Source organism: Serratia sp. Ag1 (genome assembly GCF_000743355.1).
GTDB lineage: Bacteria > Pseudomonadota > Gammaproteobacteria > Enterobacterales > Enterobacteriaceae > Chania.
In genome coordinates this window covers 173015-268856 of sequence record NZ_JQEI01000008.1, presented here as the reverse complement: position 1 = coordinate 268856, position 95842 = coordinate 173015, and the positions used below count along the sequence as shown (strand labels likewise).

Below are 95842 nucleotides of genomic sequence, written 5' to 3'. Positions count from 1 at the left end.
GATTTTGTGATCCACTACACCCCGGTTCCCGTACCGACGCCGCATATCGGTCTTGTCTTCGATGTCATCGATTACCTGCCTATTATCGGTGGCAGTATTGATGTGAACGGACGCAGGCGCACCACTGCAGGCACTGGCGGGAAATGCCTGCATATCCCCGTCGCCGGAGCGTGGTTGCCTCCGCAGGGGTTCCCCATGGGCCCCATGGGGGATGATGAACTGTTCATGGGCAGCCAAACCGTGTCTGCCGATGGTGAGCCGTTCAGCCGCATCGGTGTCCCGGCCCTGAGTTGCAATGCGGTGGGGATGTTTCCGCCGTTTCGCGTACGCAAACCCTTTAAAATCAAACCCAAATCGCTGGAAATGCCCCTGACCTTTAACATCGCCATCCCCAATAATGTCATTGTTGGCGGCCCGTTGACCGTCAACTGGGTCGCACTGGGGATGAAAGCCTTTTTTAAAGGTTTTAAACGCTTTAAAAAAAGCAACCTCTACAAAAAGGGGATGGATAAATTCAAGGCAGCCCGACAAAAACTTTTTAAAAATATGGATTCGGGGTTCTGGAAATGTAATGTGCTCCGTGCCGAGCCCGTAGATATCCGTGACGGCAGCGTTTATGTACAGCACCAGGATTTCACCCTGGCGGGACGCTTCCCCCTGGCATGGACGCGCGTTTACCGTTCATCCGACGAAGAAGCATCGGGGGTGTGCGGGCCAGGTTGGCAGACTCCGGCAGACGCCACCCTCAGTTGGCATGCTGACGAAAGCGTCGGTTTTTTCCGTTCTGCTAAGGGACTGAGTGTGTTCGCCGAATTACCGGTTCTTCCCGGCGAAGCGCAGGCAGTATCCGTTTTTCCGGCGGGCCGTCTCTGGTATACGGAGCATCACGGCGGGACCGTCACTTGGACAGTCAGCGATGATGATGATGAGGTTCGTCACCACTTCACCACACCGTCCACCTTTGCGGCCTCGCGTCAGGAATACCCCATCAGTACTCTCAGTGATGGCGCAGGCAATGGCTGGCAGTTTATCCGTGACCAAGGGGAACTCGTCTGCATCCGGGAAGTCACTCACCGTGGCCCCACGGGCCGGGAGGCACACGCCGAAACCGCCCAGGGGAGGTTGCATGCCCTAGCCTTTCTTGACCCATATGAAAAGCGTTACCGCTCGCTAACCCGCTACGAATACGACCAGACAGGTTACCTGAGCCAAGAAATCGATGCGGAAGGATGCCCACGGCATTATCGCTACCAACAGGGTTATATGACCGCCCATACTGACCGGCTCGGGCTGTCGTTTTATTACGATTACGATCAGCAATGGCGTGTTGTGCGTGCCTGGGGCGACCAGGGGCTGTATGACTACCGTTTTGTCTGGCATGACCTTCTCAATGAAACCGAGGTCACCGATTCTCTCGGAAACACCTCCCGTATCCGTTTCAGCAGTGATGGCCTGCCGGTCAGCGAAACTGACCCGCAAGGCCACATCACCACCTTCCTGTATAACGTGAGCGGCCTTCCCATCCAGGTGTCTCTCTCCTCCGGCACAGTGTGGCAGTGGGAATATGATGATTGTGGTCATCTGACCGCAGAAATTGCCCCTTCCGGCAACCGTGACACCTTCGTCCGTGATCCGGCAGGTCGGTTGACTCACCGGACTGACGGCGAGGGGTCAGTCTGGCAATATGAGTATGATGGCCAAGGCAACCTGCTGAAGGCAACCGACCCGACCGGCCTCGAAAAGCACTACCGTTACGATGACTACGGCCAGTTGACGGAAAGCCGTACGGCGGATCTGCCAGGCCTGCATGCCCGTTATGATGCCTTCGGGTTTGTCCGCACCTTTACCTCGCCGGGTGTTACACCCCAGCAATTTGAGCATGACGGGATGGGGAATCTCATCACTGCAACGGACAGTAACGGCGTTGTCACCCGTTCTTTCCACGACCGGAAAAATCGCTTGATAGCACAGCAGCGCCAGGGGTTGATGGCCCTGCGTATCAGTTGGGATCGCGAAGACCGGCCTGTGCTGTATCAGGATGACAGTGGCCGGGAAACCCGCCTGGAATACTGTGGCACCGGGATGCTGTCGCGTTGCGTTACGCCAGACGGCCATGAAGTTCGTTATTACTATGACACCGAAGAGCAGCTTGTCGGGGTAAGCAACCCTGCCGGGCAACGCTGGACGCTGGTACGTAACGCCCTCGGATTGATTGTGGAAGAGCGCGATTACTGGGGGCAAAGCACCCATTACGCCTATTCTCCCGATGGTCTGCTGACCAGGCGCACCGACCCGCTCGGTCAAGTGTTGCGCTATCGCTACAATCAGGATGGCGCCTTGACGGAGAAACTGCCCGAGACTGGCGACATTCCCTTAACGCGGTATCGTTATGACCGGCGTGGATTATTGACACAATGCGACAATCTGCATCGCACATTGTCATGGGAATACGATGCCGCCGGGCGTGTCCGGGCGGAAATCCAGGATGGTTTCCGGCTGGAGCACCGTTATAACGCCTTGGGCCAGTACCTCCAAAGAGCCAGCAGCGCCGGTCATCAGGTCAGTTGGGGCTACAATGCCCTGGGGCAACCGGTACAACTTCAGTTGAATCAGGATGAACCGGTCACGTTCGGGTGGGATGCCTGTGGCCGGTTGGCCCGGCAGGGGCTGAGTGACTCGCTGGTAAAGGAGTTTCATTATGACGCTCACCACCGGTTGACGTCACAAGCGTTGATGCACGGTGAGCATGCGCTGTTCAATACCCAGTACCGCTGGGACAGTGACGGTAATCTCACCGAACGGCAGGACAGCCTGGACGGCTCCAGCCACTTCACGTATGACCCCATGGGGAAACTGCTGGCGGCAACACAACCTGATGGCCATGTTTTGCACTTTATCACCGACGCCGCAGGCAACCACATGGCGACCACCGTCAGAGCGGTCAGCGAAGCACCCGGCGGTTGGTTCCGGGAGGGGAAACGCGGGACGACCCGTTATGTTTATGATCGGGCGGGCAACCTGCGCCAGCGCAGGAACCTGACCTTACCAGCAAGTCGACAGGACCTGGTTTGGGATGTGGAGAATCAGCTCATCCAGGTACACCAGCAGGATACGGTGACCCACTACGGGTACGATGGCCTGGGAAGGCGTGTCACCAAACGGGGGCCGGAAGGCAGCCGGGTATTTTTCTGGCAGGGTCACCACCTGATAGCCGAAGCCCAGGCTGAAACCCCGTTGCCTGAATCGGCATCAGTGTATGATCTCCAAGCCCCGCACCAGCGCAAACAGCAGATCAAGCGGCTACTGCCTGCCGTCAGGGAGTATGTTTACCTACCGGGCAGTTATCAGCCGTTAGCGCTGATGGCCGAGGAAACGGCTGACCGAACCAGTTACTGGTATGAATGCGACCCAAACGGCGCACCGATAAGGCTGATCGACGTACAGGGCCGGTTGGTCTGGCATCAGCAGCACGGCGTCTGGGGCGAACCTGGCCTACAACGCGCCAATGCCGTCGAGAACCCGCTGCGATTCCAGGGGCAGTATTACGACGAAGAGACGGGTTTACATTACAACCGTTATCGGTATTATGATCCGCAGACAGCGGCGTATATCAGTCAGGACCCGATAGGGCTGGCGGGGGGATTAAATTTATATGCGTACGCTAAAAACCCGCTGACTTATATTGACCCTCTGGGGTTAACGGCATGCGGTCCAAATAAAAAGACGACTTATGAAGGTTCAAGTCGTAGAGATGCATTAAGGCAGGCTAAAAGAGATGCTGATATACCAATGACACAACATCCCTCAGATATAACTAAAGTTAAATTAGGAGACGGCTATGGTGATTATATGCGAACACCTGACGGCATCCCAATTGAAGTTAGAGAATATCATTTTATAAATAGTAAGGGGGTCCCGGTTGTTATTCAAGAGCATAGCCTTGGACATATAAAAGCCACTCCAATGCATGGTGCTGAGCCACACTTCAATGTTAGGCCGATAGATAATCTAGATACTGGTTGGTTCCCAGGAACTCATGGGCATTATAATTTTTAGGGAATAGCTAAATGAATTTTATAAATTGCATACATAACAAATTTTTAGAGCAACTTTTCCCTAAAGGTCTGCAAGAGCCAGTATTGTTAGGTCAATTGGGTTTGGATCTAGCAGATCGAGCATCTATAAATATACATGTTACTCAGAAGCCTGCGATAGAAATAAATAAGTGGGGGGTATGGGGGGAAGATTATAATATCATTGTAATTAAACTGATTGGCCAGTTCTTAAGTAAAATAGATGTTATAAATTGGCAATGTGTTGATTTTTGTTTTTTAGAATTTTCCCAAGAAGATGATATTATACAATTAAATTTTAATGGTAATGCATGGAGTGTGAAAATAGAACTAAGATCTCTAACATTCCAAGGGTGTGATGTATATATAAAGTGAAACTCAAGCCGGAAAGCTCCTCTTTGGATATTTCCGGCTTTTTTATTATGGCTACGCCAACATATTATCTTGTTGAGCGAGCATCACCACCTGACCAGACATCACGCTGATCGTCAGCGTTTGCCCGGCAAGGCTGCTCTGTGTCAGCAAGCTCATTCCAATTAACGCGCTGCATAGCCCTGTTCGGCTAACGTCTTGCGTAGCTGATTAATAGCATCACACATTGAATAGTACTCATTGTCATTCCTGGCATTAACGCGCATCTCATTCCAGCTAACTCGCTTAAAAAACTGTGCCAGTGCCCAGGCTTGCTCTGTGGTTAATTCCAGCCCATTGATAATAATGTATTCCATTATTTACTCCCCCACTGATACCCTTCCAGCTGTTCTTGAACCATCAAGCCGTCAATAATCTCTTGGAGTTGCCGTTGCGATGCTTCCGGTAAATGCGCAATCTTCTGAATCATATTATTGAGCAGTGATTTCCGTGGCAGCGGGGTTATTACCAGATGGCCGTTAGCAAGAGTTACGATAATCGGCGAGCCTCTTATAAATCCTGCTTTCTCCAGTCAACGCCCTTTTAAATTAATTGCCGGTGCCGGATTGGCGTAGCCACCATTGGGAACATACCCCACGATAGCGCCAGGGGTTGATGGCCCTGCGTATCAGTTGAGATCGCGAAGACCGGCCTGTGCTGTATCAGGATGACAGTGGCCGGGAAACCCGCCTGGAATACTGTGGCACCGGGATGCTATCGCGTTGCGTTACGCCAGACGGCCATGAAGTTCGTTATTACTATGACACCGAAGAGCAGCTTGTCGGGGTAAGCAACCCTGTCGGGCAACGCTGGACGTTGGTACGTAACGCCCTCGGCTTGCAAGTCGACAGGATCTGGTTTGGGATGTGGAGAATCAGCTCATCCAGGTACACCAGCAGGATACGGTGACCCACTACGGGTACGATGGCCTGGGAAGGCGTGTCACCAAACGGGGGTTGGAAGGCAGCCGGGTATTTTTCTGGCAGGGTCACCACCTGATAGCCGAAGCCCAGGCTGAAACCCCGTTGCCTGAATCGGCATCAGTGTATGATCTCCAGGCCCCGCACCAGCGCAAACAGCAGATCAAGCGGCTACTGCTTGCCGTCAGGGAGTATGTTTACCTGCCAGGCAGTTATCAGCCGTTAGCGCTGATGGCCGAGGAAACGGCTGACCGAACCAGTTACTGGTATGAATGCGACCCAAACGGCGCACCGATAAGGCTGATCGACGTACAGGGCCGGTTGGTCTGGCATCAGCAGCACGGCGTCTGGGGCGAGCCTGGCCTACAACGCGCCAATGTCGTCGAGAACCCGCTGCGATTCCAGGGGCAGTATTACGACAAAGAGACGGGTTTACATTACAACCGTTATCGGTATTATGATCCGCAGACTGCGGCGTATATCAGCCAGGACCCGATAGGGCTATTAGGTGGGATAAATCCGTACCAATATGCGCCGAATTCGTTGAGCTGGATAGATCCGTTTGGGTTATCATGCGGGGAAACATCGACTGTTTATCGTGTCGAAACTGATGTTATAGAAAGTCAAAGAATTTTTATTGATGAGTTGGGAAATATTTCCATTCCTGACAGAACAAGAATGTTGTTTTTGAATTTTGGTAGTAAAGAAAGAGCGGGTGAGTTTCGTGGTATAGCTGATAAACAAGTTAAAACTTTTGAGGTTAAACAATCATTCCTAGATAAATTACGGGAAACGTCCATAACTGAAAGAGAATTAGGCAAATCGAAAAACAAAGCAGATCGAAGCAGACCATTAAGGGTTGATAAACAAACGCCAGATCAATATGGGTTAAGACCAGAGCAGATTGATGAATTATTGGAAAATATTATACAAGGGTCTGGAGGAGTATTATGACATATTTAGAATCAATGAAAATAAATTTAGAAGATGAAAAAAATAGAATTTCCTCATCTTCTCTCATTAAAAAAAACAATGGTTTCGTCGTTGAATATATCACAACTTGTCGTCCAGGTTGTGGTGCGGTTATCTTGAGCGAAGCAAAAAAAATATTATTATTGATTAATAATAATACATTCCCTAAGTGGCCTGATTTGGATAGTTGGCTTTCTATTTTACCAAAATATTTTATTGATTCTTTTTCCGATGATGATTGGATACTTGAAAACTGGCTCTATTGGTTTGAGCCTGAAAATAGATTCTGGTTTTTATGGAGTCTAGCTTCTGTCGATGAGACTCACTTGAAAATCAGCATATTAGTACATGAACATCCTTTCCCATCAGAAGCTTTAGAAGTCTTATTTATGAAATTAGGAACAGATGAATTGGAAGAAATAAATATTCGTTAGTGTAAACTATCTTTCTGGCTATTTTATTGGTTGCTATGCCAGCCTATACCCCCCACTGAACTCGGATCACTGCCTGACCAGGCATAACGCTGATCGCCAGCGGTTGCCCGGTCAGGCTGTTCTGTGTCAGCAAGCTCATTCCAATTAACGCGCTGCATAGCCCTGTTCGGCTAGCGTCTTGCGTAGCTGATTAATAGCATCACACATTGAATAGTACTCATTGTCATTCCTGGCATTAACGCGCATCTCATTCCAGCTAACTCGCTTAAAAAACTGTGCCAGTGCCCAGGCTTGCTCTGTGGTTAATTCCAGCCCATTGATAATAATGTATTCCATTATTTACTCCCCCACTGATACCCTTCCAGCTGTTCTTGAACCATCAAGCCGTCAATAATCTCTTGGAGTTGCCGTTGCGATGCTTCCGGTAAATGCGCAATCTTCTGAATCATATTATTGAGCAGTGAGTTCCGTGGCAGCAGGGTTATTACCAGATGGCCGTTAACAAGAGTTACGATAATCAGCGAGCCTCTTATAAATCCTGCTTTCTCCAGTCAACGTCCTTTTAAATTAATTGCCGGTGCCGGATTGGCGTAACTACCATTGGGAATATACCCCACGGTATTACTGAGCCACTATAGAATGTAGATGAACTCATCGGAAAAATTAAAATAAATTCAAATGCCTAAACATTACACCCCCACGTTCAAAAAAACACCACGTCGACGCCTGACGAGTCAGCGGCTTGACCCGACGCCAATACGCCGAATCCCAGAGGATCAACAAGGGACATTCAAACACTGGCCTTCCCAGATAAAGACCAAACAAGGGCACTTCATTTAGCCCCGTGCGAATGACATGTGTTAGCACCGGATTTTTTGACCAGATGATAGACCAAGAAGAAGGCTGTAAACCAGAGGGAAGAAGTCTGTTGAATTGGTTGACATCAACAGACTGATTTCGGCCCTCCATGCGGAGAAGGGATGCCTATTCATCTCTACTACTAGCGATTTTTGGCACGCGTCGCCGTTAAAGCAGCAATACGCATAATCACGCTCACTGCTTTTTCCATCCCTTCAAGCGTAATAAACTCGTGTTTGCCATGGAAATTATAACCACCGGTAAACAAATTCGGGCAAGGTAATCCCTTGAATGACAATTGTGCTCCATCGGTGCCGCCGCGAATCGGTTTCATCACCGGTTCAATATCGCAATCGCGCATCGCCTGTTGCGCCAACGCAATCACATGCGGGTGTTCGGCAACCTGATCGCGCATATTGTAATAACTGTCTTCGATCGCGACTTCGATATAACAATCCCGAGGCAAACCACGGCCCACAGTTTGTGCCGCTTCGATCATCTTACGCTTGCGCACCTCAAAACCCTCACGCTCAAAGTCACGCAGGATGTAATGCATTTCGGCACGCTCAACCTGCCCTTTGATGCTGCTCAGGTGATAAAAACCTTCATAACCTTCCGTGTTTTCAGGTGTTTCATCCGCCGGGAGTGCCTGATGGAAGCGCGCCGCCAACGACAATGCATTGACCATTACCCCCTTGGCCGTGCCGGGGTGCACATTATTACCGACGATCTTCACCGTTACGGATGCCGCGTTAAAATTCTCACACTCCAGTTCACCCACACCACCACCGTCAACGGTATAAGCCCATTCAGCATTGAATGCTTCAACATCAAAGACGTGCGCCCCCTTACCCACCTCTTCGTCGGGAGTAAAAGCGACGCGAATATCGCCATGTGGGATTTTTTGCTGCTTCAGCCGCATCATCGCGGTAAGAATTTCTGCAATACCAGCCTTGTCGTCGGCACCCAACAGCGTTTTACCGTCGGTAGTGATCAGCGTTTGCCCCAACATTTGGTGTAAAATCGGGAACATCACTGGCGAAAGCACCTCATCACCAATACCCAACGCAATGTCACCCCCGCGATAATTTTCCACAATCTGCGGCGTCACATTCTTGCCAGAAAAATCCGGCGAAGTATCAAGGTGGGAAATGAAGCCAATTGTAGAGACCGGCCAGGCAACATTACCGCGCAGGGTTCCCATCACACAGCCTTGTTCGCTGAGCGATACCTGTTCAAAACCCAGTTCAAGCATTTCCTGCCGCAACGCACGCGCCAGCTTCAGTTGCCCATCAGTACTCGGCACATGTTTGACGTTCGCTTTAGCCTGTGTGTCAAAAGAGACGTAGTTAAAAAAGCGATCAAGTAGTTTATCCATGGTTCCGCCCTCAGAATTTCGCGTTTCATTATGCGGAACCGATTCGGATCAAATATTGAGACAGGTCATTAATAGTCAGATTTCACTGAAATCATTAGACCCGTCATACTTCGAGTTGCTTGGGTGTTGGCTGCGTTACTCGGCCCATCCTGGGCCTCGCCCCTTCGAGGCCGCTGCAAGCAACTCGAATTATTTTGGGTATAGAATCAATAACTATTTAGCGCCGTTATAAGGTATGTCTGCCCGTTCGAGCTTGCCCATCAGCAACTTATGAACGAAACGCGGCACCACCTCACTGGCCGGGCCATAATGTTTTTCATCAAACTGGCTTTCCACCTGGCTCGGCTCCAGGTTCAGCTCAATGGTATAGGCCCCCGCCGACCGCGCTTCATGCACAAAGCCTGCCGCCGGATAAACGTGGCCAGAAGTCCCGATTGCCACGAAGAAGTCAGCTTTTGCCAATGCTTCATAGATTTCGGTCATCCTGAGCGGCATTTCACCAAACCACACCACGTGCGGGCGTAACGGTGCCGGGAACTGGCAACAATGGCAGCGGTCCTCCACGTTCAGCTCACCGGGCCAGTTAAATACCTGCCCAGAATGGGTACAGCGCACCTTCAGCAGCTCGCCATGCATATGCAGCACCCGCTTACTGCCTGCACGTTCATGCAAATTATCAATATTCTGGGTTACCAGCAGGAAATTATCCCCCAGCCACTCTTCAAGCTCCGCCAGCACGCGATGAGCGGCATTAGGCGCAATACTCGGCTGCTGAAGCTGCTGGCGGCGCGCATTGTAAAATGCCTGAACCAGTGCAGGATTGCGCCGATACCCCTCTGGCGTCGCCACATCCTCCACCTGATGCTCTTCCCATAGCCCATCGTCGGCACGGAACGTGCGAATGCCCGATTCAGCAGAAATCCCCGCCCCTGTCAGCACCACAACAAAGGGTTTTTTCAATTCCGCCGCAGCCATAGTATCTCGGTGAAAAATCCTGGAGCGAAAGCGTTGATGCAACACATGCTTATTTTTGCGAAACCGACACAACCGATGGCGAGTGTGCATGAACTCTCCTTATTTATTACGCACCAAATTGAGAAACGCGGCGCCACGAACACCGCCTGCATCACCATAACGCGCCTTCTCGATGCGCGGCAGTTTCGCTACTCGCAGCAGATGGGCAGGCAAACGCTGCGGCAACGCCTGGTAGATCGCATCAAAATTCGATAACCCGCCGCCAATCACCAACAGATGCGGATCGACGATGGTCAGCAGATTAGCCAGGCATATCGCCAGCACCTCGAGAAAACGATCTACGTGCGCCATGGCCCGTGGCTCACCCGCCTGATAATGCGCAATAATCTGTGGTGCAGGCAAGTGATGCTGATAAAAGTGACTATACATCCACTCAAATCCGCGGCCCGATATGTAATTTTCAATGCAACCCTCATGACCACAACCGCATGCTACGCGAGGTATATCACGCCCTAACACCTCCAGCGCATCCACGGGTAAACGGAAGTGGCCAAACTCGCCAGCAATATAGTTGCGCCCAGACAACACCTTGCCATCGACGATCAAACCACCGCCCACTCCGGTGCCAAGGATCATGCCCAGCACGCAAGGGTAGTGGCGGAACTCATCATCCCAGGCTTCTGACAACGCAAAACAGTTAGCATCGTTATCTACCCTGACTTCGCGGCCAATCAAGGTGCTCAGATCTCGCGGCAACGGCTGCCCCATGGCGGCAGGCACATTGGCGGTAAACAAAGTGCCATCTTCATTCGGCAGCCCTGGGATACCGATACCCACGGAGCCTGGCGAGCCACACCGCGCGTCGGCTTCATAAGTGAGATCGCGCAAGACCGCCAGTAATTGCCTGTAATCATCACGCGGCGTTGGCACCCGCTTCTGCCAGACAGGCTGCAGATCGGCATCGAACACACCCAGCTCAATCTTGGTGCCACCCATATCGAAACCGTAGTACATAACTCAGCCTCCGGCTAAAAAAATGGGGCGTCTTAATCAGCCCCAGATTTCTATTATTGTCCGCTCAAGACGCGGGCAGGATCGATCCGGCTCGCTCGCCGGGCCGGATACCAACTGGCCAGCAGGCTAAGCACAATGGCAGTAGCCAGCACGATAAGCACATCCAGCCAGTGCAGCTCAGACGGCAGGAAATCGATAAAGTAGATGTCACCGGACAGGAAGGAGTGCCCCATCAACTTTTCGATCCCCTTGATCAGATTGGTGAGCTGCAACGAAGCAATCACGCCAACCACCACACCAATCAGGCTACCCAACGCCCCGGCCAAGAGGCCGTACCAGATAAAAATCGCGCGAATAAACCCGTCTTTAGCGCCAAGGGTACGCAACACGGCAATATCGCCGCTTTTATCTTTCACCGCCATCACCAGGGTGGAAACGATGTTGAAGCACGCCACCCCGATCACCAGTACCATGGCCAGATACATAATGGCGCGGATCATCTGAATATCACGGTACATATAACCGTAGGTACCAATCCAGCTTTTGATATAAACGTAGGCATTAGTGACCTCGCCCGCATCGCGCACCAGCTTGTTGGCGGCAAACACATCATTAACTTTGATCGCCAACCCAGTGACACTGTCACCCATATCCATATACTGTTGCGCGTCGGCCAATGGCACCAGCGCCAAACTGTGATCAAGCTGACCGCTGAGCTGCAGAATACCAGCCACCTGCAGGCGAATACGCTTCGGCTGCAGCAGTTTCATTTCTGGATCGCTGTTCGGGATCATCACCGTCACATAGGAACCGGTTTTCACGCCTAACGCTTCGGCCACGCCTTTCCCCAGTATCACCTGCTGTTCACCAGACTTAAAATTGGCCCAGGCATCGCCCTGCACGTATTTCGGCAAAGCGCTTAGCTGGCTTTCCTGCGCGGGATCAACCCCTTTAACCTGCACTGCACGCAACTGGGTGCCGTTTTCCATCAGGCCAGTAAAGTTGATATAAGGGGCAACGGCCAGAATACCCGGCACTTTCGCCATCCGCTGCTGGATTTCCGGCCAATTTTCAAACGGTTGATTAACCGGCTCGATCTCACCGTGCGGCACCACCGCCAAAATGCGGTTCTGCAGTTCGCGCTCAAAGCCGTTCATCGCACTCAGGCCGACGATCAATACCGCCACCCCCAGCGCAATGCCAATGGTAGAGATCACCGAAATCAGCGAGACCATGCCGCCACGCCGCCGACCCCGGCTAAAACGCAGCGCCATCAATAAAGAAAGTGGCGAAGCGCTCATTACTCTGCCCTCATCAAGGGGGAATGAGCTTGCAGATGGCCATCACGCATTTCCAACTGGCGGCTCAAGCGGCGCGCCAATTGCAGATCGTGGGTCACCACCAGGAAAGCAGTGCCCTGGCGCACGTTTAATTCGCCCAACAAATCAAAGATGCTGTCGGCGGTACGCTGATCGAGATTACCGGTTGGTTCATCCGCCAGCACCAGCGCAGGGTTATTCACCAGCGCACGGGCAATTGCCACCCGCTGGCGCTCACCGCCAGAAAGCTCCGCTGGACGATGCTTACTGCGCTTCTCCAACCCCACCGCTGCCAGCATTTCCCGCGCTTTTTCCTGCGCCTGTGCTGGTTTGATGCCGCCAATCAGCAGCGGCATCGCGGCGTTTTCCAAGGCGGTAAAATCCGGCAACAGATGATGGAACTGGTAGATAAAACCCAGTTGACGGTTACGCAACTCTGCCTTGGCAGTGGAAGAAAGCACATTCAATGACTGCCCTTTGAAGATCACCTCACCGGAGGTTGGGGTATCCAATCCGCCCAGCAGATGCAACAAGGTACTTTTACCGGAACCCGAACTGCCGACGATCGCCATCATCTCGCCCGGTTGCATAGCAAAACTGACATTGCGCAGCACATCGGTATGCAGATTGCCTTCCTGATAGGTCTTGCACAGGCTGTCGCACTGCAATAAAAGATGATTACTCATAACGTAAAGCCTCAGCGGGTTGTACGGCGGCAGCGCGCCATGAAGGGTAAAGCGTGGATAATAAGGAAACCGCCATCGCCGCCACGGCGATGATCGTGACCTGCAGCGGGTCAACCGCTACCGGCAGCGAAGCGCCGTCGATCAGAGCCCCCAGAATCGGCATCAGATTGTTCAGGTTACTGGCCAGCAGCACCCCCAGCAATGTCCCGAGCAGCGAACCAATAATGCCCGCACTGGCACCTTGCACGATAAAGACCGTCATAATCTGGCGCCGCGTCAGGCCCAACGTCTGCAAAATAGCGACCTCGCCCTGCTTCTCCATCACCAGCAAGCCTAAAGAGGTTATGATATTGAACGCCGCCACCGCCACAATCAGGCTGAGCAGCAATCCCATCATGTTTTTCTCCATGCGCACCGCCTGGAACAGCTCCCCCTTGCGCTCGCGCCAGTCTTTCCATATGGAGCCTTCCGGCAGCGGTTGCTGGCTGAGGGTATCCACCTGCAACGGCTGTTGCAGGAACAGACGCCAACCGGTGATATTCCCCGCCGGATAACGCATCAGACGTGAAGCATCCTGCTGGTTAGCCAACAATTGATAGCCATCTACCTCACTATTCGCATGGAAAGTGCCAATGATGGTAAACAGCCGTTGGCTGGGAATGCGCCCCATCGGGGTAAACTGGCTGGCACTTGGCACCATCAGGCGCAGTTGATCGCCACGTTTGACGCCCAACTGGCCAGCCAGTTGTTCGCCAATAATCAGATTGTATTCCCCGGGCTGCAACTGTTGCTGCTTGACGTTGATCAGGTAGGGTGACAGCGGATCCGCTTCATCCGGGTTCACCCCCAGAATCACCCCCACAGCAACACTGCGCGCGCTTTGCAGCACAACGTCACCGGTGGTCAGTGGGGCGATACGCTCTACGCCTTGCAACCCCTGCAAGGCAGCCGCCGGGAGTTGCTCTGGGTTGATCGCCCCCTGCTTGCTGGTAATCAGTGCCTGTGGCATTAAGCCCAGAATGTTGTTTTCGAGATCTTTTTCGAAGCCATTCATCACGGACAGCACGGTGACCAAAGCCATCACACCCAGCGTAATACCGATGGTGGAAAGCCAGGAGACAAACCGCCCAAAGCGGTCTGAAGCTCGCCCGCGCATGTAACGCAGGCCAATGAATAACGCGACAGGTTGATACATGAAATCCGTTTGGTTGCCGTAGCTTAAGCAAATTGAGCATGGATAATAATGGCTCACCCCGGTTTATGGAACCACCCTGCGGGTTTTATTCTCTCGGCAGCGGTTAAATAACGCCCAATAGCAGCCTTGAGCATACTTTACCGGTGTCAGTTTCTTAGCCGCTGGGCTAGTATAACTAAGGTAAAGGCGCACGCGGGTTTGTGCCGGGTAAACAGGGTTTTGTGGTATTCACTCGTTAACCAGCACGGTGAACACCACAAAAACTGTTATTCAATTCATTGATTAAAGATAACTGAATGAGCACTTCTGATAATAGCCGCCGTTCCTCATCTTCTCGTTACTCCCTACCCGATCGCGCAGGTGATTTGCGCCAACTGGGGCAATTAACCGGTTCTGCCTGTGCCGTTGAATGCGCAGAAATCGCCGAGCGTCATCAAGGGCCGGTGATGCTCATCGCCCCGGATATGCAAAACGCGCTGCGGTTGCGTGACGAGATCCAACAGTTTACCAATCAGATGGTGACCACGCTTTCAGACTGGGAAACGCTGCCATACGACAGTTTCTCGCCGCATCAGGAGATTATCTCCGCGCGCCTTTCCAGCCTGTACCATCTGCCGAACATGGCGCGCGGCATTATTATTTTGCCAGTCAATACCCTGATGCAGCGCGTTTGCCCGCACGAATTCCTGCACGGCCATGCGCTGGTGATGAAGAAAGGCCAGCGGCAGTCACGGGATCTCCTGCGTGCGCAGTTGGAACAGGCGGGTTATCGCAGTGTTGATCAGGTGATGGAGCACGGTGAGTTTGCCACCCGTGGAGCGCTGTTGGATCTGTACCCCATGGGCAGCGAAGAACCTTACCGCATCGACTTTTTCGATGACGAAATCGACAGCCTGCGCACCTTCGACGTGGATACTCAACGCACGCTAAGCGAAGTAGAAGCCATCAACCTGCTGCCTGCCCATGAGTTCCCTACCGATAAAACCGCCATTGAGCTGTTCCGTAGCCAATGGCGTGAACAGTTTGAGGTGCGCCGTGACGCCGAACATATTTATCAGCAGGTGAGCAAAGGCACTTGGCCCGCCGGTATTGAATACTGGCAACCGCTGTTCTTCAGCCAGCCGCTGCCCTCTTTATTCAGCTATCTGCCAGCCAATACGCTGATCGTCAACACGGGCAATCTGGAAAACGCCGCCGAGCGCTTCTGGCTGGACGTGAATCAGCGTTTTGAGAGCCGCCGGATTGACCCGATGCGCCCCTTGCTCGCCCCCGATACGCTGTGGCTACGCGTGGATGCGCTGTTCGCCGAATTGAAAGCCTGGCCGCGTATGGCGCTGAAAACCGATGATCTGCCCGCCAAAGCAGGTAGCACCAATCTGGGTTATCAGGTGTTGCCCGATCTTTCCGTCCAGGCACAGCAGAAAGCGCCGCTGGATAACCTGCGCCGATTTATCGAAAGTTTTAGCGGTAGCGTCATCTTCTCGGTCGAGAGCGAAGGCCGCCGTGAAACGCTGCAGGATTTGCTGGGCCGTATCAAGCTGAGCACCCGCCTGATCCAGCACCTCGACGAGGCCGAAGCGCCGGGCCGTTATATGATGATCGGTGCCTCTGAACGCGGCTTTCTGGATAGCCTGCGCAACCGGGCGCTGATTTGTGAAAGCGATTTGCTCGGCGAACGCGTCAGCCGCCGTCGGCAGGATAACCGCCGCACCATCAATACCGATACCCTGATCCGCAATCTGGCGGAATTGCATCCAGGCCAACCGGTGGTGCACCTGGAACACGGCGTGGGGCGCTATGTTGGCCTCACCACGCTGGAAGCTGGCGGCATCAAGGCAGAATACCTGATCCTCTCTTACGCGGGTGAGGACAAGCTGTATGTGCCGGTTTCCTCTCTGCATCTGATTAACCGCTACGCCGGGGGCGCAGACGAGAACGCACCGTTACACAAACTGGGTGGCGATGCCTGGTCGCGGGCACGGCAGAAAGCCGCCGAACGCGTGCGCGACGTGGCGGCAGAGCTGCTGGACATCTACGCACAGCGCGCCGCCAAAGCAGGCTTTGCCTTCAAGCATAACCGCGAGCAATACCAGTTGTTCTGCCAAACCTTCCCGTTTGAAACCACGCCCGATCAGGAACAGGCCATCAACGCGGTGCTGAGCGACATGTGCCAGCCGCTGGCGATGGATCGGTTGGTCTGTGGCGATGTTGGCTTTGGTAAAACCGAAGTGGCGATGCGCGCCGCTTTCCTGGCAGTGGAGAACAATAAACAGGTCGCGGTATTGGTGCCGACCACGCTATTGGCACAGCAGCACTTCGATAACTTCCGCGATCGTTTTGCCACCTGGCCGATCCGTATTGAAATGATGTCACGTTTTCGCAGTGCCAAAGAACAGCAACAGGTGTTGGAAGAAACCGCAGAGGGCAAAGTCGATATTCTGATTGGCACCCATAAACTGTTGCAGAGCGATCTGCGCTGGAAAGATTTAGGGCTGTTGATCGTTGATGAAGAACACCGCTTTGGTGTGCGCCACAAAGAGCGCATTAAAGCAATGCGCGCGGATGTGGATATTCTGACGCTCACCGCCACGCCAATTCCACGCACGTTGAATATGGCAATGAGCGGTATGCGCGATCTGTCGATCATCGCCACCCCACCGGCTCGCCGCTTGGCGGTGAAAACCTTTGTGCGCGAATACGACAACCTGGTAGTTCGCGAAGCCATTCTGCGTGAAGTACTGCGTGGTGGGCAGGTGTATTACCTGTATAACGACGTGGAAAACATTGATAAAGCAGCCGAACGCTTGGCAGAGTTGGTGCCAGAAGCGCGCATCGCTATCGGCCACGGCCAGATGCGCGAACGCGATCTGGAACGGGTGATGAACGATTTCCATCATCAGCGCTTTAACGTGTTGGTGTGCACCACCATTATCGAAACCGGTATTGATATTCCGAGCGCCAATACCATCGTCATTGAGCGTGCCGATCGTTTCGGCCTGGCACAGCTGCACCAGCTTCGTGGCCGCGTTGGGCGTTCACACCACCAGGCCTACGCTTACCTGCTGACGCCGCATCCAAAAACCATGAGTGCCGATGCGCACAAACGCCTGGAGGCCATCGCCGCCCTGGAGGATTTGGGGGCCGGGTTTGCGCTGGCGACGCACGATCTCGAAATTCGTGGTGCTGGTGAGTTACTGGGCGAAGACCAGAGCGGGCAGATGACCACCGTCGGTTTCTCGCTGTATATGGAACTGCTGGAAAGCGCCGTCGATGCGCTGAAAAACGGGCGTGAGCCTTCGCTGGAAGACCTCACCAGCAATCAGACTGAAGTCGAACTGCGCATGCCAACCTTACTGCCTGATGACTTTATCCCGGATGTGAATACCCGTTTGTCTTTCTATAAGCGTATTGCCAGTGCGAAAAATACGGCGGAGCTGGAAGAGTTGAAAGTGGAGCTGATCGATCGTTTCGGGCTGTTGCCGGATGCCGCACGCAATCTGCTGCAAAGTGCCGCAATGCGTCAGCATGCACAGAAGTTAGGCATCAAACGGATAGAAGGTAACGAACGCGGTGGGTTTATCGAATTCGGTGAGAAAAATCGCGTTGAACCGGGCTATCTGATTGGCTTGCTGCAAAGTAAACCGCAGGTTTATCGTCTTGATGGCCCTACCAAACTGAAGTTTATGCTGGATCTCACCGAGCGCCCAGCAAGGCTGAAATTTATTGAAGAGCTGTTAGCCGCTTTCAGGGAGCATACGTTGGCGGCGTGAGAGGCTTGTAAACCGCAGTACGCATAAACCCGCGCATGTTACGCGCGGGTTTATGCTTTTATTAAGCTTTATTGAGCACCAGTTGACCACTTTTATCCAGCAGGATCTGGGTGCCTGGATCGTGATCCATGCGAATTTTACCCTGCTGTTTGCCTATCTGATAAGTGACGTCATAACCCAGCATTCTCTGCGACTTGTCGTAAACCGTTTTACAGCGCTGCTGTGTACTGGTCGTCGTGTCGCTATCCTGTAGCCTTCCCTGAACCTGATTACCGGCATAACCGCCACCCAGTGCCCCCACTACGGTGGCCACATCACGGCCTCTGCCACTGCCAAACTGATGGCCAATCACGCCACCAGCAACAGCGCCCAGCACCGAACCGGCAATGCGGTTTTCATCCTGCACAGGCGTCCGGTGGGTGACCGTGACGTTATGGCACTCCTGACGTGGAGTTTTAATCGTTTCTTTAATTGGTGTTGCGGCGATAACCTGCGCGTATTGCGGACCAGCAGAAAACACGTCCAGACTGGCCACGGCAGTCGCTCCCAGAGCGGCGGCGATCCCAATCCCAACACCGGCTAACATTGATTTGTTCACGGGAAATTCTCCTGAATGTGTTACCACGCACTTTGTGCTGAAAACTGTACCGACTGCGGTCAAAGGTCTACAACTTACGGCGTACGCGGCGAAGCACGTTTGTAAACGCGATAAGTTTGTGTAATAACTCTCTTCCTCGCAATAAGACGATTTCCCTAAAAAAGCGATAAATCACGCCAAACCTTATTTTTTGGGATGACTCCTAAAAATTCCCATTCTATTATGGTATTTTAATCCAATTTAAAACCCTTAGTCAGCGCATTCATCGGTAAGAATTTTCCAATTTCAGGTCGGTAACAATAAAAAAACCCACGTGGCGTACCAGCGTGGGCTATCAGGAACTGCGTCTCTTGTAGGCTTTAATGCATTTTCAGACGAGGGCGAATCACCCGATTAATACCGCCCACCAACATCATCAGGCCGGTTTTGGTATAACCATGCAACGCCACCTGGTGCATGCGGTACAGTGAAATATACACCACGCGCGCCACACGTCCTTCGATCATCATCGAGCCACGCATCAGGTTGCCCATCAAACTGCCAACGGTGCTAAAGCGCGAAAGCGATACCAGTGAGCCGTGATCTTTATACACATAAGCCTTCAAAGGCTGTCCATTCATCAGCGCCAGGATATTGGTAAAGCAGCGTGATGCCATCTGATGTGCAGATTGCGCACGCGGCGGCACAAAACCACCACCTTCACGCGGGCAAGAAGCGCAGTCACCAATCGCGAAGATGTTAGGATCGCGGGTAGTCTGTAGCGTCGGCTCAACCACTAGCTGATTGATACGGTTAGTTTCCAGCCCGGCAATATCTTTCATAAAGTCCGGGGCCTTGATACCTGCCGCCCACACCATCAGATCGGCATTGATAAATTCGCCGCTTTTGGTGTTCAGGCCATTTTCATCCGCGCTGGTGACCATGGTATTCGTCAGCACGCGTACGCCCAGATTATTCAGTTCCTGATGAGCGGCGGAAGAAATGCGCGGCGGTAAGGCAGGGAGAATGCGCTCACCGGCCTCAACCAGCGTGACTTTCAGTGCGCTGTTATCCAGCCCCTCAAAACCATAGCTGTGCAGCTGTTTTACCGCATTATGCAGTTCAGCAGACAGTTCAACACCCGTGGCACCACCCCCAACGATGGCAATATTGACGCTTTCCTTTTCACCCGGTTTGGCCGAGAACTTAAGGAACAGGTTCAACATTTCATTATGGAAGCGATGCGCCTGATGCGGGTTATCCAGGAAGATGCAGTGCTCTCTCACCCCTGGAGTACCGAAGTCATTTGAGGTACTGCCGAGCGCCATCACCAGAATGTCATAACTCAACTCACGCGCAGGAACCAGTTCAGTCCCCTGCTCATCGCAGATCTGCGTCAATTGCAGCGTCTGTTTTTCACGGTCAATGTTAACCAGCGAACCGAGTTGGAAATTAAAATAGTGATTACGGGCATGTGCCAGATAATTCAACGCATCAACGCCGTCATCCAACGAACCGGTAGCCACTTCATGCAGTAAAGGTTTCCACAGATGGCTATGGTTACGATCCACCAGTGTGACCTCGGCTTTGTTCCTGCGGCCCAATTTATGCCCGAGGCTGGTTGCCAGTTCTAAACCACCGGCACCACCCCCGACAATCACAATTTTTTTCTTTGGCATTGTCAAAATGACCCTCTAAATGTGAACCTGTTGTTATCTAAGGGTAAACAAATAATATCCTTAGAATACATATGGTTCGCGCAAATTAAACCTGCTGTCTGCCGCCACAATATCACGAGAGGTCATTTGGTCATACCAAAATTGATGTACATCAAACTTCTTTGGTTAAAGGCTGGACGAAGGAACTTTTTGGGGATTGTGATTCAAATAGTTAGCGTTAGGTCACAATTTAGAATTTTATCGCTGGCTAATAAAAAAAGCCCGGTAGACGTTCAAAAACCTTCATAGCTGCCCTGTTAGAGCAGCTATGAGGGCCTGAAATAACGTTGCAGAACTGTTATCGGAGAGTCTTGAATGCCTTGATGCGTTGCAGGTGTGGCGAGATATTTTTAAACTTGTGCGTTTGCTGTTCGTCCCAGACTATCTCATAGTACTTATGCAGCAAGTCCGCGCTGCGCTGGTTATCTAGCACTTCATCATGGCGGGAGAGCACCACCAGGCAGCGATCGCGGTTCTTCTCGCGAAAGTCTTCCACACATTTGGTCGCGATATCGCGATACTCTTCTGGTCGGTCGATCTTGCCATGCATGTGTTCTTCCGGGTACAGGTTAGGGTTGAAAATCACCTGACGAACTCCACACAGGAAGCCAATACGTTCAGCCCAAAAACCCCCCAGACCCACACCACAAATCAGCGGGCTTTTGTCCCCTTCCTGCTGAACCGCTTTATCCACCTCTTTCAATAAATGCTGCATATCATGGCGTGGATGCAAAGTGCTGTAACTGATAAAACGCACGTCCGGGTCGATGAACTGTAACTGCAAAACCTTTTCATGATTGCCGGGACTGTTGGAATCGAAGCCATGCAAATAGATAATCATGTAGATCCTCGCAACAAGCCGGGAGCCGCCTGCCCCCATCATTAACGCCGCTTACGACGCCGTAATCTCTCACCCAACTGAACGCTGTTTGTGTTCTTCCCAACGTTCGCTCAACACACTCAACTGCTTATGAGCCAGTTGCCAGCGTTCGGAATCACGCAGCTCCTGACGGGTGAACTGACCGCGATGATATAACCGCTTCAGTTTTTCTACTTTGACCGGGAACAGGTTATCCAACACGCTGACCGCGCCCGTTCGGTTATTACACACCAGAATCATATCGCAACCGGCATCCAGCGCCGCCTGGCCACGCTCGGCGTAGCTGCCCATGATCGCAGCCCCTTCCATCGACAGATCGTCAGAAAAAATAATACCGTCAAAACCCAGCTCCTGACGCAGAATCTGTTTCAACCAATAGGGTGAACCACTGGCCGGGCGCGGATCTGCTTCAGTATAGATGACGTGCGCTGGCATGATGGCATCCAGCAGACCACGGCCAATCAGCTCACGGAAGATAGACATATCGTGCTCACGAATGTGCGCCAGCGGGCGCGGATCGCGCGGGGTTTCCTTATGAGAGTCCGCCGTCACTGCGCCATGCCCAGGGAAATGCTTGCCGGTGGTTTTCATCCCCACACTGTGCATCCCTTGAATAAAACGTTCGGCCATCGCCAACGCCTTTTGCGGATCGCTGTGGAAAGAACGTTCGCCAATCGCGGTGCAAACATGGCCAAGATCCAACACCGGAGCAAAACTGATATCGATATCTTGGGCGATCATTTCTGCCGCCATCAACCACCCGGCCTCTTGAGCCAAGCGCCCGCCTTCCTGCGCATCGTTAAGCGCGGCGAACGACTGTGCTGCCGGTAAACGGGTAAAACCTTCGCGGAAACGCTGCACGCGCCCCCCTTCCTGATCCACCGCTACCACCAAGCGATCGTGGGACGCCGCACGAATCTGCCGCACCAGTTCACGCAGTTGCTCAGCGTCGTGAAAATTGCGGGTGAACAGAATGAGGCCGCCCACCAAAGGATGCTTTAAAATCTCACGTTCTTCTGCGTCCAGCTCGTAGCCGACGACATCTAGCATTACTGGGCCCACGGCCACCTCACTTCATTTATTCATTGAGAACGGGGGGATAATAAACAAAAACGCCGGTACAACGCTGCGCTCCAGCGCAAAAACTCAAGCTCCCCAGTCTGCTGCCAACGGACTTCAAACCACATCAGCATCAGGTAATCCACCCACGGCAACCAGCGCTGTACCTGAGCAACCAACTGCCAGCGATCTGCATAACCGCGCTGCGCGTAATGATGTAAAAAATGTTGCTGATCGATAGTTGAGAGCTGATTGAAACGAAACAGTGCGGCCAGTTCCAAGGCAATATCACCATCGGCAGCATATTCCCAGTCAATCAACCTTAAGCGTTCCCCCTGCACCAGCAGATTACCTGCGTGAACATCCATGTGCAAAGGTGCCAGCTTCAACGGCTGTGGTGGCGAGTTTTGCATAAAAGTACGCTGCCAACGCAGCCACGCCGGGGTTATACGTCGCCGATCGATGTGCTGCCAATAATCAGCAAGCTGCTGCTGCAGATTCAGCCGGTAACCGCTCAGTGGCCGCTGATGCAACTCAGCCAACAGCGTTGCCAGTTCGCCACTTTCATTTAATGCCAGAAATGAGGCTTCTTTGACGTTCTCACCAACCAGCCATTCAACAATCAGCCAACCTGGGGTTTGCAGCCAAATCTGCGGCCCAATCCCGGCCCCACAACGCTTCAACACGCGCCCTTCACGCCGACGACTGACACCAAGCGCATACTTATCCTGCATCTGTTGGCGAGCCAGCAGACAAATCCCTGCGCCTTCAATCAGCCAACTGGTACCGGTTAACCCCTGTATGGGGCTAAAACGACAACCGGCGGTATTTACCGCCGGCAGCCTGCTACTGACTAATTGCCGAAGCTGGGCTTCACTGCTTAACGTCGCCATTACCTGACCAGACGATTTCACCGGTTTGCACCAACATCAGTTGCATGTCGATCGTCGGAGCTTTCACATCACCGCTCACGTCGCTATACAGCACGTACTGTGCATTAACGATACGCGCCAAGCCGATAGCTTTGCTGCGCGATCCCAGACTGTCTGCTGCTGATAGACCCAACGTCTGTTTGGCACTGGCCAATTGCGCTTCTGGCACAATGCTGAAGGTCTGGTTAGACGCCAACGCCTGGTGCAAGGCAACGGTCGCTTGCGCAATTTGCAGCGCACCATTGGTATTATTTTTAACGCTATCCAGCAACAGCACACTGCCACTGTTGACACCATCGGCTTTCAACATGTCATTGACTAACGGCTGCACACTGCCTAGCCAATCGAGCTGCTGGAGCTTCGGTGGCTGTGGTACTGGCTCGGGAGCTGGTGGCTGTGGCTTAGGTTCTGGTTGTGGGATCGGTTCAACGACCACGGGCGGTTGCTGTGGTTCTGGGGGCCGCGCAGGACACCCGGTCAACACCAGTGCAGCCAATGCTACGAATAGATACTTTTTCATCATCCCTCTCAACACTATCCCAAGGCTGTTAAGCAACAATGCACGGTTCGGGATAGTGCACGGTGTTCTTCAATTAACGTGCTAACAGCGGGCCAAGCACGCGCCCACCCACTAAATGCATATGAATGTGGTAGACCTCTTGTCCTGCGTGACGATTGCAGTTGACGATCAGGCGGTAACCCTCTTCAGCAATCCCTTCCTGCTCGGCAATCTTGGCCGCGACGGTCATCATGCGGCCCAAAGCCGCTTCATGCGCAGTAGTGACATCATTAACAGTTGGGATTAATACGTTCGGCACGATCAGGATGTGGGTCGGTGCCTGTGGGGCGATATCGCGAAATGCAGTAACCAACTCATCTTGGTAGATCACATCCGCTGGGATTTCACGGCGAATAATTTTACTGAAAATAGTTTCTTCAGCCATATCAAGCTCCTTGTGCAATATGAAAAGATTTACGCAGTATGAGTGACAGATTCTAGCGCTTTCAACCTGATTACGCATTTTCCTCATTGAATGATGGAGAATTGTTCAGCTATAGCAGGATTAGCTCAGCCATATTCGTGGATGAGTTTGCCGATGACTGCAACAATGATAACCCCGATAACTCTGGAATATTTACATTTGGGAGGTGTCGGGGTTATTATTGCCCCATAGGACGAAACAGGGTGTAAGGATGAACAGCAAGCAGATAGTGAAAGAAGTGATTGCGGCTGGATGGGTTTTAGTCAGAGTGAACGGTAGCCATCATCACTTCACCCACCCAACCAAGCCGGGATTAGTCACTATCCCGCACCCTAAAAAGGATTTACCCGCAGGCACGGTAAAGAGCATCAGGAAACAAGCAGGCATTTAACCCTGTTTTCTCGAAAGAGGTTTAATTATGTTTTATCCCATTGCAATTGAAGCAGGCGACGAGCGGCATGCATACGGCGTGAGTGTCCCTGACTTGCCCGGTTGTTTTTCAGCAGGTGATACCCTAGATGAAGCAATCTTGGCTGCCAAAGACGCAATTAATGGCCATATAGAAATCCTGGTAGATATGGGCGAGGATATTCCGGCCGCTTCCAGCGTGGAAAAATTGGCTAAGGACCCAGAATTCGCGGGTTATACCTGGGCGGTTGTGGAGATCGATATTTCTCGATTGCTGGGCGGATCAGAAAAAATTAACGTTACACTCCCCAAATCATTAATTGATCGTATCGATCGCTGTGTGGCCACACATCCAGAATTTAAAAGCCGTTCCGCATTTTTAGCTGAAGCAGCATTGTTGCAAATCAGCGGCATCCATCAGTAATCGCACCCCAACATTATGGATGCGTTGCGTCAATTTTTAGATAAAACGATATAAACCAATAAGTAAAAAGGGAGGCCACAGGCCTCCCTCATCAGCTCCCCAGCCTGAATCAGTGGTTACGGATGTACTCATCCATATCTGTTTTCAGGTTATCGGACTTGGTGCCAAAGATGGCCTGAACGCCGGAGCCCGCGACCACAACGCCCGCAGCACCCAGTTTTTTCAGCCCAGCCTGGTCAACCTTGGATACATCGGCCACGCTGACGCGCAGACGAGTAATACAGGCATCCAGGTTAGTGATGTTTTCTTTACCACCGAAAGCATGAACCAAGGCTGCAGACATTTCAGAACCGCCCTGAGTGGTTTGATCGGCAGTTGTCTCTTCACGGCCTGGCGTTTTCAGATCCAATTTAGCAATCAGCACACGGAAGATGCTGTAGTACACCAGACCGTAGATGATACCGACGATTGGGAACAGCCAGATTTTGCTGCTGTTACCGCTCAGTACGATAAAGTCGATCAGACCGTGCGAGAAGCTGGTACCGTCACGCATACCCAACAGAATACAGATTGGGAAGGCCAAACCTGCCAGAATTGCGTGGATCACGTACAGGATCGGTGCAACGAACATGAACGAGAATTCGATGGGTTCGGTAATCCCGGTCAGGAACGAAGTCAACGCAGCGGAGATCATGATACCGCCGACTTTGGCACGGTTTTCCGGCTTGGCTGAATGCCAGATAGCAATAGCAGCCGCTGGCAGACCGTACATTTTGAACAGGAAGCCACCGGACAACATACCTGCCGTTGGGTCACCGGCCATGTAACGCGGGATGTCGCCATGGAACACCTGGCCCGCTGCGTTGGTGAACTCACCGATTTGCATCTGGAATGGTACGTTCCAGATGTGGTGCAGACCAAATGGCACCAGAGCACGCTCAACCACGCCGTAGATAAAGAATGCCAAGACTGGATTCTGATACGCCGCCCATTGTGAGAATGTCTGGATAGCCGTACCGATTGGTGGCCAGATAAAGGACAGGAACACGCCCAGAACAATGGCCGCCAGACCAGAGATGATCGGGACAAAACGCTTACCGGCAAAGAAGCCCAGATATTCCGGCAATTGAATGCGGAAGAAGCGGTTGAACATATAGGCAGCGATAGAGCCGGAGATAATCCCCCCCAGCACACCGGTATCCGCCAGATGCTTAGCTGCAATCTCTTCAGGTGGCAGATGCAGAACCAGTGGAGCAACCACGGCCATGGTTTTCACCATGATACCGTAGGCCACCACGGCGGCTAATGCAGAAACACCGTCGTTGTTGGTGAAGCCGAGAGCCACACCGATAGCAAAAATTAACGGCATATTGGCGAATACCGACCCGCCAGCTTCTGCCATCACGTGAGAGACTACCATAGGCAGCCAGCTGAAGTTGGCGGAACCGACGCCCAGCAGGATACCTGCGATAGGCAATACGGATACCGGCAGCATCAGCGATTTACCTACTTTCTGCAGGTTTGCAAATGCGTTCTTAAACATAGTTGAGTGTGCTCCTGAGTAATGGTGCTTGCTACTTCTCGCGAATTTTCGCGCTGCAAGGGGGGGAGAAAAACCCCTGCAATTCAGGGTGTCTGAGCACCCCTTGAATTTTTACGCAGAGTAAAATAAATACCCCAGGTAATGTTTGATGGCAGTCACGTTTCAATGAATAAGCCCATGCCTTTGCCTCTAAATCGTCCGATTTTTGTAGAATAAGATGAAAAAGAGACCAAACAGCGCCATAAAACGGGTGAGAACATTACCCGTTACGGCGATTAATTACGAGCTTAAAAAGAATTACGCTCTAAAGACTGCACCCTAAGCCTAGGCTAAAGATCACAGTTTGAGGTGAAATAAGCGTGAAAAGTTACCCGTAGTCGCTTCAGCCAGCGTTTCCAGGCTTACGCCCTTCAAAATAGCAAGATATTCGGCAACATCGCGCACGTAGGCAGGCTGGTTTTCTTTACCCCGGTGCGGCACCGGTGCCAGATAAGGTGAGTCGGTTTCCACCAGCATGCGATCCAGCGGAACATAGCGTGCAACTTCACGCAGCGACTCAGCATTACGGAAAGTGACAATCCCGGAAAAAGAGATGTAGAACCCTAAATCAAGCAACGCCTGCGCGGTCGGTAAATCCTCGGTGAAGCAGTGCAGCACCCCACCACAATCCTGCGCCTTCTCTTCACGTAAAATGGCTAAAGTGTCTGCACGAGCATCGCGGGTATGCACAATCACCGGCTTGTTAAGATCGCGGCCAATGCGGATATGCTCGCGGAAAGAAGCCTGCTGCAGCGGAATATTGTCTTTCTGGTAGAAATAATCCAGCCCGGTTTCCCCTAACGCCACCACTTGCTCTGCCGCCGCCAGACGGCGCAGTTCCGCATAGTCGTACCCCTCTTCCAGATTTAATGGGTGAACGCCGCAGGAGAAGGCCACATCGGCACGCTGGCCAATCAGTTGGGTCATCGCCTGATACCCTGGGAGCGTAGTGGCCACCGCCAGCACATAGCCGACATCACGCGCTTTGGCTTTTGCCAAAGCATCATCAACGTTTTGATGCAATCCATCAAAATCCAGGCTATCAAGGTGGCAATGCGAATCGACTAACAACATAGTAATAAACTCTTTTACAGCGAATGGGATTGTGAATAACCTGCGGAGCCCAACATTTGCTCCCAGGCAAGTAACTGTTCAGTAAGCAATAGCTCGCGATTAACACCAACAACATTAAGCAGTTGCTGACGACAATTGAGCCATTGTTGCACGATCTGCTGCAACGACGTGCTGCTCAGACAAGTAGCCAGTTGCTGCACCAACGGTTGCTGATCTTGATTCAACACATAACCCGCGGCACCTTGTTGCCACTTCATCGCATCCACCAACAGAGAACACAGCCAATGCAGCCGTTCAGCAACATCATCATGATTAAGCACCGCGAGTAATGCCAACATATTGCGCTGCGGCAAAGCTGCATTCAGCGCAGTACACAGTGCGCTACGCTGTTGCCAATGCTGTGGTTGCAGTAACCGCTCGGCGGCGATAGGTGCGCCATTATGCAGCCGCAAAGCGGTAAGACGATCACTCTGGTTACCCGGCGCCTGGCGGTTCAGCCATTGCAGGCTGAGGGTTTCATCAGGGCTGCTTAGATGCCAGTAAAAACAGCGGCTGCGCAGTGTTGCGGGCAACAGCGAGGGTTCGCGACAGGCCAACAGGAAAAAGGTATTGGCAGGGGGTTCTTCCAGCGTTTTCAACAAGGCATTGGCCGCCGCCTCCGTCAGCAGTTCAACCAGCGGCAGCGAAACCACTTTCGCACCACCTTGCTGCGCGTGAGCATAGAGGTGCTCGATGACTTGGCGAATGGGTTCAATACCCAGGCTGCTTTTGCCCTTTTCCGGGGCCAGTACGTGATAATCCGGGTGGTTACCCGCCAACATCAACCGGCAACTGTGGCATTCCCCACAGCTTTTCTCGCCGTTACGCTGTTGGCAGAGCAGCCAGCGGCTTAACGCGTAGAGCAAGGCATCTTCACCATTGCCTTCTGCCGCATGCACCAGCAAAGCATGATGACCACGCCCAGCCGCATACTGCCCCACCAACTGGCGATAAGCTGCGTTAAACCACGGATACCAGTTCATTACGCCTTTTCCTGCTGTTGCAGCCATTGTGCTACCACCCGGCGAATATCGGCAGTAACCTGCTCCAAAGGTTGTGCAGCATCCACTGTGATGATGGTGTTATCTTGCGCGGCCAGTTGTAAATAACGCTCGCGGGTACGTTCAAAGAACGGTAACGCTTCCTGCTCAATACGATCCAGTTCCCCGCGCGCGCGCGCGCGCTGCAAGCCAACCCGTGGTGGTAAATCAAGATAAATAGTCAGGTCGGGACGAAAATCACCCAGCACGGTATCGCGCAGTGAACTCATCAACTGCGGGTCAACCCCTCGTCCCCCTCCCTGATAAGCTTGTGAGGAGAGATCGTGGCGATCGCCAACGACCCAGCCCCCACGCGCCAACGCAGGTTTAATCACGGTTTCCACTAACTGGACACGGGCAGCGTACAACATCAGCACTTCTGCTTTGATGGTTGGCAATTCGCCGTCAGTCCCACGCTTGAACAGATCACGAAGTCTTTCCGCCAATGGCGTACCGCCGGGCTCACGGGTAAAAACGATATCATTGATCCCATGTTCATTCAGTACGCTGACAACCGTATTACGTGCGGTTGTCTTTCCTGCACCTTCCAGCCCTTCGATAACCACAAATTTACTTTTCATTCTTTTCCTTTAACACCTGGCGGTAAGTGCGTACCGCATCATTGTGGCTGGCCAGATTAGTGGTAAACGTATGCCCACCTTTACCATCAGCAACAAAATAGAGGTAAGAGGTTTCGTCTGGCTTAGCCGCTGCCTCTAATGATGCCCTGCTCGGCATCGCAATCGGCGTTGGCGGCAGGCCGCCGATCACATAAGTGTTGTAAGGCGTTGGGGTTTCGAGATCTTTGCGGCTGATATTGCCAGTATAGCTGTCACCCATGCCGTAAATCACCGTTGGATCCGTTTGTAAACGCATCCCCAAACGCAACCGGTTGACGAACACCGAAGCTACTTTGGTACGTTCTTCTGCCACGGCGGTCTCTTTCTCCACGATCGAAGCCATCGTCAGCAACTCATCCGGTGTTTTATAGGGCAGAGTCGCATCTCGTGCATCCCAGATCTCTTGCAGCGCTTTATTCATGCGCAGATGCGAACGTTTCAACAACGCAAGATCGCTGGTACCCGCAGTATAAAGGTAAGTGTCAGGATATAAGCGCCCTTCGAGACTGCTACCAGCAGGTAACCCCAACGCCAATGCAATCTCTGCATCACTTTTACCCGCCAGAGTGTGTTTGATATATTTGCCTTGTTGCAACACCTGCACCGCATCACGCAGGCGTGAGCCTTCGATAAATCGCGCGCTAAACTGCGCTTCTTTACCGCTCGCCAGTAACTTAAGCATCTCACGCACCGTCATCCCCGGCGTGAAGCGATAAGTACCGGCCTTGAACTCAGCTAACTCAGGCTCCAGGCGCAACAGCCAAGGGAACCATCTGCCGTTATGGAGCAGCTTATCGCGTACCAGTAACCCTTCCAGAGCCACGCGCCCAGTACCGGCAGGCAACTTGAATAGAGTTTCCTGCTGGATCGCCAATGGCGTATCAGCAAAGCGTTCGACTCTCTGCTGCCCCCAAAACGGCAGGGCCACGGCCACAACAATCAGAACCAGCAACGCAATCTTGAGCTTTTTTCTCTTCATTAATCAGTCATCATTCACAATGTGGACGCAAAAAGTCATACAGTTGGCGTGAGTGATAGCGCCATGAGTGGGCCTCATTCACCGGCAGCAACGGCATCAATGCGTTGCTCACCAAAACCTCATCGGCATCGGCCAATGTTTCCAAGGGTTCATTGACCGAGTGAAGTTGATATTCACTCCCCGTCAGCAACTCCATCACTCGCCGACGCATCAACCCGGCAACGCCCGCCTGATCCAAATTCGGCGTAAAAACCATTTTCCCTTTACGCCAGAATAAATTAGCCGCACAGCATTCCACCAGCATGCCGGTAGTGTCAAGCACCAGCGCCTCCTGGGCGGCAGTCTGGTCAAGATGTGCGCGAATCAATACTTGTTCTAGGCGGTTAAGGTGTTTCAGCCCAGCCAGTAACGGACTGCGAGCCAACTCTACCGGGCTTAAGGCCAAACGGATCCCCTGTTCACGCCACTGCAAATAATGCTGAGGGTAAGCACTACGTGAAATAATACGAGTAGGATGTTCACAGCCGTGCGGGCTGTATCCACGACCACCGCTGCCGCGTGTCAGTATCGCTTTGACCACGCCCAACGGGATAGATTCTGCCGCCAGCACCATTTCACGCTCGAGTGCCAACCAGTCAACGGCAGGCAGTAACAAACGTTGGGCCGCCTGCCGCATCCGTTCAATATGCCAAGGTAAAAGATCGATTCTCCCCTCTACCACTCTAGCCGTGGTGAAGCAACCGTCGCCAAACTGTAAACCACGATCGCTGGGTACCAGCGCAGCATGTGGTTGTCCGTTGATCCAGTACATTTCACTCCCTCCCTAATAGGCTTTAGGCACAGCATAGCAGGCGCATAACGCGATAACAGCAGCAGGGGTGGCAGCCTGATAAACAAAAAAGCCCGGTCAAAATGAACCGGGCTTCCATCTGTTGCTGATTGGCTTAACTACAGACGGCGGAAAATCAGCGAGCCGTTAGTTCCACCAAAGCCAAAGGAGTTACACAAGGTATACTCCATGTTTTTCGTCTGACGTGCTTCATGCGGAACAAAGTCCAGATCGCAACCTTCATCTGGGTTATCCAGGTTGATGGTTGGCGGCACTGCCTGATCGCGCAGTGCCAGCACGGTAAAGATCGATTCAATCGCACCAGCAGCACCCAAAAGATGGCCGGTCATCGACTTGGTGGAGCTGACCATCACACTTTTGGCATCGCTGCCAAATACGGATTTCACGGCCTGCGTTTCAGCTTTATCACCCGCCGGCGTTGAAGTGCCGTGTGCGTTGATATAACCAATTTGTGACGCTGTCACACCCGCATCAAGCAAGGCGTTTTCCATCGCCAACGCAGCGCCTGCACCGTCTTCTGGCGGTGAGGTCATATGGTAGGCATCGCTGCTCATACCAAAACCGACGATTTCTGCGTAAATCTTCGCGCCGCGCTTTTTCGCGTGCTCGTATTCTTCCAGCACCATCATACCGGCACCGTCACCCAACACGAAGCCGTCACGATCTCGATCCCAAGGGCGGCTCGCTGCCTGCGGGTTATCGTTGCGGGTAGAAAGCGCACGCGCTGCGCCAAAGCCGCCTACACCCAGTGGGGTACTGGCTTTTTCTGCGCCACCAGCCAGCATCACGTCAGCATCATTGTAAGCAATGATCCGCGCCGCATGGCCGATGTTATGCACACCGGAAGTACAAGCGGTGGCAATAGAGATACTCGGGCCACGCATACCGTATATGATGGTCAGATGGCCGGCAATCATATTCACAATGGTCGAAGGCACAAAGAACGGGCTGATTTTCCGTGGGCCGCCGTTAACCAGCGAGCTGTGGTTTTCTTCGATCAGACCCAACCCGCCAATACCGGAGCCGATAGCGGCACCAATACGTTTGGCATTGAGTTCGTTAATCTCCAGCCCCGCATCCTGCATGGCCTGCATGCCAGCTGCGATACCGTATTGAATGAAGGCATCCATCTTGCGCGCATCTTTACGCGAGATGAAATCTTCAGAATTAAAATTCTTTACCAAGCCAGCAAAACGGGTTGCATAGGCAGTAGTATCGAAATGGTCGATCAGGCTGATGCCACTCTGACCGGCAAGAAGAGCGTTCCATGTGGACTCTACCGTATTGCCGACAGGAGACAACATGCCCAGTCCAGTCACAACTACTCGACGCTTAGACACGGTTGTCCTCCAAGGAGGGAAAATATGACACTAGGAATAGAAAAAACTTAGGCGGTCGAGTGACCGCCTAGATATGTTCGCTTACTGTTGGCTAGCGTTGATGAAATCAATAGCTGCTTGAACAGTAGTGATTTTCTCAGCTTCTTCGTCTGGAATTTCAGTGTCGAATTCTTCTTCCAGAGCCATTACCAGCTCAACGGTGTCAAGAGAATCAGCGCCCAAATCTTCAACGAAAGAAGCGTTATTTAAAACTTCTTCCTGTTTAACACCCAGTTGCTCAACAATGATTTTCTTAACGCGTTCTTCGATAGTGCTCATACTCTTAAATTTCCTATCAAAACTCGCTTTCGCGATGGTTTTCGTAGTGTATAAAATGTTGAAAAAGATGCAACTAAATCCCGGCTGGTCGAACCACGATTTTACGCTATTTTGCGGTTTTTGCCGCAAATAACGCAAATGGTTTTCACATTTTTTAAATCATGTACATGCCGCCATTGACATGTAACGTTTCACCGGTGATGTAGCCAGCCTCATCAGAGGCTAAAAATGCAACAGCGCTGGCGATTTCTTTAACATCCCCAAGCCGGCTAGCCGGAACCTGGGCTAAAATGCCTGCGCGTTGATCTTCTGTCAACGCCCGTGTCATGTCCGTCTCAATAAAGCCAGGTGCCACGACGTTGACCGTAATGCCACGTGAAGCAACTTCACGTGCCAAAGACTTACTAAAACCTATCAGACCGGCTTTAGCCGCCGCGTAATTAGCCTGCCCTGCATTACCCATGGTGCCTACAACAGAACCAATGGTGATGATACGGCCAAACCGCTTTTTCATCATAGCTCGCATTACCGCTTTTGACAGACGGAATACCGAGGTCAGATTGGTGTCCAGGATATCCTGCCACTCATCATCCTTCATTCGCATCAGCAGGTTATCACGCGTAATGCCGGCATTATTCACTAAAATGTCGATTTCGCCAAATTCTTCACGAATCAATTTCAGTACGCTGTCGATAGATTGAGCATCAACAACGTCCAGCATGAACCCTTTACCGCTTTCACCCAGATACTGGCTGATCGCCTGCGCGCCGCTTTCGCTGGTGGCAGTGCCGATCACTTTAGCACCACGTGCAACGAACGATTCAGCAATAGCGCGCCCAATACCACGGCTGGCGCCAGTGACCAGAACGATTTTTCCTTCGAAGCTCATTGTCATCCTCTTTATTGTTCCAGCGCCGCAGACAGCGTAGCGGTATCATTGACCGCCGCAGCAGTCAGGGTATCAACAATCCGTTTGGTCAGGCCGGTCAGAACTTTACCTGGGCCAATTTCCAGCAATGACGCAACACCTTCTGCGGCCATGAATTCCACGCTTTCAGTCCAGCGCACCGGGCTATACAGTTGGCGTACCAGCGCGCTACGGATGGCCTCTGGTGCGGTTTCAGCACGCACATCAACGTTGTTGACAACCGGCACCACTGGCGCACTAAATGCCACGCTCTGCAACGCTACCGCCAATTTATCAGCAGCAGGCTTCATCAAGGCACAATGCGAAGGAACGCTCACAGGCAATGGTAACGCCCGCTTGGCACCCGCCGCCTTACAGGCAGCTCCTGCGCGTTCAACCGCTTCTTTGTTGCCAGCAATAACAACCTGCCCCGGCGAATTGAAATTCACAGGTGACACTACCTGCCCTTGTGCCGACTCTTCGCAGGCTTTAGCAATGGAGTCATTATCCAGACCTATGATGGCGTACATGGCGCCGGTACCTTCAGGCACGGCTTCCTGCATCAATTTACCGCGCAGTTCCACCAAGCGGATTGCTGCGGCAAACTCCAGCACACCGGCACACACCAGCGCTGAATATTCGCCCAAGCTATGGCCTGCCATCATTGCAGGAGTTTTGCCACCCTGCTGCTGCCAAACACGGAAAATCGCCACCGACGCTGCCAACAGAGCGGGTTGGGTCTGCCAGGTTTTGTTCAGTTCTTCTGCTGGCCCTTGCTGCACCAGTTGCCACAGGTCGTACCCTAAAGCCGAAGAAGCTTCGCTGAAAGTCTGTTCTACAATCGGAAACTGCGCGGCCAAATCGGCCAACATCCCAACAGTTTGTGATCCCTGACCCGGAAAAACAAAAGCAAATTGCGTCATTTTTATCTTCCTGTTAAATCAAAAACGAACCAGCGCCGAACCCCAGGTAAAGCCGCCGCCAAACGCTTCCAACAACACCAGTTGACCACGCTGGATGCGCCCATCGCGTACGGCTTCATCGAGCGCCGAGGGTACGGAAGCGGCAGAGGTGTTACCGTGACGATCAAGCGTCACCACCACTTTATCCATGCCCATACCTAATTTTTTTGCTGTTGCGCTGATAATACGCAGGTTAGCCTGATGCGGCACCAGCCAATCCAGTTCGCTGCGATCAAGCTCATTGGCTTTCAGCGTTTCATCAACGATATGTGCCAGTTCTGTCACTGCCACTTTGAATACTTCATTACCTGCCATGGTGACATAAGCCGGTTGTTGCGGATCCTGGCGATCTTTGTTCGGTAATGCCAACAGGTTGCCGTAACGACCATCAGCATGAAGATGCGTGGAAATAATCCCCTGCTCCTCAGATGCGCCTAGCACAACCGCGCCTGCGCCATCGCCAAACAGGATAATGGTGCCACGATCTTCAGGATCCAGCGTCCGGGACAGTATGTCTGCACCGACGACCAGCGCATGTTTTACCGCCCCATTCTTCACGTATTGATCGGCCACGCTCAAGGCATAAGTAAAACCGGCGCAGGCGGCGGCAATATCAAAAGCCGCACAATCCGTAACACCCAGCATCTGCTGCAACTGGCAGGCAGAACTTGGGAACGCATGGCTGGAGGTCGTGGTTGCCACGACGATCAGGCCGATATCTTCTTTAGCCACACCCGCCATTTCCATCGCGCGGCTCGCAGCGTGGAAGCTCATGGTCGCCACGGTTTCATCGGCGGCAGCAATACGACGCTCACGGATACCGGTACGCGTGACAATCCACTCGTCAGAGGTATCCACCATTTTTTCTAAATCAGCGTTGGTGCGCACTTGTACGGGTAAATAACTCCCCGTACCGAGAATCTTTGTATACATGTACGATCAATCACTCTTGGGTAATACAGCTTCAAGGCGCGCAGCAATCCTGTCAGGAACTTGCCGCTGCACCGCCTGCACAGCCTGTTCGATAGCGACCGCGAACGCGCTTTGGTTCGCAGCGCCGTGGCTTTTGATTACGGTGCCCCGCAATCCTAACAGACATGCGCCATTATACTGGTCGGGGTTCAGATGGCCGAAACGCTTTGCTACTCTTTTCTGTAACCATCGGCCCAACAACTTTAACCACCATGCCTGTTTGCCACCCTCGGAGGATGACTTCAGCAGTGATAAGAACATTCTCACCACACCTTCCATGGTTTTCAGGGTTACATTACCCACGAAACCATCGCAGACCATAACATCGGTTTTACCGGTGAGTAGATCGTTTCCCTCCAGGTAACCAATATAGTTGATTGCCGGAGTATTTTTTAGTGTTTGCGCGGCTTCACGGATATTATCCAGGCCTTTGGTCTCTTCTTCACCAATATTGAGCAGCGCCACCCGAGGGCGTGCAATACCCAATACCTCTTCCGCCATCACGGCTCCCATGACCGCAAATTGCACCAGCATTGTGCTGTCACATTCCACGTTGGCGCCCAGATCCAGCACCACGGTTTTACTGCGGTTCTGATTCGGCAACACCGTCATCAGCGCCGGGCGCTCAATGCCATCCAGCGGCTTTATCAACAGTTTCGCCAACCCCATCAAGGCCCCCGTATTGCCTGCACTGACGCAGGCCTGTGCCTCACCGCTTTTAATCAGTTCCAGCGCAATGCGCATAGAAGTTCCACGGCTGGCGCGGATCGCTTGTGAAGGTTTGGCATCATTGGCAATAACCGACTCTGCGGGCACAACTTGCAAGCGTTCCAAAAGAAGTGGATCGGCTTTGGCAAGTAAAGGAGAGATGATGTCGGGATCGCCGACCAGCAGGAGATGAAGCTGTAAATTAGAGGCCAGTGCCTGCAGCGAAGCAGGCACTGTGATGCAGGGACCGAAGTCCCCGCCCATAGCATCTAACGCTAGGGTTAGACGATTCAAGGTATTGCTAACTTAGCCAATAACCTTGCGACCGCGGTAGAAACCGTCGGCAGTGATGTGGTGACGACGATGAGTTTCACCAGAAGTCGCATCTACAGACAAAGTGGTGGTGGTCAGCGCATCATGTGAACGACGCATGCCACGTTTGGAACGGGTTGGTTTATTCTGTTGTACGGCCATGGACCTTACTCCTCAATTACTTACGCTTTAAACTGGCTAATACGGCAAATGGGTTTGGTTTCTCCGCCTCTGCAGGCAGTTTGCCAAAAACCATGTCCGCTTCGGACACTTCACAGTGTTCAGATTCATGTACCGGAACAACAGGCAGTGAGAGAATAATTTCATCTTCAATCATTGCCAGCAGATCGACTTCGCCAAACTCATCAACTTCGATCGGCTCGTACGCCTCCGGTAATGCCTCAGCCTGCTCATCATTGACGACCGGGCTAAAACAATATGTTGTATGGACATGATGCTCGAACGGGACTCCACAGCGTTGGCACATTAGCGTTACCGCCACATCTGCCTGCCCTGTTATCACCGCGAGGCGTTGATTGTCGATATCAAACGACAACGAAACCTCAACATCACTGTCCACACTGACCACAGATTCGGCAACACGTGTTACCTGCTCAGGCGCATAGACACCAACATAGTCCAAGCGTTTCTGAGCGGTACGAACCGCATCAATGGTCAAGGGTAATTTTACCTTTTGCATAGGGCGCGCATATTAACTTTGTAACGACATAGAGTCAAAGAAAAAGGCCGTAAAACGGCACCTTTCACCAATATTCGCTTCCACAGCGGCCGACAGTTTAAAATGGCTGCCTTATTAACGCTACGGTTTATGAAAAAAATTATGCAAAGAATATTACTTGCCTCAACATCGACCTACCGCAAAGTGCTGCTGGAAAAGTTACGGCTGCCTTTTATTTGCGCTGCGCCTCAGGTGGATGAAACACCATTATCCGGTGAAGGTGCTGAAGCTTTAGTATTACGGCTGGCTACGGCCAAAGCCCAAGCGCTTTCTATTGCTTATCCCGATCACCTGATTATCGGCTCCGACCAGGTTTGCGTCATCAACGGGACTATCACCGGTAAACCGCATACTGCGGAAAACGCCCGTGACCAGTTGCACCAAGCCAGCGGTCAGAAAGTGACTTTTTATACCGGGCTGGCGCTTTATAATAGCCGCAGCAACCACCTGCAGGCGTTGTGCGAGCCATTCCATGTCCATTTCCGTTCACTGACCGATGCCGAAATCGCAGCCTACGTCCAATTGGAACAACCGCTGAATTGCGCAGGCAGTTTCAAAAGCGAAGGCTTAGGCATTGCGTTGTTTGAACGACTCGAAGGGCGTGATCCGAATGCGCTGGTGGGCCTACCGCTGATCGCACTGCTGGAAATGCTGCGGGTTGAAGGCATCAACCCGCTGATATGATCCTTACTTTGCGGTTTGCTTGCGCAAAACCTGCAGGCAGTGCCGCAATTCATCATCCATCGGCGCTTCAATACGCATCGTTTCGCCGGTAGCCGGGTGTTCAAAGCGTAACGCAGCCGCGTGCAGGAATAAACGTTTCAGGCCGGTTCCTGCCAGTTGCTGGTCGAATTCCCGATCGCCGTAACGATCGTCAAAAGCGATCGGGTGCCCAGCATGCAGAGTATGTACACGGATCTGATGAGTACGCCCGGTGATCGGGCTGGCTTTTACCAACGTGGCATGCTCGAAGCGCTCTTCTACCTTAAAACGGGTTTCCGATGGTTTACCCTCACTGCTGACGCGTACAATACGTTCTCCGCTCTGCAAAATGTTTTTCAATAACGGAGCCTTAACCGCCTTGCAATGCGACTGCCAATGACCGCGCACTAAGGCCAGATAATCCTTTTGCATTCCTTTCAGGCGCAATTGCTCGTGCAGTGAACGTAGCGCAGAACGCTTCTTCGCCACCATCAGCACACCCGAGGTATCGCGATCCAAACGGTGAACCAATTCCAGAAAACGCGCCTCTGGCCGCAACGCACGCAATCCTTCAATCACACCAAAGCTCAGGCCGCTGCCGCCGTGTACCGCAGTTCCCGAGGGTTTGTTCAGCAACAGCAGATGATCGTCTTCGTAAAGAATGCAATCGGCCAACGCGGCCACTTTATCCAGCTTGGCAGAAACTGGCGCGTCTTCACGTTCGGCAACGCGCACTGGCGGCACACGCACCACATCACCAGCCGCCAGTTTATATTCCGCTTTGATGCGGCCTTTATTCACCCGCACCTCGCCCTTACGCACGATGCGATAAATCATACTTTTCGGCACGCCTTTCAGGCGAGCCAATAAAAAGTTGTCAATTCTTTGACCCGCTTCATCATCAGAAATCGTGATCAATTGTACTGCAGGAATGTTCGTTTTCATGACGCGGGATTCTAAATAGAGCGCGTAAATAGCGCCACCTCTTTTTATGTGCTTAACTGTCATTCTAGCTGCAGGGTAAATCACAGCGAACAATAAGGCAGCAAGCTGGTTTGAACGTTTGCGATTTCTTCTGCAGTTGAGGAAAAGTCACCTTGCTATAACGGTGTCAGCAATGGAATAATGATACAACTTTCCGTGCTGAACCCAGTTAAAACAGGGATATGTATGGAATTATACAGTTTGTCTGGTTGCACAAAAACGCAGCAATGGCGTAAGACGTAATGTGAAATCAAACAATTAGCGGGCTGCGGGTTGCAGCTTGGCCGGCAAGTGGAATCAGATCTGTCGACGTAAATCAGAGGCTATTCCTTGAGTCAAAAAGCGCTGTTTTCACAAAGAAACACAGGCTTACCGAGATAATGCGCCCCTATGCAGGCGACAGCCGTGAGGTTGACGACTTTGCGAGAAGACACGGGGTTTTCGGTTTTTAACCCGGCCATGAGGTTATTTTGCCCGCAGCTTTGTCGATAATGTAAAAATAACGAGTAAGTTAAGATGAAAAGAATGTTGATTAACGCAACTCAGCAAGAAGAGTTGCGTGTGGCCCTTGTAGATGGACAACGGCTGTATGACTTGGATATTGAAAGCCCAGGTCATGAGCAGAAGAAAGCGAATATTTACAAAGGTAAAATCACTCGAATCGAACCCAGTCTTGAAGCAGCGTTTGTGGACTACGGCGCAGAACGACATGGTTTCCTCCCTCTGAAAGAAATCGCTCGCGAGTATTTCCCCAGCAATTACTCTTCCCATGGCCGCCCGAACATCAAAGATGTCCTACGCGAAGGCCAAGAAGTCATCGTACAGGTCGATAAAGAAGAACGCGGTAACAAAGGCGCAGCCTTAACCACGTTTATCAGCCTGGCCGGTAGTTATTTGGTACTGATGCCAAACAACCCGCGTGCCGGGGGTATCTCCCGCCGCATTGAAGGTGATGACCGTACCGAACTGAAAGAAGCCCTTTCTTCCCTGCAACTGCCTGACGGCATGGGCCTGATTGTCCGTACTGCTGGCGTGGGTAAATCTGCTGATGCACTGCAATGGGACCTCTCTTTCCGTCTGAAGCATTGGGAAGCGATTAAAAAAGCCGCTGAAGGCCGCCCTGCGCCGTTCCTGATCCACCAGGAAAGCAACGTTATCGTCCGCGCCTTCCGCGATTACCTGCGCCCAGACATCGGCGAGATCCTGATCGATAACCCAAAAGTTCTCGATCTGGCCAAAGAACATATCGCCGCCTTGGGCCGCCCGGATTTCAGTAGCAAAATCAAGCTGTACAGCGGTGAAATCCCCCTGTTCAGCCATTATCAAATCGAATCGCAGATCGAGTCTGCGTTCCAGCGCGAAGTGCGCTTGCCTTCCGGTGGTTCTATTGTTATCGACACCACCGAAGCCTTGACCGCGATTGATATCAACTCGGCACGCGCCACCCGCGGCGGTGATATCGAAGAAACCGCGTTTAATACCAACCTGGAAGCCGCCGACGAAATCGCTCGCCAGTTGCGTTTGCGCGATCTCGGCGGCCTGATCGTTATCGACTTTATCGACATGACGCCAGTGCGCCATCAGCGCGAAGTAGAAAACCGGCTGCGCGATGCGGTTCGCCAGGATCGTGCACGTATCCAGATTGGCAGAATCTCGCGTTTCGGCCTGCTGGAAATGTCACGTCAGCGCCTCAGCCCATCACTGGGGGAATCCAGCCATCACGTCTGCCCACGCTGTAGCGGCACCGGTACTATTCGTGATAACGAATCGCTGGCGCTGTCTATTCTGCGCCTGATCGAAGAAGAAGCGCTGAAAGAGAACACCAAAGAAGTACACGCGATCGTCCCCGTTCAGGTGGCTTCTTACCTGTTAAACGAAAAGCGTGAATCTGTCAGCGCCATCGAAAAACGTCAGGCTGGCGTGAAAGCGGTTATCGTGCCTAACGATCAGATGCAAACACCGCATTATTCAGTGCTGCGCGTGCGCAAAGGTGAAGAAACACCAACCCTGAGCTACTTGTTGCCGAAACTGTATGAAGAGGAAATGGCCCAGCCACAGGATGATGCGCCAATGGAGCGTAAGCGTCCTGAGCAACCCGCATTAGCCTCTTTCTCTCTGTCTTCTGTTGACGCTCCGCCACCAAGCGAAGAGCCTGCAGTGATTAAGCCAGTGGTCGCAGCCAAGCCTGCAGCGCCAGTGGTTGTCGAAGCCAAGCCAGGCCTGCTGAGCCGCATGTTCGGTGGCCTGAAGTCTCTCTTCGCCAGCGAAGAAGAAACCAAAACGGTAGCCCAGCCGGCTGAAGTTGCTCGGACAGACAGCAGTGACAACCGCCGCCAAGATCGCCGTGGTCAACGCCGCCAGGGTACTGGCCGTAAAGAACGTGGTGAGCGTGGGGATCGTAAAGAGCGTAGCGACAACCGTGAGCCGCGCGAAAACCGCGAGGGCCGTGAACCACGTGAGAACCGTGACGATCAACGCCGTAACAACCGCCGCAACGCACAGCAGGCAGCCCCAGCGACCAGTGAAATACAGACTGAAGAAGCCGCTAAAGCACAGCGTGATGAGCAACAGCAGCGCCGTGAACAGCGAGCAGAACGTCAACGCCGTCGTCAGGAAGAAAAACGCCAGGCTCCGCAAGACGTTAAAGCGCTGGAAAACGTTGATACTGAAAACGCCAGCCATGATGAAGATCAGGAAGAACGTCATCAGCAGCCTACGCAACGCCGTCAGCGTCGCCCACTGTCGCAAAAAGTTCGCGTCCTGTCTGCGGAAGAGGAACTGCATCGCGCGGCAGAAGAACTGCTGGCACCAAAAGCGCTTCCGGTAAAAGCTGAGGTGCCTCAGGTCGCGATGGTGACAGAAAGCGTCAAGTTGCTGCCTGAAGCCGTTGCTACCCAGACTGAAGACAATGTTCAGGCCGACAATCGCGCGAATGGCGAAAACGGTATGCCACGCCGTTCACGCCGTTCACCGCGGCACTTACGCGTTAGCGGCCAGCGCCGTCGTCGTTACCGTGATGAGCGTTACCCTAACCATTCGCCGATGCCGCTGGCAGGTGCTTTTGCATCACCAGAAATGGCATCAGGCAAGGTCTGGGTAAACTACCCGATCGCTCAAGTGACGCAACTGACCGAACAAGCTGAAACTGTAGAAAGTACCGTTGATACCCAGATGGCGATTCCAGCACCAATCCTGACGGACATCGTGCAAGAGCAGCAATCGGTTGAGACTCAGCCTGTTGTAGCGTTTGTGCAGCCAGAACAGGCCGCTACCAGCAGCCCTGTGGTTGAAGATGTTGTGCAGCCTGCAGCAGCCGAGGTTATTGCTGAAACTGTCGCTAGCATGGACATTGTTGTGCCTGCAGAAGTTGAAACCCCGGCGTTCACAGCCGTTCCTGAGCTGGAAATTGTTGCAGCACCGCAAGAAGTCGCAACGGTCGCAACGGAGGTTGCACTGCCGGTTGAGGAAATGGTTTCTGTGCCTGTGCAAGAACAACAACTGGCCGCTCCGGTTCAGAACGTGGCGCATATGCTCTATAAGCATATTGCCACGGCTCCGATGACCAAAGCTCCGGCCCCCACTTACGAGCCGGAAGCACCGAAGCACAGTGATTGGCAGCGCCCTTCCTTCCATTTTGAAGGTAAAGGTTCTGCTGGTGGTCATGCAGCAGCAAATAAGGCAACAGCGCCTGCTGCTAAACCGCAACCGGTTAACGATTAACTTACTCGGTTCCGCTAGAAACCCGCCTTTATGGCGGGTTTTTTTATCAGTGTTAAAAATCACGCATCATTAACAAACAGATGCATCCAAAGGGCTTTCCGCTTATGCTTACACCCCGGCGTGAATAGCCCCCAGTTATTCGCTTTTATAACGATATCTTTTCTGACCGCCGGAGCTTTGCAACATGACCGCACAACCTCAAGTCTTGAAAATCCGCCGCCCTGACGACTGGCACATCCATCTGCGTGACGATGAGATGCTGAAAACGGTTCTGCCTTATACCAGCCAGGTATTTGGTCGGGCGATTGTGATGCCAAATCTGGCTCCCCCCATTACTACCATTGCGGCGGCGATCAATTATCGCGAGCGTATTCTGGCGGCAATTCCTGCGGGACATAAATTCACCCCACTGATGACCTGCTATCTAACAGACTCACTGCCAGCCACAGAGTTGGTTAACGGTTTCGAACAAGGGGTATTTACCGCTGCCAAGCTGTATCCCGCTAATGCAACAACCAACTCTAGCCATGGCGTCAGTGATATTAAAGGGATTTATCCGCTGCTTGAACAGATGCAAAAAATAGGTATGCCACTGTTAATTCATGGTGAAGTGACTGATTCAGCTATTGATATTTTCGACCGTGAGGCGCGTTTTATCGATCAGGTGATGGAGCCAATCCGCCGCCAATTCCCTGAGCTGAAAATTGTTTTCGAACACATCACGACCCAAGAAGCGGCCCAATATGTGCAAGAGGGCAATGACTTCCTTGGTGCGACAATTACCCCACAACACCTTATGTTCAACCGCAACCATATGCTGGTTGGTGGCATCCGCCCTCACCTGTTCTGTTTGCCTATTCTGAAACGTAATATCCATCAGGAAGCTCTGCGTAAAGCCGTTGCCAGCGGTTCTGAGCGATTCTTCCTCGGGACCGATTCAGCCCCCCATGCCAAACACCGTAAAGAGTCTAGTTGCGGCTGTGCTGGCGTATTCAACGCACCAAGCGCGATGCCTGCTTATGCCAGCGTCTTCGAACAATTGGGTGCTCTGGAGCATCTCGAAGCTTTCTGTTCACTCAATGGCCCACGCTTCTACGGTTTACCCGTTAACGAGGACTTTATCGAGCTTCAACGCATAGCGGTGGTCCAACCGGAAGAAATTGCCCTGGGTAATGAATCATTAGTTCCGTTCCTGGCAGGGGAAAGCGTTAATTGGTCGGTGACGGCCTGCTGAGTTTCTTTACGTCTACTCTTGCTTTCGCCAGTAATATACTGTACAAATAAACAGTAAATAGCTTCGGGGGCAATTATGCGTATTGAAGTCACTATCGATAAAACCAAACCACTGCCGCCAGGGGCAATTGAAGCCCTGGCTGGCGAACTCAATAAACGAGTAAACCGTCAGTTCCCAGACACCACGGTGCAGGTAAGATATGCCGGAGCCAATGGGTTGTCAGTATTGGGTGGGGCTAAAACGGACAAAGAGCTGATCGAGGAAATCCTCCAAGAAACGTGGGAAAGCGCCGACGACTGGTTCAGTGCAGAATAACATTGCAATGCTGTTTTTGCCGGGGGTCGCTCTCCGGCTTTTTTATTGCTGTCATGTTTATCCCTGTAGGTATTAACATTGCTGCTCATTTGTCCGTTGAGTTAAAGACCTAACTCACCAAACCCATCATTCCTGTTGCAAAATGGAACTGATGCAGTATGTTCTGTTGCTTTCTCATTTGATTTCCTGATATTGATTCAAATAAATAATTATTTTTAATTAATTACAGTAAAAAACCCACAGCGAAGCCGGGGTGCGTATACTGTAATTGTTCCTCAAGGCGATAAGCCGCACTGATCCTCGTTAGTAACTCCTGCTAGTCACTACTTGATAAGGGGTCTTTATGGACAGAAATGATGAAGTTATTCAGACACATCCGCTTGTTGGCTGGGATATCAGTACCGTCGATGTTTATAATGCCATGATGATTCGTCTTCATTACCTGTCTTCTCTAGACCAAACAGCTGAAGAAGCTCAAGTTGATCGAACGCTTTGGCTAACCACAGATGTCGCCCGCCAATTGATTTATATCTTAGAGGCTGGCATAGCAAAAATAGAATCAACGGATTACCACGATCTTGACCGAAGAAAACACTGATTCATGTTTCAACACCCTCTAAGGTGCCAGCAGCAATCTGGCACCTTTTCTTTTTGAGCTTATCCACGGCACAGCAAGTGCATTACAACCGTCAAACTCTTATCATGATGTTATAAGCCATACATAACAAAGAGGATAAGCCGCGTGGAATATGACTTGATCGTCGTTGGCTGTGGTTCGGTTGGCTCAGCTGCGGGCTATTACGCCACCAGCAGCGGCCTGAAAGTGCTCATGATTGACAGCGCGATACCGCCACACCGTAACGGCAGCCACCATGGTGCAACCCGGATCATCCGCCATGCTTGCGGTGAAGGTGTAAAATACGTGCAATTGGTTTTGCGTGCTCAGGCTCTGTGGAATGGCTTGCAGCAAAAGAGCGGTGAAAAACTGTTTCACCCTTGTGGGGTCCTCAGTATGGGCCCAGTGGGCTCCGAATTTATTACCCATGCACAGCACAGCGCAAAAAGTTACAACCTCAACACCCAGTTGCTAAGCACGGAGCAAATAAAACAACGCTGGGCCGAATTTAATCCTCCAGCAGGTTATATCGGCCTATTCGAGCCCGATGCCGGAATGTTGTTTTCTGAGCTGGCGATTGCCAGCTACATCAAACTGGCAAAAGAAGCCGGTTGTGCGCAATTATTCAACTGCCAGGTTAACGCAATAGAACCCATTGCTGGCGGCGTGACAGTTGTTACCGCTGAAGGGTGTTTCCAAGGGCGTAAGGCCGTGATCACTGCAGGTTCCTGGGTAAAAAATCTGTTGCCAGGGTTGCCAATCGTCCCACTGCGCAAAGTTTTCTCTCGGTATCAGGCCGATGGCCGTTACAGCGATAATAACCACTTCCCGGCATTTACTGCCGAAGCCTTGGATGGCAGCCATTATTACGGTTTTCCATCTGACAATGATGGCTTAAAAGTAGGTAGGCATGATGGTGGTCAACCGATTGAAACTGCAGAGCAGCGCAAACCTTTTGGCTCATTCGCCAGCGATGGTGCAGAAGTGTTTGGTTTTTTACGCCAGTTCCTCCCCGGGGTCGGCGTCTGCTTAAGTGGGGACGTCTGTAGCTACGACATGAGCCCGGATGAAGACTTTATTATTGATACCCTGCCAGATTGCCAGCAGTTGATGGTGATTTCAGGTTTGAGCGGGCATGGTTTTAAATTCGCCAGCGTATTGGGGGAGATCGCAGCACTGTTCGCACAAGATAAGGCCACTCCGTTAGATATCACCCCTTTCAGCCTGCAACGTTTCTGACTCCCTGTTATGAAAGCAATTTTCCGCCTGTCATGTCAGGCGGAAAGTGGCCATTGAGTGAATAAACGTGCTACTCCTGAGCATCCTCTTTAACTAACCGCCCATCCCCCAGAATCACCGCCCATTTTTGCCCGCCATCCATTGTTTCCAGCGTAATGCGAGCAATGATGGTCAAAGGTACCGATAGCAGCATCCCCACGGGCCCCATCAGCCATCCCCAGAATATTAACGAGAGGAACACCACCAACGTCGAGAGCCCCAATCCACGCCCCATAATGCGTGGTTCCAGTATGTTGCCGATGACAAGATTGATCACAATATATCCCCCGGCCACCACCATCGCATCGCCAAAACCGTTAAACAGCAACGCTTGAATCAGCGGCGGTATCGCGGCAATAACCGATCCAATATTAGGGACAAAATTAAACATGAACGCCATCATGCCCCAGATGAAAGCAAAACGAACGCCGACCCAGGTCAGGAATCCCCAGACAATAAGCCCCGTCCCCAAACTGATCACCGTTTTGATCACCAGGTAGTGTGTTACTCCTTGCAAAGCGCGTTGGATCGCAGCCATACCTTCGTTAGGTTTGTTCAGCGCCTGCCGCAGTTTGTACGGCAGTATCTGCACTTCAAACAGCATGAAGACAACCGTCATCAGCAATAGGAAAATGCTGGTCATGGCTCCAGAAAGATGGCCCAACAAACGGGTGACCAGATTCATCGTTGCACCAGGGTCGACCAACTTGACCACCGCATCAACAGAGAACGTGATGTCCATATTGAAACGCTGGGCGTAATATTGCAGTTCGGCTATTTTTTCCAGCATCGTACCGCGATACTGCGGCAGGGAGCGAGCGAACTCATTCAAAGAAGACGCTAACATGCTGACAAACATCATTAACAAGACGACAGCAGTCATTACCAGCAGCATCACGCTCAGCCCTCTGGGCACTCGACAACGCTCCAGCAATACCACTAACGGATTGAGCACGATGGCGAGGAACACCGCCAGCAGAAAAGGCACCACAATATCCGCCGCCGCTTTTATTCCGGCCAGAATAACCACCAGCATCGCCAGCATGATGATCAGGCGAAGTTTGCGGTCATTAAATTCAATACTGCCCATGAGATTTCCTTGCGTGAAACAGGCCGCGCAAACCGCGGATAGCAACTCCCCCTCAGTCTTTCAAACTGCAGGGGGTTGACCGCCCGAAGTTTGAAATCCATTGGATATATGTTAGCAAATTCTTCTAGGCTGGCGCAGGCAAATTCCTGGTCATTATCGAGTAAAATAAGATAAGCGCTGAGCCTTTATCGCCTGAAAAATAATCACCCACGGAAAAGCGTATTATTTTCCATCACGCCAATTAATATTTACGCAACATGACAAAACCTGACAATAATAATTAAAATTAAGCAAATTCAATCAGTAATAGAATTTTTAAATTTATAAAAAAATACTCACTTCAACGATTCATTTGATTGAGTTGTCGCAAACTCACACAAATTCACTGACTAATAATTTAAAGAAGTAACATAGTTAAATTTATTATTGATTTTATATTTTTTAACGTTTAATTATTGCAGCCAGAAAATGAGTCACGTAAGGAAGCATAATGCTCTGGAAAAATACTGCTGACCGCTTTGGTCACGTTTCTGTTCTGATTCACTGGTTAGTGGCACTGACAGTGTACGGGATGTTTGCGCTCGGCCTGTGGATGGTCACTCTGGGCTATTACGACGCCTGGTATCACCCAGCACCAGAGCTCCACAAAGGCATCGGTGTTCTGCTGTTTATCGTCATGCTGGTACGGGTTGTTTGGCGCTTTGTTTCCCCGCCACCCAAACCGCTGGCCAGCTATAGTCTGTTCACGCGCGCAAGCGCAGTGCTTGCCCACATCGCCTTGTATACCGTGCTGTTTGCCATCCTGATCAGCGGTTATTTGATTTCTACCGCCGATGGTCAGGCGATCAGCGTTTTCGGCTGGTTTGATGTCCCTGCCACTGTGACCCGTATTCCTCAGCAAGCGGATACCGCCGGGACGATTCACCTTTACTTGGCCTGGGTTGTTGTCGTGCTTTCCGCACTACATGCCCTGGCCGCGCTTAAACATCACTTTATCGATGGTGATGTTACTTTGAAACGGATGCTGGGTCGCAGCGCCGATTAACCTCATGGAATTATGGAGATTGCTATGTTGAAGAAGACCGTATTAGGCCTCACCGCAGGTGCCCTGTTGTTGAGCGCAGGTTCAGCGTTGGCTGCCAACTTCAAGATCGACAAACAAGGGCAGCATGCCTTTATCGAGTTTCGCATTCAGCATTTGGGCTACAGCTGGTTATATGGTTCTTTCAAGGATTTTGACGGTGCTTTCACCTTTGATGAAAAAGATCCTGCTAAAGATAAAGTTAACGTCACCATCAACACCGCCAGCGTGGACACCAACCACGCTGAACGTGACAAACACCTGCGCAGCGCTGAATTCCTGAACGTAGAGAAGCACAAACAAGCAACGTTCGAATCAACTGAAGTGAAAAAAGACGGTGAAGGCTACGCTATCGTTGGCAACCTGACGTTGAACGGCGTCACCAAACCGGTCACCCTGGCTGCGCATCTGATTGGCCAAGGTAACGATCCATGGGGTGGTTACCGCGCTGGCTTCGAAGCCAATGGCAAGATCAAGCTGAAAGACTTTGGCATCACTACCGATCTTGGCCCGGCCTCTCAAGAGGTTGAGCTGATTATCTCTGTGGAAGGTGTGCGCGAGAAGTAAGACGCAAAGGCGCTTATTTGGCGCCTTTGCAAGAGGGGCTCAGTTTACTGGGCCCTATTTTTTGGGTTCCGGTATGTGCAGCGCTGTCTGCAACAATCCTTTTGATTTATTGAATATTTTGACGCCATTTTCACGGCCAGCACGGCGCGCACGTTGCTCTTCACGCGGCAACTGCAACTCCTCGCGGCAACTCTCACTGCAACAACCTTCAAACTTCGCTGCGCAACTTGAGCATTGAATAAATAACAGATGACAACCGTCATTCAGACAATTGGTGTGAGTATCACAAGGTTCACCACACTGATGGCAATGGGCTATCACATCATCAGAAATACGCTCCCCCATACGCTCATCAAACACAAAGTTCTTGCCGATGAATTTCAGCGGCAACCCCTGCTCTTTGGCCTTACGCGCATATTCAATAATCCCGCCTTCTACGTGATAAACGTTTTTAAATCCGTTATGCAGCATATAGGCACTGGCCTTTTCACAGCGGATCCCACCAGTACAGTACATGACGATATTCTTGTCTTTCTGCTCCTGCAGCATTGCTACCGCCATTGGCAACTGCTCACGGAAAGTGTCAGAAGGCACTTCGATCGCTCCTGCAAAATGCCCAACCTCGTACTCATAATGGTTGCGCATATCCACAAACACCGTGTTCGGATCGTCGATCATCTGGTTGACACGTTCGGCCTGCAAATACGCCCCCACATTCGACGGATCGAAAGTGGCGTCGTCAATACCGTCAGCCACAATGCGCTCACGCACTTTTAGCCGCAGCACCCAGAAAGATTTACCGTCATCCTCCAGGGCAATATTAAGGCGCACTTGATCCAGCGCGGGATGGGAGGCAAATAAAGTGGCCTTGAAAGCGTCAAAATGGCTTTGTGGCACGCTGATCTGCGCATTAATGCCCTCTTTGGCCACATAAATACGGCCAAAAACTTTCAGCTTATCAAACTGAATATACAGGCTGTCGCGAAACGCCTTAGGGTCATCAAGAGTAAAATATTTATAAAAAGAAACTGTCGTGCGTGGTTCGGTTTCAGCCAACATACGCGCCTTCAGTTCCTCGTTAGAAATTCGGTTATGTAACACTGGCATGGTGTACTTTCCTGTCTTTCGAGGGGTAACTGATCGAGGGCACACGGGCCACAAACCCGCGTGCGGCGTGCATGATACCCGAAAACTTTCGGCAACACAGCATTAACCCAATGCCCCCAAGCACGCAAAACCTGACACCCTGCACCACTCTGTTATTCAACCTGATGTTTTTCTGCCCTGAATTGGCTTAAAAAATGCCGTTACAGTCTGAATTACAGCAAAAAATGGTGTTTTAATGCGGTGAGTTTTCCTGTTGCTATAGAAAAATGTCACAATGTTCAGTAATAAGCGGCAGGAAAATCCTTATCGTAATTTACCTGTCTTACTGTTAAATGACTGCTTCTAAGCTGAGAACACATGACTCAAGTTCCTTCTTTTAATCGATCGTTACTGCATCCCCGCTACTGGCCCACCTGGTTTGGTATTGGCCTACTGTACTTGCTGACCCTGCTCCCGTACCCGGTCATCTACTATTTGGGAACCCGATTGGGGCGGCTCTCCATGCATTTTCTTAAACGCCGGGTCGCTATCGCACGGCGCAACCTTGAACTGTGCTTCCCTGACATGCCAACAACCGAGCGGGATACATTACTCGTCAAAAACTTTGAGTCAGTGGGCATGGGCGTATTCGAAACAGCTATGGCCTGGTTCTGGCCAAACTGGCGTATTGAACGCTGGTTTACCGTTAGCGGTTTGCAGCATATTGAACAGGCACGCCACAACCAGCAAGGGGTATTGCTGATCGGGTTACATTTCCTGACGTTGGAGTTGGGTGCACGGATTTTCGGCATCCATAACCCAGGAATCGGAGTCTATCGCCCACACGACAATCAATTGATGGATTGGCTGCAAACCCGTGGGCGAATGCGTTCCAATAAATCAATGCTGGATCGCAAAGACGTTAAAGGGATGATCCGTGCTTTGAAGCAGGGTGAAATCATCTGGTATGCGCCCGATCACGATTACGGCCCTCGCAGTAGCGTATTTGCTCCTCTGTTTGCGGTAGAAAAAGCCGCCACCACCAGCGGCAGTTATGTTCTGGTACGGATGGGCAAACCAGCCATTATCCCTTTTACTCCACGCCGCCTGCCGGGAGGAAAGGGATATGAACTGATCATTCAACCCGCAGTGGAAGACTTCCCGTTAGATAGCGAACTTGCCGCTGCCACTTTCATGAACAAAGTGCTGGAAAAGGAGATCCTACTGGCCCCGGATCAATACATGTGGCTGCATCGCCGATTCAAAACCCGGCCAGAAGGTGAAGCTGCGCTTTATTAGCACCATCCCTTTCTATCAGCGCTATCTTGCTTGATGTACGGGCCAAACGATGTGATGTTATGGTTTTCTTATGGGGCAAAGGAGTTTTCATGTACATCGTTAACCTGACTTATCATCGTCCAATTGAAGAGGTCGATAGCCATCTTGAGGGGCATGTCGCCTGGTTAAAACAACATTATCAGGAGGGTACTTTCATCGCTTCTGGGCGTAAGAATCCGCGTACCGGCGGAGTGATCCTGGTGAAAGACATTGAACGGGCACGGTTGGATGCCATCCTGGCTCAGGATCCCTTCACTGCAGTGGCCCATTATACAATCACCGACGTCGCCCTCACCTTGGCATCCAACGGGTTTGAAACCTTAGTGGGCGTATAAATGCTAAAACTCCCGCGTCAGTCATGCGCGGGAGCATTCCACGACACAGGCCAGAAAACAAAGCCTCACTTATATCCACTTCACCCCATTTCTCTCGACTACCCTCTATTTACTCTAGTTTCTCAGGCAGAGACGTGTTGTTTCAGCAAAGACGGGATTCGGAATAGTCTTGCATTAGTGCTTAATTTTAAAGAGAGTTGTAAACATATGCAGAGAAATAAACCATTTATCAAGTTAAACGCTGTTTTAGGCAAAATAAAAGCCAAGAAAGTAGACGTTTATCGACTTTTCATATAAAAAATGGGGAGAGGTACTCGACAAAATCACTGCCCCGTCCTCAGATGGCTCAATAATATCACGCCAAGGTTAAGCTCTGACCTGGTGAAGCAAGGGCAAGCAGGCCTTAAACACGCGTTGTTTTGAGATTTTGCCGAGTAGCCTTACTTAAACACACATACCACAGTAAAGCTGCATGATTGCAGCACACTTTATCGGGAAGATTTTATGCAATCCTCTGTTACACCAAAAGAAAACAGAACCTTCTTCGGTCATCCCTATCCGCTCGGTTCGTTATTCTTTACCGAGATGTGGGAGCGATTTTCGTTCTATGGTATCCGCCCATTACTGATCCTGTTTATGGCCGCTGCCGTTTATGATGGTGGTCTGGGTCTGGCGCGTGAAAATGCTTCGGCGATCGTCGGTATCTTTGCTGGTTGTATGTACTTGGCCGCCTTGCCTGGTGGTTGGCTGGCAGATAACTGGCTAGGGCAGCAGAAAGCTGTCTGGTATGGTTCGATCCTGATTGCTCTTGGCCACCTGTCTATCGCCCTGTCGGCGTTCATGGGTACCGCCTTGTTCTTTATCGGCCTGATGTTCATCGTACTGGGTACCGGCCTGTTCAAAACCTGTATTTCAGTGATGGTTGGTACACTGTACAAGCAAGGCGATGCACGCCGTGACGGTGGCTTCTCGCTATTTTACATGGGCATCAATATGGGCTCCTTCCTCGCCCCATTGATCTCCGGCTGGTTGGTTCGCTCGCACGGTTGGCACTGGGGTTTTGGTATCGGCGGAATCGGGATGCTGGTCGCATTACTCATCTTCCGCATCTTTGCCGTGCCATCAATGAAGCGCTACGACAGTGAAGTCGGCCTCGACTCCACCTGGAACAGCCCGATCAGCAAGAAGAATGGCGTAGGCGCCTGGCTCACAGCACTGGCTGTCGGTGTCGCGGTCATTATTGGTCTGATCTCTCAAGGTATCATCGTTATCAACCCGGTCGCCGTTGCCAGCATGCTGGTTTATGTGATCGCCGCTTCGGTTACGCTGTACTTTATCTATCTGTTCTTCTTCGCTGGCCTGAGCCGCAAAGAACGAGCGCGTCTGCTGGTATGCTTTATCCTGCTGATCTCTGCAGCGTTCTTCTGGTCTGCCTTCGAACAGAAACCCACCTCCTTCAACCTGTTCGCTAACGACTATACCAACCGTATGATAGGTGATTTTGAGATCCCGGCGGTGTGGTTCCAGTCAGTCAACGCTCTGTTTATTATCCTGCTGGCACCGATTTTTAGCTGGATGTGGCCGGCTTTGGCACGCAATAAAGTGCGTTTCAGCAGCATCACCAAGTTCGTGTTCGGCATTCTATTTGCGGCAGCAGGTTTTGGCGTGATGATGCTGGCATCCGAAAACGTGCTAAACAATGGTGGCGCTGGGGTATCACCTCTGTGGCTGGTGGGCAGTATTCTGATGCTGACGCTGGGGGAACTGTGCCTGAGCCCGATTGGCTTGGCCACTATGACGCTATTGGCACCGGACAGAATGCGCGGCCAAATGATGGGTCTGTGGTTCTGCGCCAGCGCCTTGGGTAATCTGGCGGCTGGCCTGATCGGCGGCCACGTGAAAGCAGATAAACTGGAGTTGCTGCCAACCCTGTTCGCTCGTTGCTCTATCGCTCTAGTGATTTGCGCTGCGGTGCTGATTTTGCTGATCGTACCGATTCGTCGTATGTTGGAAAACACCCAAGGGAAAGCAGAAGCTTCATAACTCCTTGGTTTCTCTCTATAGCCAGCGCTCGCCGCTGGCTTTTACATGTGCCAGGTTCCCTGCTGTAGCACCACCCGATAACCATCCAAATCCTCGAAGGTTTGCCCATTAACCTCCCAATAGGGGTTATAAGCGGGTACTCGCCTAAACCCTGCAGCCAACATCTGCGCACACATGCTCTGCCATTGCTCCAACGCGGGTAAATAGAACACCAGTAGGTTGTCTTGCGTGGGAGCTTGCCCTACCCGCACGCCACGATGGTGAGTAAATTCCAGATGATAGGTATGTTGCGGATGGCCGAGCATGATGCCATCAAAACCCTGATGATATTCAAACTCGCCAAGTCGTTTAAACCCCAAACCATGGCAGTACATCTGCGCGATCTCATGCAACCGGTCGGTTGGGCGGGCGATACGCAATATGGCATTAGTCAGATCCATTTTGCCTCCTGTCGCTGTGTTAAATACCATAACGCCATAGCCCTGATACTGCAGTTCAGTTAATGCGTTTTCCGACGACCAGAATCTGGTGCTATCGCACCAGTCATGGCATGCTGCGATAACCGCTTCATGGATGGATACAGGCTAGTCGATGCAACATCACTTCGATTTTCTTTCAGGGAATCAATCTATTGTACCGTTCGCCAAAGATTATAGGCATGGCGATTATGAGCCGGATCATCAGCATGACTATGCACAATTGATCCACAGCCTCAGCGGCGTCATACAGGTCAATACCCGTATGGGGAGTTGGGTAGTGCCACCAAGCCGTGGCGTTTGGTTGCCCGCCCGCGTGGTACATAACTTGCGTTTTACCGGCAATGTGGCAGTGAGAACGTTGTTCGTTGATCCGTTGGCACGGGCTGATTTACCCGTTCTCTGCCAAGTCGTACAGATCTCTCCATTGCTGCGTGAACTGATTGTCAACGCGATGGATATCGCCCCTGACTATCGTGCCGGTGGGCGAGAAGAGCGGATTATGGAACTGATCCTTGACGAATTGCGCCTATTACCGATTCTGCCGCTTAATCTGCCCGAACCCCGGGATGGCAACTTGTTAAGATTATGCCGACACATTCAGCAATCACTGGCACAAAATTGGGAACTGGAGTTCGCAGCTAAACAGATTAATATCAGTGGCCGGACGTTATCACGCCGTTTCCAGCGTGAAACCGGCCTGAGCTTCAGTGATTGGGTACGTCGAGCCCGCCTGCTTGCGGCCCTGAATGCCCTTGCCGCTGGCGGTTCAGTATTAGAAGTGGCACTGGACCTGGGATACGACAGCCCTAGCGCCTTTAGCTCCATGTTCCGCCGCGTGCTTGGCGTATCGCCCAGTACCTATTTCAACCAGGCTCAGCCCGTGATTATTTCAAATAGCAACCAGCAACGTTGAATAACGCCTGCAGCGAGGCGCGGGCAGAATCAACGTCGATCCCGACACCATAGGTAGCTTCACCCTTTGCCAGAGTACAGCGAATGTAGGTGACAGCTCGGCTGTGGCTCTGGTGTCCTAATGTATGTTCGTGGTAATCGTCGATGGCCAGTTCCAAGCCAAAACGTTGGCATAAAGCATCCACCGCGCTAGAAAGCAGTCCATTACCTACCCCCTGTAGCTGTAATTGCTCACCATTCAGGTTTACCAGCGCATTAAAACTGTAATCATGATCTCCCTGGCTATGCGTGTGATAGCTGAGCAGCTGCAACGGTGGCGTTTCTACCAAACCATAGCTGTTACGGAACAGACGCCAGATCTGCGCACTGGTCATTTCCTTGCCACTTGCATCGGTGGCAAGCTGCACCACTTTGCTGAAATCAATCTGCAACCCACGTGGCAACACCAATCCGTGATTCTGTTCCAGTAACCAGGCGGCTCCGCTCTTGCCTGACTGGCTGTTAACACGGATCACCGCTTCATAATTACAGCCGACATCCGCCGGATCCAGCGGCAAATAGGGCACCTGCCACACGCTATCCTGGCGCAATTGCTGCGCTGCAAAACCTTTTTTAATCGCATCCTGATGCGAACCGGAGAACGCTGTAAAGACCAATTCACCAGCATAGGGATGACGTGGATGCACAGGCAGTTGATTACACTGTTCAACCACTTCAACCACCTGTTTCAGGCGACTGAAATCCAGTTTTGGCGCGATACCTTGGGTATACAGATTCAGCGCCAGCGTCACCAGATCCACATTGCCCGTCCGTTCCCCATTGCCAAACAGGCAACCCTCTACCCGATCGGCCCCAGCCAGCATTGCCAATTCAGCACAGGCAACACCGGTGCCGCGATCGTTGTGTGGATGTACACTGATACATACCTGCGAACGCTGGCTGAAATGGCGGCAAAACCACTCTATCTGATCGGCGTAGATATTCGGCGTGCTCATTTCCACCGTAGCTGGCAGGTTGATAATCATGGGGCGCTGTGAACAGGGTTGCCAGACATCGGCCACCGCTTCACAAATCTCCAGCGCAAACTCCAGTTCAGTCGCGCTGAAGGTTTCCGGTGAATATTCAAAGGTCCAATCAGTTTCGGTGTGCTGTTCACACCATTGACGAATGCGGCGTGTGCCATTGACCGCCAAAGCCACGGTAGCCGCCTTATCCTGTTTGAACACAATGTCACGGAACATGGGTGCAGTCGCATTGTACAGATGCACGATTGCACGCGGAGCGCCGCGCAAAGCCTCCAAAGTGCGGTCGATCAATTCGTCTCTCGCCTGAGTCAGCACTTGAATTGTGACATCATCAGGTATCAGCCGTTGTTCAATCAGGCTGCGAACAAAATCGAAATCGGTTTGTGAGGCCGAAGGGAAAGCCACTTCGATCTCTTTGAACCCACACTCCAACAGTAACTGATAAAATTGATGCTTACGGGTATTGTCCATGGGATCGGCCAGAGCCTGATTGCCATCACGCAAATCACTGGAGCACCAACGGGGAGCCGATTGCTGGGTGCGGCTGGGCCACTGGCGGCCAGGCAAGTCTATCGCTGGAAATGGGCGATACTTGGTTGCTGGGTTAGTTAACATCTGGATTCTCCTCAAGAAAAATGGCTGTACCCTGCCATTATTTCCTGCCTGAACCTGGCCTGCGCCCGCTTAACGGACAATCATCGTCGCAAAATGGACAACAAAATAGTTGCCCCCTGTAGCCACCTCAGCCCTAGTCAGGTTTTATTATCAATGCCTGCTATCAATTTACTGATTCATAGAGATAAAAAGTAGAAATGATATCCTTTTGCCGCATTTTCCTGTAAATCGTTCCTGAAATAGCAATAATAGCTCAATTCTTTTCGCAATCAGCCTTGGCGTTTTACCAGAAAAACAGGCTATTATTATGCATAGGTATCATGCTCTGATGCCCCTTCCTTTCATTTAGCCCATAGGAGCTCATTATTTTGGATGCCAGCACGATCAATAACTTGTTCATCATCGGTGCCGTGTTGGTGGGAGCAAGTATTTTCCTCAGTTCTTTCTCCTCACGTTTAGGCATTCCAATTCTGGTGATCTTTCTGGCAATCGGCATGCTGGCTGGTGTAGATGGCCCGGGGGGAATCGCTTTTGACAACTATCCCGCCGCTTATCTGGTCAGTAACCTGGCGCTTGCCGTGATCCTGCTTGACGGGGGGATGCGTACGCGAGTCAGTTCATTCCGTGTTGCTTTATGGCCAGCCTTGTCATTAGCCACCGTCGGCGTAGTGATCACTGCAGGCTTGACCGGAATGGCTGCTGCCTGGCTGTTTAACCTCGATCTGATTCAGGGGTTATTGATCGGTGCTATTATCGGTTCTACCGATGCTGCCGCCGTGTTTTCCCTGCTTGGTGGTAAAGGGTTGAACGAGCGTGTCAGTGCAACCCTGGAGATTGAGTCCGGCAGTAACGATCCTATGGCCATGTTTTTGACCGTTACGCTGATCGCCATGATTGCCGCAGGGGAAACCTCATTAAGCTGGATGTTCCTTGTGCACCTGCTGCAGCAGTTTGGCGTGGGGATCATTTTAGGTTTCGGCGGCGGTTGGCTGTTGCTGACACTGATCAACCACATCAAACTGGCTGAAGGGCTATACCCTCTGCTCGCAGTCAGTGGCGGTATTCTGATATTTGCCTTAACCACAGCCCTGGACGGGAGCGGTATTCTGGCGGTTTATATGTGCGGATTGCTGCTGGGTAACCGCCCTATCCGCAACCGTCATGGTATTGTGCAAACCTTCGATGGCTTGGCTTGGCTCAGCCAGATCGGGATGTTCCTGGTTTTGGGGCTGCTGCTTAATCCACACGATCTGTTGCCTATTGCAATCCCGGCGCTGTTGCTTTCGCTGTGGATGATCCTGTTTGCACGCCCGCTCTCGGTCTTTCTCGGTTTGTTACCGTTTCGCAACTTTACCCTGCGCGAACGGGTATTTATCTCCTGGGTTGGCTTACGGGGCGCAGTACCGGTGATCTTAGCCGTATTCCCTATGATGGCAGGGTTGCCGAACGCTCACCTGTTCTTCAATGTGGCTTTCTTTGTGGTACTGGTTTCACTGCTATTGCAAGGTACAACACTCTCTTTCGCTGCCAGAAAAGCCAAAGTGGTGGTTCCACCAGCACCGACACCTATCTCTCGCGTTGGTTTGGACGTCCATCCAGAAAACCAATGGGAACAATTTATCTATCAACTGACATCAGAGAATTGGTGCGTTGGTGCCGCATTGCGTGAGCTCAAAATGCCACCTGGGACCCACATTGCCGCCCTGTTCCGTGGTAAAGAATTATTACATCCAAGTGGTAGCACCTGCCTGCTTGAAGGTGACATTTTGTGTGTTATCGGCCATGAGCACGATCTCCCTACCCTCGGCAGATTATTCAGTCAGGCACCTGCCATCACACAGGATGAGCGCTTTTTCGGCGATTTTATTTTGCAATCCGATGCTCGCCTGAGCGATATTTCAGAGCTTTATGGCCTTAATCTGCAGGAAGGTATCGATAGCCAGCAGACACTCGGTCAATTTGTTACTGAATTGATTGGCGGCGAAGCCGTTTTGGGTGACCAGATTGAGTGGGATGGTTTGACCTGGACGATTGCGGAGATGGAAGCAAATAAAATCAGTAAGATAGGTGTCAAAATCATTACCGATTAGCCACTACTCCGGCGCTAGTCAAGTGATTGATATACCGATCATACTTCAAGGTTAACGTTGGGCTGGTCGTCGAGCTTAATGCAAGAACACGATAATAATTTTGTTACAATGCAACTACACCATCAGATACAGGTTAAGCGTATGCTTAGCCTGTATTAAGAAAAACAATAAATCGCCCTCATACTCAAGTGTTATGCCCGCCCTAAACTGCGGGCTTCTTTTTAAGCCCTTGCGACTCAACCAACGTTGCACAGATGTAAAAAAACCGCCGCAGCGGTTCTTTTTATTGGAGTCACGATTAGATTTTGCAACCTTCGCAATCCGCCTCATCCTCAAGGATTTCAGGGACCTCTTTGGCTTTTTGAGCCGCTTTTTCTTCAGCTTTTGCTAATTCGGCATCAATATCAAAATCGAAAATATCATCACTCATCGTAATTCCTCAAGCTAACCTGTTTCAAAGGGAGATTATAAGCGACATGCGCCCCTCCTTCAATTCAGCGCAGCCAGCCTGGTGGATGAGTTATCCGGCATTTTTGTATACGCCAGATCATAGACGTCGTAAAAATCGATTTCGCCCTTGTTGGCAATGATCTCCTGCATTCGCGCTTTTAACGCCGCGCTGATTGAGGGTTCATTAAGCAACTCTTGCACTGTCTGCGGCGACAATGCGCGGGTAAAGTACCACTCACCGTAGTAACAAACGCGTAAATCCAACACGCCAATATCTTCGAAACGATAAACGGGTTTAATCTCAATCAGCAACATTGCGAACATGAACAACACAAAAGCCGTGAATCCCCAAAATGCCAATAACCCCATGTAAGGCACTGGATACATCACAGCCACTACGGCCAAATAGCCTGCAAACATGGCAAGACACAGATAACGGTGGTCGCGCGCAAACTCACTGTTGAATCGCGGTTTGCCATCACGCCGCTCTTGCTGGTTGATCTGCTCGATTTCTTTTATCAAGATACTTTTGATCGTGTCCATCTCAATACCTTATGCATAAGCACATTATTACTACTACCCATATCTGCCCACGCTAACACAAGGGTCATTTAACGAGATAGATCAATTACGATATTATCCTCCATAAATTGTTATATCTCTCTGGCTCACCGCAACTGTGAAGCTTTCCCTTGGGCAACCATGAACATGCGTTGGGCAACATCATCGGCCTGTTTGATTTTGCGCTTTTTCGGTTCGTCACAGTAATGCGCAGCACGCACATAAGCAATTTCATGCGCTTGATCGATCATTGCAATAATATTGTCGCGAGTAGACTTATCCAGATTCCCCAGAATAGTCGTGATGATGGCCTGATAGGCATTGGAAGCGGCGGTTAGGGATTGCTCTCTGGCCTCTAAAACAGCAACGCGTTGCAACAACGCCTGAAATAGTTCGGATTCAGACATCTAGACCTCCTGCTGCCGAGTAGCACACCTGCTTACTTACAGTTTAGCAAAAGATGGAAACCTGATAGCTGTGGAACAAGTGCTTTCAAGAATACCCCATTCTCTTTGCTATAAATTGAACGTCGCTTTCTCCAGCGCTTACCCATTAAGTTGCAACCAAGCTCTGCCAGGATAGAAGACAGATTTGACATAAAAATCTTACAGTTTCGTGCTACTTGTTTTATCCTTTATAGGAAAATTCACCCAAGGTAACCGATTACCCTGACGCGATCTGTATAAAAATATGGTCAATAAAAATCAAACGTTAGTCGTTATCAACCTTTGCAGTTTTCTGGTTCTGCTTTATAGCCTTTCCATGTTCCCACCGATGTTAGTAGCTCTGATTTACAAAGAAAGCAGCCTGTTTTCGTTTTTTTACACATTGATTATCGCCAGCTTATTGGGTGGGATCTGTTGGCAGGCCTCGCGCCAAAAAAAGGTGCAACTGCGTACTCAAGATGGTTTTCTGATCATCGTATTATTTTGGCTATTTTTCTCTCTTATCAGCGCGCTCCCGCTTTGGCTGGATAACACTCTCAATATCAGCCTGACAGACGCCATATTTGAAGGCGTCTCTGGTATCACCACGACCGGGGCTTCGGTACTGAATGATATCAGCGATGTCCCAAAATCTGTTCTCTATTATCGCGCTCAACTTAACTTTATTGGTGGCTTGGGCGTGATTGTGCTGGCAGTTGCGATACTACCGCTCTTGGGCATCGGGGGCACCAAACTATACCAATCTGAAATGCCCGGCCCATTCAAAGAAGAACGTTTAACCCCGCGCTTAACCGATACGGCCAAAAGTCTATGGTCAACCTATATGCTGCTTGGGTTACTTTGCCTTCTGGCGTTTCGTCTAGCAGGCATGCCGTGGTTCGACGCCTTATGCCATGCTCTTTCAACAGTTTCGCTCGGGGGATTTTCTACACGCAACGAGAGCCTGGGTTTTTATGAAAGCGCCGGCGTCGAGATGGTTGGCGGTATTTTCTCCATCCTTGCAGCCATTAACTTCACGCTTTATTTTGTCGCCGCTCAGCGCCGCAGCCTGAAACCTTTATATAGAAACCATGAGTTACGCTTCTTTTTGTTGGCGCTAAGCATCGTTATGGTGTTGGTATGTACCCAGCTCTTCAGTTCAAAAATGTACGGCGTAAAAGATGCTTTCGTTCATGGATTCCTGCTTACCAGTTCGATGATGACCGATAACGGGCTGGCCACCGCAGATTATGCCCAGTTGCCCTCCCACACGGTGATAATGCTGCTCGCCTCCAGTTTTTTTGGCGGTTGCGTAGGTTCTACCTGTGGCGGGATAAAGGCACTACGTTTCCTGATCATGTATAAACAAAGCCGGCGTGAACTCCAGCAGATGTTGCATCCTAACGCGGTTTACACCATCAAGGTAGGGAATACGCCCATCCAAGACCGCGTCTTGCGCTCAGTGTGGAGTTTCTTTTTTCTCTACATCTTTTTCAGCTGTTTCTTTATCTGGGCGTTAAACCTGATGGGTTATGATCTCATGACTTCTTTCGCCACTGTCGCGGCCTGTATTAACAATATGGGTTTAGGATTTGGAGAAACCGCTGCTGGCTTTGGAACCTTGAGTTCCCCTGCAAAATGGCTGATGTGTGCCGCAATGCTGTTTGGTAGATTGGAGATTTACCCCATTCTCATCCTGTGCTCACGAACGTTCTGGCGCGCTTAGCTTGTGGTGAGTATACAAAGCATTATAGAACCAGCTTATATACTCAAATGTACACTTACAAGCTGCTCGATGTGGGTTGGATTGTAGGTGTAGAAATTGAAGTAGAAGCGAGTAATCTCGCTGATTTTAGACAAAAAAATAGACGCTTCTGGCGTCTATTTTTTCTTGATGGTACCCGGGGCGGGACTTGAACCCGCACAGCCATAAGCCGAGGGATTTTAAATCCCTTGTGTCTACCGATTTCACCACCCGGGCTCGGGGAATTTGGAGGCGCGTTCCGGAGTCGAACCGGACTAGACGGATTTGCAATCCGCTACATAACCGCTTTGTTAACGCGCCGTAATTCTGTGTGTTTTACCACTTCAAAGCTCGCAATCTGCCAACCTTGCTAAAATCTTTTTTGGATAAACGTCTAAATTTAGACTTTATCTCTCTGAAAACACTAAATTTTCTTAACCACTCGTGCTTTCGATGTGCAGGATTATGTACTAATTGAAAAAGGTTGGCAACAAAAAAATGCTTAATATACCCAGCCCCCTTATCGTTTGCTCAAAACTTGCCTCATATGAACATAATCTAATCAATTCAATATATTGGAAGCTAACTATCAACAAAGTACTTATAGAAACTCTAGCTTTATCACTACTTGGCGGGCGAGCTCGCTGCCGTTGAATACTTAGGGTAATACCTTTTACAGCTTGCGAGCAATCATTGTCACAGCGCTTAAAGGTTTCTTTGAGATTATGTCTAGTAAGATGAAGCGGACAGGAAAAATTGAGGTAGACGAACGCGTACTGTATTTATCATCAGAAAAATTAATAATTATTGATAATACACTATGGAAGAAAATTTGGAGCGGGAAACGAGGCCCGTCTAATCTTCTTCAACTCGCTGATATTCGAACAGTTTTTCCTCTCTGTTCCGAGTCACTGGACTTATTTTAGTCTTGTTTTGCGGTGTCTACAAGTGGGTTCACGAATGGGCTGTTTTGTTGCGGGTTGAGGCAGATTGTATTGCAGGGTAATTTTTACTGCCAGCCGGGTAAAAAAGGAACAGGGAGACATCCTTGCCTCCCTGTTTGGGGTGTCTGCCCTGAATCCGGGCAGTTCCGCAATTATCGTTTGGTGGCCTTGTCTGTGCAGGGCTTGGTGCTTTGGGGTTCCCGGTGTTGGTTCCGGTTCACGATAGCGGGATGTAACCAGTTTGTGAAATGGGTTGTGTCGATCGGTTTCGGGTTATTGATCGGTGCGACCGATCAGCTTTTGTATGCTTCGTTCTCTCCCCTGCTCTGCCGGTATGCGTTCTTACAATCGGTCAGGGGGAATGCTATATTGGTACTCCCTTGTTTTGATTGATGGTTGTCTTTATTCATGGAAATCCGGCTCGGTAAGAATGATAAGCGCACGATTGAGGGGACGAATGATGTCTACGGCATCATGCAGCGTATTCTGCTGCGTGAGAATAAGATCGATCAGGAGAAGGAGCATCTCTGGATGATCGGGATGAATGAGGCCGGGTATATCCTCTATATCGAACTGGTGGCGCTGGGGACGTTCCGCGCTGTGAATATTGAGCCGATGAATGTTTTTCGGATTGCGGTGATGAAGAATGCTTCGCGTGTGATTGCGATTCATAATCATCCTTCCGGCAGTCTGAAGCCGTCTGAGGCGGATCTGGATATGACGGATCGGCTGATTCAGGTGGGGCGGATTTTAAATATTGAGTTCATGGATCATTTGATCATTACCCCCATTACGTACCTGAGTTTCCGGGGGGAAGGTATTATGGATAAGCTGGAGGTCAGTCTTAAGTATGTGCCGACTTATCAGATTATTGAGAGTATCCGCAAGGAAGAACGGAAGATCGCCAGAGAAAAGCTGGAATTAGAGAAGGGCAAGACGAAAGCAGCTAAAGAAGCCGCCCAATCTGCAAAGCAGGAGACAAAGGCTGAACGCGAGCAAAAGGAAACATTAATCCACGCCCTAATAGATAAAGATGTTTCCATTGAAGCCATCGCCAAGATTCTGGACATTACCTCTAAAGCCGTTGAGAAAATTATCAATAAAAAATAGTAATGCTATTTAGGTTCAGGACATCGCCAGAGGTCACTGCTACAGTATATTAGCTCAGATTTGATCTGACACTGTTACGGCACAAGGCTAAACCTAATCTGACAGGCAGCTCTGTGAAGTGGACGCTGATTTTGTTGAACTCCTCATTTTTATTCCTTTTTTAAAGGCTGAATTCTAATATTGGGTACTTTAGGAGATATCATGGCAATCTTGTTTTGCAATATTGGATGGATGAAGCATTACAACGGGATTGATGGTGACTCAATCGAACGAGGTGGCGAATACAACCAACATTCAACAGGTCATGAGGTCTGTAACTTCAGCGACAATGCTGGCATTTTTTACGGATATGTACAGCCTACTGGCCAAATTAAGATAGAGAGATTGGGAGCCAGCAAAAAAGATGAGTCTGTGAGTGATATAACCGTTGTATGGACAGCCGGACCTGAAGGAGGGGGGACAGTTGTCATCGGTTGGTACAAGCATGCGACTGTCTTTCGTGAAGCTCAGGAGATTGTAAAACCAAGTGTGATTCAAAAAAATAATGGTGTTAACACATTTCGAATTAAGGCACCCTCTAATAAAGCGGTACTACTCCCAGTCGAACAGCGAGAATTAATGATTCCACGAGGCGTAAAGGGAGGAATAGGTCAAAGCAACGTTTGGTATGCGGACAAAGAGGAAAGCCAAGAGATTGTGGAGCGTGTTATATCGCTTATCAATGGGGGGATTTCTTCCGTTCTTCCTGATGTCGATCAAACCTGCTCTATTCTTGAAGGTAACCCTCGTCTCGTCGCACACTTGCGACGTGAGCGGAACCCTGCGGTTGTTAAAACAAAGAAAGAAGCAGCACTCCGTGCCACCGGAAAACTCTGCTGCGAGGCATGTGGATTTGATTTCAAGGAGGTGTATGGAGAAATTGGCGATGGGTTTTGTGAAGTGCACCACCTTCAGCCATTATCCGAAGCCGATGGCGTAGTGAAAACAGAGTTGAGGGATCTGGCAATCGTTTGCTCAAATTGCCACCGTATCATCCATCGAACCAACCCGATGCTTTCCATTTCAAGCTTGGTGAAGCATCTTCAGTGCAAGTGTGCCTAACCTGGCTAATCTGTATTAGCTCAAATCTGAGTTAATACAGATTACAGTGCATAAGAACTCGCAGCACAACCAGTGTGCTACCTTTATCCACAATGCGTTAGATCATCACATATTAACTGTATTAGCCTAAAAATAAATCTTGGTTGTGTTATTTATTATTTTTAATCATAATTTTTTCCTTTAATTCTTCAATACTCAGCCATGGTTTATGCCTGTGAATCATCCGATGGCAATTGGCACACAGCAATACTAGCTCTGAAATTTTGGTTATAGATTCTGCTTTTAATTCTGATAAAGGTTTTGTATGATGGCATTCAATGAAACCTTTCCCATGCTCACCATAAATTTCCGCAAAGTTGAATCCACAACACTCACAATACAGTGCGTTATTTTGAGAAAAGAACCTTTCTTTTTTCTTTTTGGTTAAATTCGCATCTCTTTCGTAATATCTGTGAATTCTGCTGAGCAATTGTCCTTCATTGCTCTCAATTTCATCATCATTCAGGTCTGGTAATTTTTTTTGTAACAACACTGAGTTTGTAAAAGATAAAATACGTTGAGATAAATCATATAATTTCTCAGGCGTACTGGCATATAGGTTCCAGACAACCTCTTCATCTTTGTTACCATTTACCAAACCAACACCTTTATAAGCTGGGTCCAGTCTTCTGAAGTTCATTAACTTCATATAAACCCCATTCTCATTCCTAAATCCATCCGGTATGTCACCACCAATATATTTTTGCAGAAGATTTAAAATACGACTAAGCTCGCGAATCTCCTCAGATTTTTTCCCTGGGATATTCGGTGTATGTTTCAGATAAAAACTTAACGTAATAATATGTTCATCACGTGACCAAGGAGGATTTTTCATGAGTTTTCTCTTCAGCAAACCAGGCGCTCTTTCAAAAGAGTCGCTAACGATGTTCTAGAATTTAGGTTTTACCCAGAACAATCCAAAGATTGTATTACGGCTTTAAAAAATTTCTAGCCTGCATAGGGGACAAAACAACATTTATTAATTCACCTCCTCATCCCCCCGTACACCTGCTTCACATACCGCCCTCTTCCATCCCCATGGCCTAGATCCATCGAGGTCAGCGCTAAGGCTTCTTTGTCTGTGTAACCCTGCTGTTTGTAGTAGTGGATGGCTTCCTGCGCCCAGGCATATCTGAGGCTGTGCGGTGAGTGTTTTCCTGTGAGGCCAATTCTGCGGGTCTGGTTGCGCCAGTAGGTCATGGCTTGTTTAAGGTTCGGTTTGTCGATCAGTCGATGGTTTTGCTGTTTGGCGATGTGCAGGGCGTTGTCGACAGCGTGTTGTACTTGTTCGCGGTTGATGATGCGGGTATCGCGCGGCCTGCCGCCTTTGGTGCCAAAGACAACCGTTAACTTTTCTTTGCCTTGCTTGAGAGCGGTGTGCCAGGTGTTGAGGGATTGAACACTTTGGATGGCTTCTTCACCTCTGAGTCCCATGACTCGGGCAAGCTGGATGGCTGCTGCCAGTCCTTGATCTTTTGCCTGCGCAGTCTGCATCACCTGCTGGTAGTGTTCGGGGGTGATGGCGGTGTGGGTGCCGTCACGGCGGGTGTCATGAATATTGAGGGCTTGATTGCTGAGTTGGGGGGATTGAGCCAGTTTGTGTCTGCCAGCCTGTTTGAGTACGCCACGAATGGCGGACATTTCGTTTTGCAGGGTGCGTTTTTCGACTCCCTGCGCGAGTCTGTTCTGGATGTAGTGTTGTATGTGCCGGGTTTTGAGGTGATCGATGTGTTTGATCTGGATGTTATGCTGCCTAAGTTCGGTGTACAGGCGTTCGATGATGACGATGCGATCATGAACGGTTTTGTGGCTGCCACCTGCTTGTCGGGCGAGGTGTTTTAATGCGGTACGCAATTTAGTGTTCATGGTTGAATTCCTCTACAGCAGTTCCGGGCGCGTGGTTGGGTGAAAGGTGAGTAACCTTTCTTGAGCGATACCTGTGCACCCGGTGAGATGCGGTTTAGGTGTATGGGGTTCGGTGATGCACGCTGTGCAGCCGCCTGCTTTCGCAGGTATTCCCCCGGGTCGTGTGACCCGCCATCGGTATCGGTCGGTTTTCTCCTATAAAAGGTGGGATAAAGGGTGCGCCAGAATGTCAAAAGGCCGTGAAAGCGGCGGTCTGTCTGGTCTGGCGCTGTGGTGAGGTACGGCGTCACTTTCTCGCTTTGCGCGCTAAAGTGACGCCTCTCTGCCCGTTGCGGCAGTTAAAAGGGTGCGCTGTCGGGGCGCGTTGAGCTGGGGCAGGCGTAAGCCTGTGGGGGCAGTGATTGCCGCAGGCTCGCTGCGACAGGTGGTGTGATGTTAGCGGTCAGGCTGTTGGGAGCCGATCGCGTGATTTTGCTGTTTGATGCAGCGATGTCACACTTTGAGCATCATTGATACGATGACAATTTGTCTGTCTGTGATGACAGTACATGAAAATGTGTGACGACTGTCGCAGATGAATGTCGCGATGAGAGTCAGCCAACGGGCTGTGAGGATTGATAAGCCTTCGCGCTTACGCGCTGCCGCTGAGGTGAAGGCGTTGGCGGCGGGAGGTTCCTTCCAGAGGGGTGCTCTGAAACGCGCACTCACGGGAACCGGTGCGCTTGGGGGGTGTGCTCTGGGAGCACGTTTAGCAGGGTGATTATAACCACCTTAAAGAGGACCGCAAGAGGGTTCTGGAAACGTGGATGTTGATGGAATGCTATGAGTGAAATCTTTTTTTGGTTGTTTTGATTTGGCACTCTTGATACGCTATTTGATTAAATTTGACAAGCTACTACTTGAAAAAACCTGACGACTAATCCCTCTGTTAGCTAATCCATATTGAATTTATGCTTAAAACGATGTGCTGACTTTAATATTTATTATAAATATCTGCCAGTTACTTCCATACATAGCCATACAGATGCACAGAAATCATCATGGTTTTTTTAGGCAATATGGTCATGGAAAGTGCCGGAAAAGACCCGTCCGCTTCAGAATAACGCTCAAGGACCTAAGGGCGGCGAAATATCCTATTGAAAAAGGCATTAGAAGACTGTAGGTTGTTTAAATAGGTACGTTAAATGCCCAAGGAAGCTTGTGGATATTCTAAATAATCGAGAGATTGCAATTGCGTTATGGGTTCTAGCAATTTCGGTTTACATTTTTTCTTCTTCAAAAATGGTGGCAGCCAGAAATGCCTTCCAAAGCGTCCTAGCGGCTTTATTTGTTAGACAAATAATGTCTGTCCTTTGCTTGATGGTTGTTTACATGGCAATTGTCATTTACTGGCTTTCTGAGTTGGGACTATGGAATTTTGGACAACTAAAAAACACTCTTTTTTGGTGCGTTTCTGTTGGTTTCATGTCGCTATTTAAGCTTGAAAAAATTAAAAAGGATAAGCTTTTTTTCAAGCGCTCAGTTTTAGACAACTTAAAACTACTAGCAATTTTGCAATTTGTCGTTGGTGTATATACTTTCTCTCTTTGGGTAGAGGTTCTGCTAGTCCCTGTTTTAGCATTATTGGGAGCTATGCTAGCTATTGCTGAAACCGACAGAAAACATCATCAGGTTAAGGTTTTTCTAGAATATTGCCTAGCTTCATTCGGTGTAGTCTTAATCTTTTACACCTTGTACATGTTAATGACCGATTTTGGTGAGTTTGGGCAAGAAAAAACCGCATACGACTTTTTTATTCCTCCATTACTAACTCTTTTTTACTTACCATTCGTTTTCTTTATGCTGGTTTATTCAACATATGAGCAAAGCTTTGTTCGTCTTAGATTTTCAATAAAGAGCCGATTCCATAGATATGTGGCTAAACTCTTTGCATTTATATTGTTTAATGTTCGGCTCAGCCTGCTAGAGCGATGGTCATTGCAAGTAGCCAGAACGGACATAGAATCATACTCGGAGCTAATTGATACCTTTAAATATATATTTAAAGCGAGGTATTCTGAGAAAAACCCAAAGGAAGTGCCAAAAGAGAAAGGCTGGAGCCCTTATAAAGCCAAAGAGTTTCTCGTAAAAGAAGGATTGAGTACTGGATTCTACAATAGATTTTTCGAAGAAGAATGGCTTGCATCATCCCAAATGGAAGAATTTGGCGATGGTATTATCCCGGACAATATCGCTTATTATGTTGAGGGTTCTGAAGATATTGCAAAAATACTGAAGCTTAAAGTGAACGTGAATGATGCCTCCAGAACCCATATAGCATGTAAAAAACTAGAAGCCATGGCAGAAGCTTTGAGTATCTCAAGCTTAAGCCTGCCTTTATCTGAAGAGATGAAAAGCGCTATTTCAGATTGTAATTCGTATTCTGAGAAAGCTGAGGATAAGAAAATTGTATTGATTGTAGAGCATTGGCCAAATCATAAGCTTAATGGGTTTGATCTCAAACTACTGATATCAAGCATTTAACAAATGCGCTGCTGTCAGACAAATTTTCCTCAAAGTGCAGTGTTAATGTCTGCTTTTCGCTGACTGTCTGATTTAGTACCAAAAGTTAATCGATTTCCTAGCTCTATAAAAGCAGATATCAAGCAAAAAAACCAGTTTATCAGGCTGTCAGCCCGGTTGTGCCGTTCTGACAACCACTTTCAAGCGTGTTTCTTCCTATGCAGCGTCAAGGGTGCGCTACGCCGGTCTGACGTCCGCCCTTGACTCTGCGCTGTGACAGTTCGTCTGTGATTGGCGGGTTTTGGGGTTTGCTTGCCTGTTCCCGCCACTGGTCAAGTCTGTCGGCCCACTCCTGCATCATTTGTCTGCGTTGTTCAACGTATTCCGCGTGGTTGTAGGCCGCTCTGACTTGATCTTTGTCACTGTGGGAGAGTTGGGCTTCGATCCATTCTTTGGGGTAGCCGAGTTCGTTTAGCGCGGTTGAGAGGGTGGCGCGAATGCCGTGACCTGTCAGGCGGTCTTTGTAGCCCATTCTGCGCAGGCCAGAATTGAGGGTGTTTTCGCTGATGGGGAGTTTGGGTTCTGAGCGGTGCGAGAAGAGGTAGTGCTGAGAGGCAAAGCGCATGTCGAGCAGTTCCCGGATGACTTGAACGGCCTGACGCGAGAGCGGGACAAGGTAGGGCGGGATTTCTGTGCTGCTGGTACGGACTCGTTTCTGGAGTTGTTTGACGGTTTCGGCGGGGATTTTCCACAGGGCGTGTTTGAGGTCGATGTGTTCGGGTCTGGCCTGGCGCAGTTCGCCGGTTCTGACACCCGTCAGCAGCAGGAGTTTCAGGCCGAGCTGGGTCTGGCGGGAGCCTTGATAGTGGTGAAGGTGGTGGAGGAAGGCGGGAAGTTCCTGGATGCGCAGGAAGGGGTTATGGAGGGTGGGTTTTTGCGGTAAGGCGATGATGTCGAGGTCGGCGGCGGGATTGGTGTCGATGTGCCCTTCTGCGATGGCGTGTCTAAACAGTTCGTTGAGCCAGCTTCGGACTTTTTCCGCAATGGAGAGCGCTCCGCGTTTTTCAATTTTGCGCTGGACGGCGAGTACGTGCTGGCGGGTGATGGTGTGGAGGGGCAATTTGCCGAGGAGTGGAAGCATATCCAGCCGCATATAGCGTTCGATCTGGATGGCGGTACTCTGGCGGCGGTTGGCAATGCCGAGTCGTTTGAGTTTGAAGGCTTTCCAGTGTTCGGCATAGTCGGCAAAGCGAATGCCTATAGTTTCAGTCTGAGGGGGTTGGGAGGTGGTTGAAGGGTGAACCGCTCTGTTCGGTTGTGTGGGTGCGGATTGGGAGGCGCGGTAGGTGCGCGGGTCGATGCCGTTGGCGAGCAGGTCGTGGGCCTGCTGGCGCAGGGATCGGGCTTTTTTGAGGTCTACTGTGGGATAGGTGCCAAAGGAGATACGTTTCTGGCGGCCTTGCCAGTAGAAGCGGAAGAGCCAGTTTTTGGTGCCGTTGCTGTTGATGTTGAGATACAGCCCTCCTCCGTCTTTGAAGGTGTAGGGTTTACGGGCAGCTTTGGCACGGCGAATGGTCAGGTCGGTCAGGTGAGCCATGGCGGGTTCCTCGTTGTCTGTTTGTTCCGGTTGTGGGTCGTGGTGACGGGGAACAGGTAACAGACAGACACCGAGCGAAAGGCCCGTACTCTCTGCTGATGAGGAAATGTGTCCGATGGACTTGTTGGGTCCGTGCGATGGACTTGTCAGTGGACTTGTTTGTACCGGATTTGAGTACTTTCCAGTGCTGCTGGATGGAACTCACTGATCAAGTTTACGCTTTTATCTCAGTGAGTTGTGGTGCTCAAAGGCACGCACTGGAAAGAGAAATGGAGCGGGAAACGAGACTCGAACTCGCGACCCCGACCTTGGCAAGGTCGTGCTCTACCAACTGAGCTATTCCCGCATTGATTGTAACTTGCTGATTTATTTCAATCTTCCAGAAAGCGCTTATCACTGTCTGATGCGATGCATTCTACTTGTCTGACGTAATGAGTCAATAAAATTGTTGACGCATTACGTTCATGTGTCGTTTTTTACAGCGTATTGGTTACGGTTCCTGCAGATCTCTTCGTGCTGCATTCAAGTATTGGAACATCGACCAAAAAGTCAGTACTGCAGCAATATACAGCAGTGCAAATGCCACATACTCTACGGTGCGATCGGGACGCCACAACAAGCCAACCAAAGACATCATCTGCGCCGTGGTTTTTACTTTCCCAATCCACGAAACTGCCACACTGCTGCGCTTACCAATCTCCGCCATCCATTCACGCAGTGATGAGATAATAATCTCTCGGGCAATCATGGTTGCTGCAGGCAAGGTGATCCACCACGAATGGTAATATTCAGCCACCAGCACCAGCGCTACCGCAACCATCACTTTATCCGCTACAGGATCGAGGAAAGCGCCAAAACGAGTGGTCTGCTTCCAGCGACGCGCCAAAAAGCCGTCAAACCAATCGGTTACAGCAGCAAAAACAAAAATGACGGCGCAGACTACCGGTGCCCATGTGAATGGCAGATAAAATGCCAAAACAAAGAATGGGATCAGAACTATGCGAAACAGGGTAAGCCAAGTCGGTATATTCAATTGCATAATGCTACGGTAACTATCTGGCTGGAGTGGAAATTAAGAGTATGTTGCTACATTGCCCTCAGTGTTTCAATGCATTGTAGATCTTTTCTGCCAATGCTTGTGAAATACCCGGCACTTTTGCAATTTCCTCAACGCTGGCATTCAATAATGGTTGAAGTCCGCCCATATACTTCAACAACACCTGACGCCGTTTTGGACCAACGCCTTCTATCAATTCCAGAGCACTGGTGCTTTTGACTTTTGCACGCTTCTGACGATGCCCTGTGATCGCGTGATTGTGTGAATCATCACGGATATGTTGGATCACATGCAGCGCTGGTGAGTCAGGCGGCAGTGAAATCCCCTCTCCTTCTGGCACAAAGAACAACGTCTCCAACCCGGCTTTACGGTCGCTGCCTTTGGCAATGCCGATCAGTAATGGCTTGTTTTTGTCCCAGGTAACATTCAGCGAATTGAACACCTCAATCGCCATCCCCAGTTGCCCTTTACCGCCATCAATGAAGATCACATCAGGGATTTTTGTCTCCTCTAATGCCTTGCCATAGCGACGTTTCAGCACCTGGGTCATTGCCGCATAGTCATCGCCTGGCGTGATCCCTGTAATATTATAACGCCGATACTCTGATCGCAGAGGTCCATTACTGTCGAACACGACACAGGAGGCCACCGTCTGCTCCCCCATAGTGTGGCTGATATCAAAGCACTCCATGCGATTAATTTCAGAGAGATTGAGCGTTTTTGCCAACGCCGCCAAACGTTGATGAATTGTCGACTGCTGAGAAAGCTTCGTCGTTAAGGCCACTGACGCATTGGTACGTGCCAGCTTCAGATAGCGGGCACGATCGCCACGTGGCTTGCTCTGAATCTGAATTTTACGCCCGGCCAACTCACTCAACGACTCAGCCAGCAAATCCTTTTCCGGTAGGCTGAAGTCCAGCAGGATCTCTGCGGGTAAGGTTCGAGCCTGGCTTCCCTGCAGGTAGAATTGCCCCACAAACGTCTGAACCACTTCGCTCATATCCGTCCCCCCCGGCACCTTAGGGAAGTAACTGCGGCTGCCAAGCACTTTACCTTGACGTATAAACAGCACATGTAAACAAGCCATCCCGGCATCAAATGCCACGCCAATGACATCGAGATCGTCGCCATTGCCCGAAACAAACTGCTTCTCAGTAACCCGACGTACTGCCTGGATTTGATCGCGAATACGTGCAGCGTCTTCAAAGTTGAGCTCTTTGCTGGCGCTTTCCATCTGTTCAATCAACTGATGCAACACCTGCTGATCTTTACCAGACAGGAACAGACGCACGTAATCCACCTGCTGCCGATAGTCTGCTTCGCTGACTAAACCAGCAACACACGGCCCCAGGCAACGCCCAATCTGATACTGTAAGCATGGGCGGGAACGATTACGATAGACGCTGTTTTCGCACTGGCGAATCGGGAACAGTTTTTGCAGCAATGCCAACGTTTCACGTACTGCGTGCGAATTAGGGAATGGGCCAAAGTATTCACCTTTGGCATGTTTAGCCCCGCGATGTACAGCCAAGCGCGGATGTGTATCGGCACTGAGAAAAATCAGCGGATAGGATTTATCATCACGTAGAAGAACATTGTATCGTGGCTGGTACAGCTTAATGTAATTATGTTCCAGCAACAGCGCTTCTGTCTCGGTGTGTGTGACAGTCACATCTATCTGCACGATATTTTTGACTAGCGTCTCCGTTTTACGGCTACCAACTTGAGCACGAAAATAACTGGCGAGACGTTTTTTCAGATCTTTGGCTTTGCCAACATAGATTACCGTACCTGTCGCGTCATACATGCGATAGACGCCTGGTTGACTGGTTACGGTTTTGAGGAATGCCGGTGCATCGAAACGGTCAGTCACTGCTTGACAACGTCTCCGCATTGAACAGCCCGTGCCGTATTGCCAGATGCGTCAACTCAACATCGCCGCTGATATTCAGTTTGCTGAACATACGGTAACGATAGCTGTTCACCGTTTTAGGGCTGAGATTCAATTGCTCAGAGATCTCATTCACTTTCTTCCCTTTGGTGATCATCAACATGATTTGCAGCTCACGCTCAGAAAGTGTACTGAACGGGTTTTCTGCCTGCGGTTCCAGCTGGCTCAGGGCCATTTGTTGCGCAATGTCGGAGGCTATATAGCGCTGGCCGGCATGTACTGAACGAATAGCATTTATCACCTCCTGCGGCGCAGCGCCCTTGCTCAAATAACCAGCAGCACCAGCCTGCATCACCTTGGCAGGTAACGGATTCTCAGTATGAATAGTTAGCATGATAACCTTGATATCGGGCGCATAACGAACAATCTTGCGGGTGGCTTCCAGCCCCCCAATACCCGGCATATTCATATCCATCAACACGATATCAGCGGAGTTGCTTCTGCACCATTTAACGGCATCTTCACCGCATTGTGTTTCACCAACAACTTTTATGCCTTTGATATCTTCTAGAATGCGTCGTATCCCTGCGCGCACCAGTTCGTGGTCATCAACAAGAAGAACGCTAATCAAGGAAAATTCTCCAAAATAGGGGAGTAACGCAATCAATCAGCCTCTGACATCTAAACAGATATTACTTGGTTTTCAGCAAAGAATGAATACAGATTAATACTTACTCACGATTAACTCTGCGGAACAGGCCAAACTTTTCAAATTTTAGTCCGCTAAAGTACCATTAATCTACTTGATCACGGATAAAAATCCGCCATGTCAATTAGCAACATTCTAGAGCAGATCTGTCTATGATACGCCATTTTACACTCTTTGGTGGCAAATTTATTGTAAGTTGCCACTACCCGCAATAATATTGGCCCTAACGAACATCACTCATAACCATATGAATTACAAAATAATAACAAAAAATCGTCATTTTCAGCCACGCAGAAATCCCTATACGAAAACCATTATTCAGAATACAAACCCGCCACAGACCGCAAAACCTAGCCATTTTCAATTAAAATAACTGTTCTAACCGGTACCGTGCCTACGCCAAATAGTTGTTCACACTCGAGAAATACACCTACGATATACTTTAGAGCAGTAACGGCAAAAAAACATATCTATTCGTTCACTTGGAGTAACGAATGGGCATTTCTCCGACAATCATCACTCAACGCTGCGATGCGCCTCTGCTGGACGCAGGCATCCAGTGCTATGTTATACTCCGCCCCACGCGGGCGAACGACGGTCAGTCCTCGATGAATCGTCACCCAATAAATGTGCATTAACCTGCATTTAGCTTCAGGCCTCGGCCTTAAACTCAGGAGAGAAAATGAGCAACGTTGACTTCACGACATCGGCAAACCCGGAGGCATTGGCAACAGAAGTCGCTTGCCTTAAAGCCACTCTGACCTTGATCTTGAAAGCAATTGGCCAGGCAGATGCGGGGAAAGTCATCATCAATCTGGAACGTTTTGCCGCCCAGATTGATGATCCGGCTCAGGCAGAAATTTTCAAGAACAGCATTCTGCAAATCAAACACGCATATCGTCAATAATCCCAAGTATTATCAGGCTGCTTGGCATGCAGCCTGCCCCTCATTACCTACCTTATTTAATACCTGTGGCTGAACGATACTTATCCTGGGGAGAGGTTTACGCCAGGGCTGAGGCCTGCTCATACTCGTCAGCCTGAAACGTAAAATGGAGCGGTATTAGTACAGATATTTAGAAACCATTGCGTTATTGTGAATATTACCAAGAACAATAGGAGCAGTCTTAATTAATGAGAATTCATTCAATGAGATTATTATTATCTTCTTATTTTACTTTATCTTTATTGATTTCAAACTGAAACGAGCTACCATTCTCCAGAATTCATATCTCTTGATGGTTCACCATAATCCAATACCCTGCTCTTCATCTATACAGCACTTATGCTTGGCGAGAAATTCACCAAATGAATTTTTGACAGGAAATATATTCTTTCTATAACATGTTGAGTAAGAGAATATGCATTCAGAAAAGACTGATTTTTAGACGAACGCTCAGGCCAACATTGCAAGGACTGCGTAATAATCCGTCTACTCATCATCACCATGTGGCAGGCGGGAACTTGGCCGTGGTTTCCCCCGCTCTGGCTTTTTATACTGGGCCTTCAGCAACGCTTGCTTGATCAATCTCAACAGCAGGGGCATTAACAGCAGACATAAACCTAGTATAATCAGAGCCTTTGTCATTTTTATCTGCCTGTAGTCTTTAATCACCTACCCCTGATTGTAGCAGCTTTATTCTTCCACCTTTGATTGGTTCAGTTGAGCTAACGTCTCAACCCGCGTCGGGGTCAATGGAACTCGCGGTTCTGGCAGCGGCCATCCCGACAAATAGCGTATCGCCGTGGCACAGATTTTCCCTTGGCAAGCCCCCATACCACAGCGGCTGCCTAACTTAGCGTCAACCCAGCCACCATATCCACTCAGTTGACCCAACTTAACGTCTTCACAGCGGCACAGCAGCGTATCCGGTCCAGCCAACGACTTCAGAGCTGGACTCAGAGTAAAAGCCTGTGCCACCGCCATGGCAAAGCTCTGCCATCGAGCACGCAACACCATCTGCTGCTGCGCCTTTTCTTGATTCTGTGTCGCGGTATAACCCGCAATCGCGCCTTCAACCAATGCCAATTCGCTACCACCAACCCCGGTACATTCACCAGCAGCAAATACCTGCTTCACACTGGTTTGTTGCCAGCGATCGACCGCAATGGCTTCATCGACAATGCGACACCCCAACAACATCGCCAATTCGATATTGGCCACCAAACCAAAACCACACGCCAGCCGTTCGCAGTTTACTGTGCGTACCTGCTTTCCCTGCAAAACCTGTACGGACTCAACGCGATCCTTGCCCGTAGCCATTAAAACCTGGCTATTGGTTCGGTAAGAGTGATTTGCCAGGGAGACAGCCTGACGCAATTTCGTCGGCCAACGCCACAGTTTGCAGGTGAAAGCCATTACCCGTGGGAGACTGGCCTGCTCAGCCAACAAGACAATTTCACCGCCGCCCTTGAGCACACTGTTCGCTACGGCCAATAGCAAGGGTCCACTGCCAGCAATCGCCACGCGTACCCCTTTTACTGATAGCCCATTCTTGATTTGTGCCTGCAAGCCCCCTGCACCACTCACACCGGGCAGCGTCCAACCAGGGAATGGCAGCAATAGTTCACGCGCGCCACAGCAAAGAATCAACTGTTGATAATTAATCACCCCATGTCCTTCAGCACTTTCATACAGGATTTGCTGTTCCCCGGTTTGTGCCACCACCCGCACCGCATTAAGCAACCGCACATGGCGAAGCCCCTTAAGTGCCTGCCGGTAATCGTTTGCCGCAGTAGGTAACTGCCCCCCAGGCCCATCACGCCAGATTTGCCCGCCAGGGCGCGGGTTATCATCAAGTACTACAATCCCTTTACCGCTCTCTGCTGCGGCCCGAGCTGCGGCTAACCCCGCTGGCCCTGCGCCGATAATCAACACCTCACATTGTAAATCACCCATTATTGCCCCTTTCGATACACATACCTGGCTGACACAGAGTCTGACACGCCAAACGACGCTGGCCGTTGACCGTAACCCGACACTCCTGGCAAATCCCCATCCCACAGAATGCGGCGCGGGGCTGCTGAGTAACCGAATAGCGGCAGATATCTTGCCCACTTAAGCTCAATGCCGCTGCTACGGTAACACCTTCAGGAACCAAAATGTGTTGTTCATCAATGGTTAAAACAATCTGGTTCATATCGTTGGCTCCTCAACGGCAAACAGACGGTCTGCCCGATAGGGACGATCATCAATTTCCACGCGATGATTGTGGATCTGCGCACCAATCAACGCTGCGCTGCCCAACGCCGTAGTGACGCCAAGCCCTTCATGCCCCAGCGCCAACCAGAGCCAGGAGTGCTGTGGATGCGGGCCTAACAGCGGCAGGCCATCAACCGTCGCGGCACGAAAACCGCTCCAACAACGAATAATGTTCATCTGGGCTAAATCAGGTAGAAAATTCTTGGCACGCGCCAACATGGCTGCCAGCAAGGGCATATCAATGGCTGGATCGAGAGAACCAAACTGGCGTGAGGAACCTATGAGTAACTGGCCGGTTGGCCGGGGTTGTACATTGAAGGCCACCGATGTTCCGCTACCAGCATGAGCGCTGGCTCCATATCCCAGTTCCACCAACTGATGTTTAACCCGTGGCGGATAGCGATCGGTAATCGCCAAGTGGCCTTTTTTGGCACGCAGCAAAGGCTGTGGTAACAGTTGTTCAGCCTGTAAACCACAGGCCAGCACCACCACGGCGGCAGTCAGTTTTTTACCACTCTCCAACTGTACCGCATGCTTGTCCAACGCGACTGCTCGATCGTGACAAATACTTACCCGCTCTGCAGCATCGGCAATCAACCAACGGGCGACATTCGGTGCATAAACGATACCGTCACTCGCCACCCGCAAGCCACCGGCTAAACCGTTGCGTAACATCGGTTCCAATGCCGCCACCTGCGTAGCGGTCAGCATTTCACTGGGCACCCCGCTTGCAGCCATGCGTTGTTGCTTTAACGCAGCAATCGCCATTTCATCCTGATGCTCCGCGATCCATAACGTGCCACACCCCCGCCAGGCACAGTCTTGCGGCATACGCTCCACTACGGCACGCCACAATCGCAGCGAATAAGCACTGAGCGCCAGTTCCGCCGGATTGTCATCCATACACACCAGATGCCCCATGCCTGCGGCAGTCGCACCAGGCCGCCGATCATCCACCAATTGTACGCGGCACCCCTGCTGTGCCAGTTGCCAGGCACAAGCCGCTCCGATAATCCCCGCGCCCACGACAATAACATCGGCGGTTGCCATTAGCGGATCCCCCAAATAAAGGGATCCCGCTCGTCTAACAGCAATTGAGTATCGGCACAAACGAACGCTTGCCCACGAATAAAAGGGGTAATTTTGTTACCTTTGGGTTGATAGAACGCGCTGAACTCACTGCCAATCACACTGGCCTGTTGCCAAACAGTATCCGGCGCTAATTTGCCGTCTGCGGCCAAACAGGCCAGTTTGGCGCTGGTACCCGTGCCGCAAGGGGAGCGGTCATAGGCTTTGCCTGGGCACAGCACAAAATTGCGGCTATCGGCGTGTTTGTCAGGTGAGAAAAGCTCAATATGATCGATAACCTCACCCTGTTCTCCACAAATATTTGCCAACTCAAGAGCCTGACGCACAGCCCAACAAAAGGCCGTCAATCTGTCGATATTATGAGGGGCAATCTCCAACGAATGGTCGGCGATCAGAAAAAACCAGTTACCTCCCCAGGCAATATCACCAACAACACAGCCATAGCCTGCTACCTCAACCGCTACCCGTTGGCGAAAACGATAGGCAGGAACATTCTCTACCGTAACACTGCCATCGTTGTGCAACGTAGCGTTTACCGCGCCTACCGGGGTTTCAATCAAATGTTTACCCGCACCAATCCGGCCAAGATAGGCTAAAGAGGCCATCAGGCCGATGGTGCCATGGCCACACATCCCCAGATAACCGGCGTTATTGAAGAAAATCACACCTGCGGTTGCCTGCGGTGAGCAGGGCTGACACAACAATGCCCCCACCAGCACGTCATTGCCACGCGGCTCCAGAACGATTGCGCTACGCCAATCATCATAGCGTTGCGCGAAAAGAGCTTTGCGTTCGGCCATCGTTCCCATGCCCAGATCGGGAAAACCCTCAACGATCAGGCGGGTTGGCTCACCACCGGTATGGGAATCAATCGCCCGCAGCGCGGTCAGGTGCGAAGATAGGTTCATCAGGCTCTCCAGAGTTAAAAAAATGTTATCAACGGAACCCAGCCTGCCCGAACCCTCTAATTACAGCTTGATGTCTTTCCGCGTAACCAATGCCGAAATCAGCATAATTCCCCCCGCTATCTGCCACTTCGTACACATCCGAGAACACCTTAATAAAGTAATTTAATTACTTATCAAACAATTAAAAAAAACACTTCACACAATTGGAAGCATCTCGGCACTAAAATGCCTGCCAATAAACTCATAACAGGTAAAAATATGCGGCGTTTCGCATATTTCATTTCTGGCTAATCATTGCACTTGCTAAGTTATATAAAAGTTAATATTGATCCGAATACGTTAAAAAAGAGCAATTTGTCAGTTCACTGAAATAGGTGTAATTATGCGATTAGCTCCTGAATACTGCGTGAACCCACGCTCTTCCCAGTTCACAGACGAAAATGAAGGCAATGTGTTTGCCATTGAGCAACTTTCCCAGTTGTGTGCAGGCCTGGCCCAACAGCGCCCGAACAACCTGCACAGCTTGCTCAACACCCTGGCATTGATTGCCCCGTTGCTGAACGCTATTCCTAACGTGGTGTTTTTCATTAAAGATGCACAGGCACGTTATTTGCTGGCCAATCTGACACTCGCCAAACGCTGCGGCTTTAAAACCGTCACACCGCTCTTGGGTAAAACTTCGGCAGACGTTTTTCCTGCCCAGTTAGGCTCTGGCTATACCGAGCAGGACTTACGAGTGTTACAGCATGGGGTACAGATTCAGGATCAGTTGGAGATGCACCTCTACAGCGGGCGTGAAACAGGTTGGTGTCTGACACAAAAACTGGCACTGCACGATACTCAGGGCAAAATTATCGGTATGGCTGGTATCTCGCACGATTTGCAGGAGGCCAAAGCCAACCACCCGGCTTACCAGCGTTTAGCGGCGATCGATGTCTACATTCGTGAGCATTTTGCCCGGCCAATTACCTCGGAAGAACTGACCGCGCTGACGGGGCTTTCTGTGGCACAAATCGAGCGTTACTGTAAACGTATTTTCCATCTGACCCCACGCCAGATGATCCATAAAGTCCGCCTTGAAAAAGCCACTGAGCTACTGGCGAGCGAACTGCCAATTACCGATATCGCTTTACAGTGCGGTTATACCGATCACAGCGCCTTCAGCCGCCAATTCAAAGCCATGACCGGCTCAACGCCGCGTGATTTTCGCACTACGTTAAGTAACTAACTTATTGAAATAAAACTACCGGATGGTGCTAACGCGCCAGGTTTATCGCTGTGCGTCATTTTCTGTCACTGTGCCAATTTCGTCATGGCAATCGGCGAAAGACGTCAAGCCGCTTCGGGTAATAGCGGTCAATCTGTTATCGAATTTCACCAATGATTCACCATTGATTAACAAAATCAGATAACAGGATAAAAGCGATGAACTCTAAAAATATTAGCTGGAGCGGCGTATTCCCAGCGGTGACCACTCAGTTCCGCAGCGATTTCTCCCTGGATCTCGATGCAACCCACGCGGTCATCAAAAACCTGGTTAAAGACGGTGTTTCCGGCTTGGTGGTTTGTGGCACCGTCGGAGAAAATACCTCACTGACCATGCAGGAAAAACTGGCGGTTATCGAAGTTGCAAAAGACGCAGCCAGAGACAAAGTACCTGTGATTGCCGGTATCGCCGAATTCACCACCGCTTTCGCCCAGAACATGGCGCGTGAAGCCGAGAAGGTGGGCGTCGACGGTATTATGGTGATGCCAGCCTTGGTGTACTCCGCCAAACCGCATGAGACCGCTGCCCACTTCCGTAGCGTGGCGGGGGCGACCGATCTGCCGATCATGGTTTACAACAATCCTCCCATCTACAAAAACGACGTCACTCCCGACATCCTCACCACACTGGTGGACTGCGACAACATCGTCTGTTTCAAAGACTCTTCTGGCGATACCCGCCGCTTTATCGATCTGCGCAATGCTGTGGGCGATCGCTTTGTGTTGTTTGCTGGCCTGGACGATGTGGTGCTGGAAAGTGTCGCCGTCGGTGCAGAAGGTTGGATCTCTGGCATGTCTAACGCCTTCCCGCGTGAAGGGGAAACCCTATTCCGGCTCGCGAAGCAAAAACGTTTTGAAGAAGCGCTGGCGCTCTACCGCTGGTTCATGCCGCTACTCCATCTGGATGCCCGCCCGGATCTGGTGCAATGCATCAAGCTTTGCGAAGAGCTTGCAGGCCGCGGCAGCGCCGTCACCCGCCCACCACGCCTGGCGCTGCAAGGGGAAACGTTACGGGAAGTCACCGCCATTGTGGCAACCGCGCTGGCAAACCGCCCGCAACTACCCGAAGTCGGGCTATAAACCCTGCTCATCGCCCGGTGCCTGACCGGGCTATTGCTCTTAACCTACAGGGGAAACTCATGCCGAATACTATTATCAGCGGCAAACACTTCATCGGCGGGCAGCGTATTGCCAGCGGCACAGCGGAACTGGCCAGTTGGCGAGCCGATAACGATCGGCCTACGGGCTATCATTTTTATCAAGCTAGCGGTGCAGAAACCGCTGCTGCCGCAGAGGCTGCCGCCAACGCCTTCAATGCCTATTCGCAAACCAGTAGCGAACAACGGGCCGCTTTTCTCTGTGCCATTGCCGACGAAATCGATGCGTTGGCTGAGCCTTTCTTTAACTTCGTCATGCAGGAAACCGCCCTGTCGTTAGCGCGACTGCAAGGTGAACGGGCTCGCACCAGCGGCCAGTTACGCCTGTTTGCCGAATTACTGCGCCGCGGTGATGTCCACGGCGTGCGCATCGATTGCGCCTTACCCGATCGCACCCCATTGCCGCGCCCCGATCTGCGCCAGTATCGCACTGCGCTTGGCCCGGTTGCTGTTTTTGGTGCCAGTAATTTCCCACTGGCGTTTTCCACCGCTGGGGGCGATACCGCAGCAGCCTTGGCTGCCGGGTGTCCGGTGGTTTTCAAGGCGCACAGTGGCCACATGATCACTGCAGAGCTCACCGCACAGGCGATCGAACGCGCGGTGCAACAGCAACAGATGCCTGCTGGCGTTTTCAATATGATTTTCGGCGCACGGATCGGGGCCGAACTGGTACAGCATCCGGCTATTCAGGCGGTGGGTTTTACCGGTTCTCTGCAAGGGGGGCGGGCTTTATTTGATTTAGCCATGCGCCGCCCACAGCCTATTCCAGTGTTCGCTGAAATGTCGAGCATCAATCCAGTCGTCATCATGCCACAGGCGTTAGCTCAACGTGGGCCAAGCATCGCCCAGGAGTTAGTCGCTTCGTTCACCCTCGGCTGTGGGCAATTCTGTACCAAACCCGGGTTGATTATTGGCATACGCAGCCCAGCATTCAACCAGTTGATTGATGATTTAAAACACAGCGTAAATGCCGCCACACCGCAACACATGCTGAATGCGGGCACGCTGGCAAATTATCACCATGGGCTGCAAGCACTGGCACAACACCCTGGGTTGGAGCACTTGGCAGGTAACCTGGAACCACAACCCCATCTGGCTACACCTCAACTTTATCTGGCAGACAGCCAATTACTGTTCAACCAAGATGCCTTACTACAGGAGGAAGTGTTTGGCCCGGTGGCGATCGTAATTACCGTTGAGGATCAGCGGCAATTGCTGGCAGCACTGGAACACTTGCAAGGGCAACTGACCGCGACGTTACTTGCTGAACCTAGCGATATGGCGGCGTCAGCCGAACTACTGCCCTTGTTGACGCGTAAAGCCGGGCGAGTGCTGTTCAATGGTTACCCAACCGGAGTAGAGGTTTGTGATGCCATGGTGCACGGCGGCCCTTACCCTGCGACCAGCGATGCACGCGGCACCTCGGTCGGTACGCTAGCTATTGAGCGTTTTTTACGCCCGGTTTGCCTGCAGAACGCGCCTGCCGCTCTGTTGCCCGCCGCCTTACAGGACAGTAACCCGCTCAACCTGCTGCGGTTAGTCAATGGCACCTACACCCGCGCCTCATTAGAAGGAGCCTCTTATGGCAACAGGCAAATTTAAAAAGCAGCTAACGCTCACCGACCTGACGTTTATCGGTCTGGGCGCAATATTTGGTTCCGGTTGGCTGTTCGCTGCCAGCCATGTCTCCTCTATCGCCGGGCCAGCCGGGATCTACTCATGGCTGATCGGTGGACTAGCAGTACTGTTACTCGGGATTGTCTACTGCGAACTCGGGGCCGCTCTACCACGGGCTGGCGGCATTATCCGCTATCCGGTATTTTCCCACGGCGAACTGATGGGTTATTTATTGGGCTTTATCACTCTAATAGCCTTCTCCAGCCTGATCTCGATCGAAATCGTCGCTGCACGCCAGTATGCTGCCGCCTGGTTCCCGTTTCTCACTCAACCCGGTTCTGGTGACCCAACGTTGATCGGTTGGCTGGTGCAACTGCTCTTGCTGTGCTTTTTCTTTGCTCTCAACTATTACAGCGTTAAAACCTTCGCCAAATCCAACAACCTGATCAGCGTGATCAAATTTCTCGTTCCGCTCTTGGTGATCGTAGTACTGTTTACCTTTTTCAAACCGGATAATCTGCACAGCCAGGGGTTCGCTCCATTCGGGGCCGCCGGGGTTGAAGCGGCTATCTCTGCGGGCGGAATTATCTTCGCTTATCTTGGCCTGACGCCGATCATTTCGGTGGCCAGCGAGGTGCAAAAACCACAGCGCACGATTCCGATCGCTCTGATCCTGTCGGTCGTGCTGTCCACCATTATTTATGTATTGCTGCAACTGGCGTTCCTCGGCAGCATCCCAAGTGAGATGTTGACAGAGGGTTGGGCAGGGATCAGCAAACAGTTCTCGCTACCCTATCGGGATATTGCCGTTACGCTGGGCATGGGTTGGTTGGCCTTTATGGTGGTAAGCGACGCCATTATTTCACCCAGCGGTACTGGCAACATTTATATGAATGCCACACCACGCGTCATTTATGGTTGGGCGCGCACCGGTACTTTCTTCAAGATATTTACCCGGGTTGATGAGCAATCAGGCATCCCGCGTCACGCTTTGTGGTTAACCTTCGCCCTGTCTATTTTCTGGACGCTGCCGTTCCCATCGTGGGAACGTCTGATCGGCGTGGTATCCGCCGCGTTGGTGCTGAGTTACGCCATCGCTCCGGTGACTGCCGCCGGGTTACGCCGCAACGCACCTGACCTGCCCCGGCCATTCCGGGTCCGTGGTTTTTGCGTGCTCGGGCCACTGTCTTTTATTATCTCGGCGCTGATCGTTTATTGGTCCGGCTGGAATACCGTTTCCTGGCTGCTCGGCCTGCAAATCCTGATGTTCTTCATCTATATCCTGTTCAAAAATAAAGTGCCAACGCATGCCATCAGCCTGAAACAGCAGATCTACTCCTCTCTATGGCTGATCGCTTTCTATGCGCTGATTATCGTTGCTTCTTATTTCGGCAGTTTCGGCGGCATCGGTGCCATCAGCCATCCTTGGGATACCCTACTGGTTGCTGCCATCGCGCTGGTTATTTACTACTGGGGTGCCTACACCTGTTTACCTAAGGCGAATTTTGCCGGGGACGAAGAAGAATAAGGAAGAATGATGACTGAAACCGTAAATTTATCACTGGATGACGCTTACCAATTGGCCCACCGCGCATTACGCAGCAATGGCTTCAGCGAGCCACACGCTCATGCCGTGGCACAGAACGTCACTGCCGGTGAACGGGACGGTTGCGCCTCCCATGGTTTGTATCGTGTCTTGGGCTGTGTCCGCTCGCTGCATGCGGGCAAGGTATCCGCCGATGCCGAGCCATTGCTCATCGACACCGCTCCCGCCATTATGCGCGTGGATGCTGGTGGTGCCTTCTCACTGGTCGCCTACCAGAACGCGTTGCCAACATTTATTGATAAAGTTCGGCACTGTGGCATCGCTGCTTTGGCCATTAACCATTGCGTACACTTTTCTGCGCTTTGGGCCGATCTCGAACCGCTGGTCGAGCACGGTTTGGTTGCGCTCGCCTGTACGCCAAGCCATGCCTGGGTGACACCGGCTGGCGGGACTCAACCGCTATTTGGCACCAATCCGATAGCTTTTGGTTGGCCACGCCCACAGCAGCCACACTTCATCTTTGATATGGCCACCAGCGCCGTTGCCCGGGGCGAAATCGAACTGCATCGCCGCGCAGGCAAGCCCCTGCCAGAAGGTTGGGGGCTCGATCAGCAAGGCCAGCCTTCAACCGACGCGGCCAGCGTGTTGCAAGGTGCAATGCTGACTTTTGGCGGGCATAAGGGCTCGGCACTGGCTGCCATGGTGGAACTGCTGGCCGGGCCACTGATTGGTGATATGACCAGCAAAGAATCGCTGGCTTATGACGCCCAAACCGGTTCTTCCCCTTACGGCGGCGAACTGATTATTGCCATGGATCCGGCACGCTTTCTGGGTGCAGACCAACGGGCGCACTTCGCACGTGCAGAAAATATGTTTGCCAACATGCAGGCACAAGGCGCGCGTATCCCCGGAGAACGGCGTTTTCAGGCTCGGCAACACAGCCTGCAACGGGGCGTCACGCTGCCAAAAACGTTGTACGATGAAATTACGGCGCTATGCCGATGATATAACAGGCCCGCACAAACGGCGGGCCAAAAAGTCATCGAGGAGGGGTTATCTAATCACCATCACCGATGTTTTGGCATGGCGCACAATCGCGGCGGCGTTGGAACCCAAGAGATAGGTTTTCACACTTGGCCGACGGGAACCAATGACGATCAGGTCGGCCTCTATCTCTTCGGCAAGCTGTAGTACTTCGTCGCGCGGTGAACCGAAGCTGATGGTATACGCCAAACTCTCCAGCGGCAGATCGATTTCCGCCATGATTTTTTTCAGCCCTTCAATCGCTTTCACTTCCGCCTGGTTCTCAAACTCCTTAAGGCCGAAGGAGTAAGCCGTGACAAATGCCGAAGCATCAGGCAATGCGTGGAAGAAATGCACCTTGGCACCGGACATTTTTGCCAGATACTCGACATGCTTGAGAGCATGCTCAGTCAAGACGTCCTCTGCTATATCTACCGGTACTAAAATGGTCTTGTACATAATCAATCCCTTCTTTATTTACCGTAATGAGGCCAGTTTACTGCCGAGCACCAGGATGGTGAAGCGGATTATGCCACTTTTGTGAGGCCTGGCAGTTGAAGATAGCACCATCATCCCTTAAGTAACCTGGAGGCAAAACCCCTACTCGCCGCAGCTAAACCAATGATTTTTACTTTTGTGACTGCTAACACAAAACCAAGAAATATACACAGTCGCACAGCGAATCTGCTTTATCAGCCGCCACTATCAACTGCTTAAAACTTAACTGTTCTTTTTGAGCTCAATCTGCTCAACGCAATATTCTTTTCCCCTTGAACACATAAGTTTAAGTGTTTAATCACATTACTTTTTCTCATGCGAAATATACAACATGCTTTTTAATCAATGAGATAAGACCTTAGAGTGCTGTTCATTTGCTGCGGCAAAGAGTAATCTTCCGCCCCTTGAATGCCCGATTTGCTGCCAAAGTGTAAAGAATAATCGACTGCTATCGCACCTATAAATGTTGTAAAAATGTTGCATGAAAATAACAATTTTGAGTTATTTTACTAACAGCCGGGCTGTACCGATAAACACATAAAAAAGAGCCAATTTAGAGCTCGAAACTTCACTCATGACAGGTAAAACAGGACATCATCAGATGGTAGATCATTCTAAAACAACAGCGGATGTCACACCGGGATCAGAAGATCATCTAAGACGAAACCTCACCAATCGACACATTCAGCTGATCGCCATTGGTGGTGCGATTGGTACCGGTTTATTTATGGGCTCCGGTAAAACCATCAGTTTGGCGGGGCCCTCCATTATTTTTGTGTACATGATTATCGGCTTTATGCTGTTTTTCGTGATGCGCGCGATGGGTGAACTGCTGCTCTCCAATCTGCAATATAAATCCTTCAGCGACTTCGCCGCCGACCTGCTCGGCCCATGGGCAGGCTTTTTCACCGGGTGGACCTACTGGTTTTGTTGGGTAGTGACCGGCATTGCCGATGTCGTCGCCATCACCGCCTATGCTCAATTCTGGTTCCCCGATCTGTCGCAATGGATCGCTTCACTGCTGTGCGTTTTACTGTTACTCAGCCTGAATCTGGCAACGGTGAAAATGTTCGGTGAAATGGAGTTCTGGTTTGCGATGATCAAGATCGTCGCCATTGTCAGCCTGATTATTGCCGGTTTGGTGATGGTCGCTATGCACTTTGAATCACCTAACGGTAACGTCGCTTCGTTCTCGCATTTATGGAATGACGGCGGCATGTTCCCGAAAGGCATCAGCGGTTTCTTTGCTGGTTTCCAGATCGCGGTATTCGCCTTTGTAGGCATCGAACTTGTGGGGACTACCGCAGCAGAAACCAAAGACCCGGAAAAAGTGCTGCCACGTGCGATTAACTCCATTCCAATCCGCATCATCATGTTCTACGTGTTTGCGTTGATCGTCATTATGTCGGTGACGCCATGGAGTTCCGTGGTTGCCGACAAGAGCCCGTTTGTTGAGCTGTTTGTCCTGATTGGCCTACCGGCTGCGGCCAGCGTAATCAACTTTGTTGTGCTGACCTCTGCGGCATCTTCCGCCAACAGTGGAGTATTTTCCACCAGCCGTATGCTATTTGGCCTGGCGCAAGAAGGAGACGCACCTAAATCGTTTGCCAATCTTTCCAAACGTGCAGTACCGGCCAACGGCCTGACCTTTTCCTGCATCTGTTTGCTGAGCGGTGTGGTGCTGATTTACCTGATCCCGAATGTGATGACGGTATTTACCCTGGTCACCACCGTCTCGGCCATCCTGTTTATGTTTGTCTGGACCATCATTTTGTGTTCATACCTGGTTTACCGTAAACAACGCCCGGCGCTACACCAGAAATCGATCTACAAAATGCCTGCCGGTAAACTGATGTGCTGGGTATGCATGGCATTTTTCGTGTTTGTGCTGGTGTTATTGTCACTGCGTGATGATACCCGGCAGGCGCTGGTGGTTACGCCGCTGTGGTTTATCATTTTGGGGATCGGTTATCAGTTTGTCCGCCGTAAAAGAGCCTAAACGTCCAGAGGTTGTGACGGTTTGCCCCTTTTCCGCGCAATACATAACGCAACCAACCGCTGGCAACAGCGGTTGGAACAAAAACTCAAGAGTCAGAATTGGATTGTAGCCAGGCAATAACTTTAGCTACCCCACTACCGGGTGGTGCTTTATGTTGCGTCAACAGACAATAACCACTCCCATCCTGTTCGAAACCAAAGGGGGCAACTAATAGGCCCGCCTTGATATCGTCACGCACATGCTGCCAGGGGCCGATCGCGATCCCAATGCCCGCAACCGCAGCCTGCAAGCTGAAATAGAAGTGATCAAAATGCTGCTGTGGGCGATTACTCAAGGAAATACCCTGCGAACTTGCCCAATCGTGCCAGGCATGTGGTCGGGTAGCGGTATGCAGCAGCAGAGCGTCATCATGTAAATACTTCTCTCCGCCTTTATCCACCACAAATTGATCGAGCATCTCTGGTTTACATACCGGGCCAACCTTTTCGATAAACAACGTCTCACTGTGCATATTACTGCCCCAGTCAAAATCATTACGGCGTATCGCCACCGTGGTGCCATCACGGAAAGAAAACGCCCCCCCGCCAGCCACCAACTGCAGGTTAATGTCCGGTAAAGCTTCCTGAAAAGCGGGCAAACGCGGGATCAGCCAACGCATCAGCAAAGTGGGTTCGCAAGAAAGGACGATCGGCGCATCCTGTGCTTGCTGATACAACTCCTGGGTGGTGTCTTCCAGAATACCGAATGCCTGCTGCGTAGCCTGATACAGCTTCCGGCCTGCTGGTGTCAGAAATACTCGCCGATGGCGGCGTTCAAATAACGCAACCCCCAGCTCATCTTCAAGTGCGCGTACCGCTCGGCTTACCGCCCCATGCGTCAGGCTGAGGCTCTGGGCTGCTAGCGTAAAACTCTCTTTACTTGCTGCAGCCTCAAAACAACGTAACCCGCCGAGTGACAGTTGCCGACCGACTTTGCGTGAGGATTTCTCACCAACATGGTCAGTTTTCATCGTTTGTCCTCATCCCGTTATTTTTTTATAAATCATTTAAAACAAGCCATCCTTGGAACTGAAAAATAATGACTGAACTCTTAGCTGTAGCCACCATCACTTTATTAGCAGTAATCAGCCCCGGGCCTGACTTTGCCATGGTCTCACGCAATAGCCTGCTGCTCTCGCGCCGCGCCGGGTTACTGAATGCCTGTGGTATCGGCGCAGGCGTGCTGATTCATGTTACTTATACCCTTATCGGCGTCGGGATGCTGGTGCTACAGTCTTTATGGTTATTCTCTTTATTCCAGACCGTCAGTGCAATCTGGTTGATCTACCTGGGGCTCGGTATGTTACGCCAGGCAAGCCGCCCTTTAACACCACAAACAGCCATAGCGTCCAATGACTTAAGCGCATTAAAAACCGGCTTTCTCACCAATTTACTGAACCCAAAAACTACATTGTTCATTGTGAGTTTGTTTATACAAGTGGTTAATCCCCAAACCCCTGTTGCAGTACAAATCGGCTACGGGCTGTTTATTTCATTCACCCATGTTATCTGGTTCAGCCTCGTAGCATGGTTCTTTTCGTCACCGGCCATGAATGCGCGTTTTTTGCACATGCGCAAAAGCATCGATCGGCTCTTTGGCGGGGTCCTCATCACCCTGGGCGGCTTACTGTTCGCAAGCCACTTCAAATCAGAGTAAAACGGTTAAAAATCAACCTGTCATCATCTCTTGTTGCTGAACTATTGCAGGGTTAGAATGCCGCTCAGCCTGCCATTGACGATCTGAACGTCATGGTTAATTCGAAAGGTGTTCTGTTTTTTGCGTCTTGCAAAGGGAAATGAGTCAGTGTCTAAAGATTTTGATGAACTAATAAGAGATATGGATCTTATTATTGAAAATATAGACAGTTTCAAGGCTATGGTTCCCCGCGCACCTGAACCATCGGTGGAACCGCCAGCTACACATTATTATGATTCGTTCTGCGAAAATATTGCGTTAAAAGTCGTCCTGAAAGTGTTGCTCTCATCGGTGGACAAAATTGTAAAGGTGCAGATCGCCAACAAAGTTGAGCAGGAAATCGCCCAGATCGAACAGCAGGTCATGCTTGCCGGTGGCGGCCCAGTCGCCGCAGAAGATTTGGCGCAAATGACACACTATGTTCGCCGCACCGTCAGTGATTTGCTTGGCTAGGCTGGCTATCACTGATGCTGCCAGCAAACGGCGTCAGACTGATTATTCATGATGCCTAATAATCAGGCGAATGATAAGAAGCATCAGCGAAACGCCTTGGCGGCAATTCTAACGGTTTGGTTTTACCTACTTTGACCGCTTTTGCGGGGTCGCCAGCAATAAACTCCAGGGTGGGTGAGTAGTAAAACGGCAGCCACGCCTGATAACTGCTCTCCCACTCCCACTTTACCGGGCATGGCCACAGAATATCTTCATATAGAATATAGTAGATCCATCGCCCATGCGGACGGCGCGGCTTGACTGTTTTCATAGTGCCATCAGTAACTCTCTCACCCATCGCCTAGTTTTCTGCTCAATGTTCCGAACAATCAAACAGTCATAGTACCTCAGTGCTCCCACCCGAGGCGAGAGACACCACTTTTGTTTGCTGGCTGCGATTAATTATAAAACATGGAGGGCTGGCTGGCTAAGCCTGCGGCATTGGCAGTATGAAGTAGGTATCAGTCTGGAAAGCAATGAGGGGCATACCGCGATTGCTGCTATAGAATCGCGGTGATAACAATTTTTCCCTGGTGAGGCACAATACAAGCTATTGATTCTGCTTGGAGGTTAAGTGTGTGGCGACCCCCTTATTACAGTTAACTTAATTGCTTTTAGTCACGATAGGAACAGGTGAAAAACACCCTTGCATTAAACCATAAGAAATGTTAACTAGTTCGACTGATTTAAGCGTTTTGATTGCATAGGAAATAATTAAGATGAAAAGGAATCGTTATTTATGAAGTTAAACATAACAGATACACCAACCCCTCATGATGAAGAATATGTGATTGACAGTCTCTGGGCACATAACAATAGATTTGATTCAGTAGACATCCATCCATTGTTCCTCACGCTCACAGATGACAACAGTAAGATTGTTGCAGGATTAGTCGCAAGAACATGGTGGGGTGGGCTAGAGGTTCAATATCTTTGGGTCAGTGATGAATATCGTAATAAGGGATATGGTCGAAAATTAATGCTCAGCGCGGAAGAAGAAGCCTTAAAGCGCAACTGCCATATGGCTTATGTCGATACTTTCAGTTTTCAAGCGCAAGTTTTTTATGAGAAGCTGGGATACCAACCCTACGGTAGCTTAGGTGGATATGCACATAAGCATACCCGCATTTATTTGGCGAAAAAACTTTAATCTGGCTAATTATCTGAGGTGGACATGAACTCACTCCATAGTAACGATAAATTCTATCTAAATGGACTCATAACTATGATGGAACACTTAAATGAACCATGGGGTATTAAGGATCTCTGCTCACGCCACCTCTATATGAATAAAGCTGCTTATCTTTATACCAACACACCACTAAACTTTGATGTCGAAGGGAAATTCGACGATGAATTCCCCGCTGACTGGGCAGAGTTCGCCCCAGAACTGAAAGAGCATGACCGCCGTACTGAAGGAACAAGGGATCGAGTCGCTGTCATAGAAACACATTATTGGTATGGAAAAGACCACTTGACACCTTTTATCAGTGAAAAACTACCAATCTATAATGACAAGAAAAGTCTGGTGGGGGTCATGTGGAATGCCAGACAGCTTGATACATTTTCGCCACTTAAATATATTAACCAGCAAAAACCCTGTATTTTAACCACTAAATTCAGCACGGAAACATTCACTCAATCAGAACTCGATATCATATTTTTAATGTTGCAAAGGTATACAAACAAGGAGATTGCAAAATTATATAAAGTTAGTAATAAAACAATAGAAAATAGGATCTACAACATTTATCAGAAGGCAGATGTACATACGCTCCAGCAGTTCGAGGAATTTTGCAGACAAACACATCTTGATAACTATATTCCTGGGCGTCTGATTGCAAAAGGCATTCAGTTTATTTAAACATAAAAGAGAGATGATCGTGATTAATATTGAGGACTACCCATTAAGCCGAGTGCCACAAAACAAAAGAGTTTCTTTTTTAAGCGTGGCTGTCGTTCATATGGGGATGTTGACGGCGTTGGACCAGTTTATGCTAGGAGCTGTACTGGGTAACTCCATGACGCTGACAAATGCTTTTATTGCCATCTTCATCGGCAGTGCGATCTTTGGCGTGGTAACGTTTGGCCTAGGGCTTGCGGGTATGAGGGAAGGTGTCTCCGGCAGCTTACTGGCCCGATGGTGTGGTTTTGGGCGCCTTGGCTCGGTATTGATAGGTTTAGTCGTCGCTATCAGTTTATTAGGTTGGTTTGGCATACAGAACGCTATTTTCGCAAAATCGCTAAACTTTGCCTTGGGCGATCGTCTTGGGTTCGCTTGGTCGGCAACGCTATCGGGCCTGTTTCTTACGGCCTTGGTCACCTTTGGCTTTAAAGCACTGCGCATCACCGCGCGTATTGCGGTTCCGCTGTTCATTTTGCTGGTGTTTTTTATTTCTTATAATGTGCTTTCGGGGCAGAAACTGCATGAAGTTATTAATCTGTCCCCAGCCGGGGAAACATTAACCATCAGTGCCGGTATTACTATCGTAGTCGGCGGTGCCATTGTTGCTAGTTTGATGACACCCGACCTGACCCGTTATTCTAAAAATAAACAGCACGTTTTTGGCATTACTCTGTTAACCATTATTGCAGGTGAATTTGTGGTTAACGGCTTGGCAATATTGATTGCCAAAACGCTCGGTACCGCAGACGTAGTCACTATCATGGCCCAGACTGCGGGTGGCGTTGGCTTATTGGTTGTCGTGTTTTCTACCTTACGAGTCAACGATCTTAACCTTTATTCATCATCGTTAGGAGTAGTGAATGCGGTTGAAGGTATTACCGGTAGAAAGCTTAAATACACCACGACTACTGTCATTATTGGTCTATTAGGTACTTTACTTTCCGTTCTCGGTATTTTAGATCGGTTTGTGGACTTCCTGACCCTATTGGGCGTCGTTTTTCCACCAATCATTGGCGTTATGCTGGTGGATTATTACCTTTTACGCACCCACAGAAATATCTTGGACAATAGCCGCCTTACCGGGCAGCTGCCACAGGAAACACCATTCATCGGTTGGGTAGCCATCATTGCCAGCGTGATTGGCAGCGCAGTTGGGTTGCTAACTGAATGGGGTGTTCCCACCATCAACTCATTGCTGGCAGCCAGCCTGATTTACTGGCTGTTAAAACTGCTACCTGGGCGAGCCATCAATTTGCAGACCACTTAGCCGGTCAACGCCTTGTACCGCCAACCTGGCTCTTATTATCGGCTGGCGGTACCTGCCCTTCATCACAGTGAGTTAACGATGGCAAACCTTTCTACCCACAACGCTATCAAAACAGGCCGCTAAACAACCCTATCCCCAATAGAGATGAACCGCTACCAATCACCCCTGCCCACCAGCGGTTGGTGGTAGAAAGCGCCAGCAGATAGCCGATTCCCAACCCCACCAGATGAAGCCCTGCCGTCGCCATCACCATACCGGAAAGTGCCATGGCCGAATGGGAGAGCTCCGCACCGTGCGCCAAACCATGGAAAATAGCCAAAACACCAATGATTAACGCCCCAGTTACCGCACTCAACTTCAACCGCAGCGCCACCATCACGCCGACCACCAACAACGAGGCGGCGACAAGGTATTCGGTCGCCGCTACTGTTATCCCAGCCATGCTGGTCAGCGCGCCCACCAACAGCAACCCGGCAAATGCCAACGGAGCAAGCCACCATGTCCGGGTATTCATGGCGCTCCAAATGCCCACCAGAATCATCGCCACCAGGTGATCCATCCCGGTCAGCGGATGGATAAGACCCTTGGTAAAGCTTAAAACGTGATGAGTACCACCGTCATTCCCAACGTGGGCAAAAGCCAGCAGCGGGAACAGCGCCAATACGGATACAGCCACAGCTTTGACATTAATACGCATAGTTATCACCTGTTGATTATCCTTATAAGAAACCCTAGAAAACTGACTTACCCCTAACGCGCTGCGGCAATTAACGCCTGCCCCAGCGCCAAACCGCCATCACCAGTAGGCCATTGTGACGGCAGCAACACCTGCAAACCCTCCAGTTGTTGCACCAGCAGTTGACGCAACAACCGGTTATGCAAAACCCCGCCCGACAGCGCGACGGTACGCACGCCCTGCTGCTGCGCCGCTTGCCGGGCCAACGCGGCAAAACCCTGTGCCAGCGCCCAATGGAAGGCATAAGCCCGCTGTGCTGGCGCAGCTCGATAGCTCAACCATTGTGGCCAAAAAGCAGCCAAGTCCAGTTGCTGGTCGCACAGCGGCAGAGAAACCGGTGGCTGATGGTGCGGGCTTTGCTGCGCCAACGCTTCCAGCAGACAAGCGGCTTCACCTTCCCAAGAGATTTGCGACGGAGCGATTTGCAATGCCGCAGCCACCGCATCAAACAATCGCCCGGTAGAAGAC

At 50.7% G+C, this 95842-nt stretch carries 89 protein-coding genes, 3 tRNA genes and 1 pseudogene (1 of these 93 only partly in view); 37 read left to right on the top strand and 56 right to left on the bottom strand.

Features of this window, described 5'->3' with window-relative positions:
* Both IV04_RS05210 and IV04_RS05205 read left to right on the top strand, forming a co-directional pair.
* The coding region (locus tag IV04_RS05210) for an RHS repeat-associated core domain-containing protein (RefSeq protein WP_152562807.1) at positions 1-4056 on the top strand (4056 nt) is incomplete at its 5' end.
* An 11-nt stretch (positions 4057-4067) separates the two neighbouring features.
* Positions 4068-4448 carry a hypothetical protein gene (locus IV04_RS05205; protein ID WP_037396150.1) on the top strand — a complete coding sequence of 127 codons (381 nt, stop codon included), beginning with the start codon at positions 4068-4070 and terminating at the stop codon, positions 4446-4448.
* 161 nt (positions 4449-4609) lie between these two features.
* Here the strand turns inward: IV04_RS05205 and IV04_RS05200 are convergent, their stop codons facing one another.
* On the bottom strand, positions 4610-4801 hold the full coding sequence (locus tag IV04_RS05200) for a hypothetical protein (protein ID WP_037396145.1): 192 nt from the start codon (positions 4799-4801) through the stop codon (positions 4610-4612).
* 331 nt (positions 4802-5132) lie between these two features.
* On the opposite strand from IV04_RS05200, the pseudogene IV04_RS26005 reads away from it, so the two are divergent.
* From IV04_RS26005 to IV04_RS05190, 3 genes and pseudogenes are all read left to right on the top strand, one after another.
* Positions 5133-5393 (top strand): annotated as a pseudogene (locus tag IV04_RS26005) (hypothetical protein); the annotation flags it as partial.
* Positions 5351-6358, top strand: a complete 1008-nt coding sequence (locus tag IV04_RS05195; RefSeq protein ID WP_051916680.1) for an RHS repeat domain-containing protein — start codon at positions 5351-5353, stop codon at positions 6356-6358. The pseudogene IV04_RS26005 and the gene IV04_RS05195, both read left to right, overlap by 43 nt.
* On the top strand, positions 6355-6810 hold the full coding sequence (locus IV04_RS05190; RefSeq protein ID WP_037396147.1) for a hypothetical protein: 456 nt from the start codon (positions 6355-6357) through the stop codon (positions 6808-6810). The genes IV04_RS05195 and IV04_RS05190 overlap by 4 nt, the downstream gene beginning before the upstream one ends.
* A gap of 43 nt (positions 6811-6853) precedes the next feature.
* Here the strand turns inward: IV04_RS05190 and IV04_RS26715 are convergent, their stop codons facing one another.
* The 8 genes from IV04_RS26715 to lolC all read right to left on the bottom strand — a co-directional run bounded on the left by IV04_RS26715 (position 6854) and on the right by lolC (position 14235).
* Positions 6854-6943 carry a type I toxin-antitoxin system SymE family toxin gene (locus IV04_RS26715; protein ID WP_161782089.1) on the bottom strand — a complete coding sequence of 30 codons (90 nt, stop codon included), beginning with the start codon at positions 6941-6943 and terminating at the stop codon, positions 6854-6856.
* Positions 6944-6954: 11 nt separating this feature from the next.
* The gene (locus IV04_RS05185) at positions 6955-7146 is read right to left on the bottom strand and encodes a hypothetical protein (protein WP_037396145.1); all 192 of its coding nucleotides are present in this window, start codon (positions 7144-7146) and stop codon (positions 6955-6957) included.
* A 664-nt stretch (positions 7147-7810) separates the two neighbouring features.
* The gene (gene pepT / locus IV04_RS05180; protein ID WP_037396142.1) at positions 7811-9046 is read right to left on the bottom strand and encodes a peptidase T; all 1236 of its coding nucleotides are present in this window, start codon (positions 9044-9046) and stop codon (positions 7811-7813) included.
* A gap of 213 nt (positions 9047-9259) precedes the next feature.
* Positions 9260-10111 carry a Sir2 family NAD+-dependent deacetylase gene (cobB, locus tag IV04_RS05175; protein ID WP_037396140.1) on the bottom strand — a complete coding sequence of 284 codons (852 nt, stop codon included), beginning with the start codon at positions 10109-10111 and terminating at the stop codon, positions 9260-9262.
* Positions 10112-10120: 9 nt separating this feature from the next.
* Entirely contained in the window at positions 10121-11035 is a 915-nt protein-coding gene (gene nagK, locus IV04_RS05170; protein WP_037396137.1) for an N-acetylglucosamine kinase, read from the bottom strand.
* Between the two features lie 53 nt (positions 11036-11088).
* On the bottom strand, positions 11089-12336 hold the full coding sequence (gene lolE, locus IV04_RS05165; RefSeq protein ID WP_037396135.1) for a lipoprotein-releasing ABC transporter permease subunit LolE: 1248 nt from the start codon (positions 12334-12336) through the stop codon (positions 11089-11091).
* Positions 12336-13040 (bottom strand): lipoprotein-releasing ABC transporter ATP-binding protein LolD, encoded by a 705-nt coding sequence (gene lolD / locus IV04_RS05160; protein WP_037396131.1) that lies wholly within the window; start codon positions 13038-13040, stop codon positions 12336-12338. The genes lolE and lolD overlap by 1 nt, the downstream gene beginning before the upstream one ends.
* A complete protein-coding gene (gene lolC, locus IV04_RS05155) occupies positions 13033-14235 on the bottom strand; it encodes a lipoprotein-releasing ABC transporter permease subunit LolC (RefSeq protein WP_037396128.1) in 1203 nt (400 codons plus the stop codon). The genes lolD and lolC overlap by 8 nt, the downstream gene beginning before the upstream one ends.
* A gap of 296 nt (positions 14236-14531) precedes the next feature.
* Here lolC and mfd point away from each other — a divergent pair, with 296 nt between their 5' ends.
* Positions 14532-18005 (top strand): transcription-repair coupling factor, encoded by a 3474-nt coding sequence (mfd, locus tag IV04_RS05150; RefSeq protein ID WP_037396127.1) that lies wholly within the window; start codon positions 14532-14534, stop codon positions 18003-18005.
* A gap of 61 nt (positions 18006-18066) precedes the next feature.
* On the opposite strand, the gene IV04_RS05145 is transcribed toward mfd, so the two are convergent.
* The 7 genes from IV04_RS05145 to hinT form a co-directional block, all read right to left on the bottom strand.
* Entirely contained in the window at positions 18067-18603 is a 537-nt protein-coding gene (locus IV04_RS05145; RefSeq protein WP_197062147.1) for a glycine zipper 2TM domain-containing protein, read from the bottom strand.
* Between the two features lie 359 nt (positions 18604-18962).
* Positions 18963-20267 carry an NAD(P)/FAD-dependent oxidoreductase gene (locus IV04_RS05140; RefSeq protein ID WP_037396125.1) on the bottom strand — a complete coding sequence of 435 codons (1305 nt, stop codon included), beginning with the start codon at positions 20265-20267 and terminating at the stop codon, positions 18963-18965.
* Between the two features lie 331 nt (positions 20268-20598).
* Positions 20599-21141 (bottom strand): alpha/beta hydrolase YcfP, encoded by a 543-nt coding sequence (ycfP, locus tag IV04_RS05135; RefSeq protein ID WP_037396122.1) that lies wholly within the window; start codon positions 21139-21141, stop codon positions 20599-20601.
* 69 nt (positions 21142-21210) lie between these two features.
* Complete coding sequence (gene nagZ / locus IV04_RS05130; RefSeq protein ID WP_037396182.1) at positions 21211-22230, bottom strand: beta-N-acetylhexosaminidase; 1020 nt, start codon at positions 22228-22230, stop codon at positions 21211-21213.
* Between the two features lie 32 nt (positions 22231-22262).
* Positions 22263-23132: a thiamine kinase gene (gene thiK / locus IV04_RS05125; RefSeq protein WP_037396120.1), complete on the bottom strand. Its 870-nt coding sequence runs from the start codon at positions 23130-23132 to the stop codon at positions 22263-22265.
* Positions 23113-23691, bottom strand: a complete 579-nt coding sequence (lpoB, locus tag IV04_RS05120) for a penicillin-binding protein activator LpoB (RefSeq protein ID WP_037396118.1) — start codon at positions 23689-23691, stop codon at positions 23113-23115. Before lpoB ends, thiK begins: the two co-directional genes overlap by 20 nt.
* Before the next feature lie 73 nt (positions 23692-23764).
* Positions 23765-24115: a purine nucleoside phosphoramidase gene (gene hinT / locus IV04_RS05115; protein WP_037396116.1), complete on the bottom strand. Its 351-nt coding sequence runs from the start codon at positions 24113-24115 to the stop codon at positions 23765-23767.
* A gap of 250 nt (positions 24116-24365) precedes the next feature.
* On the opposite strand from hinT, the gene IV04_RS05110 reads away from it, so the two are divergent.
* Positions 24366-24545 (top strand): type II toxin-antitoxin system HicA family toxin, encoded by a 180-nt coding sequence (locus IV04_RS05110; protein WP_037396114.1) that lies wholly within the window; start codon positions 24366-24368, stop codon positions 24543-24545.
* 27 nt (positions 24546-24572) lie between these two features.
* Positions 24573-24986, top strand: a complete 414-nt coding sequence (locus IV04_RS05105; RefSeq protein ID WP_037396113.1) for a type II toxin-antitoxin system HicB family antitoxin — start codon at positions 24573-24575, stop codon at positions 24984-24986.
* Positions 24987-25095: 109 nt separating this feature from the next.
* On the opposite strand, the gene ptsG is transcribed toward IV04_RS05105, so the two are convergent.
* The 14 genes from ptsG to yceD form a co-directional block, all read right to left on the bottom strand.
* Positions 25096-26529, bottom strand: coding sequence for a PTS glucose transporter subunit IIBC (gene ptsG / locus IV04_RS05100; protein WP_037396112.1), 1434 nt, complete (start codon positions 26527-26529; stop codon positions 25096-25098).
* A gap of 336 nt (positions 26530-26865) precedes the next feature.
* A complete protein-coding gene (locus IV04_RS05095) occupies positions 26866-27642 on the bottom strand; it encodes a metal-dependent hydrolase (RefSeq protein ID WP_037396111.1) in 777 nt (258 codons plus the stop codon).
* Between the two features lie 14 nt (positions 27643-27656).
* A complete protein-coding gene (gene holB / locus IV04_RS05090; RefSeq protein WP_037396109.1) occupies positions 27657-28664 on the bottom strand; it encodes a DNA polymerase III subunit delta' in 1008 nt (335 codons plus the stop codon).
* On the bottom strand, positions 28664-29302 hold the full coding sequence (gene tmk / locus IV04_RS05085; protein ID WP_037396107.1) for a dTMP kinase: 639 nt from the start codon (positions 29300-29302) through the stop codon (positions 28664-28666). Before tmk ends, holB begins: the two co-directional genes overlap by 1 nt.
* A complete protein-coding gene (mltG, locus tag IV04_RS05080; protein WP_037396105.1) occupies positions 29292-30320 on the bottom strand; it encodes an endolytic transglycosylase MltG in 1029 nt (342 codons plus the stop codon). The genes tmk and mltG overlap by 11 nt, the downstream gene beginning before the upstream one ends.
* A gap of 10 nt (positions 30321-30330) precedes the next feature.
* Entirely contained in the window at positions 30331-31131 is an 801-nt protein-coding gene (gene pabC / locus IV04_RS05075) for an aminodeoxychorismate lyase (protein WP_037396103.1), read from the bottom strand.
* Positions 31132-31268: 137 nt separating this feature from the next.
* Entirely contained in the window at positions 31269-32510 is a 1242-nt protein-coding gene (gene fabF, locus IV04_RS05070) for a beta-ketoacyl-ACP synthase II (protein ID WP_037396101.1), read from the bottom strand.
* Between the two features lie 81 nt (positions 32511-32591).
* Entirely contained in the window at positions 32592-32828 is a 237-nt protein-coding gene (gene acpP / locus IV04_RS05065; protein ID WP_004719003.1) for an acyl carrier protein, read from the bottom strand.
* 154 nt (positions 32829-32982) lie between these two features.
* Positions 32983-33717, bottom strand: a complete 735-nt coding sequence (gene fabG, locus IV04_RS05060) for a 3-oxoacyl-ACP reductase FabG (protein WP_037396099.1) — start codon at positions 33715-33717, stop codon at positions 32983-32985.
* Between the two features lie 11 nt (positions 33718-33728).
* Entirely contained in the window at positions 33729-34658 is a 930-nt protein-coding gene (fabD, locus tag IV04_RS05055; RefSeq protein WP_037396097.1) for an ACP S-malonyltransferase, read from the bottom strand.
* Positions 34659-34676: 18 nt separating this feature from the next.
* Complete coding sequence (locus tag IV04_RS05050) at positions 34677-35630, bottom strand: beta-ketoacyl-ACP synthase III (protein WP_037396095.1); 954 nt, start codon at positions 35628-35630, stop codon at positions 34677-34679.
* A 6-nt stretch (positions 35631-35636) separates the two neighbouring features.
* Positions 35637-36671: a phosphate acyltransferase PlsX gene (gene plsX, locus IV04_RS05045; RefSeq protein WP_072010829.1), complete on the bottom strand. Its 1035-nt coding sequence runs from the start codon at positions 36669-36671 to the stop codon at positions 35637-35639.
* Positions 36672-36683: 12 nt separating this feature from the next.
* Entirely contained in the window at positions 36684-36851 is a 168-nt protein-coding gene (gene rpmF / locus IV04_RS05040; protein ID WP_004943042.1) for a 50S ribosomal protein L32, read from the bottom strand.
* Between the two features lie 16 nt (positions 36852-36867).
* Positions 36868-37389: a 23S rRNA accumulation protein YceD gene (yceD, locus tag IV04_RS05035; RefSeq protein ID WP_037396093.1), complete on the bottom strand. Its 522-nt coding sequence runs from the start codon at positions 37387-37389 to the stop codon at positions 36868-36870.
* Positions 37390-37530: 141 nt separating this feature from the next.
* Here yceD and IV04_RS05030 point away from each other — a divergent pair, with 141 nt between their 5' ends.
* The gene (locus tag IV04_RS05030) at positions 37531-38112 is read left to right on the top strand and encodes a nucleoside triphosphate pyrophosphatase (RefSeq protein WP_152562805.1); all 582 of its coding nucleotides are present in this window, start codon (positions 37531-37533) and stop codon (positions 38110-38112) included.
* A gap of 3 nt (positions 38113-38115) precedes the next feature.
* On the opposite strand, the gene rluC is transcribed toward IV04_RS05030, so the two are convergent.
* Positions 38116-39075, bottom strand: a complete 960-nt coding sequence (gene rluC, locus IV04_RS05025) for a 23S rRNA pseudouridine(955/2504/2580) synthase RluC (protein ID WP_037396091.1) — start codon at positions 39073-39075, stop codon at positions 38116-38118.
* 555 nt (positions 39076-39630) lie between these two features.
* Here rluC and rne point away from each other — a divergent pair.
* From rne to solA, 5 genes are all read left to right on the top strand, one after another.
* Positions 39631-42834 (top strand): ribonuclease E, encoded by a 3204-nt coding sequence (gene rne, locus IV04_RS05020; protein WP_037396089.1) that lies wholly within the window; start codon positions 39631-39633, stop codon positions 42832-42834.
* Positions 42835-43018: 184 nt separating this feature from the next.
* On the top strand, positions 43019-44068 hold the full coding sequence (pyrC, locus tag IV04_RS05015) for a dihydroorotase (RefSeq protein WP_037396087.1): 1050 nt from the start codon (positions 43019-43021) through the stop codon (positions 44066-44068).
* A 75-nt stretch (positions 44069-44143) separates the two neighbouring features.
* On the top strand, positions 44144-44383 hold the full coding sequence (gene dinI / locus IV04_RS05010; protein WP_037396086.1) for a DNA damage-inducible protein I: 240 nt from the start codon (positions 44144-44146) through the stop codon (positions 44381-44383).
* A gap of 343 nt (positions 44384-44726) precedes the next feature.
* The gene (gene bssS / locus IV04_RS05005; protein WP_037396084.1) at positions 44727-44981 is read left to right on the top strand and encodes a biofilm formation regulator BssS; all 255 of its coding nucleotides are present in this window, start codon (positions 44727-44729) and stop codon (positions 44979-44981) included.
* A gap of 144 nt (positions 44982-45125) precedes the next feature.
* Positions 45126-46238: an N-methyl-L-tryptophan oxidase gene (gene solA / locus IV04_RS05000; RefSeq protein ID WP_037396082.1), complete on the top strand. Its 1113-nt coding sequence runs from the start codon at positions 45126-45128 to the stop codon at positions 46236-46238.
* Positions 46239-46308: 70 nt separating this feature from the next.
* Here the strand turns inward: solA and IV04_RS04995 are convergent, their stop codons facing one another.
* On the bottom strand, positions 46309-47367 hold the full coding sequence (locus IV04_RS04995; protein ID WP_037396080.1) for an AI-2E family transporter: 1059 nt from the start codon (positions 47365-47367) through the stop codon (positions 46309-46311).
* Between the two features lie 490 nt (positions 47368-47857).
* Here IV04_RS04995 and IV04_RS04990 point away from each other — a divergent pair, with 490 nt between their 5' ends.
* Entirely contained in the window at positions 47858-48412 is a 555-nt protein-coding gene (locus IV04_RS04990; RefSeq protein ID WP_037396077.1) for a cytochrome b, read from the top strand.
* Positions 48413-48436: 24 nt separating this feature from the next.
* On the top strand, positions 48437-49015 hold the full coding sequence (locus IV04_RS04985) for a YceI family protein (RefSeq protein ID WP_037396075.1): 579 nt from the start codon (positions 48437-48439) through the stop codon (positions 49013-49015).
* A 54-nt stretch (positions 49016-49069) separates the two neighbouring features.
* On the opposite strand, the gene IV04_RS04980 is transcribed toward IV04_RS04985, so the two are convergent.
* Positions 49070-50122, bottom strand: a complete 1053-nt coding sequence (locus IV04_RS04980; RefSeq protein WP_037396074.1) for a rhodanese-related sulfurtransferase — start codon at positions 50120-50122, stop codon at positions 49070-49072.
* Positions 50123-50479: 357 nt separating this feature from the next.
* Here IV04_RS04980 and IV04_RS04975 point away from each other — a divergent pair, with 357 nt between their 5' ends.
* The 3 genes from IV04_RS04975 to IV04_RS04965 all read left to right on the top strand — a co-directional run bounded on the left by IV04_RS04975 (position 50480) and on the right by IV04_RS04965 (position 53817).
* Positions 50480-51400: a Kdo(2)-lipid IV(A) acyltransferase gene (locus tag IV04_RS04975; protein WP_037396072.1), complete on the top strand. Its 921-nt coding sequence runs from the start codon at positions 50480-50482 to the stop codon at positions 51398-51400.
* An 89-nt stretch (positions 51401-51489) separates the two neighbouring features.
* A complete protein-coding gene (locus IV04_RS04970) occupies positions 51490-51774 on the top strand; it encodes a YciI family protein (protein ID WP_037396070.1) in 285 nt (94 codons plus the stop codon).
* A 504-nt stretch (positions 51775-52278) separates the two neighbouring features.
* Complete coding sequence (locus IV04_RS04965) at positions 52279-53817, top strand: peptide MFS transporter (protein WP_037396068.1); 1539 nt, start codon at positions 52279-52281, stop codon at positions 53815-53817.
* Between the two features lie 41 nt (positions 53818-53858).
* Here IV04_RS04965 and IV04_RS04960 read toward each other — a convergent pair whose 3' ends face one another.
* A complete protein-coding gene (locus IV04_RS04960) occupies positions 53859-54257 on the bottom strand; it encodes a VOC family protein (RefSeq protein WP_037396065.1) in 399 nt (132 codons plus the stop codon).
* Between the two features lie 151 nt (positions 54258-54408).
* Between IV04_RS04960 and IV04_RS04955 the strand changes: the two genes are divergently transcribed.
* Positions 54409-55209 carry a helix-turn-helix domain-containing protein gene (locus IV04_RS04955; RefSeq protein WP_037396063.1) on the top strand — a complete coding sequence of 267 codons (801 nt, stop codon included), beginning with the start codon at positions 54409-54411 and terminating at the stop codon, positions 55207-55209.
* On the opposite strand, the gene leuA is transcribed toward IV04_RS04955, so the two are convergent.
* On the bottom strand, positions 55181-56848 hold the full coding sequence (leuA, locus tag IV04_RS04950) for a 2-isopropylmalate synthase (protein ID WP_037396061.1): 1668 nt from the start codon (positions 56846-56848) through the stop codon (positions 55181-55183). The two genes, IV04_RS04955 and leuA, sit on opposite strands and share 29 nt — an antisense overlap.
* 368 nt (positions 56849-57216) lie before the next feature.
* Here leuA and IV04_RS04945 point away from each other — a divergent pair, with 368 nt between their 5' ends.
* Complete coding sequence (locus IV04_RS04945) at positions 57217-58938, top strand: potassium/proton antiporter (protein ID WP_037396059.1); 1722 nt, start codon at positions 57217-57219, stop codon at positions 58936-58938.
* 298 nt (positions 58939-59236) lie between these two features.
* Here IV04_RS04945 and IV04_RS27020 read toward each other — a convergent pair whose 3' ends face one another.
* The 3 genes from IV04_RS27020 to IV04_RS04935 form a co-directional block, all read right to left on the bottom strand.
* On the bottom strand, positions 59237-59368 hold the full coding sequence (locus IV04_RS27020; protein ID WP_004942970.1) for a hypothetical protein: 132 nt from the start codon (positions 59366-59368) through the stop codon (positions 59237-59239).
* Between the two features lie 59 nt (positions 59369-59427).
* Positions 59428-59931 carry a YlaC family protein gene (locus tag IV04_RS04940; RefSeq protein ID WP_037396057.1) on the bottom strand — a complete coding sequence of 168 codons (504 nt, stop codon included), beginning with the start codon at positions 59929-59931 and terminating at the stop codon, positions 59428-59430.
* 125 nt (positions 59932-60056) lie between these two features.
* Positions 60057-60356 (bottom strand): hypothetical protein, encoded by a 300-nt coding sequence (locus IV04_RS04935; protein WP_037396055.1) that lies wholly within the window; start codon positions 60354-60356, stop codon positions 60057-60059.
* Positions 60357-60639: 283 nt separating this feature from the next.
* On the opposite strand from IV04_RS04935, the gene IV04_RS04930 reads away from it, so the two are divergent.
* Positions 60640-62100, top strand: coding sequence for a TrkH family potassium uptake protein (locus IV04_RS04930; protein ID WP_037396054.1), 1461 nt, complete (start codon positions 60640-60642; stop codon positions 62098-62100).
* A 169-nt stretch (positions 62101-62269) separates the two neighbouring features.
* Here IV04_RS04930 and IV04_RS04925 read toward each other — a convergent pair.
* Positions 62270-62355: transfer RNA gene (locus IV04_RS04925), tRNA-Leu, on the bottom strand.
* Between the two features lie 10 nt (positions 62356-62365).
* Positions 62366-62439: transfer RNA gene (locus tag IV04_RS04920), tRNA-Cys, on the bottom strand.
* Positions 62440-63470: 1031 nt separating this feature from the next.
* Between IV04_RS04920 and IV04_RS04915 the strand changes: the two genes are divergently transcribed.
* Together IV04_RS04915 and IV04_RS04910 are read left to right on the top strand one after the other, a co-directional pair.
* Positions 63471-64172 carry a JAB domain-containing protein gene (locus IV04_RS04915; RefSeq protein ID WP_051916679.1) on the top strand — a complete coding sequence of 234 codons (702 nt, stop codon included), beginning with the start codon at positions 63471-63473 and terminating at the stop codon, positions 64170-64172.
* 201 nt (positions 64173-64373) lie between these two features.
* Positions 64374-65273, top strand: a complete 900-nt coding sequence (locus tag IV04_RS04910) for an HNH endonuclease (protein ID WP_037396052.1) — start codon at positions 64374-64376, stop codon at positions 65271-65273.
* A 148-nt stretch (positions 65274-65421) separates the two neighbouring features.
* Here IV04_RS04910 and IV04_RS04905 read toward each other — a convergent pair whose 3' ends face one another.
* The gene (locus IV04_RS04905; protein WP_037396050.1) at positions 65422-66147 is read right to left on the bottom strand and encodes an HNH endonuclease; all 726 of its coding nucleotides are present in this window, start codon (positions 66145-66147) and stop codon (positions 65422-65424) included.
* A gap of 149 nt (positions 66148-66296) precedes the next feature.
* Positions 66297-67178: an integrase domain-containing protein gene (locus tag IV04_RS04900; RefSeq protein ID WP_037396048.1), complete on the bottom strand. Its 882-nt coding sequence runs from the start codon at positions 67176-67178 to the stop codon at positions 66297-66299.
* Positions 67179-68378: 1200 nt separating this feature from the next.
* Between IV04_RS04900 and IV04_RS04890 the strand changes: the two genes are divergently transcribed.
* A complete protein-coding gene (locus IV04_RS04890; protein ID WP_037396044.1) occupies positions 68379-69701 on the top strand; it encodes a hypothetical protein in 1323 nt (440 codons plus the stop codon).
* A gap of 205 nt (positions 69702-69906) precedes the next feature.
* Here IV04_RS04890 and IV04_RS04885 read toward each other — a convergent pair whose 3' ends face one another.
* From IV04_RS04885 to uvrY, 5 genes are all read right to left on the bottom strand, one after another.
* Positions 69907-71277 (bottom strand): tyrosine-type recombinase/integrase, encoded by a 1371-nt coding sequence (locus IV04_RS04885; protein ID WP_051916676.1) that lies wholly within the window; start codon positions 71275-71277, stop codon positions 69907-69909.
* A gap of 270 nt (positions 71278-71547) precedes the next feature.
* Positions 71548-71623, bottom strand: a tRNA-Gly gene (locus IV04_RS04880).
* Between the two features lie 144 nt (positions 71624-71767).
* Positions 71768-72316 carry a CDP-diacylglycerol--glycerol-3-phosphate 3-phosphatidyltransferase gene (gene pgsA, locus IV04_RS04875; RefSeq protein WP_037396042.1) on the bottom strand — a complete coding sequence of 183 codons (549 nt, stop codon included), beginning with the start codon at positions 72314-72316 and terminating at the stop codon, positions 71768-71770.
* Positions 72317-72374: 58 nt separating this feature from the next.
* On the bottom strand, positions 72375-74207 hold the full coding sequence (gene uvrC / locus IV04_RS04870) for an excinuclease ABC subunit UvrC (protein ID WP_037396041.1): 1833 nt from the start codon (positions 74205-74207) through the stop codon (positions 72375-72377).
* The gene (gene uvrY, locus IV04_RS04865; protein ID WP_037396039.1) at positions 74200-74856 is read right to left on the bottom strand and encodes a UvrY/SirA/GacA family response regulator transcription factor; all 657 of its coding nucleotides are present in this window, start codon (positions 74854-74856) and stop codon (positions 74200-74202) included. The genes uvrC and uvrY overlap by 8 nt, the downstream gene beginning before the upstream one ends.
* Positions 74857-75616: 760 nt before the next feature.
* Between uvrY and IV04_RS04860 the strand changes: the two genes are divergently transcribed.
* Positions 75617-75841 carry a DUF2594 family protein gene (locus IV04_RS04860; RefSeq protein ID WP_037396038.1) on the top strand — a complete coding sequence of 75 codons (225 nt, stop codon included), beginning with the start codon at positions 75617-75619 and terminating at the stop codon, positions 75839-75841.
* Between the two features lie 729 nt (positions 75842-76570).
* On the opposite strand, the gene IV04_RS04855 is transcribed toward IV04_RS04860, so the two are convergent.
* The 4 genes from IV04_RS04855 to IV04_RS04840 are packed head-to-tail and all read right to left on the bottom strand — an operon-like array spanning position 76571 to position 80133.
* Positions 76571-77833, bottom strand: coding sequence for an FAD/NAD(P)-binding oxidoreductase (locus tag IV04_RS04855; RefSeq protein ID WP_037396036.1), 1263 nt, complete (start codon positions 77831-77833; stop codon positions 76571-76573).
* Positions 77826-78074 (bottom strand): (2Fe-2S)-binding protein, encoded by a 249-nt coding sequence (locus IV04_RS04850; protein ID WP_037396034.1) that lies wholly within the window; start codon positions 78072-78074, stop codon positions 77826-77828. Before IV04_RS04850 ends, IV04_RS04855 begins: the two co-directional genes overlap by 8 nt.
* On the bottom strand, positions 78071-79186 hold the full coding sequence (locus IV04_RS04845; RefSeq protein WP_037396032.1) for an FAD-binding oxidoreductase: 1116 nt from the start codon (positions 79184-79186) through the stop codon (positions 78071-78073). Before IV04_RS04845 ends, IV04_RS04850 begins: the two co-directional genes overlap by 4 nt.
* On the bottom strand, positions 79186-80133 hold the full coding sequence (locus IV04_RS04840) for a 4-hydroxyproline epimerase (RefSeq protein WP_037396030.1): 948 nt from the start codon (positions 80131-80133) through the stop codon (positions 79186-79188). The genes IV04_RS04845 and IV04_RS04840 overlap by 1 nt, the downstream gene beginning before the upstream one ends.
* Before the next feature lie 382 nt (positions 80134-80515).
* Between IV04_RS04840 and IV04_RS04835 the strand changes: the two genes are divergently transcribed.
* The 5 genes from IV04_RS04835 to IV04_RS04815 all read left to right on the top strand — a co-directional run bounded on the left by IV04_RS04835 (position 80516) and on the right by IV04_RS04815 (position 86724).
* Positions 80516-81361, top strand: coding sequence for an AraC family transcriptional regulator (locus IV04_RS04835; protein WP_037396029.1), 846 nt, complete (start codon positions 80516-80518; stop codon positions 81359-81361).
* Positions 81362-81558: 197 nt separating this feature from the next.
* Positions 81559-82479, top strand: coding sequence for a dihydrodipicolinate synthase family protein (locus IV04_RS04830; RefSeq protein WP_037396028.1), 921 nt, complete (start codon positions 81559-81561; stop codon positions 82477-82479).
* Between the two features lie 59 nt (positions 82480-82538).
* On the top strand, positions 82539-84158 hold the full coding sequence (locus IV04_RS04825; RefSeq protein WP_037396027.1) for an aldehyde dehydrogenase (NADP(+)): 1620 nt from the start codon (positions 82539-82541) through the stop codon (positions 84156-84158).
* Entirely contained in the window at positions 84139-85701 is a 1563-nt protein-coding gene (locus IV04_RS04820; protein ID WP_037396026.1) for an APC family permease, read from the top strand. The genes IV04_RS04825 and IV04_RS04820 overlap by 20 nt, the downstream gene beginning before the upstream one ends.
* A 9-nt stretch (positions 85702-85710) precedes the next feature.
* Positions 85711-86724, top strand: coding sequence for an Ldh family oxidoreductase (locus IV04_RS04815; protein ID WP_037396025.1), 1014 nt, complete (start codon positions 85711-85713; stop codon positions 86722-86724).
* A 48-nt stretch (positions 86725-86772) separates the two neighbouring features.
* On the opposite strand, the gene IV04_RS04810 is transcribed toward IV04_RS04815, so the two are convergent.
* Positions 86773-87201 carry a universal stress protein gene (locus IV04_RS04810; protein WP_037396024.1) on the bottom strand — a complete coding sequence of 143 codons (429 nt, stop codon included), beginning with the start codon at positions 87199-87201 and terminating at the stop codon, positions 86773-86775.
* 640 nt (positions 87202-87841) lie between these two features.
* Between IV04_RS04810 and cycA the strand changes: the two genes are divergently transcribed.
* Complete coding sequence (cycA, locus tag IV04_RS04805) at positions 87842-89239, top strand: D-serine/D-alanine/glycine transporter (RefSeq protein ID WP_037396022.1); 1398 nt, start codon at positions 87842-87844, stop codon at positions 89237-89239.
* A gap of 85 nt (positions 89240-89324) precedes the next feature.
* Here the strand turns inward: cycA and IV04_RS04800 are convergent, their stop codons facing one another.
* Positions 89325-90248: a LysR family transcriptional regulator gene (locus tag IV04_RS04800; RefSeq protein ID WP_037396020.1), complete on the bottom strand. Its 924-nt coding sequence runs from the start codon at positions 90246-90248 to the stop codon at positions 89325-89327.
* 68 nt (positions 90249-90316) lie between these two features.
* Here IV04_RS04800 and IV04_RS04795 point away from each other — a divergent pair, with 68 nt between their 5' ends.
* Positions 90317-90934, top strand: coding sequence for a LysE family translocator (locus IV04_RS04795; protein WP_037396018.1), 618 nt, complete (start codon positions 90317-90319; stop codon positions 90932-90934).
* Positions 90935-91114: 180 nt separating this feature from the next.
* Positions 91115-91426: a hypothetical protein gene (locus tag IV04_RS04790; protein ID WP_037396016.1), complete on the top strand. Its 312-nt coding sequence runs from the start codon at positions 91115-91117 to the stop codon at positions 91424-91426.
* A 55-nt stretch (positions 91427-91481) separates the two neighbouring features.
* On the opposite strand, the gene IV04_RS04785 is transcribed toward IV04_RS04790, so the two are convergent.
* On the bottom strand, positions 91482-91736 hold the full coding sequence (locus tag IV04_RS04785) for a hypothetical protein (RefSeq protein ID WP_051916671.1): 255 nt from the start codon (positions 91734-91736) through the stop codon (positions 91482-91484).
* A gap of 468 nt (positions 91737-92204) precedes the next feature.
* Between IV04_RS04785 and IV04_RS04780 the strand changes: the two genes are divergently transcribed.
* Genes IV04_RS04780 through IV04_RS04770 form a run of 3 tightly spaced genes read left to right on the top strand, consistent with a single transcriptional unit; the run spans position 92205 to position 94638 of the window.
* Entirely contained in the window at positions 92205-92615 is a 411-nt protein-coding gene (locus tag IV04_RS04780; RefSeq protein WP_037396014.1) for a GNAT family N-acetyltransferase, read from the top strand.
* A gap of 24 nt (positions 92616-92639) precedes the next feature.
* Complete coding sequence (locus tag IV04_RS04775) at positions 92640-93329, top strand: helix-turn-helix transcriptional regulator (RefSeq protein WP_037396012.1); 690 nt, start codon at positions 92640-92642, stop codon at positions 93327-93329.
* Positions 93330-93348: 19 nt separating this feature from the next.
* Positions 93349-94638 (top strand): cytosine permease, encoded by a 1290-nt coding sequence (locus IV04_RS04770; protein WP_037396174.1) that lies wholly within the window; start codon positions 93349-93351, stop codon positions 94636-94638.
* 106 nt (positions 94639-94744) lie between these two features.
* On the opposite strand, the gene IV04_RS04765 is transcribed toward IV04_RS04770, so the two are convergent.
* Positions 94745-95335, bottom strand: coding sequence for a HupE/UreJ family protein (locus IV04_RS04765; RefSeq protein WP_037396010.1), 591 nt, complete (start codon positions 95333-95335; stop codon positions 94745-94747).
* A 53-nt stretch (positions 95336-95388) separates the two neighbouring features.
* A protein-coding gene (gene hypF / locus IV04_RS04760) for a carbamoyltransferase HypF (RefSeq protein ID WP_037396008.1) crosses the window boundary here: on the bottom strand, positions 95389-95842 show its end. The gene runs 1844 nt beyond the window's last position; only the last 454 of its 2298 coding nucleotides appear in the window; the start codon falls outside the window, past its right edge — the gene reads right to left on this strand; the stop codon is at positions 95389-95391.

What these genes read in the sequence shown, in the direction of transcription:
- IV04_RS05205 (WP_037396150.1), top strand. Translation starts at nt 4,068, where the DNA reads ATGAATTTTATAAATTGCATACATAACAAATTTTTAGAGCAACTTTTC.
- IV04_RS05200 (WP_037396145.1), bottom strand. Translation starts at nt 4,801, where the DNA reads ATGGAATACATTATTATCAATGGGCTGGAATTAACCACAGAGCAAGCC.
- IV04_RS05190 (WP_037396147.1), top strand. Translation starts at nt 6,355, where the DNA reads ATGACATATTTAGAATCAATGAAAATAAATTTAGAAGATGAAAAAAAT.
- IV04_RS05185 (WP_037396145.1), bottom strand. Translation starts at nt 7,146, where the DNA reads ATGGAATACATTATTATCAATGGGCTGGAATTAACCACAGAGCAAGCC.
- pepT (WP_037396142.1), bottom strand. Translation starts at nt 9,046, where the DNA reads ATGGATAAACTACTTGATCGCTTTTTTAACTACGTCTCTTTTGACACA.
- cobB (WP_037396140.1), bottom strand. Translation starts at nt 10,111, where the DNA reads ATGCACACTCGCCATCGGTTGTGTCGGTTTCGCAAAAATAAGCATGTG.
- nagK (WP_037396137.1), bottom strand. Translation starts at nt 11,035, where the DNA reads ATGTACTACGGTTTCGATATGGGTGGCACCAAGATTGAGCTGGGTGTG.
- lolE (WP_037396135.1), bottom strand. Translation starts at nt 12,336, where the DNA reads ATGAGCGCTTCGCCACTTTCTTTATTGATGGCGCTGCGTTTTAGCCGG.
- lolD (WP_037396131.1), bottom strand. Translation starts at nt 13,040, where the DNA reads ATGAGTAATCATCTTTTATTGCAGTGCGACAGCCTGTGCAAGACCTAT.
- lolC (WP_037396128.1), bottom strand. Translation starts at nt 14,235, where the DNA reads ATGTATCAACCTGTCGCGTTATTCATTGGCCTGCGTTACATGCGCGGG.
- mfd (WP_037396127.1), top strand. Translation starts at nt 14,532, where the DNA reads ATGAGCACTTCTGATAATAGCCGCCGTTCCTCATCTTCTCGTTACTCC.
- ycfP (WP_037396122.1), bottom strand. Translation starts at nt 21,141, where the DNA reads ATGATTATCTATTTGCATGGCTTCGATTCCAACAGTCCCGGCAATCAT.
- nagZ (WP_037396182.1), bottom strand. Translation starts at nt 22,230, where the DNA reads ATGCTAGATGTCGTCGGCTACGAGCTGGACGCAGAAGAACGTGAGATT.
- thiK (WP_037396120.1), bottom strand. Translation starts at nt 23,132, where the DNA reads ATGGCGACGTTAAGCAGTGAAGCCCAGCTTCGGCAATTAGTCAGTAGC.
- lpoB (WP_037396118.1), bottom strand. Translation starts at nt 23,691, where the DNA reads ATGAAAAAGTATCTATTCGTAGCATTGGCTGCACTGGTGTTGACCGGG.
- hinT (WP_037396116.1), bottom strand. Translation starts at nt 24,115, where the DNA reads ATGGCTGAAGAAACTATTTTCAGTAAAATTATTCGCCGTGAAATCCCA.
- IV04_RS05110 (WP_037396114.1), top strand. Translation starts at nt 24,366, where the DNA reads ATGAACAGCAAGCAGATAGTGAAAGAAGTGATTGCGGCTGGATGGGTT.
- IV04_RS05105 (WP_037396113.1), top strand. Translation starts at nt 24,573, where the DNA reads ATGTTTTATCCCATTGCAATTGAAGCAGGCGACGAGCGGCATGCATAC.
- ptsG (WP_037396112.1), bottom strand. Translation starts at nt 26,529, where the DNA reads ATGTTTAAGAACGCATTTGCAAACCTGCAGAAAGTAGGTAAATCGCTG.
- IV04_RS05095 (WP_037396111.1), bottom strand. Translation starts at nt 27,642, where the DNA reads ATGTTGTTAGTCGATTCGCATTGCCACCTTGATAGCCTGGATTTTGAT.
- holB (WP_037396109.1), bottom strand. Translation starts at nt 28,664, where the DNA reads ATGAACTGGTATCCGTGGTTTAACGCAGCTTATCGCCAGTTGGTGGGG.
- tmk (WP_037396107.1), bottom strand. Translation starts at nt 29,302, where the DNA reads ATGAAAAGTAAATTTGTGGTTATCGAAGGGCTGGAAGGTGCAGGAAAG.
- mltG (WP_037396105.1), bottom strand. Translation starts at nt 30,320, where the DNA reads ATGAAGAGAAAAAAGCTCAAGATTGCGTTGCTGGTTCTGATTGTTGTG.
- pabC (WP_037396103.1), bottom strand. Translation starts at nt 31,131, where the DNA reads ATGTACTGGATCAACGGACAACCACATGCTGCGCTGGTACCCAGCGAT.
- acpP (WP_004719003.1), bottom strand. Translation starts at nt 32,828, where the DNA reads ATGAGCACTATCGAAGAACGCGTTAAGAAAATCATTGTTGAGCAACTG.
- fabG (WP_037396099.1), bottom strand. Translation starts at nt 33,717, where the DNA reads ATGAGCTTCGAAGGAAAAATCGTTCTGGTCACTGGCGCCAGCCGTGGT.
- fabD (WP_037396097.1), bottom strand. Translation starts at nt 34,658, where the DNA reads ATGACGCAATTTGCTTTTGTTTTTCCGGGTCAGGGATCACAAACTGTT.
- IV04_RS05050 (WP_037396095.1), bottom strand. Translation starts at nt 35,630, where the DNA reads ATGTATACAAAGATTCTCGGTACGGGGAGTTATTTACCCGTACAAGTG.
- rpmF (WP_004943042.1), bottom strand. Translation starts at nt 36,851, where the DNA reads ATGGCCGTACAACAGAATAAACCAACCCGTTCCAAACGTGGCATGCGT.
- yceD (WP_037396093.1), bottom strand. Translation starts at nt 37,389, where the DNA reads ATGCAAAAGGTAAAATTACCCTTGACCATTGATGCGGTTCGTACCGCT.
- IV04_RS05030 (WP_152562805.1), top strand. Translation starts at nt 37,531, where the DNA reads ATGCAAAGAATATTACTTGCCTCAACATCGACCTACCGCAAAGTGCTG.
- rluC (WP_037396091.1), bottom strand. Translation starts at nt 39,075, where the DNA reads ATGAAAACGAACATTCCTGCAGTACAATTGATCACGATTTCTGATGAT.
- rne (WP_037396089.1), top strand. Translation starts at nt 39,631, where the DNA reads ATGAAAAGAATGTTGATTAACGCAACTCAGCAAGAAGAGTTGCGTGTG.
- pyrC (WP_037396087.1), top strand. Translation starts at nt 43,019, where the DNA reads ATGACCGCACAACCTCAAGTCTTGAAAATCCGCCGCCCTGACGACTGG.
- dinI (WP_037396086.1), top strand. Translation starts at nt 44,144, where the DNA reads ATGCGTATTGAAGTCACTATCGATAAAACCAAACCACTGCCGCCAGGG.
- bssS (WP_037396084.1), top strand. Translation starts at nt 44,727, where the DNA reads ATGGACAGAAATGATGAAGTTATTCAGACACATCCGCTTGTTGGCTGG.
- IV04_RS04995 (WP_037396080.1), bottom strand. Translation starts at nt 47,367, where the DNA reads ATGGGCAGTATTGAATTTAATGACCGCAAACTTCGCCTGATCATCATG.
- IV04_RS04990 (WP_037396077.1), top strand. Translation starts at nt 47,858, where the DNA reads ATGCTCTGGAAAAATACTGCTGACCGCTTTGGTCACGTTTCTGTTCTG.
- IV04_RS04985 (WP_037396075.1), top strand. Translation starts at nt 48,437, where the DNA reads ATGTTGAAGAAGACCGTATTAGGCCTCACCGCAGGTGCCCTGTTGTTG.
- IV04_RS04980 (WP_037396074.1), bottom strand. Translation starts at nt 50,122, where the DNA reads ATGCCAGTGTTACATAACCGAATTTCTAACGAGGAACTGAAGGCGCGT.
- IV04_RS04975 (WP_037396072.1), top strand. Translation starts at nt 50,480, where the DNA reads ATGACTCAAGTTCCTTCTTTTAATCGATCGTTACTGCATCCCCGCTAC.
- IV04_RS04970 (WP_037396070.1), top strand. Translation starts at nt 51,490, where the DNA reads ATGTACATCGTTAACCTGACTTATCATCGTCCAATTGAAGAGGTCGAT.
- IV04_RS04965 (WP_037396068.1), top strand. Translation starts at nt 52,279, where the DNA reads ATGCAATCCTCTGTTACACCAAAAGAAAACAGAACCTTCTTCGGTCAT.
- IV04_RS04960 (WP_037396065.1), bottom strand. Translation starts at nt 54,257, where the DNA reads ATGGATCTGACTAATGCCATATTGCGTATCGCCCGCCCAACCGACCGG.
- IV04_RS04955 (WP_037396063.1), top strand. Translation starts at nt 54,409, where the DNA reads ATGCAACATCACTTCGATTTTCTTTCAGGGAATCAATCTATTGTACCG.
- leuA (WP_037396061.1), bottom strand. Translation starts at nt 56,848, where the DNA reads ATGTTAACTAACCCAGCAACCAAGTATCGCCCATTTCCAGCGATAGAC.
- IV04_RS27020 (WP_004942970.1), bottom strand. Translation starts at nt 59,368, where the DNA reads ATGAGTGATGATATTTTCGATTTTGATATTGATGCCGAATTAGCAAAA.
- IV04_RS04940 (WP_037396057.1), bottom strand. Translation starts at nt 59,931, where the DNA reads ATGGACACGATCAAAAGTATCTTGATAAAAGAAATCGAGCAGATCAAC.
- IV04_RS04935 (WP_037396055.1), bottom strand. Translation starts at nt 60,356, where the DNA reads ATGTCTGAATCCGAACTATTTCAGGCGTTGTTGCAACGCGTTGCTGTT.
- IV04_RS04930 (WP_037396054.1), top strand. Translation starts at nt 60,640, where the DNA reads ATGGTCAATAAAAATCAAACGTTAGTCGTTATCAACCTTTGCAGTTTT.
- IV04_RS04915 (WP_051916679.1), top strand. Translation starts at nt 63,471, where the DNA reads ATGGAAATCCGGCTCGGTAAGAATGATAAGCGCACGATTGAGGGGACG.
- IV04_RS04910 (WP_037396052.1), top strand. Translation starts at nt 64,374, where the DNA reads ATGGCAATCTTGTTTTGCAATATTGGATGGATGAAGCATTACAACGGG.
- IV04_RS04905 (WP_037396050.1), bottom strand. Translation starts at nt 66,147, where the DNA reads ATGAAAAATCCTCCTTGGTCACGTGATGAACATATTATTACGTTAAGT.
- IV04_RS04900 (WP_037396048.1), bottom strand. Translation starts at nt 67,178, where the DNA reads ATGAACACTAAATTGCGTACCGCATTAAAACACCTCGCCCGACAAGCA.
- IV04_RS04885 (WP_051916676.1), bottom strand. Translation starts at nt 71,277, where the DNA reads ATGGCTCACCTGACCGACCTGACCATTCGCCGTGCCAAAGCTGCCCGT.
- pgsA (WP_037396042.1), bottom strand. Translation starts at nt 72,316, where the DNA reads ATGCAATTGAATATACCGACTTGGCTTACCCTGTTTCGCATAGTTCTG.
- IV04_RS04860 (WP_037396038.1), top strand. Translation starts at nt 75,617, where the DNA reads ATGAGCAACGTTGACTTCACGACATCGGCAAACCCGGAGGCATTGGCA.
- IV04_RS04855 (WP_037396036.1), bottom strand. Translation starts at nt 77,833, where the DNA reads ATGGGTGATTTACAATGTGAGGTGTTGATTATCGGCGCAGGGCCAGCG.
- IV04_RS04850 (WP_037396034.1), bottom strand. Translation starts at nt 78,074, where the DNA reads ATGAACCAGATTGTTTTAACCATTGATGAACAACACATTTTGGTTCCT.
- IV04_RS04845 (WP_037396032.1), bottom strand. Translation starts at nt 79,186, where the DNA reads ATGGCAACCGCCGATGTTATTGTCGTGGGCGCGGGGATTATCGGAGCG.
- IV04_RS04840 (WP_037396030.1), bottom strand. Translation starts at nt 80,133, where the DNA reads ATGAACCTATCTTCGCACCTGACCGCGCTGCGGGCGATTGATTCCCAT.
- IV04_RS04835 (WP_037396029.1), top strand. Translation starts at nt 80,516, where the DNA reads ATGCGATTAGCTCCTGAATACTGCGTGAACCCACGCTCTTCCCAGTTC.
- IV04_RS04830 (WP_037396028.1), top strand. Translation starts at nt 81,559, where the DNA reads ATGAACTCTAAAAATATTAGCTGGAGCGGCGTATTCCCAGCGGTGACC.
- IV04_RS04825 (WP_037396027.1), top strand. Translation starts at nt 82,539, where the DNA reads ATGCCGAATACTATTATCAGCGGCAAACACTTCATCGGCGGGCAGCGT.
- IV04_RS04820 (WP_037396026.1), top strand. Translation starts at nt 84,139, where the DNA reads ATGGCAACAGGCAAATTTAAAAAGCAGCTAACGCTCACCGACCTGACG.
- IV04_RS04815 (WP_037396025.1), top strand. Translation starts at nt 85,711, where the DNA reads ATGACTGAAACCGTAAATTTATCACTGGATGACGCTTACCAATTGGCC.
- IV04_RS04810 (WP_037396024.1), bottom strand. Translation starts at nt 87,201, where the DNA reads ATGTACAAGACCATTTTAGTACCGGTAGATATAGCAGAGGACGTCTTG.
- cycA (WP_037396022.1), top strand. Translation starts at nt 87,842, where the DNA reads ATGGTAGATCATTCTAAAACAACAGCGGATGTCACACCGGGATCAGAA.
- IV04_RS04800 (WP_037396020.1), bottom strand. Translation starts at nt 90,248, where the DNA reads ATGAAAACTGACCATGTTGGTGAGAAATCCTCACGCAAAGTCGGTCGG.
- IV04_RS04795 (WP_037396018.1), top strand. Translation starts at nt 90,317, where the DNA reads ATGACTGAACTCTTAGCTGTAGCCACCATCACTTTATTAGCAGTAATC.
- IV04_RS04790 (WP_037396016.1), top strand. Translation starts at nt 91,115, where the DNA reads ATGGATCTTATTATTGAAAATATAGACAGTTTCAAGGCTATGGTTCCC.
- IV04_RS04785 (WP_051916671.1), bottom strand. Translation starts at nt 91,736, where the DNA reads ATGAAAACAGTCAAGCCGCGCCGTCCGCATGGGCGATGGATCTACTAT.
- IV04_RS04780 (WP_037396014.1), top strand. Translation starts at nt 92,205, where the DNA reads ATGAAGTTAAACATAACAGATACACCAACCCCTCATGATGAAGAATAT.
- IV04_RS04775 (WP_037396012.1), top strand. Translation starts at nt 92,640, where the DNA reads ATGAACTCACTCCATAGTAACGATAAATTCTATCTAAATGGACTCATA.
- IV04_RS04765 (WP_037396010.1), bottom strand. Translation starts at nt 95,335, where the DNA reads ATGCGTATTAATGTCAAAGCTGTGGCTGTATCCGTATTGGCGCTGTTC.